The sequence below is a fragment of the Ruegeria sp. AL7 genome, from assembly GCF_056536105.1.
The window spans coordinates 1,478,107-1,592,473 of sequence record NZ_JBQFJF010000001.1 but is presented as its reverse complement, the minus strand read 5'-3'; the positions used below and the strand labels follow the sequence as shown (position 1 = coordinate 1,592,473).

The 114,367-nt window shown below is 58.2% G+C and carries 101 protein-coding genes, 3 tRNA genes, 2 pseudogenes and 1 riboswitch (2 of these 107 running past the window's edge); of the genes and pseudogenes, 43 read left to right on the top strand and 63 right to left on the bottom strand.

Annotation, left to right across the window (positions count from 1 at the left end):
* Both ACR3E2_RS07875 and ACR3E2_RS07870 read left to right on the top strand, forming a co-directional pair.
* Positions 1–352: the 3' portion of a hypothetical protein gene (locus tag ACR3E2_RS07875; protein ID WP_480484486.1), read on the top strand. Its footprint begins 395 nt before the window's first position; the window shows 352 of its 747 coding nt (coding positions 396–747); its start codon lies beyond the left edge, outside the window; its stop codon occupies positions 350–352.
* Positions 349–1,398, top strand: a complete 1,050-nt coding sequence (locus tag ACR3E2_RS07870) for a nuclease (protein ID WP_480484485.1) — start codon at positions 349–351, stop codon at positions 1,396–1,398. Before ACR3E2_RS07875 ends, ACR3E2_RS07870 begins: the two co-directional genes overlap by 4 nt.
* Positions 1,399–1,944: 546 nt before the next feature.
* On the opposite strand, the gene ACR3E2_RS07865 is transcribed toward ACR3E2_RS07870, so the two are convergent.
* Genes ACR3E2_RS07865 through ACR3E2_RS07850 form a run of 4 tightly spaced genes read right to left on the bottom strand, consistent with a single transcriptional unit; the run spans position 1,945 to position 7,551 of the window.
* The gene (locus tag ACR3E2_RS07865; protein WP_480484484.1) at positions 1,945–2,982 is read right to left on the bottom strand and encodes an ACP S-malonyltransferase; all 1,038 of its coding nucleotides are present in this window, start codon (positions 2,980–2,982) and stop codon (positions 1,945–1,947) included.
* The gene (locus tag ACR3E2_RS07860) at positions 2,979–5,168 is read right to left on the bottom strand and encodes a dehydrogenase E1 component subunit alpha/beta (RefSeq protein ID WP_480484483.1); all 2,190 of its coding nucleotides are present in this window, start codon (positions 5,166–5,168) and stop codon (positions 2,979–2,981) included. Before ACR3E2_RS07860 ends, ACR3E2_RS07865 begins: the two co-directional genes overlap by 4 nt.
* An 11-nt stretch (positions 5,169–5,179) precedes the next feature.
* Positions 5,180–6,382, bottom strand: a complete 1,203-nt coding sequence (locus ACR3E2_RS07855) for an acyl-CoA dehydrogenase (RefSeq protein ID WP_209508024.1) — start codon at positions 6,380–6,382, stop codon at positions 5,180–5,182.
* On the bottom strand, positions 6,379–7,551 hold the full coding sequence (locus ACR3E2_RS07850; RefSeq protein ID WP_480484482.1) for a pyridoxal phosphate-dependent aminotransferase: 1,173 nt from the start codon (positions 7,549–7,551) through the stop codon (positions 6,379–6,381). The genes ACR3E2_RS07855 and ACR3E2_RS07850 overlap by 4 nt, the downstream gene beginning before the upstream one ends.
* 101 nt (positions 7,552–7,652) lie before the next feature.
* Here ACR3E2_RS07850 and ACR3E2_RS07845 point away from each other — a divergent pair, with 101 nt between their 5' ends.
* Positions 7,653–8,549, top strand: coding sequence for a LysR substrate-binding domain-containing protein (locus tag ACR3E2_RS07845; RefSeq protein ID WP_480484481.1), 897 nt, complete (start codon positions 7,653–7,655; stop codon positions 8,547–8,549).
* Positions 8,550–8,571: 22 nt separating this feature from the next.
* Here ACR3E2_RS07845 and ACR3E2_RS07840 read toward each other — a convergent pair whose 3' ends face one another.
* Positions 8,572–9,441: a hypothetical protein gene (locus ACR3E2_RS07840; protein ID WP_480484480.1), complete on the bottom strand. Its 870-nt coding sequence runs from the start codon at positions 9,439–9,441 to the stop codon at positions 8,572–8,574.
* Positions 9,442–9,622: 181 nt separating this feature from the next.
* Here ACR3E2_RS07840 and ACR3E2_RS07835 point away from each other — a divergent pair.
* A tRNA-Thr gene (locus tag ACR3E2_RS07835) sits at positions 9,623–9,698 on the top strand.
* Positions 9,699–9,797: 99 nt separating this feature from the next.
* Positions 9,798–9,941: a DUF6538 domain-containing protein gene (locus ACR3E2_RS07830; protein ID WP_480484539.1), complete on the top strand. Its 144-nt coding sequence runs from the start codon at positions 9,798–9,800 to the stop codon at positions 9,939–9,941.
* 523 nt (positions 9,942–10,464) lie between these two features.
* Here ACR3E2_RS07830 and ACR3E2_RS07825 read toward each other — a convergent pair.
* Positions 10,465–11,808: pseudogene (locus tag ACR3E2_RS07825) on the bottom strand (IS3 family transposase).
* A gap of 246 nt (positions 11,809–12,054) precedes the next feature.
* Here ACR3E2_RS07825 and ACR3E2_RS07820 point away from each other — a divergent pair.
* Complete coding sequence (locus tag ACR3E2_RS07820) at positions 12,055–13,947, top strand: DEAD/DEAH box helicase (RefSeq protein ID WP_480484918.1); 1,893 nt, start codon at positions 12,055–12,057, stop codon at positions 13,945–13,947.
* Positions 13,948–14,456: 509 nt separating this feature from the next.
* A tRNA-Leu gene (locus tag ACR3E2_RS07815) sits at positions 14,457–14,542 on the top strand.
* Between the two features lie 106 nt (positions 14,543–14,648).
* Here ACR3E2_RS07815 and ACR3E2_RS07810 read toward each other — a convergent pair.
* Together ACR3E2_RS07810 and ACR3E2_RS07805 are read right to left on the bottom strand one after the other, a co-directional pair.
* Positions 14,649–15,146, bottom strand: a complete 498-nt coding sequence (locus ACR3E2_RS07810; protein ID WP_245220737.1) for a hypothetical protein — start codon at positions 15,144–15,146, stop codon at positions 14,649–14,651.
* A complete protein-coding gene (locus ACR3E2_RS07805; protein ID WP_480484917.1) occupies positions 15,139–15,891 on the bottom strand; it encodes a helix-turn-helix transcriptional regulator in 753 nt (250 codons plus the stop codon). The genes ACR3E2_RS07810 and ACR3E2_RS07805 overlap by 8 nt, the downstream gene beginning before the upstream one ends.
* Positions 15,892–16,497: 606 nt before the next feature.
* Between ACR3E2_RS07805 and ACR3E2_RS07800 the strand changes: the two genes are divergently transcribed.
* The 5 genes from ACR3E2_RS07800 to ACR3E2_RS07780 all read left to right on the top strand — a co-directional run bounded on the left by ACR3E2_RS07800 (position 16,498) and on the right by ACR3E2_RS07780 (position 24,950).
* The gene (locus ACR3E2_RS07800; protein ID WP_480484916.1) at positions 16,498–18,804 is read left to right on the top strand and encodes a hypothetical protein; all 2,307 of its coding nucleotides are present in this window, start codon (positions 16,498–16,500) and stop codon (positions 18,802–18,804) included.
* Between the two features lie 130 nt (positions 18,805–18,934).
* Positions 18,935–20,875 (top strand): type I secretion protein, encoded by a 1,941-nt coding sequence (locus ACR3E2_RS07795; protein ID WP_480484915.1) that lies wholly within the window; start codon positions 18,935–18,937, stop codon positions 20,873–20,875.
* Between the two features lie 39 nt (positions 20,876–20,914).
* The gene (locus ACR3E2_RS07790) at positions 20,915–23,137 is read left to right on the top strand and encodes a type I secretion system permease/ATPase (protein WP_480484914.1); all 2,223 of its coding nucleotides are present in this window, start codon (positions 20,915–20,917) and stop codon (positions 23,135–23,137) included.
* 2 nt (positions 23,138–23,139) lie between these two features.
* Positions 23,140–24,492 (top strand): HlyD family type I secretion periplasmic adaptor subunit, encoded by a 1,353-nt coding sequence (locus ACR3E2_RS07785; protein ID WP_480484913.1) that lies wholly within the window; start codon positions 23,140–23,142, stop codon positions 24,490–24,492.
* A 272-nt stretch (positions 24,493–24,764) separates the two neighbouring features.
* Positions 24,765–24,950, top strand: a complete 186-nt coding sequence (locus ACR3E2_RS07780) for a hypothetical protein (RefSeq protein WP_480484912.1) — start codon at positions 24,765–24,767, stop codon at positions 24,948–24,950.
* Here ACR3E2_RS07780 and ACR3E2_RS07775 read toward each other — a convergent pair whose 3' ends face one another.
* The gene (locus ACR3E2_RS07775; protein WP_480473558.1) at positions 24,951–25,709 is read right to left on the bottom strand and encodes an alpha/beta fold hydrolase; all 759 of its coding nucleotides are present in this window, start codon (positions 25,707–25,709) and stop codon (positions 24,951–24,953) included.
* 91 nt (positions 25,710–25,800) lie between these two features.
* Between ACR3E2_RS07775 and ACR3E2_RS07770 the strand changes: the two genes are divergently transcribed.
* On the top strand, positions 25,801–26,175 hold the full coding sequence (locus ACR3E2_RS07770) for a hypothetical protein (RefSeq protein ID WP_209507997.1): 375 nt from the start codon (positions 25,801–25,803) through the stop codon (positions 26,173–26,175).
* A gap of 115 nt (positions 26,176–26,290) precedes the next feature.
* On the opposite strand, the pseudogene glyA reads toward ACR3E2_RS07770, so the two are convergent.
* Positions 26,291–27,586, bottom strand: a pseudogene (gene glyA, locus ACR3E2_RS07765) (serine hydroxymethyltransferase).
* 123 nt (positions 27,587–27,709) lie between these two features.
* Between glyA and ACR3E2_RS07760 the strand changes: the two are divergent.
* Positions 27,710–28,516, top strand: a complete 807-nt coding sequence (locus ACR3E2_RS07760) for an NAD kinase (protein ID WP_480484271.1) — start codon at positions 27,710–27,712, stop codon at positions 28,514–28,516.
* 250 nt (positions 28,517–28,766) lie between these two features.
* On the opposite strand, the gene ACR3E2_RS07755 is transcribed toward ACR3E2_RS07760, so the two are convergent.
* The 4 genes from ACR3E2_RS07755 to ACR3E2_RS07740 all read right to left on the bottom strand — a co-directional run bounded on the left by ACR3E2_RS07755 (position 28,767) and on the right by ACR3E2_RS07740 (position 35,115).
* Entirely contained in the window at positions 28,767–30,194 is a 1,428-nt protein-coding gene (locus ACR3E2_RS07755) for an amidase family protein (protein ID WP_480484270.1), read from the bottom strand.
* 88 nt (positions 30,195–30,282) lie between these two features.
* A complete protein-coding gene (prpE, locus tag ACR3E2_RS07750) occupies positions 30,283–32,172 on the bottom strand; it encodes a propionate-CoA ligase PrpE (protein ID WP_480484269.1) in 1,890 nt (629 codons plus the stop codon).
* Between the two features lie 231 nt (positions 32,173–32,403).
* Positions 32,404–32,793 (bottom strand): GFA family protein, encoded by a 390-nt coding sequence (locus ACR3E2_RS07745; RefSeq protein ID WP_480484268.1) that lies wholly within the window; start codon positions 32,791–32,793, stop codon positions 32,404–32,406.
* Between the two features lie 48 nt (positions 32,794–32,841).
* Entirely contained in the window at positions 32,842–35,115 is a 2,274-nt protein-coding gene (locus tag ACR3E2_RS07740; protein WP_267365814.1) for an NADP-dependent malic enzyme, read from the bottom strand.
* A 189-nt stretch (positions 35,116–35,304) separates the two neighbouring features.
* Between ACR3E2_RS07740 and ACR3E2_RS07735 the strand changes: the two genes are divergently transcribed.
* The 7 genes from ACR3E2_RS07735 to upp all read left to right on the top strand — a co-directional run bounded on the left by ACR3E2_RS07735 (position 35,305) and on the right by upp (position 41,262).
* A complete protein-coding gene (locus ACR3E2_RS07735; RefSeq protein ID WP_480484267.1) occupies positions 35,305–35,580 on the top strand; it encodes a hypothetical protein in 276 nt (91 codons plus the stop codon).
* Positions 35,543–36,646, top strand: coding sequence for a cupin domain-containing protein (locus ACR3E2_RS07730; RefSeq protein ID WP_480484266.1), 1,104 nt, complete (start codon positions 35,543–35,545; stop codon positions 36,644–36,646). The genes ACR3E2_RS07735 and ACR3E2_RS07730 overlap by 38 nt, the downstream gene beginning before the upstream one ends.
* Positions 36,647–36,737: 91 nt before the next feature.
* On the top strand, positions 36,738–37,130 hold the full coding sequence (locus ACR3E2_RS07725) for a cytidine deaminase (RefSeq protein ID WP_267365809.1): 393 nt from the start codon (positions 36,738–36,740) through the stop codon (positions 37,128–37,130).
* A 4-nt stretch (positions 37,131–37,134) separates the two neighbouring features.
* The gene (locus ACR3E2_RS07720) at positions 37,135–38,442 is read left to right on the top strand and encodes a thymidine phosphorylase (protein WP_480484265.1); all 1,308 of its coding nucleotides are present in this window, start codon (positions 37,135–37,137) and stop codon (positions 38,440–38,442) included.
* Positions 38,439–39,650: a phosphopentomutase gene (locus ACR3E2_RS07715; protein WP_480484264.1), complete on the top strand. Its 1,212-nt coding sequence runs from the start codon at positions 38,439–38,441 to the stop codon at positions 39,648–39,650. Before ACR3E2_RS07720 ends, ACR3E2_RS07715 begins: the two co-directional genes overlap by 4 nt.
* Positions 39,647–40,633 carry an adenosine deaminase gene (locus ACR3E2_RS07710; protein WP_480484263.1) on the top strand — a complete coding sequence of 329 codons (987 nt, stop codon included), beginning with the start codon at positions 39,647–39,649 and terminating at the stop codon, positions 40,631–40,633. Before ACR3E2_RS07715 ends, ACR3E2_RS07710 begins: the two co-directional genes overlap by 4 nt.
* Entirely contained in the window at positions 40,630–41,262 is a 633-nt protein-coding gene (upp, locus tag ACR3E2_RS07705) for a uracil phosphoribosyltransferase (RefSeq protein ID WP_480484262.1), read from the top strand. The genes ACR3E2_RS07710 and upp overlap by 4 nt, the downstream gene beginning before the upstream one ends.
* Before the next feature lie 6 nt (positions 41,263–41,268).
* On the opposite strand, the gene ACR3E2_RS07700 is transcribed toward upp, so the two are convergent.
* Positions 41,269–42,282, bottom strand: a complete 1,014-nt coding sequence (locus ACR3E2_RS07700; protein WP_480484261.1) for a hypothetical protein — start codon at positions 42,280–42,282, stop codon at positions 41,269–41,271.
* 148 nt (positions 42,283–42,430) lie between these two features.
* Between ACR3E2_RS07700 and ACR3E2_RS07695 the strand changes: the two genes are divergently transcribed.
* Both ACR3E2_RS07695 and ACR3E2_RS07690 read left to right on the top strand, forming a co-directional pair.
* Positions 42,431–43,366, top strand: coding sequence for a DMT family transporter (locus ACR3E2_RS07695; protein ID WP_480484260.1), 936 nt, complete (start codon positions 42,431–42,433; stop codon positions 43,364–43,366).
* Positions 43,367–43,634: 268 nt separating this feature from the next.
* On the top strand, positions 43,635–44,408 hold the full coding sequence (locus ACR3E2_RS07690) for a Hint domain-containing protein (protein WP_480484259.1): 774 nt from the start codon (positions 43,635–43,637) through the stop codon (positions 44,406–44,408).
* 56 nt (positions 44,409–44,464) lie between these two features.
* Here ACR3E2_RS07690 and ACR3E2_RS07685 read toward each other — a convergent pair whose 3' ends face one another.
* From ACR3E2_RS07685 to ACR3E2_RS07650, 8 genes are all read right to left on the bottom strand, one after another.
* Positions 44,465–46,666: a 3-hydroxyacyl-CoA dehydrogenase NAD-binding domain-containing protein gene (locus ACR3E2_RS07685; protein ID WP_480484258.1), complete on the bottom strand. Its 2,202-nt coding sequence runs from the start codon at positions 46,664–46,666 to the stop codon at positions 44,465–44,467.
* Positions 46,659–47,147 (bottom strand): cupin domain-containing protein, encoded by a 489-nt coding sequence (locus ACR3E2_RS07680; protein WP_267364657.1) that lies wholly within the window; start codon positions 47,145–47,147, stop codon positions 46,659–46,661. The genes ACR3E2_RS07685 and ACR3E2_RS07680 overlap by 8 nt, the downstream gene beginning before the upstream one ends.
* The gene (locus ACR3E2_RS07675) at positions 47,147–48,358 is read right to left on the bottom strand and encodes an acetyl-CoA C-acetyltransferase (protein ID WP_480484257.1); all 1,212 of its coding nucleotides are present in this window, start codon (positions 48,356–48,358) and stop codon (positions 47,147–47,149) included. The genes ACR3E2_RS07680 and ACR3E2_RS07675 overlap by 1 nt, the downstream gene beginning before the upstream one ends.
* A gap of 11 nt (positions 48,359–48,369) precedes the next feature.
* The gene (locus ACR3E2_RS07670) at positions 48,370–49,008 is read right to left on the bottom strand and encodes a glutathione S-transferase family protein (protein ID WP_480484256.1); all 639 of its coding nucleotides are present in this window, start codon (positions 49,006–49,008) and stop codon (positions 48,370–48,372) included.
* Positions 49,009–49,287: 279 nt separating this feature from the next.
* Positions 49,288–49,500, bottom strand: a complete 213-nt coding sequence (locus ACR3E2_RS07665; protein ID WP_209503252.1) for a hypothetical protein — start codon at positions 49,498–49,500, stop codon at positions 49,288–49,290.
* A 55-nt stretch (positions 49,501–49,555) separates the two neighbouring features.
* On the bottom strand, positions 49,556–51,337 hold the full coding sequence (locus ACR3E2_RS07660) for an acyl-CoA dehydrogenase C-terminal domain-containing protein (RefSeq protein WP_480484255.1): 1,782 nt from the start codon (positions 51,335–51,337) through the stop codon (positions 49,556–49,558).
* Between the two features lie 42 nt (positions 51,338–51,379).
* Positions 51,380–51,781, bottom strand: coding sequence for a MerR family transcriptional regulator (locus ACR3E2_RS07655; RefSeq protein WP_209503256.1), 402 nt, complete (start codon positions 51,779–51,781; stop codon positions 51,380–51,382).
* A gap of 270 nt (positions 51,782–52,051) precedes the next feature.
* Positions 52,052–52,420: a MerR family transcriptional regulator gene (locus ACR3E2_RS07650; protein WP_480473538.1), complete on the bottom strand. Its 369-nt coding sequence runs from the start codon at positions 52,418–52,420 to the stop codon at positions 52,052–52,054.
* Between the two features lie 115 nt (positions 52,421–52,535).
* On the opposite strand from ACR3E2_RS07650, the gene ACR3E2_RS07645 reads away from it, so the two are divergent.
* From ACR3E2_RS07645 to ACR3E2_RS07635, 3 genes are read left to right on the top strand one after another with little or no spacing between them, the layout of a single operon-like run.
* Complete coding sequence (locus ACR3E2_RS07645; protein WP_480473537.1) at positions 52,536–52,955, top strand: PaaI family thioesterase; 420 nt, start codon at positions 52,536–52,538, stop codon at positions 52,953–52,955.
* A gap of 1 nt (position 52,956) precedes the next feature.
* Complete coding sequence (locus ACR3E2_RS07640; RefSeq protein ID WP_480484254.1) at positions 52,957–53,475, top strand: PaaI family thioesterase; 519 nt, start codon at positions 52,957–52,959, stop codon at positions 53,473–53,475.
* A gap of 2 nt (positions 53,476–53,477) precedes the next feature.
* On the top strand, positions 53,478–54,794 hold the full coding sequence (locus tag ACR3E2_RS07635) for an MATE family efflux transporter (protein ID WP_480484253.1): 1,317 nt from the start codon (positions 53,478–53,480) through the stop codon (positions 54,792–54,794).
* On the opposite strand, the gene arsC is transcribed toward ACR3E2_RS07635, so the two are convergent.
* Genes arsC through ACR3E2_RS07615 form a run of 4 tightly spaced genes read right to left on the bottom strand, consistent with a single transcriptional unit; the run spans position 54,791 to position 56,950 of the window.
* Positions 54,791–55,132 (bottom strand): arsenate reductase (glutaredoxin), encoded by a 342-nt coding sequence (gene arsC / locus ACR3E2_RS07630; protein ID WP_480484252.1) that lies wholly within the window; start codon positions 55,130–55,132, stop codon positions 54,791–54,793. The genes ACR3E2_RS07635 and arsC overlap by 4 nt on opposite strands.
* Positions 55,129–56,187: a quinone-dependent dihydroorotate dehydrogenase gene (locus ACR3E2_RS07625; protein WP_480484251.1), complete on the bottom strand. Its 1,059-nt coding sequence runs from the start codon at positions 56,185–56,187 to the stop codon at positions 55,129–55,131. Before ACR3E2_RS07625 ends, arsC begins: the two co-directional genes overlap by 4 nt.
* Positions 56,184–56,615, bottom strand: a complete 432-nt coding sequence (locus ACR3E2_RS07620; RefSeq protein WP_480484250.1) for a DUF1330 domain-containing protein — start codon at positions 56,613–56,615, stop codon at positions 56,184–56,186. Before ACR3E2_RS07620 ends, ACR3E2_RS07625 begins: the two co-directional genes overlap by 4 nt.
* Positions 56,612–56,950 (bottom strand): DUF952 domain-containing protein, encoded by a 339-nt coding sequence (locus ACR3E2_RS07615; RefSeq protein ID WP_480484249.1) that lies wholly within the window; start codon positions 56,948–56,950, stop codon positions 56,612–56,614. The genes ACR3E2_RS07620 and ACR3E2_RS07615 overlap by 4 nt, the downstream gene beginning before the upstream one ends.
* A gap of 107 nt (positions 56,951–57,057) precedes the next feature.
* On the opposite strand from ACR3E2_RS07615, the gene ACR3E2_RS07610 reads away from it, so the two are divergent.
* Positions 57,058–58,635, top strand: coding sequence for a bifunctional metallophosphatase/5'-nucleotidase (locus ACR3E2_RS07610; protein WP_480484248.1), 1,578 nt, complete (start codon positions 57,058–57,060; stop codon positions 58,633–58,635).
* A gap of 63 nt (positions 58,636–58,698) precedes the next feature.
* Here the strand turns inward: ACR3E2_RS07610 and ACR3E2_RS07605 are convergent, their stop codons facing one another.
* The gene (locus ACR3E2_RS07605; protein WP_480484247.1) at positions 58,699–60,351 is read right to left on the bottom strand and encodes a tetratricopeptide repeat-containing sulfotransferase family protein; all 1,653 of its coding nucleotides are present in this window, start codon (positions 60,349–60,351) and stop codon (positions 58,699–58,701) included.
* A 55-nt stretch (positions 60,352–60,406) separates the two neighbouring features.
* Between ACR3E2_RS07605 and ACR3E2_RS07600 the strand changes: the two genes are divergently transcribed.
* Positions 60,407–61,072 (top strand): SOS response-associated peptidase, encoded by a 666-nt coding sequence (locus ACR3E2_RS07600; protein WP_480484246.1) that lies wholly within the window; start codon positions 60,407–60,409, stop codon positions 61,070–61,072.
* Between the two features lie 37 nt (positions 61,073–61,109).
* Positions 61,110–62,162 carry a tRNA 2-selenouridine(34) synthase MnmH gene (mnmH, locus tag ACR3E2_RS07595; RefSeq protein WP_480484245.1) on the top strand — a complete coding sequence of 351 codons (1,053 nt, stop codon included), beginning with the start codon at positions 61,110–61,112 and terminating at the stop codon, positions 62,160–62,162.
* Here mnmH and selD read toward each other — a convergent pair.
* Genes selD through ACR3E2_RS07560 form a run of 7 tightly spaced genes read right to left on the bottom strand, consistent with a single transcriptional unit; the run spans position 62,153 to position 70,245 of the window.
* Positions 62,153–64,312, bottom strand: a complete 2,160-nt coding sequence (selD, locus tag ACR3E2_RS07590; protein WP_480484244.1) for a selenide, water dikinase SelD — start codon at positions 64,310–64,312, stop codon at positions 62,153–62,155. The two genes, mnmH and selD, sit on opposite strands and share 10 nt — an antisense overlap.
* Before the next feature lie 5 nt (positions 64,313–64,317).
* A complete protein-coding gene (locus ACR3E2_RS07585; RefSeq protein ID WP_480473524.1) occupies positions 64,318–64,704 on the bottom strand; it encodes a Na+/H+ antiporter subunit G in 387 nt (128 codons plus the stop codon).
* A 7-nt stretch (positions 64,705–64,711) separates the two neighbouring features.
* Entirely contained in the window at positions 64,712–64,981 is a 270-nt protein-coding gene (locus ACR3E2_RS07580; protein ID WP_209503286.1) for a K+/H+ antiporter subunit F, read from the bottom strand.
* Complete coding sequence (locus ACR3E2_RS07575) at positions 64,978–65,475, bottom strand: Na+/H+ antiporter subunit E (protein ID WP_480473523.1); 498 nt, start codon at positions 65,473–65,475, stop codon at positions 64,978–64,980. Before ACR3E2_RS07575 ends, ACR3E2_RS07580 begins: the two co-directional genes overlap by 4 nt.
* Positions 65,475–67,019, bottom strand: coding sequence for a monovalent cation/H+ antiporter subunit D (locus ACR3E2_RS07570; protein WP_480484243.1), 1,545 nt, complete (start codon positions 67,017–67,019; stop codon positions 65,475–65,477). The genes ACR3E2_RS07575 and ACR3E2_RS07570 overlap by 1 nt, the downstream gene beginning before the upstream one ends.
* Positions 67,016–67,375 carry a Na+/H+ antiporter subunit C gene (locus ACR3E2_RS07565; RefSeq protein WP_209503290.1) on the bottom strand — a complete coding sequence of 120 codons (360 nt, stop codon included), beginning with the start codon at positions 67,373–67,375 and terminating at the stop codon, positions 67,016–67,018. Before ACR3E2_RS07565 ends, ACR3E2_RS07570 begins: the two co-directional genes overlap by 4 nt.
* Entirely contained in the window at positions 67,375–70,245 is a 2,871-nt protein-coding gene (locus ACR3E2_RS07560; protein ID WP_480484242.1) for a monovalent cation/H+ antiporter subunit A, read from the bottom strand. Before ACR3E2_RS07560 ends, ACR3E2_RS07565 begins: the two co-directional genes overlap by 1 nt.
* Before the next feature lie 234 nt (positions 70,246–70,479).
* On the opposite strand from ACR3E2_RS07560, the gene ACR3E2_RS07555 reads away from it, so the two are divergent.
* Positions 70,480–70,941 (top strand): rhodanese-like domain-containing protein, encoded by a 462-nt coding sequence (locus ACR3E2_RS07555; RefSeq protein ID WP_480484277.1) that lies wholly within the window; start codon positions 70,480–70,482, stop codon positions 70,939–70,941.
* Entirely contained in the window at positions 70,938–71,762 is an 825-nt protein-coding gene (locus tag ACR3E2_RS07550) for a CE1 family esterase (protein WP_480484241.1), read from the top strand. Before ACR3E2_RS07555 ends, ACR3E2_RS07550 begins: the two co-directional genes overlap by 4 nt.
* Here the strand turns inward: ACR3E2_RS07550 and mdoH are convergent, their stop codons facing one another.
* The 13 genes from mdoH to cbiE all read right to left on the bottom strand — a co-directional run bounded on the left by mdoH (position 71,763) and on the right by cbiE (position 86,464).
* Complete coding sequence (gene mdoH, locus ACR3E2_RS07545) at positions 71,763–73,634, bottom strand: glucans biosynthesis glucosyltransferase MdoH (protein ID WP_480484276.1); 1,872 nt, start codon at positions 73,632–73,634, stop codon at positions 71,763–71,765.
* Positions 73,631–75,130, bottom strand: coding sequence for an OpgD/OpgG family glucan biosynthesis protein (locus tag ACR3E2_RS07540; protein ID WP_480484240.1), 1,500 nt, complete (start codon positions 75,128–75,130; stop codon positions 73,631–73,633). The genes mdoH and ACR3E2_RS07540 overlap by 4 nt, the downstream gene beginning before the upstream one ends.
* Positions 75,127–76,344, bottom strand: coding sequence for an OpgC family protein (locus tag ACR3E2_RS07535; protein WP_480484239.1), 1,218 nt, complete (start codon positions 76,342–76,344; stop codon positions 75,127–75,129). The genes ACR3E2_RS07540 and ACR3E2_RS07535 overlap by 4 nt, the downstream gene beginning before the upstream one ends.
* 28 nt (positions 76,345–76,372) lie before the next feature.
* On the bottom strand, positions 76,373–77,743 hold the full coding sequence (locus ACR3E2_RS07530) for a tetratricopeptide repeat protein (RefSeq protein ID WP_480484238.1): 1,371 nt from the start codon (positions 77,741–77,743) through the stop codon (positions 76,373–76,375).
* A gap of 179 nt (positions 77,744–77,922) precedes the next feature.
* Positions 77,923–79,107 carry a CaiB/BaiF CoA transferase family protein gene (locus ACR3E2_RS07525; protein ID WP_480484237.1) on the bottom strand — a complete coding sequence of 395 codons (1,185 nt, stop codon included), beginning with the start codon at positions 79,105–79,107 and terminating at the stop codon, positions 77,923–77,925.
* Positions 79,094–80,713, bottom strand: coding sequence for a thiamine pyrophosphate-binding protein (locus tag ACR3E2_RS07520; protein WP_480484236.1), 1,620 nt, complete (start codon positions 80,711–80,713; stop codon positions 79,094–79,096). Before ACR3E2_RS07520 ends, ACR3E2_RS07525 begins: the two co-directional genes overlap by 14 nt.
* Before the next feature lie 79 nt (positions 80,714–80,792).
* The gene (locus ACR3E2_RS07515) at positions 80,793–81,251 is read right to left on the bottom strand and encodes a DUF302 domain-containing protein (protein WP_480484235.1); all 459 of its coding nucleotides are present in this window, start codon (positions 81,249–81,251) and stop codon (positions 80,793–80,795) included.
* Positions 81,252–81,338: 87 nt separating this feature from the next.
* Positions 81,339–82,082 (bottom strand): precorrin-6A synthase (deacetylating), encoded by a 744-nt coding sequence (cobF, locus tag ACR3E2_RS07510; RefSeq protein WP_480484234.1) that lies wholly within the window; start codon positions 82,080–82,082, stop codon positions 81,339–81,341.
* Positions 82,075–82,803 carry a uroporphyrinogen-III C-methyltransferase gene (cobA, locus tag ACR3E2_RS07505; RefSeq protein WP_480484233.1) on the bottom strand — a complete coding sequence of 243 codons (729 nt, stop codon included), beginning with the start codon at positions 82,801–82,803 and terminating at the stop codon, positions 82,075–82,077. The genes cobF and cobA overlap by 8 nt, the downstream gene beginning before the upstream one ends.
* The gene (locus ACR3E2_RS07500) at positions 82,800–84,122 is read right to left on the bottom strand and encodes a cobyrinic acid a,c-diamide synthase CobB (protein ID WP_480484232.1); all 1,323 of its coding nucleotides are present in this window, start codon (positions 84,120–84,122) and stop codon (positions 82,800–82,802) included. Before ACR3E2_RS07500 ends, cobA begins: the two co-directional genes overlap by 4 nt.
* Complete coding sequence (cobM, locus tag ACR3E2_RS07495; RefSeq protein WP_480484231.1) at positions 84,109–84,903, bottom strand: precorrin-4 C(11)-methyltransferase; 795 nt, start codon at positions 84,901–84,903, stop codon at positions 84,109–84,111. The genes ACR3E2_RS07500 and cobM overlap by 14 nt, the downstream gene beginning before the upstream one ends.
* Complete coding sequence (locus ACR3E2_RS07490; RefSeq protein ID WP_480484230.1) at positions 84,900–85,268, bottom strand: cobalamin biosynthesis protein; 369 nt, start codon at positions 85,266–85,268, stop codon at positions 84,900–84,902. The genes cobM and ACR3E2_RS07490 overlap by 4 nt, the downstream gene beginning before the upstream one ends.
* Entirely contained in the window at positions 85,265–86,464 is a 1,200-nt protein-coding gene (gene cbiE, locus ACR3E2_RS07485; RefSeq protein ID WP_480484229.1) for a precorrin-6y C5,15-methyltransferase (decarboxylating) subunit CbiE, read from the bottom strand. Before cbiE ends, ACR3E2_RS07490 begins: the two co-directional genes overlap by 4 nt.
* Here cbiE and ACR3E2_RS07480 point away from each other — a divergent pair.
* Positions 86,463–87,194, top strand: a complete 732-nt coding sequence (locus ACR3E2_RS07480) for a cobalt-precorrin-6A reductase (RefSeq protein WP_480484228.1) — start codon at positions 86,463–86,465, stop codon at positions 87,192–87,194. The two genes, cbiE and ACR3E2_RS07480, sit on opposite strands and share 2 nt — an antisense overlap.
* Here ACR3E2_RS07480 and cobJ read toward each other — a convergent pair.
* The 7 genes from cobJ to ACR3E2_RS07445 are packed head-to-tail and all read right to left on the bottom strand — an operon-like array spanning position 87,185 to position 95,149.
* On the bottom strand, positions 87,185–87,949 hold the full coding sequence (gene cobJ / locus ACR3E2_RS07475) for a precorrin-3B C(17)-methyltransferase (RefSeq protein ID WP_480484227.1): 765 nt from the start codon (positions 87,947–87,949) through the stop codon (positions 87,185–87,187). The genes ACR3E2_RS07480 and cobJ overlap by 10 nt on opposite strands.
* On the bottom strand, positions 87,946–88,674 hold the full coding sequence (locus ACR3E2_RS07470) for a precorrin-2 C(20)-methyltransferase (protein ID WP_480484226.1): 729 nt from the start codon (positions 88,672–88,674) through the stop codon (positions 87,946–87,948). Before ACR3E2_RS07470 ends, cobJ begins: the two co-directional genes overlap by 4 nt.
* On the bottom strand, positions 88,671–89,300 hold the full coding sequence (locus ACR3E2_RS07465) for a precorrin-8X methylmutase (protein WP_480484225.1): 630 nt from the start codon (positions 89,298–89,300) through the stop codon (positions 88,671–88,673). Before ACR3E2_RS07465 ends, ACR3E2_RS07470 begins: the two co-directional genes overlap by 4 nt.
* Positions 89,300–90,421, bottom strand: a complete 1,122-nt coding sequence (locus tag ACR3E2_RS07460; protein ID WP_480484224.1) for a cobalamin biosynthesis protein CobG — start codon at positions 90,419–90,421, stop codon at positions 89,300–89,302. Before ACR3E2_RS07460 ends, ACR3E2_RS07465 begins: the two co-directional genes overlap by 1 nt.
* Positions 90,418–93,711 (bottom strand): cobaltochelatase subunit CobN, encoded by a 3,294-nt coding sequence (cobN, locus tag ACR3E2_RS07455; RefSeq protein ID WP_480484223.1) that lies wholly within the window; start codon positions 93,709–93,711, stop codon positions 90,418–90,420. The genes ACR3E2_RS07460 and cobN overlap by 4 nt, the downstream gene beginning before the upstream one ends.
* 3 nt (positions 93,712–93,714) lie before the next feature.
* Positions 93,715–94,770 (bottom strand): cobalamin biosynthesis protein CobW, encoded by a 1,056-nt coding sequence (cobW, locus tag ACR3E2_RS07450; protein ID WP_480484222.1) that lies wholly within the window; start codon positions 94,768–94,770, stop codon positions 93,715–93,717.
* A gap of 4 nt (positions 94,771–94,774) precedes the next feature.
* Positions 94,775–95,149, bottom strand: a complete 375-nt coding sequence (locus tag ACR3E2_RS07445; RefSeq protein ID WP_480484221.1) for a DUF1636 family protein — start codon at positions 95,147–95,149, stop codon at positions 94,775–94,777.
* A 94-nt stretch (positions 95,150–95,243) separates the two neighbouring features.
* Positions 95,244–95,448: riboswitch (cobalamin riboswitch) on the bottom strand.
* A 102-nt stretch (positions 95,449–95,550) separates the two neighbouring features.
* On the opposite strand from ACR3E2_RS07445, the gene ACR3E2_RS07440 reads away from it, so the two are divergent.
* Positions 95,551–96,546, top strand: a complete 996-nt coding sequence (locus ACR3E2_RS07440; RefSeq protein WP_480484275.1) for an NAD(P)-dependent oxidoreductase — start codon at positions 95,551–95,553, stop codon at positions 96,544–96,546.
* A gap of 178 nt (positions 96,547–96,724) precedes the next feature.
* Here ACR3E2_RS07440 and ACR3E2_RS07435 read toward each other — a convergent pair.
* A tRNA-Cys gene (locus ACR3E2_RS07435) sits at positions 96,725–96,798 on the bottom strand.
* A 224-nt stretch (positions 96,799–97,022) separates the two neighbouring features.
* Here ACR3E2_RS07435 and ACR3E2_RS07430 point away from each other — a divergent pair.
* The 3 genes from ACR3E2_RS07430 (at position 97,023) to ACR3E2_RS07420 (ending at position 100,051) form a co-directional block, all read left to right on the top strand.
* Entirely contained in the window at positions 97,023–97,676 is a 654-nt protein-coding gene (locus ACR3E2_RS07430) for a protein-L-isoaspartate O-methyltransferase family protein (RefSeq protein ID WP_480484220.1), read from the top strand.
* A gap of 94 nt (positions 97,677–97,770) precedes the next feature.
* Positions 97,771–99,189, top strand: coding sequence for a TolC family outer membrane protein (locus ACR3E2_RS07425; RefSeq protein ID WP_209503355.1), 1,419 nt, complete (start codon positions 97,771–97,773; stop codon positions 99,187–99,189).
* A 73-nt stretch (positions 99,190–99,262) separates the two neighbouring features.
* Positions 99,263–100,051 carry a hypothetical protein gene (locus ACR3E2_RS07420; RefSeq protein ID WP_209596939.1) on the top strand — a complete coding sequence of 263 codons (789 nt, stop codon included), beginning with the start codon at positions 99,263–99,265 and terminating at the stop codon, positions 100,049–100,051.
* A 3-nt stretch (positions 100,052–100,054) separates the two neighbouring features.
* Here ACR3E2_RS07420 and ACR3E2_RS07415 read toward each other — a convergent pair whose 3' ends face one another.
* Both ACR3E2_RS07415 and ACR3E2_RS07410 read right to left on the bottom strand, forming a co-directional pair.
* Positions 100,055–101,512, bottom strand: coding sequence for a cobyric acid synthase (locus ACR3E2_RS07415; RefSeq protein WP_480484219.1), 1,458 nt, complete (start codon positions 101,510–101,512; stop codon positions 100,055–100,057).
* Between the two features lie 156 nt (positions 101,513–101,668).
* Positions 101,669–101,989 (bottom strand): DUF6280 family protein, encoded by a 321-nt coding sequence (locus tag ACR3E2_RS07410; protein ID WP_037310273.1) that lies wholly within the window; start codon positions 101,987–101,989, stop codon positions 101,669–101,671.
* A 219-nt stretch (positions 101,990–102,208) separates the two neighbouring features.
* Between ACR3E2_RS07410 and efp the strand changes: the two genes are divergently transcribed.
* Positions 102,209–102,772, top strand: coding sequence for an elongation factor P (gene efp / locus ACR3E2_RS07405; protein WP_209503361.1), 564 nt, complete (start codon positions 102,209–102,211; stop codon positions 102,770–102,772).
* A 53-nt stretch (positions 102,773–102,825) separates the two neighbouring features.
* On the opposite strand, the gene ACR3E2_RS07400 is transcribed toward efp, so the two are convergent.
* Both ACR3E2_RS07400 and ygfZ read right to left on the bottom strand, forming a co-directional pair.
* Positions 102,826–103,767 (bottom strand): ABC transporter transmembrane domain-containing protein, encoded by a 942-nt coding sequence (locus ACR3E2_RS07400; protein ID WP_480484218.1) that lies wholly within the window; start codon positions 103,765–103,767, stop codon positions 102,826–102,828.
* Positions 103,768–103,873: 106 nt separating this feature from the next.
* On the bottom strand, positions 103,874–104,617 hold the full coding sequence (gene ygfZ / locus ACR3E2_RS07395; RefSeq protein ID WP_480484217.1) for a CAF17-like 4Fe-4S cluster assembly/insertion protein YgfZ: 744 nt from the start codon (positions 104,615–104,617) through the stop codon (positions 103,874–103,876).
* 73 nt (positions 104,618–104,690) lie between these two features.
* Here ygfZ and ACR3E2_RS07390 point away from each other — a divergent pair, with 73 nt between their 5' ends.
* Positions 104,691–105,365, top strand: a complete 675-nt coding sequence (locus tag ACR3E2_RS07390; RefSeq protein ID WP_480484216.1) for a TIGR04283 family arsenosugar biosynthesis glycosyltransferase — start codon at positions 104,691–104,693, stop codon at positions 105,363–105,365.
* Between the two features lie 1,007 nt (positions 105,366–106,372).
* The gene (locus tag ACR3E2_RS07385; RefSeq protein WP_480484215.1) at positions 106,373–107,212 is read left to right on the top strand and encodes an EamA family transporter; all 840 of its coding nucleotides are present in this window, start codon (positions 106,373–106,375) and stop codon (positions 107,210–107,212) included.
* A gap of 28 nt (positions 107,213–107,240) precedes the next feature.
* On the opposite strand, the gene ACR3E2_RS07380 is transcribed toward ACR3E2_RS07385, so the two are convergent.
* Complete coding sequence (locus ACR3E2_RS07380) at positions 107,241–108,212, bottom strand: UDP-glucuronic acid decarboxylase family protein (RefSeq protein WP_480484214.1); 972 nt, start codon at positions 108,210–108,212, stop codon at positions 107,241–107,243.
* 338 nt (positions 108,213–108,550) lie between these two features.
* On the opposite strand from ACR3E2_RS07380, the gene ACR3E2_RS07375 reads away from it, so the two are divergent.
* A complete protein-coding gene (locus ACR3E2_RS07375) occupies positions 108,551–109,363 on the top strand; it encodes a DUF3800 domain-containing protein (protein ID WP_480484213.1) in 813 nt (270 codons plus the stop codon).
* A 2-nt stretch (positions 109,364–109,365) separates the two neighbouring features.
* Here ACR3E2_RS07375 and parE read toward each other — a convergent pair whose 3' ends face one another.
* Positions 109,366–111,324, bottom strand: coding sequence for a DNA topoisomerase IV subunit B (gene parE / locus ACR3E2_RS07370; protein ID WP_480484212.1), 1,959 nt, complete (start codon positions 111,322–111,324; stop codon positions 109,366–109,368).
* Positions 111,325–111,476: 152 nt separating this feature from the next.
* Here parE and ACR3E2_RS07365 point away from each other — a divergent pair, with 152 nt between their 5' ends.
* Positions 111,477–112,085, top strand: coding sequence for a carboxymuconolactone decarboxylase family protein (locus ACR3E2_RS07365; RefSeq protein WP_480484211.1), 609 nt, complete (start codon positions 111,477–111,479; stop codon positions 112,083–112,085).
* Between the two features lie 70 nt (positions 112,086–112,155).
* On the opposite strand, the gene ACR3E2_RS07360 is transcribed toward ACR3E2_RS07365, so the two are convergent.
* Positions 112,156–113,034, bottom strand: a complete 879-nt coding sequence (locus ACR3E2_RS07360) for an alpha/beta fold hydrolase (protein ID WP_480484210.1) — start codon at positions 113,032–113,034, stop codon at positions 112,156–112,158.
* A gap of 121 nt (positions 113,035–113,155) precedes the next feature.
* On the opposite strand from ACR3E2_RS07360, the gene ppk2 reads away from it, so the two are divergent.
* Positions 113,156–114,079: a polyphosphate kinase 2 gene (ppk2, locus tag ACR3E2_RS07355; RefSeq protein WP_480484209.1), complete on the top strand. Its 924-nt coding sequence runs from the start codon at positions 113,156–113,158 to the stop codon at positions 114,077–114,079.
* Positions 114,080–114,186: 107 nt separating this feature from the next.
* Positions 114,187–114,367, top strand: partial view of an MATE family efflux transporter gene (locus tag ACR3E2_RS07350; RefSeq protein ID WP_480484274.1) — the 5' portion only. It continues 1,190 nt past the right edge of the window; 181 of the gene's 1,371 nt are visible here — the first part of the coding sequence; its start codon is at positions 114,187–114,189; the stop codon falls past the right edge of the window.

Here is a 114,367-nt window from a genome sequence, read left to right as displayed (position 1 = left end):
CCCAAGCGGTACGGTCTTCTTCAACGATCACGTGGCAATTGACGCCGAGATTGCGGAGATGATGACCGAGGTGCGCAACATCGAAGCGCATATGCAGCCCGTAATACTCGAGCTGTACCGCGCATTTCTTGAAGGCGACAGCTCCGACCCTGACTTGCGGCAGTATCCTGATTATACGGACGAAGTGCGCGTGAACCTCGTCCATGCAAACTACATGTCAGAAGCCGACATTTCGTTCTGCCGGAACTTCGACCTTGCGGAACTGGCAGGAAAGCCGAATTTCTCCGAAATGGAAGCGCTTCATGCGGCACTTGTCGAAACATACCCAGACGAAGAGGACGAAGCCGCATGACATCGCTCTACGCCATATCAGACGGCAAGCTGCGCCCTGCGGTGCGCCGCGCCCTCAGCAATGAAAAGCTGATCGAAGACTGGGTGGAGGCTGACCCGAGCCTCTTGGGTCTCGACGCGATGATCATCGGGCGACAGGTGCCCACCGATCATGGCAAATTCATCGACCTTCTGGCGATGGATGCCACAGGTGGGCTGGTCATCATCGAGTTAAAGAAAGACCGCACCCCGCGTGAGATCGTGGCCCAAGTGCTTGACTATGCGTCATGGGTGCGGACCCTCACCACGCCCGAGGTTTACGAGCGGGCCGAGAAATACCTTGGTGCGCGACTTGTGACAGCCTTCCGAGAGAGGTTCGGTGAGGGCATTCCCGAGCGGCTGAACGCCACGCATTCCATGCTGATCGTCGCCAGCGAGTTGGACGCCGCTTCGCGCAGGATCGTTGAATACCTCTCTGAGGAGCACGGGCTGGCGATCAACACGGCCTTCTTCAATGTGTTCGAGGCCGATGGCCGCGAATGGCTGACAACGGACTTCCTGCTTGATCAGGACGAGGTAGAGGAGCGCTCAGAACGAAAGGTCCGCGCTCCGTGGTCTGGCTACTACTTCGTGAATGCAGGGCTGGGCGAGCATCGCTCGTGGGAAGATATGAAGCGTTATGGCTTCATCTGTGCAGGTGGCGGCGAGTTCTATTCCAAACGCCTGCAACAGCTCAGCGTCGGCGACGAAGTTTTCGTCTATGACAAGGGCAACGGTTATATCGGCTACGGCGTGGTGAACAGCGAGGTGGTGCCAGCCGCCGAGTTCATGACAACGAATGGCCCTCTGTTTGATCAGCCGCTTGCTGAGCCAAGGATGAAGCGGCCCGGAGCTGCTCCGGAAGAAGCTGAGCATGTGGTCGGTATCGAATGGCGCAAGACCGTAGACCCCAGCCACGCCAAACGGTTCAAGGGAGCGTTTGCGAACCAGAACATTGTCTGCAAACTGCGCGATGAAGCGACGGTCGACTTCCTAATTGCCGAGTTCGAAGTCCAGTCGGCAGATTGACAAGGACCAAAAGGAACATTTCAAGAAACACCCAGCTTCGCGCGTGTAATTCGTGTGTAAAATCATTCGGAATGTTCTGGAATTGTCCGGTTCAAATCGGGTAGGCGAACATGACGTTCTCTTATGGAAGAGAATTCAAATCAACGGCTTAGGATCATCTGCGAACGATCAGATCAAAGTGGGCCGAAAATTGAAAATCCTCGTGTCGGTGGTTCGATTCCGCCCCCGGGCACCATTTAAGCCAAAGAAATGAGCGATGGGTATCAAACGCTTCGCGTTCGATGTTTGGGCCTTTGGCTCGTCTGCAAGATGCCTGACCGAAAGAGTCCAGATTTGCGTGAAGGTGCCAAATGACCCATAGCATTGGACAACAGGTTGCCGTCTAAAGCCTAGCACTCTGTCATCTTTTTCCGTTCCGGAATTGTGGAATTGAAAAGCAAGGCGCTTGCTCGGGTGGGCTCTGAACAGACGGCTCGGTGCACCGAGTGGAGCGGAATATCCGCGATCGATCGGTTTGCGTAGGGCGAACTGCCAGGGTGTGCAAGGTCAGGTCACACGTGTGCGTTGATCCTCGATCCCCATTGAGACCAGCGAAGGTTCTTCGCGTTGGCTGGTCTGAAAGCTTGCTTTGTCCTGCATCTTATCCCAATTGCTCAGGATCAGGCACTGCGCGACGGCTCCGCCCAGTGTGGTTCCCGGTCCAGTGACGATGAACATGTCGGGTGCAAACTCTTTCGCGGCTTGTGATACGGCCTTTGTGAAATCATAGGTTTCGGTCACCTGATGACCCAACGTGTAGTCCCAAAGCGCGTCCAGATCACAGGCGCCGGGCCACCAGATCTGACCGCGGCCATCTATCATGGGCAAATTGGGTTGCCGGAACAGATCTTCGGCAAGGCGGTTGCGACCGGCTTCGGCAACTGGGCGTTGCAGGTGCGAATGAAACCCTGCGTGGTTGGCCAGCCGCATCGGAAAGCGTTCCTGCACCACAGGCACCTTGTTTTCAAAGGCGGATAACCCAGCCTCATCCCCGGCCAGAACCAGCATCCCACCCAGATCAATTGACAGGGTGAGGGTCGCGCCGGTGTCGTCAATCTCAGCGACCAGAGCCAGCAGTTCGGCCTTGCGTGCCGGGTTCGGCTGCCAGTCGGCATCCAAGAAGGGGTAGATCAACTGGCCGCCAATCAGGCTCTGCTGCATGAGTGTTCCCATGGTGTTGACCACCTCGAACCCAGCCTCGGCGGTCAAGGCGCCCCCGCAGGCCAGGGCCGAATACCAACCCATCGAGTTTCCGGTCACAGCCACCACGTCGACCTTTTCCGGATCAATGGCACGAAAATCGCCCAGCGTCGCGGAATAGATCAGGGCCGAGGCATTGTCGCCGCGCGTGTGCTTTGCCACGGAATACCGCGTTGCGCCGTCCAGTTCGCTTAGGGTTTCCTGACCCTGCGTGCGGCGCATGTCGTCGAAATGGGCCAGCAGGGCCTTGTCGGTAAAATGGCGGCTCAGAACCCCCAATTCAGGTTTGTTATAGGTGCCGCGCCCCGGACAGATGACAACAGCGGTTTGTTTTGCTGACCTCATTTGCCCGTCTCCATCAGGGATCTTGCTGCGGCCTCGATGCTGTCTTTCGATGGCATAGTTGCGGCATAGGCCGGGCCGGTGGCGATAAAACTGTCTTCGGCCGTAATACGTGCCATCGGCACATCTGTGGTTTCGTGGAAATGGGCCATCAGGGCTTCGGCCACGCCACCGTGATGCCGGGTTTCATCGACGATCAATATCCGCTTGGCGCCGCTTACGGCCCGGGTCAGCGCGTCTTTGGGCAGCGGTGACAACCAGCGCATGTCAATGATCCGGTTTTTTATCCCGTCGGCCTCCAGCGGTTTGCGCGCCTGATGGCTGAGGTAGACGCCATTGCCAAAGGTAACAATCGCCAGATCGTCGCCGTCGCCATCCACGCCGACCTCGCCGAAACCGATCCTTTCGGATGGGTCGGGGTAGGTGTGCATCCAGCCTGCGTCCCCAGCTTCGTGCAAGTCCCGCATCGGGTAGAGCGCGATGGGTTCCAGAAACACGACCAGCCGCTGTTCTTCCCGGGCCAGCCGCACGCATTCACGCAGCATTCGTGCAGCGTCGGCGCCGTTCGATGGGCAGGCCAGGATCAGCCCCGGAATATCGCGCAGAACCGCGACCGAGTTGTCATTGTGGAAATGCCCGCCAAAACCTTTTTGATACCCCAACCCGGCGATGCGCACGACCATCGGGTTGGTGTACTGACCGTTCGAGAAGAAGGGCAGGGTGGCCGCTTCGCCGCGCAACTGGTCTTCGGCGTTATGAAGATAGGCCAGGAACTGGATTTCCGGCATGGGCGTAAACCCGTTCTGAGCCATCCCGATGGCTAGGCCCAGAATCGACTGTTCGTCCAGCAGCGTGTCGATCATCCGGTCAGGGCCGAAACGGGCCTGAAGCTTTTGCGTCACGCCATAGACACCGCCCTTGCGCCCGACATCTTCGCCCATCATCACGATCTCACCGTGTTCAAGCATAAGGTCGCTCAGGGCCCAGTTGATCAGGCGTGACATGATCTGGGGTTCAGCATGTGCTTTGAGGTCGCCGCCGAATACTTCAGCCCGATGTTCAGCTGACGGGCCATTGGTCGGGGCACAGGGGCGTGCGGGCGGGATCAGGCTGGCCATCACGTCACCTGCGGTTTTCAGGCGAGGGCGGGTGATCGCCTTGTCGGCGACGCGGGAGACGCGGTCGCAGGTGTCGGTGTATACCTTCAGGGCGTCATTCGGTTGCATCGCACCGGATTGTTCCAGCAGACGGACGGAGTGCAGCAGGGGGTCGTTCGCCTCTTCGGCTTCGACCTCGGATTTTGGCATATAGGTGGTGGGCATATCTGCCCCGGCGTGGCCATACAGGCGCAACGTGCTGATGTGCAGAAATGCGGGCTTCTTGCGGCTGCGGACATAGGCGGCGGCTTCTTGTGCGACACGGTAGGTTTCGAAAATATCGAGCCCGTCACACGTGAAATACTTCAGTCCCGGTCGATGAGAGAATGTTGCGGCAATCCAGCCTTGTGGTGTCTTGGTCGAAATTCCGATCCCGTTGTCCTCACAGCAGAACAGCAGTGGCAGGGGAACCGACTGGTAAGACGTCCACTGCGCGGTGTTGAACGCGCCTTGCGCTGTGGAATGGTTGGCCGAAGCATCACCAAAGGAACAGTAGACGATGGCGTCGTCCGGCATTTCTGCATGTTCGGGTTTGTGACGGCGGGCTGCTCCGATTGCATAAGCCGCGCCGACAGCTTTGGGCAGGTGGCTGGCAATGGTCGAGGTCTGTGGCGGGATGCAAAGCGCCTTTGACCCCAACACCTTGTGCCGCCCACCGCTGATCGGATCATCAGAGGACGAAGCGAAGGACAACAGTATATCCCATGTCGGGCTCTGCCCCGGCACCTGATCGGACCGGGCGATCTGAAACGCGGCGTCGCGGTAGTGTAGAAAAGCAGGGTCTGTCGGGCGCAGGGCTGCCGCCACGGCGGCCATCCCCTCGTGACCAGAGGAGCCGATGGTATAGAATCCCTGACCCGCTTTCTGCATTGCCCGGCTTTGGCGGTCCAATGCGCGGCTGAGACATTGCGCGCGATATAGCCCGACCGCTTCGGACGCTGTCAGTGGGCCAGACGGCGTCGCGCCAGCGGGGAAATCCCGTGCCGCAACCCGGCGCAGGAAGTTGTCATGCACAATGGTTGCGCGATCCATTTTTGTCGTCCTCAGGCGAAGGCTTGCAGGCCCGTTTGTGCGCGACCCAAGATCAAGGCATGAACATCATGCGTGCCTTCATAGGTGTTCACGGTTTCCAGATTCACCATGTGGCGGATCACGTGGAAATCCTGGCTGATGCCATTGCCGCCGTGCATGTCACGTGCGTGGCGGGCGACCTCAAGTGCCTTGCCGCAATTGTTGCGCTTGATCAGACTGATCATTTCCGGCGCTGCGCGGGCTTCGTCCATCAGACGACCCACGCGCAGAGCGGCCTGAAGGCCCAAGGCGATTTCGGTCTGCATGTTCGCAAGCTTCAGCTGGAACAGCTGCGTTTGCGCCAAAGGGCGACCGAACTGTTTTCGGTCCAGACCGTATTGCCGCGCGGCGTGCCAGCAGGCCTCGGCTGCGCCCATCGATCCCCAGGCGATACCGTATCGTGCGCGGTTCAGGCAACCAAATGGCCCTTTCAGACCTTCGACACCCGGCAACAGAGCATCTTCCCCGACCTCGACATTGTTCATCACGATCTCACCGGTGATCGAGGCGCGCAGCGACAGTTTGCCTTCGATCTTCGGAGCTGAAAGACCGGGTGTGCCTTTTTCAAGAACGAAACCCTTGATCTTGCCGTCATGCGCGTCTGATTTGGCCCAGACAACAAACACGTCAGCAATGGGCGCGTTCGAGATCCACATCTTTGACCCGTTGAGGACATAGCCCCCATCAGTCTTTTTTGCGACGGTTTTCATGCCGCCGGGGTCCGAGCCTGCATCGGGCTCGGTCAGGCCAAAGCAGCCAATAGACTCACCGCTGGCCAGTTTCGGAAGGTATTTCCGGCGCTGTTCATCCGTTCCGTAGGCATAGATCGGATACATGACGAGGCTGGACTGCACCGACATCATCGAGCGGTAACCGCTGTCGACCCGTTCCACTTCGCGTGCGACCAGACCGTAAGTGACATAGCTGGCACCGATGCCGCCGAATTCTTCGGGGATAGTCGTGCCCAGAAGGCCCATTTGACCCATCTCGCGAAAGATTTCGGGGTCTGTTTCTTCATTGGCGAAAGCCTGGGTCACACGGGGCAGCAGTTTGTCCTGCGCGTAGGCGTTGGCCGCATCGCGCACCATGCGTTCGTCTTCGGCCAACTGGTCTTCCAGCAGAAAAGGGTCATCCCAAGTGAAAGGGCCAAGCTGGGGGCGGGATTGTGGTTTCATGAGAGTTTCCTTTCTACAGCGGCTTTGAGACGTGCAAGCCCCGCTGCAATAGTATCTTGGGCATAAGCAAAGCTCAGGCGAAAATGTCCGGGCAACCCGAAGGCGCGACCGGGAACCAGAGCGACACCGGCATCTTCCAACAACCAGGTGCAGAAGTCAGCGTCAGTTTTGAACGGTCCACCCTGATCCTCAAGCAGTCCGGCGCAGGAAGGAAAGGCGTAGAACGCCCCGTCGGGAGCCGCGCAGCGCAACCCCGGAACCGTGTTCAACCCTGCAACCACCAGATCACGGCGTTCGGTAAAAATGACCCGGCGTTCTTCCAACAGGTCCGGGCTGCCGGTCAGCGCCGCAAGCGAGGCCCATTGTGCAATCGAACAGGCGCCCGATGTAACCTGCCCCTGAACGGCCACCATTGCCTTGATCAACTCGACCGGCCCGATCCCCCAGCCGATGCGCCATCCGGTCATGGACCATGCTTTGGCGACACCGTCGACGATCAACAGACGGTCGGCAAGGTCAGGGGCTGCCTCGGCCACTGATGCAAACGGAGTAAAGCTGAGATGGCGATAAATCTCATCCGCAAGAACCCAGACCTGTGGATGACGGGACAGAACAGATGAGAGGGCGGCGATCTCATCCTGCGTGTAGATTGCCCCCGACGGGTTCGACGGCGTGTTGAGCATCAGCCAGCGCGTGCGCGATGTGATTGCGGCCTCTAACTGTTCCGGCAGAAGCTTGAACCCCTGATCCATCGGGCAAGGCAGAATGACGGGCGTTCCACGCGCCATCCGCACTATGTCAGAATAGCTGGTCCAGTAGGGCGCGGGCATGATGACCTCGTCGCCGGGGTTCAGGCTGGCCAGCATCGCATTGGCAATCACCTGCTTGGCACCGGTGGACACAATGACCTGAGCCACTTCGGCTTTGGCCTGCCGGGCAATTTCGGCGCGCAGGTCGGGCACCCCGGCCGTCGGCGGGTATTTCGTCTTGCCGTCCAGCGCTGCCGAGTGGGCAGCTTCGACCACATGGGGCGGGGTGGGCAGGTCAGGCTCACCGGTCGACAGCGCCAGAACATCGCGCCCTTCCGAACGCAAGCGTGCAGCGGCCTCGGAAATCTGCACGATTTCGGACAATTCGATACCGTTTAGTCGGTTTGCGCGATGGAACACTGTTAATCTTCCTCTGAAGGTGACTGAGGTTCTATCTGCAAAGTAACTTGATAAAAATACGCCGTTTTGTATCGTTTCAGTGACTAAAACTCATGAGTGGTATGCCCAGAATCAACTCCCTCCCGTCTTTTGCCCTCATGCGCAGCTTCGAGGCTGCCGCACGCCACGAAAGCTATACTATGGCAGCAGAAGAGCTTGGTGTGACGCAGGGCGCGGTCAGCCGTCAGGTGCGTGAACTTGAGGCTGCGTTGGGGGTGACACTGTTTCGCCGGGTCGGGCGTGCCGTTCGCCTGTCGAAGGCGGGTCGCGCTTTGTTTGAAGAACTTGCAGGCGACCTTCAGCGTCTGAACGGTACGATCAATCGTGCGATCGCGGCCGGTGACGGTGCGTCGTTGCTGACCTTGGCGGTCCTGCCCACCTTTGCTACACGGTGGCTGGTGCCAAGACTGCCGGATTTCAAGCACCTGCATCCGGGGATCGAACTGGATTTGCATTCCTACACAACACCGTTCAGCCTGGAAGAGCGGCGCGTGGACCTTGCCATTCACTTTGGCCACGAAGACTGGCCCGGTGCGCGGCTACGCAAGCTGTTCCCGGAAAAACTTGTCGTGGCAGCCGCGCCCGTGTTGTTGGGCGACCAACGGCCTTTCGAGGAACAGCATGTGTTCGATCTGCCGCTGTTGCATCTGACCTCACGGCCCGGGCTATGGTCCGAGTATCATGCCAGCCTTGGGCTTGACGCCAGAGCGGTTTTTCCAGGGATGCGCTTTGATCAGTTCTCGATGCTGATCGAAGGCGCAGTTGCAGGGCTTGGGGCTGCGATTTTGCCGTCCTACCTGATCGAGGCCGAGTTGGCGTCGGGCGCGCTGGTCCAGACCGGGCAATTGGTGAATGCCTCGGGCAGCGCATATTTCATTGCAACGCCGACCGGGCAGAGGAACGAAGCCGTACAAGCATTTGCGGACTGGATCATCCGGCAAACGAAAAGGCATTTGTAAGGGTGCGGGCGCGACAGAAGGGTTACAGCATCCGGATGCCCTGCATGGTCTGGATGATTGCCAGATCCTGCTCGTAAAGCTCTGTAAATGCGTCAACGATGTCTGCGTTCCAGCCGGGCAGATCAAGTTCTTCTTCGACCTCATCGGGCCGGGCATAGTCCTCCAAAACCCGCGCAAGGTCTTCGCGTTGAGCGTCCTTGTCGAGGCCGACGCCGCCCCGCACGATGTCCAGAACATGCTGTTGACCGGTTTCAGTCAGAAGCGACGACAGCAACGCATATTCATCCACCAGAGGAGCGTCACCGGGCAGGCCCGCCATTGCGCGCGTGATATCCCCCAGAATCAGTGGCAAATGTTCGTTCTTCCACAAAGTGAGCTGCACCTGAGGTGCAAGATCGCGCAGATCTTCGATCATACTCAACCAGCTCAGGCAACTCAGATCGGTGCTGGTCAGAATCTCCTGCCGGTGATCTTCATGGATCGACATAAGGACCTTGGGTATGAAAAAACCGGGGTTCACCAGACCGACAAATATTTCGACCTGAGCATCGTCCAGCAAGGTCTGCACATAGGCTGTCCGCTGCCCGGCAAAAGGGTAAATCTGTCCATGTTGCAGGGCAGAGCGTGTTGGGCCAAAGAACTTGTCGTTCGAGAGGATGACACGATCAACATTTGGATCATCCGGAAGAAGGGCGTGCAGCCCGTCCTGTGTTTCTGCATCAGACAAATCCTGAGCAAGGGCATCAGACAGAACCTTGACAAACTGACGTCCGCCGCGCGGTCCCAAGATCACAGCACGGCAATCCGCCAAGGCCTGCTTGTTTGCCGAGAGCGAGGACAGCACTTGCCCTTCATCGGCGAAAGCGGCCCCGGCATGGATTACTACCTGCATCTTTTGTCCTTTTTCCCTCAGGGGCTGGGTCCATCCCATTCCATGTCTTTGCGTCGCGTGAAAATCTGCAATGAACCAACCGTGCGGTTTCTGCACTTTCTCAGGAAATCGGGCAATCCCCAAGTTTGAGTTAAAAATGAGGGTTGCAGTCCTCTGTCGGACGAAGTAATCGACTGCCAGTGCCCCTATAGCTCAGCTGGTAGAGCAACTGATTTGTAATCAGTAGGTCCGCGGTTCGAGTCCGTGTGGGGGCACCATTAAATCACTGAAATCTCTTAAATATAAGCGTTTTAAAGCGCATTCTCTGGATTCGAAGGTGACACACGAGGCGACGCTATGCCTCTAGCCATCGCTGAATTTGGAGCGGTTATGATCTCAGCAAATTCTTTTCTCAGAAGAAAGAGGGCGGTGTTTACTATTTTCGGAGGCGAGTTCCCGACGATGTTCGTAAGCATTATCCAAACCTCAGTACCTTAAACCACAGTGATGCTTGGGTTTGATATTCGGCCTGTAGACACTTGTTTAGGACGATTGTTATGGGATTAGCGACTGGAAGCTCCTTGAGCAGCTACCAGATTTGAAAGAAGTGCAGGCTGCTGAAATTGGATTGGTATCAAGCATGAGTGATGAGTTTCAAAGAAAAGTCTTCGTGGACTTGGCCATCACTTTTTGGCTTTTGGCTAAGTCGATGTAAAAAGGCTCAACGAAAGTACTAAAGGAACGTCTGCTGCGGACCAGCCTCTGTAGCTCTATGGTTCACAATCGTTTTGCGGTTCGTTTGCTAAGCTAGAGAAGTGTCTCCGGTGCGCAGTGGCGCATTTCTGTTGTTCACGACGTTAGAACAACAGATTGCGGCGACAAACTTATTCACACGTACTTCGAGCAGCTAAAGAGTATATGATGAAAACTCTAAATCTGTCCGGTAGGCGCTGACTTCAGACACCTTAACATGTCCGTCATCGAATGATTTGGAACACGAGCGTTTGATTGGCTTAGGAGGATCAGGCTCGCCGCAGTTTCAATCTACGCCGCGTTCTGATGATGCAGCAAGCGGCGTTTCTGGATTGTCTGGTGTTTGATTTCCTTTCTGCGTCTGAGGATTGTTTCGGCTCGACCGAAATAGACATCGGCGGGTGTCAGATTGCTGATGCTCTCGTGGTATCGGTTGTGGTTGTAGTGATTGATGAAGTCGCCGATGGCCTGTTCGAGCGCTCCGGCAGATAGTAGTTTTCCAGCAGGACACGGTTCTTCATCGTCTGATGCCATCGCTCAATCTTGCCCTGGTCTGCGGATGGTTGGGCGCTCCCGAACATGATCCATACCCTGCTCATCCAGCCATTTCGCCAACTCGCCAGAGATGTAACTGCTGCCGTTGTCGCTGAGCAGCCGGGGCTTGTGGGCAACGGTGACACTGTCACAACCTGATGCAGCCAAAGCGTCTTCCAGCGTTCCTGTGACATCGTCAGCTTTCATCGTGGTGCAAAGGCGCCAAGAGACAACGTAACGGCTGTAATCATCCAGGATCGTAGACAGGTAGAACCAGCCCCAACCGATGACTTTGAGATAGGTGAAGTCGGTCTGCCAAAGCTGGTTCGGCCGCACAGTCTTCTCATGGAATTCATCCGCCGCTTTGATGGTGATGCAGGCTGGGCTAGTGATCAGATCTTGTGCCTTCAGAAGCCTGTAAACACTGGCCTCAGAAACGAAGTAGCGCCTGGTGTCGGTGAACCGCACCGCAAGCTCGCGGGGCGATAACTCGGGTTCTTCCAGAGCCAGTTCCACGATCTGCTTGCGCACCTTGTCGGGGATGCGGTTCCAAACCCTACGGCCGGGAATGGCGATCCTCAAGCCCGGCCTCGCCGAAAGACAGATACCTGTCGTACCAGCGGTAGAAGGTCGTTCTGGGAATGCCGAGCTTTTCCAGTGTGCGTTTGATCGGCAGGTGCGAACCGTCAACCAGCCGGATGATCTCAAGCTTTTCGGATGCGGGATATCTCATTCGTCGTCTCCCCATCCTCGAACATGCTTTTTGAGCAGCCGGTTCTCAAGGGTCAGGTCGGCGACTACCTCTTTCAGCGCCGACGATTCCGCTCTCAAATCCTTCACCTCAGAGCTGGTAGCCTGGCGTGCGGTATCGCCAGCCAACCGCTTCTTACCGGCCTCAAGGAACTCTTTCGACCAGCTGTAATACAGGCTCGTAGCTATTCCTTCACGGCGACACAGCTCCGCTATGCTGTCTTCACCACGAAGCCCATCCAACACAATACGGATCTTCTCCTCTGCCGAATGCTGGCGCCGTGTCTTCCTGCGGATGTCTTTGACAACTCTCTCTGCTGACGCTTTCTGTTTCCCGGATTTCATTCTCATCTCCACTCTCTGATGGTTACGATGAGCCTGAAATCCTCCGCTACGCAATCAACCTAGTCTGTTCCATGGGTGCTGATGGCGGACAACCTTAACATAAGTGTGGACCTGTTCCGTTGGGGAGGCTCATTGGGAGGCGCATTTTCCGATCTATACATCCGGTTCTCCTCGCAGTATGGACTGCGCTTCTACTATGACCCGTGTGTCGGAAGCTCTGAGGGTGACCGTATCACTCCGGAGAGCTGAGCCATGAACCCGACACTCGCAATCGCATTGAAGCGTAAAGGATACGACACGCTGACCCCTGTTCAGGAGGCCGTGTCCGCACCGGATTTGCAGGGACGAGACTTGTTAGTTTCGGCGCAGACCGGATCAGGAAAAACCATCGCGTTCGGCTTGGCCATCGCACCAACAATTTTGAGCGATGCGCAGGTTTTCGATGTGGCAGGCGCGCCTTTGGCGTTGGTTGTTGCGCCGACGCGAGAGTTGGCGCTGCAGGTCAAACGAGAACTGGGGTGGCTCTATGCGGATGCGGGGGCCTTCATTGCCTCATGCGTTGGCGGCATGGATATGCGCGACGAACGCCGGGCGCTGTCCCGAGGGGCACATATTGTGGTCGCGACACCAGGGCGGTTGCGGGATCATATCATGCGCGGCTCGATTAATTTGGCATCCGTACGCGCCGTCGTGTTGGATGAGGCTGACGAAATGCTCGACCTTGGATTCCGTGAAGATCTGGAATTCATCCTCGAACAAACGCAATCAGACCGCCAGACACTATTGTTCTCGGCAACGGTACCGCGCGCCATTGCCACCTTGGCTGCCCGGTACCAAAGGGATGCCGAGCGTGTAAGTACTGTCAGTGAGCGGACGCAACACGCCGATATCGAGTACCGTGCGATGAATGTGGCTCCACGTGACGGTGAAAATGCTATCATTAACGTGCTACGCTACTACGAGGCTCCTAACGCCATCGTTTTCTGCAACACGCGCGCCATGGTCAGCCGTCTGACAGCCCGACTGTCCAACCGCGGGTTTTCGGTTGTAGCTCTTTCCGGAGAACTGACCCAAGGTGAACGGTCAAACGCCTTGCAAGCCATGCGTGACGGACGGGCCCGCGTCTGTGTAGCGACCGATGTCGCGGCGCGCGGAATTGATCTGCCAAATCTGGATCTGGTGATCCATGCGGAACTGCCCAGCAGTCATGAAACGCTTTTGCACCGTTCAGGCCGAACTGGACGTGCAGGGCGCAAAGGTGTCAGCACACTGATCGTTGCACCGGCTTCTTACAAAAAAGCCCAAAGGCTGTTGAAATTCGCTAAACTCACGGCCGATTGGGGTGCGGCGCCCTCCGCTGAAGAGGTCAAAGCGCAAGACCAGCAACGGATGTTCGGATCGGAGGACTGGTGCTCTGAAATAACAAAGACTGAGCGGCAGTCAGTCAACGAACTGGTAGAAAGGTTCTCGCCAGAACAACTCGCTGCGGCATATGTCCGTCAATACAACAGGGCGCATTCCGCTCCGGAAGAACTAAACGACATTCAGGAAGCAGCGCCAAAGCAGAGCGCACCTTTTGGTCCGAGTGTTTGGTTTTCGCTGTCAGAAGGGCGCAACGAAAATGCGTCTCCGCGATATCTACTTCCTATGGTGTGCAAGGCGGGGAACATCACAAAATCCGATGTCGGTGCGATCCGTATCGTTGACGACGAGACCTATATCGAAATTCGCGAAAGCAGCGTCGCCGGTTTTTTGGAGGCGATTGGGCCGGAAATGAAGATCGAGGGTACAAAAGACATTGTGCAGTTGGATTCAGCCCCCGATTTGTCGAACTCAGCAAAGACAAGCTTTAACCGGGCTGCCAAAGGCAAGAAAGGTCTGGAAAAGACTGCACGCAAACCGAGCCGACTTGTCGAGCCGCAGCCTGCGAAAGCGCGGAAAAAGACAGTGTCCAAGCCCCCTGAAAAGGCCAAAGTTGAAGCCAAGCCCAAACGCGATGACGACAACCGCAGTGGTCTGAGTAAAAAACTTGACCGCCGCCCAAAAGGCCCGCCACCGCCAAAGGGTAAGCCCAACAGCAAGAAAAACCGTGCACGCGCTGCGGCAAATAAGGGCGGTAACGCTGTGCCAAGGCGTTCAAAATAAGTCGAAGCGTTTGCACAGGCCCTTTCCGGACATTGGCCATGCCAAAACTCCGCTGGGTTCCGCCCGTTAGACCAGACTTTCGCAGCGCCTGCGAGCCCGGGCGATAGACATAATCATACTCTGCGGACCATACTGCCGCTCCAATCGGCCATGCAAATTGATGGCAGACTCAGTTCGAGTTCTTGATAACCAGAGGATTATAATGTGGTGATGCCGGGAGTTTTTTTCGGCCAGCGCCCTGACGAATTCTTTTTTGGGATAGAACGGAAAACGGTTCGGTGCTGACAGCACCTGCTCTTTGGAGAAGTACCTTCAGTCGATCCAATGCATCGGACCTGTGGATATGTCGGACCGCACCAAAGCCAAGTGAGACAATGGAGGTACCGTTGGGTGCAATTGAGTTTCACCAGCGCTGCCGTCTATTTTTCCCAATCCTGCGGGTCAAAGCACATTGTTATCATCTCGTTGTGCTTGTAAGGACGTTGCACAGTCCGAAAGGGCCGCGCCGTGCGGGCGTGATGGAATGGTAGACATATCAGACTTAAAATCTGAAGGGCGTATGCCCGTGTGGGTTCGAGTCCCACCGCCCGCACCAGGCGCTTTCGAAAGCTGCATTCTGTCGCCCGGTTTGCGCGTCATCGGTATCGCAAATGCAGTGAAACGCAGCCTACGTGGTCATGGCATCATATTCATGACCAGGACTAAACCGGATACCCCAATTCCCGGATCAGCCTCCAGATGTCCTGGTTCGCGGCTGAAAGCTGATTGACGACCGCTTCGATTTCGCGAAGCGCGTCATCATCTACCGTATCCGCGCGACCCAGTTTTATATCGGTCTTGCGGTCAGCAATCCGCATCAGGATCGTTTTCGGGTTTCCGCTCTCCTGATCGAACGAATAGATGCAGTGGTTATACTTGTTTCGGATGCCCGAAAGCTTGCTGAGCCGTTGCGTGCGTTCAAGGATCGGGTCGCGAACCTGCGCGGGCCTTCCCTCCATCTTGGCAAGCCGTTCAACCAGATCAATACGCGCGCGGGTTGTGTTCAGGGTCAGGAAGATAATGACGGCCACGTCTTTCGACGTTCCGGAAAGGCCAGCGATCAGGTGGATCAGCAGGCTTTCGGTGTTGGTCCACATATAGTTCAGCCTGCCAACCAGAAGGATCAGGCGATCGAACCGGGCTTCAAACGTGTCAGTCAAGGGCGGAGTGCTGCGCCTCGTGTGGCGCAACCTCGTAGTAGAAATGCGCGGCAGCGGTGCGGTTGCTGACGCCGATCTTACCAACCACGTTGTGCATATGCAGTTTGACCGTGTGTTCCGTAATTCCCAGCTTGGCCGCGATCAACTTGTTGCTTTTGCCCTGCGAGACAAGTTGCAGGACCTGCTTCTCGCGACGCGTCAGCTTCAGGTACCGCGATCGCTGGTCGACACCATTTGGGACATTTGTCACTGGACGGGCTGGGATGTCCCGCGTGCGCTGGCCAGGAAAGGCGACGCAATCTGCAAGGAAGCTGGGTAGGTACAGTTCTTCATGCATCAGCAGCCTGAGGATGGCGCGCCAGGCATCGGGCGCCACATTCATGGGTAGAAATCCGATTTCGCCGAACTGCGTGCGATCCCAGGATTCAAACATATGCCGGGCCGATTCTTCTTTGCGATAGGCAAAGGCAAGACAGCCGGACCCGGTACTTTTGGTATAGGCCATTGGGCGCGCCAACAGGTCTTCAAGCATCATCTGGTCCACAACAATAATCTTGCTGCAGCCGGGTGTGTGGCCGTTCATCGCTTCGAGAGTTTCGAACCGCCGGGCACGAACCCCGAATTCAGTTTGAACGCTTCTTAGGGTCTGATTGGAGTAGAATAATTCTTTTCCAATAAAGACAACCGAAAAATCTTCTGAATAAAGATCCTGATTGGTAGTTTCTTCTATCAATGACACACTCATCACATTCCCTCGCAAACAGGGTCAACCAAAAATAGCTTTTTTGAATTCTGGCGGTCTAAAATAGTTAACTAATCAAATAGGTAATTAACTTTTATTATACTCGAAAGCATGGTTTTCCACAACCGGGAGGAGTTCTTCCAGAGCCCGTGCCATAGAACTTTCGGTTAGGTTTCCGCTTGGGTTTTTGTGCAACCAGCGGAAACAATTGAATTATTTTGTTGCGATTTTTTGTAGGTGGGTCATGCGGGGCAGGTGAGCGCAAACTCAGGTGTATTCTAAAAGTAAGTAATAAAAACAACGTTGTAACCACCTCAAAACTTTCGACTAGCTAGGCGTGGGCGTGCGTCGCTGCGAACATGGCTGGGCTTCAATTGTCGAAGCGCCTGTCCCTGTCGCGCCGGTCATTGCGTATTTCAGCAGCCTTCATGAACCGCCGCGCTTTCGGCTTAGCCGGGAAAGGAGGTGGCCATTTAGAAACTTCCACAGACCGCTTTCAGCGCGTTCATGCGCTGCGCGGGTATTTTTGTTTCAATCTCGCCTGATGCCGCTTTTTAGATGAATGGCGGTCTGGCGTTCCAGAAATAGGAATTTGTCATGAGACGTAATGTGAATAATACAAACGTAACGACCGTCGACGAAATTAATGTCGAGAACCTGGATGCTCCGGTTAATGTCGAAATCCCGATTGATGAGGCGTTTGTCGAAGCTGATCTGACTGCACAACAGCAACAGCAGGACCAGACTGTAGAAAACTCCAACGATCAGGGTCAGGACCAAAATCAAGGCCAGGATCAGGGTCAGGAACAAGGCCAGGACCAAGGTCAAGATCAGGGCCAGGATCAGGATCAAGGTCAGGATCAGGACCAGACGCTCAATGCCGGAGATAATACCAACGACAATTCGAACAGCAATGCGATCAATATCGACTTTGGTGGCGGAGAGTGGATTCCGCGCGATGACGATCAGGTTGATCTGGACTTCGGAGATAACGCGTCGGTTGGCGACGTAATAACTGCAGGCCGTGATCTGAACTATGATCCTGGCGATGACATGAATGTCGATATCTCAATGGATGGTGCGGGAACCGCGATGGCGGCCGTCAACAGTCAGGTGGCTAGCCTGAGCGATGACGACACGCTGGAATCGGCGTCAGTTTCGAACAATTCCGGTTTCTATCAGAATGGTAGCGCCTATGGCGGTACCGCCAACGCTGAAGAAGGTATCGGCGTCAAGTCCAACGGTGGAGATTCGGGCGACGGTGGTACCAGCTATGGTGGTTCGGCAGACTCGACCACGCTGGGCAGCCATGCGTTTGGTGCCGGTGGCGATACCGGCAGCGCCGACGCGGATTCGAGTGGCGGCGCAGGTGGTGATACCGGTGACGCAAATAACGCCAGCATTGGTGTCGGCCTGTCCGGCGCAGGGGCTGACGGTGACAGCACCGGCGGCGACGGCGGCGACGCTGACAGTTCGTCTTCTGCTGACAACGACGGCAGCACAAGCGTTGACGGTGACGGAACCGGCGGTAACGGCGGAAGCGCAGATTCGTTTGGTCTGGGACTGGGCCTTGGTCTGTCTGGCTCGAATGCCTCGGGTAGCGCCGATGGCGGCGACAGCGATTCCGACTCGAGCGGCACGGGCTTTGGTCTGGCCGGCAATGACGTAGACGCCGAAGGTTCCGACGGTGGTGACGGCAGCGCGTCGACAGACGGTTCGTCGTCGAATTCCAGTGACAGCACAACCGAAGCCAATGATGCGACTGCCGGCAGCAACGCAGCAGAGGGCAGCGCTGACAGTGGTGCGGACAGCTCGGCTGATGGAACTGGCGGACCTGGTACCGGCGGTGAAGGCTCTGGCGGCGAAGGGACCGGTGGTGAAGGATCCGGTGGCGACGGCACAGGCGGTGACGGTACCGGCGGTGACGGCGAAGGCGGATTTGCCGCTATGGTCGAAGCTGCAATCATGGCCCTGCAGGAAGAGCTAGGCATGGTTGATGCCGAAGCGGGCGAAGGCGGTGACGGAACCGGCGGTGACGGAACCGGTGGCGATGGTTCGGGCGGCGATGGCTCTGGTGGCGATGGCTCAGGCGGTGACGGTTCGGGCGGCGATGGTTCCGGTGGAACCGCCGACGCGGATTCGGATGCGCAGGGTGTTGGCGACCAGTCCGCAAGCGGCCCCGACATCAACCAAAGCCCAGGTGACGTGAACGGTGCATCTAGCAATTCGCAGAACACGGATGGCAGCGGTGGTGATGGCGGATCAAATTCGGCCAACGGCACAGCGGACGCAGCAGGTTCTGGTACGTCTGCAGCAGACGGTGACGGCGGAGCAGGCGGCACAACGACGCCCACATCCACGTCTTCGGGCAACGGTGCCGGTTCTGCCGATGCGGCGAATACCGCCGGTGATGGCGGAGCGGCGGATGTATTCGGTGATGCCGATACAAACGGAGCCGCCGACAGCCTGGCTGAAGCAATCGCTGGATACGGTGGTTCGGGCATGTCCGATAACGATGCCACATCGACCGGTTCGGGCGATGCGACCGGTGCGGCCAGCTCGGGTGCCGGTGGTGCCGGTGGCGCGTCCGCCGCAAATGGCGGAGCCAGCGGATACTCGACCGGTACAGCTATGTCCGGTGACACCATGGGTGGAACCATCACGGGCGGCAGCGCGGCTGGTGCCTATTCGGGTGACGGTGGTGCAGGCGGCAACGCTGGCAACTGGGGCTCGAACAACGGTGGCGATGGTATCGTGACCGGCGAGTCCTATGCCTCGGCAGCGGCTGTTGTCGACACCTCGGCCTTTAACCAGTCGATCGTCATGGGCGCCAACGTGCTTGGCAACTCGGTCGACACGACCATGGTCGGTGGTTCGATGACTTCGTCCTACGCAAGCGACGACAACGACGCATAAGTCATAAGGCGGGGCACGCATTATCGGGCCTCGCTATTTTCGAAAATGCCGGGGCCGCGAGCAGTGGCCCCGGCCCAACTGAACCCAAAGCGGAAATTCTGGCCGGTGCGGGTGAAAAAGGATGACCGACATGGCCCTTGACGCAATAACGGAAACGATAGCGCATTTTGTTGGAGCATTTGAACTTACGATCGAACAAGCCCGGCTGCGGGACCAGTATGACGAATTCACCGCCCTGAGGCGAAAAGCCGAAATTGACGGGCTGGACGATCCTGCTGCGATCCACATCAGGGCCGACCTTGATATCCCGGCGGGCGAGTACAAACTCCTCCCATACAATTTTGCCCCACCTCAACCTGACCTGCCGCTACCAGACGCGCCGAAGGGGCCTGTGCATGAATCGGTGATTATCCTTGGTGGAGATGGGCCGGTTTCCGAGCGTTTTGTCCCGGACGACACGATTGGACCGTCATCCGTTCCTACACTTGTCATTCTGCAGCCGGAAAACGTGCCGTTGGGGTCGGCGGTAAGTTACACCACGCAAAAGGTTTTCCTGCGTGACAACGATACGGTGGGCGAGGGTGAATTTCGCGACACGGATGCGCTGATCGCGAAAGGTGAGCAGATGCTGGACATGGCGTTGTCACTTCATGCCGTAGCAAGCCCGTCATTTTCACTCGCGGATTACCAATCAATCGAGATGGTCGAGGCACTGGCCGAACAGATGTTGAACCCGATGAACGGGGATGTGGATGGCGTCACCGTGTATCAGTTCCATGGCGATGATGCCTTGGGTGTGATCGTCAATGGCGAGCACATGGCCGAAGCACCTGAATGGACCGACCTGCTGCCCGCTTTCCATCAGCCGGATGAGGCGACTGGCGATGAAGCGGAAACGCCGTGGCCTGCCGAATGGGATCAGTCCAAGGATCCCGATTTTGACGACGGGCATCTGGTGGTGACCGGCGGCAATCTGGCGATCAATGCAGTGTCTGCGACAATTGGTTGGGTGGATGCTCCGTACATTGTTGTAGGCGGACAGGCCATCAATCTGACGGTCATCAGTCAGGTCGCGCTTGTTTCCGACTGGGACGTGGGTGCCATGAATGCCGGAAGCGGTACCAACCTGGTTCAGTCTTCGGTGATCGAAGTCGAAGGCAAAGAGGCCGTCTGGCTGGACGATGCCGACGGAACAGGCGGCCAGCCCGCATACGTTGTTGTGGACTGGGTTCACGGCGATCTGGTGGTCGCGAATTTCATCAGCCAGAGTATTGATGCCACCGATATCGATCACATTCAGACCGAAATTTCAGCCACATCCACGCTTTACGTGCTGGGCGACAACGAAATGTACAATGTCGCCGATATCGTGCAGTTGGGCAGCTATTACGATCTGATCATGATCGGCGGAAACATGATTTCAGTCGATGTGCTGGTTCAATCCATGGCCCTTATGGATGACGACATCATCAGCGGCGGAGTGCCCGCGTCGGTGATGGACGGTGATGAAAACCTGCTCATGAACGACGCGTCGGTCAAAACGATCGGCAAGGACATTCACCAGGATATGCAACAGAATATGGCGGACGCGCTTGCCATACCGGAAATGGACATGGACGCGTTGGAAGACGCGCTTCTGAATGATCCGATGTTCGCCGGGATGGAGCAGTTGCGCGTCCTTAAGATCGACGGCGATCTTATACAGGTGAACATCGTCAATCAGGCCACGATGATGCTGGATCAGGATGATATTGACCTGTCCGGCCCGAATGCTGCCGGGGCCGATGTAGTCGCGGGCAGCAACGCCATGCTGAACACCGCGCATCTGACCAAGATGGGTGTGGACTCGACGGTCATGGCAGCTGACGGGTCGTATTCCGATCTGCTGCTGCATCAGGCCAGCCTGATCGACATGCCGGACAACGACGAGATTACCGCGATGACCAATGAGGCAATTGCAGCCATCATGGGTGACATGACCGTCGCGCAACCGGATGCGGCCCTGGCACTGAATACCCCAGCTCTTGATGCAACAACACCTGACGACGGCCTGCAAACCATGCTGGCCTGATCCCCCAAGATTTTTACCGAGTGACCAGAAGGTTTCTACATGTCGTTTGTTTTTTCGTCGCGCCGCCACCCTTTATCCAGCCCGCTGGACAGGCAAGGCGGGTTGGGTCTGAAGCGTCAGGATCCCGAACCTGGGACAGATCCTGCAAAACGGGCCACAGGTGCCACCACCCGACTGCATCTGACGCAGGAGTTCCGAGTGCCTGAACCAGATCAAAACCGGCCGGTTGAAAACGATGCGTTGAAACCGGCCAAAGACCAGAAACACTCATGTGAACAACCGCGCGCTGAACCTCCCCATCGGCGTGCGCCGCCGCAGCCCGTGCAAGACAAGGACATTGCGGGCGGTGGTGACGGGGTGGCTGATGCTGACGGCCCGGATCACGCAACCGCGGACGAAACGACAGCGCGCAAGACCCCCTCTGCGCGCACGTCCGGCGCGGATCACATGGGCGCGACGATCGAGGCCAAGGCAAACCAGCCACTGTTGCGGACAAATTCCGGCGGCGGTGACGGGAACGGGCCACCCCAAACCTTTCACAAGCGCACCCCGCCCGAGGATTTCCAGCGCACATTGCGGGATTCGATCCGGGCGATCCGGCGTAACCTGGCATTTGTTCTGGTGCTGACCTGCGCGACCAATATTCTGATCCTGTCGATCCCGATCTACCTGTTTCAGATCAGTGACAGAGTTCTGACCAGCCGGTCCTTGGATACGCTGATCATGTTGACCGCGATCGTCGCCGGGGCTGTGATTTTTCAGTCTGCATTTGATGCGGTGCGGCGGTTTACGCTGATGCGAACCGGTGTCGAGGTTGCCGTTCGTTTAGGTGCACCGGTGCTTAGTGCTGCTGCGCACGCGTCGTTGCACGGAAACGGGCGCGAATATCAGACTCTTGGCGATTTGCAGCAACTGCGCGGTTTTCTAGTTTCGGGCACTTTGATTTCGTTTCTGGACGTGCCATTCGCCCCTCTGTTCATTCTGATGATCTTTCTCGTGCACCCGCAACTGGGCATGATTGTCGTGGTGACGGCGCTGATCCTAATGACGATTGCGCTGATCAACCAGAAAATGACAGCCAAACCCTTTGCCGAGGCGAACAAAGCGCAGTCCATGGCGAACCTGCATCTGGATTCCATGTCGCGCAACAGCCAGATCATCAACGCCTTGGCCATGATCCCCGAGGCGGTGCGGATCTGGGGGCGGGACACGGCCCAATCCCTGACCTGGCAGGTGCGCGCGCAGGACCGTAACGTGATCTTCGCGGCGATCTCGCGCGCTGTTCGTCTGCTGACACAGATTGGCATTTTGGGATGGGGCGCATTTCTGGCACTGCAGGGAGAGATTACCGGCGGCATGGTGATCGCGGCCTCGATCATTGCCGGGCGCGCCTTTGCGCCCATCGAAGGTTCGATTGAAGGGTGGAACAGCTACCTGCTGACGCGCGCGGCCTATGGGCGGATCAAGGCGCTGCTGTCCACCTCGGCCCTGCAACACGAGAAGTTGCGCCTGCCGCGACCTGAAGGGCGGTTGGATGTTGAGCGGTTGCTCTATGTCCCCGGTGGAACCAAACGTGTGGTTCTGAACGGGATTACCTTCTCACTCACCCCCGGTGAAACACTGGCCATTATCGGCAATTCAGGTGCGGGCAAAACCACCTTGGGCAAAACCCTTGTCGGGTCCGTTCTGCCCACGTCGGGAAGTGTGCGGCTGGACCTGATGGATATCCGCAACTGGGACCCGCGCCAGTTTGGCGAAAGCATCGGTTATCTGCCGCAGGATGTGCAGCTGTTCCCCGGAACCATCAAGGACAATATCGGCCGGATGCGTGCCGATGCCACGGACGAACAGATCCATGACGCCGCTGTTCTGGCCGATGTACACAACATGATCGCAACCTTGCCGCAGGGATATGAGACTGTGGTGGCCTCCGATGGATCGCCTTTATCGGGCGGACAGAAACAACGCATTGCGCTGGCGCGGGCGTTTTTTGGGAACCCACGAATGGTTGTGCTGGACGAGCCGAACTCGAACCTTGACGTTGCCGGGGACAAAGCCTTGGCGCGTGCCATTGAACAGGCGCGCGAAAGCAAGATTACCGTGGTCGTCATCACGCAGAAACCGACCCTGCTGAATGTGGTCGACAAGATCATGTTGCTGACCGATGGGCGCGTCGCATTGTTCGGTCAGCGCGAGCAGGTTCTTCAGCAGATCAACGGGCCGCGCAAACGGACCGGAATTGAAGGGCAACAGGGAGGCTGACCATGAATGACCTCGTACCCGTAAGGCACTCTGCCGGTGAACCTGACGTCTGGTATGCGGAAGTTCCGCGCTCGATCAACCGCTTCATTGTCATCGGTATAATCATGCTGGTCGTCTGTTTTGGCGGTTTCGGAGTGTGGTCCTTCAGCGCCCCGCTGGCGGCGGCGGTCATCGCGCAGGGCAGCTTTGTCGCCACCGGACGCAACAAGATTGTCCAGCACCTTGAAGGCGGGATCATCGAAGACATCAAGGTCACCGAAGGGCAATCGGTTCAGGCAGGTCAGGTGCTGATGACGCTGGATCAGACCTCGGCGCAGGCCAATGAGCGCGAGCTGTTCATCCGCAAATTGCGCTTGCAGGCGATGACCGAGCGATTGCTGGCGGAATATGGGGAACGGGATCGTCTGGTCTTTACGCCAGATCTGGTCGAGGCCTCCAAAGACGTGGAAGTCATGGCCATTCTCGACGGTCAAATGCTGAGCTTTGATGTGTCGCGCAAGACCTTGCTGAATGATGTGGCACTTTTGGAACGCAATATGGAGGCTTTGAAGATCCGGGCAAGCGGCTTTGAGGCCCAATTGGACAGCATGGTCACACGTGCCGAGATCTTGCAGGAAGAGTACGAGTCCAAAAACCAGCTTTTCCAGAAAGGGCTGGTTCGAAAGGGCGAATTGAACACGATCCGGCGTGTGCAGGCCGAAGCCGAGGGGCAGCAGGCCCGGTTGCAGGCGGAGGCCGCTGAAATCAATCAGATGCTTCTGAAATACCAGGAACAGATTACGCGCACCCGATCCGCCTATCGCGAGGCTGCACTGGATGAATTGGGCGTGGTCGAGGCCGATCTGGAAAGCGTGCGCGAAAAATCCCGTCAGGCCCGTAATGTCCTGGACCGGGCCGTGGTACGGGCTCCGGTGACCGGGACAGTGGTTCGCCTGCATTATCATACTCCGGGTGGTGTGATCGAAACGGGCGAACCCATTGCCGAAATCCTGCCTGCCGATGCGCCGTTGATTATTGAGGCGCAAATCCCACGCACCGAGATTGATAGTGTGGTAACCGGGCAGACCGCCTCGGTGCGACTGATCGCGCTCAATCAGCGCACAACGCCGGTTTTGTACGGAGAAGTCTTTTATGTCTCTGCCGACGCGCTGCTTGAAGAGGCGGCAGGCGTTCCAAAAGAGGTATATCTGGCGCGTATCTCACTTACCCCAGACGAGCTGCACCGGGTCAGCGGCTTTGTTCCGACCCCCGGCATGCCTGCGGAAATTATGATCCAAACCGAGGAACGAACTTTTGCGGCCTATATCGCCAAACCTGTGTCGGACAGCATGTCGCGCGCGTTTCGCGAGCAATAACCTAGGTGCCTAAGGCCGTTGGTTCATCTACCTCAAGTCGCGTTCTGATCCTTTTGGGAAAAGCGTGAAAGTGAGGGTGTGTACCTTTGACGGCGCAAGACTTGGGATTTCACAAGCTCCACATCCTTGGCGGGTTGGCGGATCGGCTCAACGGTGGTTGCGAAATCACAGGTTCATGAACCGCCAGATTTCCGCATCTGATGCAAATCAATGCAAAACACATTCGAATCGAGACATGTTTGGCCGGAAGTCATCATAAGGAACACCCGACCATGTTTCGCCTTGCCGCCATGCTGTATTCACTGATCGCCACTGCCATTTCAGGTTCTGCCGTAATCGCTGTGCTGTCTGCGGGATTGGTTTCCGTCAGCGCAATTGTCGGCGCAGCAGTTGCCGGGGCGGTGATCGCTGCTCCGGTGTCTTGGATGGTAGCCCGGCGCTTGTACCGGGGCACCTGATCAGGCGTTCAGGAACGTCCGAACCGCTGCTTCGAATTCACGTGGTTTTTCGGCGTGCAGCCAATGCCCGGCTCCGGGTATTTTGGCGAAACGCGCGCCGGAAAACAGCGAGCGGATTTCAGGGCGGTGTTCCGGCAGGACATAATCCGATGCCGCGCCCGACAGGAACAGGGCGGGGCCATTCCATGTGGCGTCCAACTTGGGGAAGCCCATGATCTTTGGCATCTCGGCTGCAAGAACATCCAGATTAAGCAGCCACCGTTTTCCCTTGATATCCAGCGATTGGGTGAAAAAGCTTTGCAACGCTTTCTCAACACCTTGATCGGCCAATTGCATTTCCGCATCCGACCGGCGGGTGATGCGCGAAAAATCAACAGCCCGCATGGCCTCGATGAACCGGATTTGGCTGTGCGCGTATTGAACCGGCGCGATGTCGGCGACCACCAGCTTGTTCACCAACCCATTGTGCCGCAGGGCCAGGGTCATGGCAGCCTTTCCGCCCATGGAATGTCCAAGAACATCCGCCACGCCGCCGATCTGTTCTATGACTTCGGCGATATCCTGTGCCAGATGGGGATAATCATGGCTCGGGTCCCACATGCTGTAAGCATGGTTGCGCATGTCCACCGCCACAACCTGCCGTTCGTCTGAAAGCCTTTTGGCAATGACGCCCCAATTCCGAGCAGATCCGTAAAGGCCGTGTGCTATTACCAGCGGTGGGCGGGCGGTCGGTTCGCCATGTACAATCGTGTTCAGCATAGCTTGCGTGATACAAGCGCCTACAGCGGATCACCAGCCCCATTGTAGGTCTTTGTGGTGCAGGCTAGATTGCGGCGGCAGGAGAGAGCCAATGCCTCAGGACCCAGACATTCAGACCCGGATCGCCGAGACGGTGGCCTTGCTGCGTGCCAAGCTTGGCGTGCGCGACAAGACGCTAGAGGCATCCATTCGCAAGGCAAAACGACGCCTGCCGCGCCGGGTGTACCGGCAGGCCATGGTGCTTGCCCGGTCCGAGGCGATGGCGTCGCACCCGAAGATGCGGTTGATTCTGGATACTCCCAAGCTCGTCAGGGCGTCGGACGTAGTGCAGGATCATCTGGGAAGCATCAATCTTGCGGATCGCAGGTGGGGCTGGTTCCTTGGATTGCTGGGGGGGCTGGCTTTCAATCTGTTGGCTCTGACAGCGCTGTTGCTTGTTTTTCTGTGGTGGCGCGATTTGATTTGACTTTCAGACGGCTGCCAAGCTGACGCGTGGCCAGATCCCCCTCTATCGAAGCGACTGCTCAAACAACAAAAAAAACGGCGCCTCAAGAGCGCCGTTTTCTTTTCTTTTTCAACGTTTACAGGTTCGGGTATATGGGGAAGCGGTTGCAGAGGTCTGCGACCTGGGCGCGGACGCGGGCTTCGACTTCGGCGTTGCCGTCTTCGCCGTTGGCGGCCAGGCCGTCGACCACTTCGATGATCCAGTCGGCGATCTGGCGGAACTCGGCCTCGCCAAAGCCGCGGGTGGTGCCGGCGGGGCTGCCAAGGCGGATGCCCGACGTGATGGTCGGCTTTTCCGGGTCAAACGGCACGCCGTTCTTGTTGCAGGTGATATGCGCCCGGCCCAGGGCCTTTTCGGTGGCGTTGCCCTTGACGCCCTTGGGGCGCAGGTCGACCAGCACCACATGGGTGTCGGTGCCGTGGGTCACGGTGTCGAGCCCGCCCTTGATCAACTGATCGCTGAGCGCCTGCGCATTGGTCACGACCTGCTGGATATAGCTTTTTGAACTCGGGGCGCAGCGCCTCGCCAAAGGCCACGGCCTTGGCCGCGATCACATGCATCAGCGGGCCGCCCTGAATGCCGGGGAAGATCGCCGAATTCACTTTCTTAGCGATATCTTCATCATTGGTCAGGATCATGCCCCCACGTGGGCCGCGCAGGGTCTTGTGTGTGGTGGTGGTCGCCACATGCGCGTAGGGGAACGGGCTGGGATGCTCGCCCGCCGCAACCAGACCGGCGAAATGCGCCATGTCCACGTGCAGATAGGCGCCGACCATGTCGGCGATCTGACGCATGCGGGCAAAATCGATCTGACGCGGGATGGCCGAACCGCCCGCGATGATCAGCTTGGGGTTATGCTCTTTCGCCAGCGCCTCGACCTGATCATAGTCCAGCATGTTGTCCTGCTGGCGCACGCCGTATTGCACGGCGTTGAACCACTTGCCCGACTGGTTGGGCCGCGCGCCGTGGGTCAGGTGGCCACCGGCATCCAGGCTCATGCCCAGAATGGTGTCGCCGGGCTGGATCAGCGCCGGAACACGCCCTGGTTGGCCTGGCTGCCCGAGTTCGGCTGCACATTGGCAAAGCCACAGCCAAACAGCTGCCTGGCGCGGTCGATGGCCAGATTCTCGGCGATATCAACAAACTCGCAGCCTCCGTAATAGCGCCGGCCCGGGTAACCTTCGGCATATTTGTTGGTCATCACCGAACCCTGCGCCTCCATCACGGCGGCAGAGACGATGTTCTCGGACGCAATCAGCTCGATCTCGTCGCGCTGACGACCCAGCTCAGACCGGATCGAGCCAAAAAGCTCAGGGTCGCGGTCCGACAAGGACTGGGTGAAAAATCCGGTGTCACGAAGATTGGCGTTCATTGGCGCTCCACATGGCTGGGTATAAATCTTGCGGATTTCCTATCGGAAACGCCACATTCGCAAAAGGCTTAAAGCGACGATTTGGCCTGCTGCGGCGTCAAGACTGGCCTATTGGGGAAAGGTATGTTTGTTTCGGAACCAAATGTGCAACACCGGAAACCACAAAACATGAAAAAGAGAATCGCCTTTCTCGCCAGTGAGGTCAAAGTGGCGCAAACAGCGCGTGACACCCTGGTGACCAAATATGGTAATGTGGCACCTCGGGACGCAGATGTAGTGGTTGCATTGGGCGGCGACGGCTTCATGTTGCACACTTTGTACAATGTGCAGCATCTCGATACTCCGGTTTACGGGATGAATCGCGGCACGATCGGCTTTCTGATGAATGAGTATCACGAAGACGATCTGATGGCGCGGCTGGAGGATGCCGAGGAAGAGGTTATCAACCCGTTGGCCATGCAAGCGATGGACCAATCTGGAAAACTGCACGAGGCGCTGGCGATCAACGAAGTGTCATTGCTACGCGCCGGTCCTCAGGCAGCAAGGCTCAAGATCAGCGTAGACGGCCGGGTACGCATGGCCGAACTGGTCTGTGACGGGGCGTTGCTTGCCACGCCTGCGGGATCGACCGCCTATAACTATTCCGCGCATGGGCCGATTGTTCCGATTGGTGCTGACGTTCTGGCCCTGACACCCATCGCAGCGTTTCGCCCACGGCGGTGGCGTGGTGCCTTGTTGCCGAAAATGGCGAAAGTCAGGTTCGATGTGGTCGAAGCTGACAAGCGCCCGGTCATCGTGGCCGCCGATTCCGTTTCTTTCCCGGATATCGACTGGGTTGAGATCAGGTCGGAACCAGCCATTGCGCACCGTATCCTTTTCGACCCCGGCCATGGGTTGGAAGAACGTCTAATATCCGAACAATTCACGTAAAATAGGCCATCCCCAAATTTTTCTCACGCCTGTGTGAAGCAGTTCACAGGAATTCCCTTAATGATTGGCTAATGTGAACTTGTCCGGAGAACACGCCAAGGTGGGAGTGAGTGGCCACCTAAACGGTGTTTTCGAATGGTTGCGCAGATTTTGCGCTGGCGAGGGTGGGTGGTGCTACGCTCGTCATCAGAAATCCGGGCTTATTTTAGCAGCTGGACCCCGGGCACAATGACCCGGGGTCTATTTTTTGTTACATGTGATCCCAAAGCGGGAAACACATCTGTCCCACGCGAGCTTCTATCGCGGCGGCGGCATCCACGGCCAAATCCTCGCGCCAGCGCTGTGCCGCGATCTGCACATTGATAGGTTGAGGCCCTTTGGGAAGGTTGGCCAATCGTGACGGAACGCAGGCTGCAGGCAGTCCCAGAAAGTTCATCGCATAGGAATAGACAGCGCATCCCAGAACATCATGCACGCCTTCCGCGCCTTCGGTGTCCCGGTCGGGTTTGAAAAATGGCTGTGGCAGGAAAGGGGACAAGACCAGCGGGTAGTCCTGCATAAACAGGGACCATTCACGGGCATAATAGCTGCGCTTGGCCAGCATCCGGACCAATTCTGTTTCAACGATGGGCGGGAATTCCTGAAAGTAGACGTCAAAGATGTCGCGGATGGTTTTGGAACCAGCGGCTTCAATGTCAGATTTCATCAGGGTCAGCACTTCGCCCATCAAGGTCCGGTACCCGATCCGGCCACATTCAAAGACATCGGGTGGATCGACCTCTTCAACGTCGTACCCTGCATCGACCAGCGCATCGCGCGCAGTGTCGAGGGCTTTTTCGACCTCGGGGTGCAGCGCATAGCCGAAGGTGTTCTTGGTGAATGCCACCTTGATCGGCTGGTCAAAACGCTCACCGCGCCAGGGCATTGGTACGTGGAACGGATCCCGCGCATCGGTGGCGATCAGGCTGGGCATGGACAGGTGTAGATCCGCAGCCGACCGAGTGATCAGGCCCTGAACCGACATTGATTGCGCCAGCAATCCGCGTTCGGCCTTCTGACTTGGGTTCCACGCGGGAACGCGTCCCAACCCCGGTTTCACCGTAACCGCTCCGATGGCGGCTGCCGGAAAGCGCAGGCTGCCGCCAATATCGTTGCCATGGGCCAGCGCACCGACACCTGCCATCACGGCGGCAGCAGCGCCACCGGATGATCCCCCGGGTGAAATGTGCCGTCCCCACGGGTTGAACGTGCGCCCATGCAGGGGGTTGTCGGTGTCGGCCCTGAAGGAAAACTCGGGCGTATTCGTTCGCCCGATCACAATGGCCCCCGCTTTTTGCAAGTTGCTGACCACCGGCGCGTCATCCGGAGCGATTACGTCCTTCAGTGCAATGACACCGTTGGTGGTGGCGTGGCCTTTCTGATCGACATTCACCTTGATTGTTACCGGAACACCATGCAGCGGGCCGGTCGGCTGACCACGCCCCCGTGCAGCATCTAGCGACTGCGCGCGTTCCAGGGCCTCGGTGCGCAAGTCTTCGACGACCGCGTTCAGCGCGGGGTTCACCGCGTCCATGCGATCAATCGAGGCCTGAACCGCCTCGGTCGCGCTCAGATCGCCGCGTCGGGTCAAGGTGGTCAGCTCTGTGGCGCTGAGACGCCAGATATCGGTATGTGTCATGGGCCCTCACTGTCTTACAGCGACAGTAGGGGCCCAGATTCAGGTTGCAAGGGCGGACATGACATGGGCGGCCTGTGCCACCCGATGGTTACTTGGCGTAACCAATTGTCTGCAACGCTTCTTTGATCTCATCAAGGATGGCAGGATCATCAATTGTTGCAGGCATTTTGTAGTCCTGACCGTCTGCAATCGACACCATCGTACCACGCAGGATCTTACCGGAACGGGTCTTGGGTAACCTGTCGACGACAACAGCCAGTTTGAAGGCGGCCACCGGCCCGATTTTCTCCCGAACCATTTTGACGACTTCCTGAACCACATCGCCATGATCCCGTGTGGCACCAGCATTCAGGCACAGGAAGCCGACCGGCATCTGCCCCTTCAGCTGGTCCGAAACTCCGATCACCGCGCATTCAGCCACATCGGGGTGGGCAGCCAGCACTTCTTCCATCCCGCCCGTCGACAAGCGATGGCCGGCAACGTTGATGACGTCATCGGTGCGCGCCATGATGTAGAGGTACCCGTCTTCGTCAATCATCCCGGCATCGCCGGTTTCGTAATATCCGGGGAAGTGTTCAAGATAAGATTTCTTGAATCGTGCTTCGGCATTCCACAGTGTTGGCAAGGTGCCTGGGGGCAGGGGCAGTTTGACCGCGATGGCACCCAGTTCACCGGCTTTCATCGGGTGACCGCCTTCATCCAGAATTTGCACGTCATATCCCGGCATCGGTTTTGCGGGCGAGCCCAGCTTGACCGGAAGCTCTTCGATACCCAGCGGGTTTCCGGCTATGGCCCAGCCGGTTTCGGTTTGCCACCAATGGTCGATCACCGGAACCTTCAGCGCGTTTTGTGCCCAGATAATTGTGTCAGGGTCGGCGCGTTCGCCTGCCAGATAGAGGGCCTGTAGATGAGACAGATCGTATTTGCCGATCAATTCGCCTTTGGGGTCTTCTCGTTTGACGGCGCGGATGGCCGTAGGTGCGGTGAAGAAGCTTTTGACCTTATGTTCCGAGATCACGCGCCAGAAGGTGCCAGCATCCGGGGTGCCGACTGGCTTGCCCTCGAACACAATTGTGGTGTTTCCGTGGATCAGGGGTGCGTAGCAGATATAGGAGTGTCCCACGACCCAGCCCACATCGGAGGCTGCCCAGAACACGTCGCCTGGATCGACGTTATAGACATTCTTCATCGTCCAGTTCAGTGCCACAAGGTGTCCGGCAGTGGGGCGCACGACCCCTTTGGGTGCACCCGTAGTGCCAGAGGTGTACAGGATATAAGCCGGGTCATTGCCATCGATCGGTACGCATTCAGCCGGTTCGACACCGTATTGGAAGCCATGCCAGTTGAAGTCGCGCCCTTCGATCAACTGGGCGACCTCTTGTTCCCGCTGGAAGATCACACAAAAATCAGGTTTGTGGTTGGCCAGTTCGATCGCACCGTCAAGCAGGGGCTTATAGTGAACCACGCGACCGGGTTCCATCCCACAGGACGCGGCGATGATTGCTTTGGGTTTGGCGTCGTCGATGCGCACGGCCAGTTCGTTGCTGGCAAACCCGCCGAACACGACCGAATGCACGGCGCCGAGGCGGGCACAGGCCAGCATCGCCTCAAGCGCTTCGGGGATCATCGGCATGTAGATAATGACACGGTCGCCTTTCTCGACACCCTTTGCGCGCAGCGCGCCGGCCAGAGTGGCCACGCGGTTGCGAAGCTCGACATAGGATATCTCGCGCTTGGTGTGGGTGATGGGACTGTCATAGATGATGGCGGTTTGTTCACCGCGCCCGTTTTCCACATGACGGTCTACGGCATTCCAACAGGTATTGACCCGCGCGTCGCTGAACCATTCGTACAAGGGCGCATTGTCGTCGAACAGTGCTTTGCTGGGGGCCTTGACCCAATCGATCCCTTTTGCAGCGTTCATCCAGAACGCTTCGGGGTCGGTTTTCCAGCTGTCATAAACGTCCTGATACGCCATCTTGTCCTCCTCACAACGGCTTGGACATTGTGTTAGGTCGCAGAAAACAACCGGGCAAGCGCGACGCATGACGACGCGTCAGTTTATCGCAAAAAATTTGCAGATCGGCAAAAAACGACTTGCAAATTTTTGCAAAATTACAGTTGAAGCACAGTTTTTGTCGCAGCAATAGAAAGTTTTGCAAAATTGCAAACTATTGCGTGCAAATATTGTGCCGTTCCGAGAATCAGCTCAACCAGCCGTTTTGGCGTAACGTGGCAGCTTGTCCTGAAGGTTCAGCCAGGGCAGGTGGTCGGCGTGGAACACGTGAAACTGTGGCGGCAGGGTCTCCGGGTTGTCCAGCGTTGCGGTGTAAAGATGAATGTTCACCGTATCGCGCGCTGTGCGATAGGCCATCTGGGTTCCGCAGTTGCCGCAAAACAGACGTTCAACCCCTTCCGATGAGCGATAGATCTTTGGTGCCTGACCCAACCATCTGACCGCCTCATGCGGCAGCCCGAAAAAAGCCGTGACCGGCGCGGCGCAGTTTCGCCTGCAATCTGAACAGTGGCAATAACAGCTCCACGCGGCTTGGGCATCGCTTTCCCAATGCACGGCGTTGCAGTGGCAATGTCCTTTCATGCGCTTCCCCCCCCCTGTTGGCAGGGGCGCCAGCAAGGCTGCCCCCGGTTAACCGTAATGCGCCACGGGTGTTCCTGCAATCGCCGCCATGTTCAGCAGACCGCGCGCGGTGATGGATGGAGTAACAATATGGGCCTTGTTGCCCATGCCCATCAGGATCGGGCCAACTTCAATCCCGTCCGCCTTCATCTTCAGAATATTGCGTACACCACTGGCAGCATCTGCGTGGGCGAATATCAGAACGTTGGCCGCCCCCTCTAGTCGCGACGCTGGGAAGATACGCGCCCGCAGGTCTGCATCCAAAGCCGCATCCAGATTCATTTCGCCTTCGTAGACAAAATCGCGCGGCTGCCGATCAAGGATTTCAAGCGCCGCCCGCAGCCGTTTGCCTGATCCTTCAGCCTGATTGCCGAATTGCGACTGCGAACAGAAGGCAATTTTGGGTTCGATCCCGAACCGGCGAACATGTCGCGCGGCGCCAATGGTGGTTTCGGCCAGTTCTTCCGGCGATGGCAATTGCCGTACATGCGTATCGGCAATGAACAGGGGGCCATCTTCCAGGATCATCAGGGACAACGCACCATGCGGGCGCAGTTTGCTGTCGTCCAACACCTGTTCGACATAGTTCAGGTGCCAGCGGAATTCACCAAATGTGCCGCAGATCATGCTGTCCGCTTCGCCACGATGCACCATGATCGCACCAATGGCCGTTGTGTTGGTGCGCATGATCGCCTTGGCCAGATCCGGCGTCACACCGCGGCGCTGCATGATCTGGTGGTAGGAAGTCCAGTAATCGTAATAGCGCGGGTCGTTCTCCGGGTTAACGATCTGACAGTCCTTGCCCGGACGAATGGTCAGCCCCAGCTTTTCACATCTGGTTTCAATCACATCGGGTCGCCCAATCAGAATTGGCGTTTCCGTCGTCTCTTCGAGAATGGCCTGCGCAGCCCTCAAAACCCTTTCATCTTCACCCTCGGCAAAAACGATGCGACGGGATGCGACGGCCGCGGCCTCGAACACAGGACGCATCAGAAGGGCTGATTTGAAGACCGACTGGTTGAGCTTTTCCTTATAGGCTTCAAGGTCCTCGATAGGGCGTTTTGCAACACCGCTTTCCATGGCGGCCTTGGCAACCGCCGATGACACCACGCCCACAAGACGTGGGTCAAATGGTTTTGGGATCAGGTACTCCGGGCCAAAGGTCAGTTGTTCGCCCTTATAGGCAGCCGCCGCCTCGGCACTTGTGGTTGCACGCGCCATTTCAGCAATACCATCCACGCAGGCAATCTGCATCGCGTCGTTGATCTCGGTCGCGCCGACATCCAAAGCACCCCGGAAGATAAACGGAAAGCACAGCACGTTATTGACTTGATTGGGAAAATCGCTGCGCCCCGTGGCGATGATTGCGTCTGGTGCTACTGCGCGCGCGTCCTCTGGCAGAATTTCCGGCGTCGGGTTGGCCAGGGCGAAGATGATCGGGCGGCTGGCCATTTTCCGGACCATATCAGGCTTTAGAACATTTGGGCCGCTGAGACCCAGAAACAGGTCGGCCCCACCAATCACATCGTCCAGCGTCCGCAAATCCGACTTCTGCTCGAACTGTGACTTGTGCGGGTTCATGTCCTCGGCCCGTCCTTCGTAGACAAGCCCGTGAATGTCGCACAGCCATATGTTTTCTCGCTTCACACCCAGCTTGACCAGCATGGTCAGGCACGCGATCCCGGCTGCCCCGCCGCCGGTCGACACGACTTTGATGTCCTCAAATGACTTTCCGGCCACATGCAGCGCATTCTTGGCCGCAGCACCGACCACAATGGCGGTTCCATGCTGGTCGTCATGGAAAACCGGGATGTTCATACGCTCCCGGCAGAGCTTTTCGACGATAAAGCAATCGGGGGCCTTGATGTCTTCAAGGTTAATGGCGCCAAATGTTGGTTCAAGGGCACAGACGATATCCGCAAGCTTTTCGGGATCGGGCTGATCGACCTCGATATCAAAACAGTCAATACCTGCGAATTTCTTGAAAAGGACGGCCTTGCCTTCCATAACCGGCTTCGAAGCGAGTGCTCCGATATTCCCCAGGCCAAGCACCGCGGTGCCGTTTGAAACCACGGCGACAAGATTGCCGCGCGCCGTGTAACGTTCCGCATTGGCTGCATCGGCCTTGATTTCAAGGCTGGCCTCGGCCACGCCGGGCGAATAGGCGCGGGCCAGATCGCGCCCGTTGGCCATCGGTTTGGTAGCCTTGATCTCAAGCTTTCCGGGTTTGGGAAATTCATGATATTCGAGCGCAGCTTGTCGCAGGCTGGGGGTGTCAGACATCGGCGATTCAGCTCCCATTGAGAATTTGATTTAGCCTTAAACTATTTTTTTGGACTTGGCTACGCTACGTAACTCTGCCGTGATGTCGCAACCGTGAATTCGGATTGATATTGTCTGAGTTCATTTTCGCCTTTTCACATTGTGACGACCAAGATCACTCTGGCAAGGCCGTTGTGACATTCAGAACTGATGACCCGGCTGGTAACGAACGAGGGATCATTAGGTTGGATGTTGGTTGCAGCGGTGTTGGGCGGTTGTCGTCACCCAGATTTGGTCGAGTTCATCACGCTGAACGGCGGAGTTTTACCTGTGATTATTGAAATGCGCTTCTTCGTTATGGAAGAAATGCCGGAGATGTTCTTTTCGGTTGGCATTTTGACCTCTGTTCTGATCGGATGGCCAAAGTTGCAATTCGAAGAGAATACTGATGACCAAGACATCCGATCTGGCGAAAACGCACGCTGAAATTCGCCTGCCCACACAGGAAATTCGCGACGACATCCCTTTTTACACAAAAAAACTGGGGATGAAGATGGACATGATTTATCCCGCTGACGATCCGCGCGTCGCGGTGTTTTCGGGGCATGGCGTGCGGTTGCGCATTGAAAAAGACGCACCGGAAAGCCCAGGAACATTGCGTATCCTGACGGATAATCCGTCAGATTTCGCCGGTGGTGAACGCGTTCTTGTAGCCCCGAATGGCACCCGAATCGAAGTTGAAGAACGAAATCCGCCACTGGTGATGCCAGAGACCGTGCATTCCTTTGTCGTGCGCAGGCTCAAGGATCAGGCCCCCTGGATCATCGGTCGGGCCGGGATGCACTATCGCGATCTGGTGCCGGATCGGTTGGGTGGGTCGATTATTGCCAGCCATATCCGCATTCCCGATGGTGGGCCGGTTCCGGATATGGTGCATTTTCACAAGGTCGGGTTTCAGCTGATCTTTTGCATCCATGGCTGGGTGGATGTGGTCTATGAGGATCAGGGCGAGAAAATGCGTCTGACAGCGGGGGACTGCTTTATTCAACCTCCGGAAATCCGGCACCGCGTTCTTGAAGCTTCTGATAATGTTCAGGTCATTGAGATCGGAGTGCCGGCTGAGCATGTCACAGAGATCGACCATGACATGACACTTCCCACTCCGCACATCCGCCCGGACCGCGAATGGCAGGGGCAACGCTTTGTCTATAATCAGGCCAAGGGTGCCGAGTGGATGCCCTTCCGCCTGCCGGGGTACATCTGCCGCGACACCACGATTGCCGAGAACACCAAGGGTGTCGCTGGGGTGCAGGTTGTGCGCAAAGGGTCGGGTGATCCGGAATGGGCCAGCCATGACACCGACATTCACTTTACCTTTGTGATGGACGGCGAGGTCACCCTGGAAGGCGAGGGGCGCGATCCCTACCGGCTGGAGCAAGGGGATGCTTTTGTCATCCCACCTGGGATGCGCACACGGTTGTCCGAGCCAACAGACAATATCGAATTGTTGGAAGTCACCTTACCCGGTACCTTCAACACAACGCTGGGTTAAGCGAAAAACATGGGTCAGGGGCTTCAAATTCCCCGCCTTAATACGTTAGCGTGCAAATTTCTGACCAGATGATCAAAAATGAGGATTCGCCATGTCGCTGAAAGACGCTGCCTTGTCTGTCCGGGAAAACGCCTACGCGCCATATTCGAACTTCAAAGTTGGCGCAGCGCTTCGGTCTTCTTCGGGTCATGTCTTTTCCGGGTGCAACGTCGAGAATGTGGCATATCCCGAGGGGACCTGCGCGGAAGCAGGTGCAATTGCCGCAATGGTGGCCGCGGGCGAGCAGGAACTGACCGAGGTCTACGTGGTTGCCTCCAGCCCTCAGCCTGTGCCGCCTTGCGGTGGATGCCGTCAGAAGCTGGCCGAGTTTGGCAAGCGCGATGTAAAGGTTACTCTGGCAACCGTCGATGGTGCGGAGTTTGAGACAACCATCGGAGATTTGCTGCCGGGTGCGTTCGACGCGTCGCACATGGAGGATGTCTGAACGCATGGACGCCCGTTCAATCATAGCCAAACTGCGCAGGCACGAAGTCCCAGGCCGCGACGAGCTTATCTGGTTCGCGCAAGGGTTGGCAGACGGCAGCGTCAGCGATGCGCAGGCCGGGGCGTTTGCCATGGCCGTCTGTATGGGCGGGCTGGGTCCTCAGGGGCGTGCGGACTTGACGATTGCGATGCGCGATAGCGGCGATGTTCTCGGTTGGGATGTGGACGGGCCGGTGATCGACAAGCACTCGACCGGTGGGGTCGGGGACTGCGTCAGCCTTGTGCTGGCTCCGGCGCTGGCGGAATGTGGTGCTTATGTGCCGATGATCTCGGGTCGGGGTTTGGGGCACACGGGTGGAACATTGGACAAGCTCGAGGCGATTCCGGGTGTCAGCACTCAGATCAGTCAGGACCGACTTGCGCAGATATTGCGCGAAACGGGTGCGGCTATCGTCGGCGCGACGGGCCAGATTGCACCGGCGGACAAGCGGCTTTATGCAGTTCGGGACGTGACGGCGACGGTCGAAAGTCTGGATCTGATCACAGCGTCGATCCTGTCCAAAAAGCTGGCGGCCAGCCCGGATGCGTTGGTTCTTGACGTCAAGGTTGGCAGCGGTGCCTTTATGAAAACAATTGAGGATGCCCGCAAGCTGGCCACAGCATTGACCGAGACTGCGAACGCGGCTGGGTGCCGGACTTCGGCGGTGATCACGGACATGAACCAGCCTTTGGCCCCGGCGCTGGGCAATGCACTGGAGGTCGCGGAAGTGATGAAGGTTCTGACCGGTCCTGGCGCTTCGCCACTGGTGGACATTTCTGCCGAGTTGGGCGGCGTCCTGCTGGCCGATGCAGGCATGTGCATCTCGGTCGAGGAGGGGCGTGAGCAGATCGCCAAGATCATCCGTGACGGTCGCGCCGCCGAACGGTTTGGCCGCATGATGGCAGCGGTTGGTGGTCCTGTGAAATTCGTCGATACCTGGACCCGTTTCCTGCCTGAGGCGAGCGTTATTCAGGAGGTTCCTGCCCCCGAAGACGGTTACGTCTCCGCCATCGACGGAGAGGCGCTGGGCCTTGCCGTGGTCGCGCTGGGTGGCGGCCGCCAGGTCGAAAGTGATGAGATCGATCCGGCAGTAGGAATATCCAACATCCTCAGGCTGGGGGATCGTGTGTCAAAAGGTTCACCCATTGCCGTGGTCCACGCTGCACGGGAAGGCGCTGCACGGCGGGCAGCGGAAACTGTGCTGAGTGCGATGACAATCAGCGATACAGTTCCAAAGCTGCCCGATCTGATCCACGAAAGGATCAGCGTATGAGCCGAGCGTTTCTTGTCGTCATGGATTCCGTCGGAATAGGCGGGGCACCTGATGCAGACCGGTTTTTCAACGGTGATGTTCCGGATGCCGGGGCAAACACGCTGGCCCATATCGCCCAAGCCTGCGCGGAAGGCCGCGCAGTAGATGGGCGCACCGGCCCGTTGCACCTGCCCAACCTGGACGCGCTGGGTTTGGGCGCGGCTGTGCGGCTGGCGTCTGGAGACGCCACTCCGGGCCTCGATGCCGAACCTGCTGGACTATGGGGTTGCGCGCGTGAGCATTCGCCGGGTAAGGACACGCCCTCAGGCCACTGGGAACTGGCGGGCCTGCCGGTGCCTTGGGATTGGCATTACTTTCCAAACACGGTTCCGGCTTTTCCAGCGGAACTGAGCCGCGCGGCAGCCGAAGCTGCCGGGACCGAAGGTATTCTTGGTGACTGCCACGCGTCGGGGACAGCGATCATAGCCGAACTGGGTGCCGAACATATGCGCACCGGTTGGCCGATCTGCTACACATCCGCTGACAGTGTGTTTCAGATCGCGGCCCATGAGGAAAGCTTTGGGCTTGAGCGGTTGTTGGACATGTGCCGCGCGCTTGCTCCGCGCTTGCACAAGATGAAATTGGGGCGTGTCATCGCGCGCCCCTTTGTCGGAACGCCTGAGACGGGGTTCGAACGGACGACCAATCGCAAGGATTTCGCCATTCTGCCCCCGGCACCGGTGCTGACCAACTGGGTGCAGGATGCAGGGCGACGGGTTCATGCAGTGGGCAAGATCGGCGACATCTTCTCGATGCAGGGGATCGACACGCTGCGCAAAGGGTCGGATGCCCAGCTGATGCAGCACCTGTCTGATCTTATAGACGAGGCGGAAGAGGGCAGTCTGACCTTCGCCAACTTTGTCGAATTTGACAGCCTTTATGGGCATCGCCGCGACATCAGCGGCTATGCCCGAGCGTTGGAATGGTTTGACCGCGAGATCGGGGGTATCCTGAAGAAACTTCGACCAGGCGATCTGTTGCTGTTAACAGCTGATCATGGCAATGACCCAAGCTGGACCGGAACAGATCACACCCGTGAACAGGTTCCGGTTCTGATTGCGGGGCAGGGTACCGGACAAATCGGGCAAGTAGATTTTACCGATATTGCGGCCAGCATTGCCCACCATCTGAACATTCCGGCGCAAGGGCCGGGAAGGAACTTTTTATGAGCGTTGCAGACCTGCCCAAAATTGAACTGCATCTTCACCACGAAGGCGCGGCACCTCCGGCCTTCATCCGCCAGCTTGCCCACGAAAAACGCGTTGACCTGAGCGGTATCTTCAAGGCAGACGGATCTTATGATTTTCGTGATTTCGCGCATTTCCTGAGCGTGTACGAAGCCGCTTGCGAAGTTCTGAAAACGCCCGAAGACTTCCGGCGGCTGACATTGGCCATTCTTGAGGAAAGCGCTGAAAATGGCGTGGTTTATTCCGAGACCTTCCTCAGCCCTGATTTTTGCGGCGGTGGCGACCTGCATGCGTGGCGGGATTATCTGAATGCCATTCAGGATGCGGCAGACGAAGCCGAGCGTAAATTCGATATCACCTTGCGCGGTGTCGTTACCTGTGTCCGCCATTTTGGCCCCGAACAAGCCAGGCGGAGTGCCCATTGTGCGGCCGAGACCGCCGGAAACTGGATCACCGGTTTTGGCATGGGCGGCAACGAATCCATTGGCACGCAGGGTGACTTCAAATGGTCTTTCGAATGTGCCCGCGAAGCCGGGCTGCGCCTGACCACGCATGCGGGTGAGTTTGGCGGTCCTGACAGTGTGCGCGACGCTGTGCGCGATCTGGGGGTTGAGCGTATCGGGCACGGCGTCCGCGCCATCGAAGACCTTGAACTTGTTCGTGAACTGGTTGACCGGGATGTCACGCTTGAGGTGTGTCCGGGTTCGAATGTGGTTCTGGGTCTTTTCCCAGATTTTGCCGCCCACCCCATCGCGAAACTGCGCGATGCGGGCGTAAAGGTTACGATTTCCACCGACGATCCTCCGTTTTTTCACACGACCATGCGGCGGGAATATGAGATGTTGAACGCGGCGTTCGGCTGGGAGGCCGGGGATTTTGCGGCATTGAATGAGACGGCCCTGAACGCGGCCTTCTGTGATGATGACACCCGCGCGCGGGTCAAGAAAAGATTGGAGAACACATGAGCGAACACCTGACCGTCGTCGATCACCCGCTGGTGCAACACAAGCTGACGCTCATGCGGGACAAGGGCACCTCGACCGCCGGGTTCCGGCAGTTGCTGCGCGAGATCACATTGCTTCTGGCCTACGAGGTCACGCGCGACATTCCCCTGACCACGCGCAATATCGAAACGCCGATGGAAGAAATGGACGCCCCCATACTGGCAGGTAAGAAAATGGCGCTGGTGTCAATCCTGCGCGCCGGAAACGGGATGTTGGATGGGGTGCTGGAACTTGTGCCTTCAGCACGCGTCGGTTTTGTGGGCCTATATCGCGACGAAGAAACGCTGAAACCCGTACAGTATTATTTCAAGGCCCCCGAAAGCCTGAAGGACCGTTTGGTCATTGCGGTGGATCCGATGCTGGCGACTGGTAACAGCTCGGCCGCGGCCATTGACCTGCTGAAACAGGCCGGGGCGACGGATATTCGCTTTCTGTGCCTGTTGGCGGCACCCGAAGGTGTCGCGCGGATGAAAGAAGCACACCCTGACGTGCGTATCGTCACGGCAGCGCTGGACCGCGAGTTGAACTCGAAAGGCTACATCATGCCCGGTCTGGGGGATGCCGGTGACCGGATGTTCGGAACCAAGTGATCCGGTTTATTCGCCGCAAATATTCTGTAGCCGTACCCAGTCGCGGTCCGGCAGCACCTGTTCCAGCGCCCTTCCCGCCATTGGATCCGCTTCGATCAGGCCAAGAACCGTTTCGCCGGTCACATCACGGGCATAGGCGTAGGGGGTTGAGGGAAGCGCGCTTTGCGAGAACATCGCCAGCACGTCATCGTCAGAAATGGCCGGACGGGGCTGTGACAGGACCTGCTCGGTATATGTGTCGATAATCTCGGGCGTCAGTCCGCCGGTTGTCAGCAGCCTAAAGGCTGAGGTCGCGCCGGTTCTGTCCAGCAGGTCATCAAGCGGATCCTTTTGCGCGGCCCGCGCCCGTTCTGCAATCACATAACCCGCTGCAACGGCAGGATCTTCGTAATCCTCGACCAAAGCACGGCTGAGCAGGACAGTGCCGCCAGGCAAGCTGAGGCTGTCTTGAACGCCTGCTGGCAGAATGATGATCTGCCGTACGCCAGTGCGCCGGGCCAGCTGTTCCAATGAATCCCGAGCATCCCGCGACGTACAGGCCCGGCCCGAGACGCGCTCGATCCGATGCAGGATCATATCGCCGATCTCTTGCCGCTTGACCTGGGGCACGACCGAGACAACATGGTTTTGCAGCGCACCGGGCAGCCAGAACAGCAACAGGGCCAGCACAGCGGCCACGACGCCTCCGACACTCAGCCAGCGCAAACGCCCCGGGTGGGGGCGGGACCGATCAATAGCGCGCTGCAATCGGTCGATCGCTTCAAGCATCGTGGTTTCGGATTCGGCCAGCTCAAGCGTTTCATCCGGATCACCGTCCGGGTTGAATATGGCCGGAAAGGAACCAGGGTTCTGGCGTTCAAGTGCTGCCAGCGACCAGTGGGTCAGCGCCCTGTCATTGAAATCGGAAATGGTCAGGGTGGCTTCACCGATAGACACCACAACCTCGCGCCGCTGTTCATCGGGCGAAGGGCGCCACAGACCGGTGGCTTCGATCCGCTGGTACTGTTTCAGGGCCGTCATCTGGGTGGGTCTGCTCGAGTTTGTTTTGCTGCAGCTTAGCATGGTGAAATCGCAGGGCGCAAACCTGTTGCGCAGTCATTGCGAATTGTGCTGGATACCCGAAAGGATCGAGACTGTCGGTCCACGATCACAATCAGGACACGACTTCATGCAGGCGCATTCCTCATCTTCTGCTGTGCTGGCTTCGGCCCTGATGGTCAGTGCGATGGCAATTGTCGGCGTTATCGACAATGTTGTGATCCTATTGGCCGAAACCGTCGGGCTGTGGCAGTTTCATATGACCCGTGCGCTTTTGATGCTGCCGCTGATCGTCGGCCTGTCGTTTCTGGGGCTGGGTAGGCTGCGGCCTGTGCGATGGGGACCTGTCATTTTGCGCAGCGCCCTGATCACCACAGCAATGTTCTTTTATTTTGCATCCCTTGCCATGATGCCAATTGCGCAGGCGCTGGCAGGGTTGTTCACATCACCGATTTTTGTGCTGTTAATCTCCTCTCTGGTGCTCAGACAATCGATAGGGCCGTGGCGCATACTGGCCGTGCTGATTGGATTTACCGGCATCCTTCTGGTGTTGCAGCCAAACCCCAGCGATTTCGACCTGCGTACGTTGGTGCCTGTGGCGGCGGGGTTTTTCTATGCCTTCAGTTCGATCCTAACGCGTACGCATTGTTCGCGGGAAAGCACTGTGGCCATGCTGGCTGTCATGGTCATAACAATGGGTCTGGCCGGGGCGTTGGGGGTCACGTTCCTGACAATCTCGCCGGTTGTTACGGCAGACGGTGCCGAGGGGTTTGTTACGCGTGGGTGGGTCTGGGATATGGGACCTGCCATACCGTGGTTGGTTACTCAGGCTGTCGGTTCAACAATCGCGGTTTTCATGCTGATCAAGGCATATCAAGTGGGTGAGCCGTCTTATGTGGCGGTGTTCGAGTATTCTGTCATGATCTTCGGCCCGCTCTTCGCATTTGTGGCCTTTGGGCAAACCATTGGCGCCTTTCAGATTTCGGGCATCCTTATGATTGCGGCAGCGGGTCTGTTGCTGGGGTGGCGCGCCAGCCGATCCTCTGAACAGCAAAAAGTCGCCTGACGCTATTGGGTCGTATGCACGCCTAAGCCACACCGTTTCGTTACTTCCGTATCCGGTGAAACGCCGTGGATTCGGTGGATCGACAAAAGGCATTCGTTTCAGAAATGGCAAAAATGTCGGATGAGAGTCCTGGAGTGTCCACGAAAACCATCGGCAATTACGCGGAATTGGTCAAAATTGGGCGCAAATATGTCTGAAATGTGACGGGCTGGATTTTTGGTGTTAGCTCATTGGCATAAATGTTTTGTGCCAAAAGGGGGTAAGGCACGTGTCCGAAGTAACAAGTATTTCTGTTTATCTGGATCAGCTGCCAGAAGTTGATCGAACCAACAAAAAACAGGCGGTAAATGCGCGCCGTGGCGGGTTTTTGCACGGCACCAAGATTGCCACGACAGCCGGGTGGAAGCCGGTCGAACGGATCACGGTAGGTGATTTGGTTCGAACCCTCGATCACGGGTTCAAAGAGGTGCGGCGCATCTCGATAAGCGTTGTCGTCATTCCGGCCGATGAACGCCGGGTCGAATTCCTGCCGGTCCTCGTGCCTGCCCGCGCCGTATATAACGGGCGACCTGTCTGGTTGATGCCCGAACAGGGCATGGCGCTGAACCTGTCCCGGATCAATGTCACGGCCGATGCGCCTTCGGTGGTGCCCGCGCGTTTGCTGAACGGTGCCGGTCGCCTGACGTCACAGGCACCGGGGTCGTCTTTTGAAGTGTTTTCCCTGTTTTTTGATGATGATCAGGTGATCTTTGTCGAAGGCGGATTGCAGGCTTATTGCGCGTCCGGTCGCTTCAATATGCGCGGCGCAACGACAGGAACACGGTATGAAGTCGCGACCGAAGAGGTCGCCTCCGACCTGATCCATACACTTATAAGCAGGGGTGATATGTCGGCCCTTGCCAACCCATTGGGTGCGCTGCCTGCACCCATTCCCCAGGAACCGATATTTCCGATCCGCCCGCCATTTGGGGTCAGGCGACCGGGTCGACCGGGACGCCCAAGCGCGCCGGTTCTGTTCCTGCGGCCCGAATGGCAGATCTAACCAAACACTGACAAGAACGATGCGGGCGCATGGTGACATGCGCCCGCATCATTGGATTAAGCGGCCTTTGCTTCGGGGTTGAAGCGACCGTAGAAGCTCTGACCTTTTTCTGCCATCTCGCGCAGCAGTGGCGGGCAGGCAAAGCGTTCACCGTATGTCTCGGCCAATTGATCACAACGCTCGGCCGCATAGGGTGTGCCGATGATGTCCAGCCAGCTGAACGGACCACCCGACCACGGGGCAAAGCCCCAGCCCAGAATTGCACCGACATCGCCCTCGCGGATGTCTTCCAGAACACCCTCTTCCAGTGCGCGGACGGCTTCCAGAACCTGAGCAAACATCAGACGTTCCTGCACTTCGATCAGGTCAGGCTGGTCATCGGCAAGCGGATACTTCTCTTGCAGGCCCTTCCAGTATTCGACGCGCTTGCCCTTCTCGTCATAGTCGAAGAATCCGGCATTTGCCTTGCGACCCAGACGGCCCTGTTCCTCCATCCAGAAGATCAGATCGTCCGAGGGGCTTTCCGGATAGGCATCGCCCATCGCCGCCTTTGTCGCGCGGGCGATCTTGGCACCCAGATCAATCGAGGTTTCGTCGGTCAGCTGGATCGGGCCGACCGGGAAACCCAATTGCCGCGCGGCGTTGTCGATCAAAATGGGGCTGACGCCTTCAGTGACCATGCGCGCACCTTCGTTAATGTATGGAATGATGCAGCGGTTTGCGTAGAAGAAACGCGCATCGTTGACCACGATCGGGGTCTTGCGGATCTGACGCACATAGTCCAGCGCCTTGGCCACTGCACGATCCCCGGTTTCCTTGCCCTTGATGATCTCGACCAGGAACATCTTTTCGACCGGTGAGAAGAAGTGAATGCCGATGAATTGGTCAGCCCGTACCGAGGCTTTGGCCAGATCGCTGATCGGCAAGGTTGAGGTATTCGACGCAAAGATACAGTCTTCGGGGATGATCGCCTCGACCTTCTTGGTCATCTCAGCCTTGACGCCCATGTCTTCAAAGACCGCTTCGATGATCAGGTCACACCCTTTCAGGTTGTCCAGATCCGGCGTCGCGGTGATGCGACCCAGCATGGCCTCTTTTTTCTCAGCCGTGACCTTGCCGCGCTTCATGCCTTTGTCCAGATAGGTCTCGGTATAGGCTTTGCCTTTGTCGGCAGCCTCCTGGTCGCGGTCGATCAGAACCACTTCCATACCGGCCTGCGCCGATACCAGAGCGATACCAGCCCCCATCATGCCCGCGCCCAGAACGCCGATCTTCTTGACTGACTGGTCCGGGACACCAGCGGGGCGCACGGCTCCTTTTTCCAGTGCTTCCTTGTTCAGGAACAGCGACCGGATCATCGCACCTGACGAAGGGTTCATCAGCACGGACGTGAACCAGCGCGCTTCGATTTTCAGCGCGGTGTCGAAATCCACCAGAGCGCCTTCGTAAACCGCGCTCAGCAGAGCCTTGGCTGCCGGGAAAGCCCCTTGGGTCTTGCCGTTGACCATCGCCGAGGCACCGACGAAGTTCATGAAGCCCGCCGGGTGGTAGGGCGCGCCGCCGGGCATCTTGTAGCCCTTGGCATCCCAAGGCTTGACGAGATCGCCTTCCTTGGCGTTCAGCACCCAATCTTTCGCGGCTGTAACCGGGTCAGCGGCAATCTCGTCGATGTAGCCCGCGCCTTTCGCCTTCTTGACGTCCAGCATCTTGCCTTCGAGCAGCAGGGGTGCGGCGGCAATCGCGCCCACCTTGCGGACCATCCGGGTGGTGCCACCCGCGCCGGGAAAGATGCCGACCATGATCTCTGGCAGGCCGTATTTGGCCTTGGGGTTTTCGGCGGCAAAGATGCGATGCGTGGACAGCGGCAGTTCCATCCCGATACCCGCAGCGGTGCCGGGCAGGGCGGTGGCAATCGGCTTGCCGCCTTTCTTTGTCTTGGGATCCATGCCCGCCAGCTCGATCTTACGGAGCAGCGCATGCATCTGCATCGTACCTTCGAACAGGCCCTTGGCGGGATCGTCACCGGCCTGTTCTTTCATCACGGCCAGCAGGTTCAGGTCCATGCCGCCAGCAAAGGACCCCTCCTTGCCGCTGGTGATGACGATGCCTTTAACCTCGTCATCGGCCAGCGCCTGATCGATGCAATCGCTCAATTCTGCCAGCCCGTCAAAGGACATCACGTTCATGGTCTTCCCGGGCACGTCCCAGGTGATCGTGGCGACGCCGTCTGCGTCTTTGCTCAGAGTGAAATCAGTCATTGTCATCTCCAATCTGGTCAGCCGTCAGCGGGCTGCCATCCTTGCGGGTGAAGGAGAATCCGTTCTCATCAACCTTCACCATCATGTCCATGTCGCTGTAATAGCCGGTCTCGGTCGGGGTCCGTGTGCCCACCACCAGAAAGGTCATGGGCGCATCGGTGTTGTTCACAAGGTGATGGCCGTTGGCCTCACCTGCGGGCCAGGCGGCGCAATCGCCGGGCTGCATCTCGTGCTCGCCATCATCATCGACCAGCGTGCACGAGCCGCTGAGGATGATGGCAAACTCGTCCTGCTTCATGTGGTAATGGCGCAGCGATGACAGGCCCTGCGGATCCAGCCGCACGATGTTGACCCCGTATTGGGTCAGCCCGCCCGCATCGCCCACGCGCTGCGCAAAGCGACCTGTGGTCGCTTCGGCCAGCTTGCCGGGATAGGCCGAGCCGCCCTGAAACGGGATCTGAGAAAGATCCAGCTTAGGCATCAGACACGCTCGATAATGGTTGCCGCACCCATGCCGGATGCAATGCAAAGCGTGGCCAGACCGGTTTCCTTGTCCTGACGCTCAAGTTCATCCAGCAGCGTGCCGATAATCATTGCACCCGTGGCACCCAGCGGGTGACCCATCGCGATCGAGCCACCGTTGACGTTGACCAGTGCGGGATCGACATCAAATGCCTGCTGGAACCGCAGCACGACCGAGGCGAAAGCTTCGTTCACTTCAAACAAGTCCAGATCGCTGATCTTCATGCCATTGTCGGCCAAAATCTTCTCGGTCACCGGAACCGGGCCAGTCAGCATGATGGTCGGATCAGTGCCAATCTTGGCGGTTGCTTTGATGCGGGCACGCGGCTTGAGGCCGTATTTCTCGCCAAATTCCTTGTTGCCGATCAGAACAGCAGCGGCTCCGTCCACGATGCCCGAGCTGTTGCCGGCGTGGTGGATGTGGTTCACGCGCTCAAGATGGGGGTATTTCAGCATCGCAACCTTGTCGAAGCCAGGCATCTGTTCGCCCATCATAGCGAATGACGGGTTCAAAGCGCCGAGGCTTTGCATATCGGTGCCCGGACGCATGTATTCATCGCGGTCCAGAATGGTCAGACCGTTTTGATCCTTGACGGTGATCACGGATTTTTCAAACCGGTTGTCGGCCCATGCTGCCGCCGCACGTCTTTGCGATTCAACCGCCAGCGCATCCGCGTCATCACGGGTAAAGCCATACTCGGTCGCGATGATGTCGGCCGAGATGCCCTGAGGCACGAAATAGGTCTCCATCGCCAGCGAGGGGTCAACAGCGATTGCTGCACCGTCGCTGCCCATGGCCACGCGCCCCATCATCTCGACACCGCCTGCAATATAGGCATCGCCCGCGCCGCCTTTCACCTGGTTTGCGGCCAGGTTCACGGCTTCCATGCCCGAGGCGCAGAAACGGTTGATCGCCAAGCCCGGGATCGACTGGTCGAGGTCGGATGCCAGAACGGCCGAGCGCGCCAGACAGCCGCCTTGCTCCATCACTTGCGTGACGTTTCCCCAGATCACGTCTTCGACGGCGTGACCTTCCAGGTTGTTGCGCTCTTTCACCGCGTTCAGGGTCAGGGCGGACAGGCGCACCGAGGTTACCTCGTGCAGGCTGCCATCCTTGCGGCCCTTGCCGCGCGGCGTGCGCAGGGCGTCATAGATATAGGCTTCGGTCATGGGTTTTCTCCTCAAGCTCGATCCGACGGGTTGCCGGGCATCAGGTCATAGGGGTGCTTCCAACCGGGCTGTTCGGACAAGCGGGTCAGCCAGGCGTCGATATGGGGCCAGTCGGCACGGTCAAAACCGAATGGTTCAGGGTAATACAGATAGCCGCAGCAGCTAAGGTCGGCGTTGGTCACACCATCACCAACGATCCAGTCGCGGCCGTCCAGGTGGTTGTTCAGGATCTCATAAGCTGCCTTCAAACGCCCTTTATTGAATGCAATGACATCAGGGTTGCGGTGCTGCTCGGGTAGGAAATTGATCAGGAACCGCGTCAAACCTGCCATTGAGCTGAGTTTGTGATTGTCCCACAAAACCCAACGCAGAATATCGTAGTCTTCTTCCCGGTCCTTGCCACCGAACTTGCCGGATTTCTCCGTGACATAGGCCTGAATCGCACCGGATTGGCTGGTGTGAAAATCTCCATCGACCAGAACTGGTGCTTCACCCAACTCGTTTACGTCAGCACGATATTCCGGCGTGCGGGTTACACCTTTGAAGAAATCGACAAAGACCGGTTCCCACTCCAAACCGGACATTTCCAGAGCCAAAGCAGCCTTGTAGCTGTTTCCACTTTCTCCGAAGCAATGAAGTTTGATGGTCATGTGCTCGCCCCTCCCAAGGCGCATGTGGCTAGGCCGGATTTGAGTATTTTTGAAAAGATGAAGGGCAGTAGGTAACGTTTCATCAACCATCTTCGTATTCAGTGGTCGTGCGGTACAGGCTGGAGAGCCGATGACCGCAAAAGGTGAAGTCGTTCCTGTCCTGATGGCGAGTGTGCCCGGTGGCAGGGACGCATCGCCGCTTCATCTTTTCACAAATACTCCCGCCGGAGGCGTCCGGCATTCAAATTAAAGTCGCCGTTGAGTTTTCTCCGCAGCAGTTCACCTCTTCCGTGCCTCAAGTTCGGAATTGAAGATGCGCAGGCGGTGGGTCAGGTTCTCCTCATCAATCACGCTGTTGAAATTCTCGAACAAGAAAGACAGCGCCTCACCTTCGTCCAGACCGGCATCACGCGCGAACGCCTTGAGTTTGCGATACCCATCTTCAGTCATCGCAACCGGAAAGCGGCGGGTCAGGCGAAAACGTTTTGGCATTTGGTCTCCTCCGGTAAGCTGGGTCCGGGCGGTGTTGCCCGGACCCAGACTGAGATCAGAAGTTCGCCGCGTCCAGTGCCATTACCGTGTCCGCGCCGGTCTGGATTCGCGCCAGATGCATCGCTGTCGCGGGCAGGCGGCGGGCCATGTAGAAACGGCCGGTGGCAATCTTGGTCTCGTAGAATTCTTTGTCCGAGGCTCCACCATCCAGCGCTTCCTGAGCCGCTTTCGCCATTTGCGCCCACATCAGGCCCAGGCAAACATGGCCGAACATGTGCATAAAGTCATAGGAACCGGACAATGCGTTATTCGGGTTCTTCATGCCTTCCTGCATGAAATACATGCCAGCGGCCTGAAGATCCTTGGATGCGGCTTTCAGCGGTTCGATGAACGCCTTGTCGTATGCTTCGTTCTGGCCCGCGTTTTCCTTGCAGAAGGTTTTGACCATCTCGAAGAACGCCATGACGTGCTTGCCGCCATCCTGCGCCAGCTTGCGACCCACAAGATCAAGCGCCTGAACGCCATTTGCACCTTCGTAGATCATCGCGATGCGGGCGTCGCGGGTATATTGCGACATGCCCCATTCTTCGATGTAGCCATGGCCACCATAGACCTGCTGCGCCTGAACGGTCATGTCGTAGCCTTCGTCGGTCAGGAAGCCTTTGATGACCGGGGTCAGCAGCGAGATCAGCCCGTCCGCATCCTTGTCTCCCGCGCGGTGCGCCTTGTCGATCATGGTCGCGCCCCAAAGGATGAACGCGCGCGCGCCTTCGGTAAAGCTTTTCTGATCCATCAGGTTGCGACGGATATCAGGATGCACGATCAGAGGATCGGCCGGACCATCCGGGTTCTTGACACCGGTCACATCGCGACCCTGCAAACGGTCCTTGGCGTATTCCAGAGCATTCTGATAGGCCGCTTCGGCTTGCGACAGGCCCTGCATGCCCACCCCCAGACGCGCTTCGTTCATCATGGTGAACATGGCGCGCATGCCCTTGTGCTCTTCGCCCAGCAGCCAGCCAGTGGCTTCGTCATAGTTCATGACGCAGGTCGAGTTGCCGTGGATGCCCATTTTCTCTTCGATCTTGCCGACCGATACGCCGTTGCGCTCGCCCAGGCTGCCGTCTTCGTTCACAATGAACTTGGGCACAATGAACAGCGACACGCCTTTGATGCCCTCGGGGCCGCCTGGGATCTTGGCCAGCACCAGGTGGACGATGTTGTTTGCCATGTCGTGGTCGCCAGCCGAGATAAAGATCTTCTGGCCGGAGATCTTGTAGCTGCCGTCACCCTGCGGTTCTGCCTTGGTGCGCATCAGGCCCAGATCGGTGCCACAATGTGGTTCGGTCAGGTTCATGGTGCCGGTCCATTCACAGCTGACCATGTTGGGCAGGTATTTGTTCTTCTGCTCGTCTGTCCCGTGCGCCAGAATGGCCGAGGCTGCGCCATGGGTCAGGCCCTGATACATGGTGAAAGCCTGGTTGGAGCCCGAGAACATCTCACCCACGGCTGTGCCGATCACGTAAGGCATGTTCTGGCCACCATACTCTTCCGGCATGTCGAGGCCAGTCCAGCCACCTTCCTTCATCTGCTCGAAGGCGTCTTTGAACCCGGTAGGGGTGTACACAATGCCGTTTTCCAACCGGCACCCTTCGGTGTCACCAACAACGTTCAAAGGATGCAGGACGTTGGTGGCAACCTTGCCTGCTTCTTCCAGAACTGCGCCGGTGAATTCGGGCTCCAGTTCGTCATAGCCGGGGATGTCCGACTGCGAGACTTTCAGAACATCGTGCAGAATGAACTGCATGTCTTTGGTTGGCGCGTTGTAAACGGGCATGTGAAGCTCCCTTAATTCATATGTCCGGAAGGCAGGGCGAGGTTACTCGGCCGCCTTCTTTTCCTGTTTCATCGAGGCGATGACTTTCTCGCCCCAGCGCAACTGCTCTTTCAGATCGTCGATGGCCTGCGTCAGCTCTTCGCGGCGCGATTCCATGTCAGCCAGACGCTCGCACGCGATTTCATATGTGCGATTCATCTGGGTGACCTGTTGATCGCCCACATGGTAGAGATCCAGCAGCTGTCGAATTTCCTCGAGGCTGAACCCGAATCTTTTGCCGCGCAGGATCAGCTTCAGCCGCGCCCGGTCACGTTTGGTGAACAGACGTTTTTGGCCTTCGCGGATCGGGAACAGTAGTTCCTTTGCCTCATAGAACCGCAAGGTGCGTGGTGTGACATCATAGGTCTCGCACATCTCGCGAATGGTCATCACATCTTCGGTCATTCGTCATACTCTCGTCACTGGCGTCATGAGACATGAATTGCGCAGTTGGTGGGCGCTTTACAACATGTGAGTGACGTTTACGTAATCCAGACGCTGCGTCACTTTTAAGTTGACGTAACATCCGTGCACGTAAGCAGCTTCCGGCGTAATTTTGTTACCGTTACGTCAACTAATTTCCGGCATGAATAAACGGGTGCCTTGAAGGGGATGCGCACCGGTTTTGACAGGTTCTGCCACCTGCAATGCTTAGTTATGAAATATCGGAAAAGGTTATTCCAGCGACTTGGCCGTTTGGTTGCGCAGGCTTTTGAGTTCGTCCATTGCCTCATCCAGCTGCTGGCGCTGCTGCTGAAGCTCACTCATCTGGCGGTCCGCCATTTCGACAAAGGTGGCCATCTGGGCCTCGTTTCCCTGATCTTCATAGATCAGTAGCCATTGGCGAATCTCTTCTAGAGGAAAACCAAACTTTCGGCCGCGCATGATCAGTTTCATCCGCGCGCATTCCCGGGCCCCATAAAAGCGCGAACGCCCTTCGCGGTCCGGTTGCAAAAGCTCGATATATTCGTAGTAGCGCAAGGTGCGCGGTGTCACGTCAAACTCGGCGCACATTTCTTTGAATGACAAACGGTTGTTGGACATTCCCGGTCTCCTCGTCAGCAACCTAGGCGGTCCCGATCCCAAGCGCAACAGGCAGGCTTGCTCTTTACCGGAACACCGGCTCATAAAGGCGGTGCAGAGAACAGGACGCATACCCATGGTCGATAAGACAGTTTTAGCCCGCCAGTTTATCGAGGCGATCCCCCATGCGCGGGCATTGAACCTTACGCTCACGCAGATCGGCGAAGGTGAGGCTGAGATAACCTTGCCCTACAACGAAGACCTGATCGGGGATCCGCGCACAGGGGTGATACATGGGGGGGCGATATCCACGATTCTGGACACCTGTTGTGGTGCTGCGGTGATGAGCCACCCATCGGCCCCCGGAGGAACCGCAACAATCGATCTGCGGATAGACTATATGCGCGCGGCGACGCCAGGTCAGACGATTACTGCGCACGCCGTCTGTCACCATATCACGCGAAACGTTGCCTTCGTGCGGGCCACCGCAATGGACAACGACACGGACCTGCCGGTGGCGACTGCCTCGGGCTCTTTTACGGTTGAAGGGAAGTAATATGCCAAGACCTCGTCCCGAGCCGATGCAGGTGGTCAAGCAGCGCCGCGATGCAGCCCTGCGTGCGCTTGTCGACGGCGTACCGTATATACGTTTTCTGAACATCAGTTTTGACAGGCGCGGGGATGAACTGACCGGCGTTTTAAATTTCGATGACAAGCTGATCGGCAATCCGTTTCTGCCTGCAATTCATGGCGGCGTGACGGCTGCCTTTTTGGAAGTGACAGCCGTTATCACGCTGAGCTGGGAACACATATTCCCAAGTATAGAAAACGGTGAGATCGATGCAGATGCCATCGTGTCAGACGAAAGCATCCGGTTTCCGAAGACGATCGACTTTACCGTCGACTATCTGCGTTCCGGCTTGCCGCGAGACGCCTATGCGCGGGCGTTTATCAGCCGGTCCGGGCGGCGTTACGCCTCGGTACGGGTTGAAGCCTGGCAGGACAATCATGCGAAACTGTTTGCGCAGGCCTCCGGGCATTTCCTGATGCCGCAACCGCCTCGGGGCAAGAGCTGACCATGCAGGACGCCTCGGCGCCCATCACGCATCGACGGGTACTGAAGATCGCTGTGCCGATTGTCCTGTCGAACGCCACCGTTCCGATTCTGGGGGCAGTTGATACCGGCGTTGTCGGCCAGTTGGGGCAGGCTGCGCCTATTGGTGCGGTCGGGATCGGTGCAGTGATCCTGTCAACGATCTACTGGATCTTCGGTTTCTTGCGGATGGGAACCACCGGGATGGCGGCGCAGGCACGCGGGGCAGGCGACGCTGTTGAAACCCGGGCATTGCTGATGCGCGGCCTGATGCTTGGCGGCGCGGCTGGGCTGTTCTTTATCCTTACACAAGTGGCCGTGTTCGCGGGTGCGTTCGCTTTATCTCCGGCGAGCCCCGAGGTCGAAACGCTCGCCCGCGCCTATCTTGAGATTCGAATTTGGGGGGCGCCAGCAACTATCGCGCTTTATGCGGTTACCGGATGGTTGATTGCGGTTGAACGCACGCGTGGGGTTTTTGTTCTTCAGGTCTGGATGAACGGATTGAACATCGTTCTGGACCTGTGGTTTGTGCTTGGTCTTGGCTGGGGTGTCGAAGGGGTTGCCATAGCCACTTTGATCGCGGAATGGACAGGTCTGGCGCTGGGCCTTTGGCTGTGTCGGGATGGGTTCGAAGACGGAATCTGGCGTGACTGGGCCCGCATATTTGACGCTGCCCGACTGCGCCGGATGTTGCAGGTCAACGGCGATATCATGATCCGGTCGGTTTTGCTGACCGGATCCTTCACGACCTTTCTTTTCGTCGGTTCGGATCTGGGTGATGTCAATCTGGCGGCCAATCAGGTCTTGCTTCAGTTTCTTGAAATCACGGCTTTCGCGCTGGACGGGTTCGCCTTTTCCGCCGAGGCGCTGGTCGGAAGCGCGGTGGGTGCCAGAGACAGGTATCAGGTGCGCCGCGCGTCTGTCATGACCTCGCAATGGGGTGTCGGGGGCGCCCTGTTACTGGGTGCGGTTTTCTTTGTCGCCGGACCGGCGTTGATCGACCTCATGTCGACCTCACCGCAGGTGCGCGAGGCCGGGCGCGAGTTTCTTGTCTGGGCCGCGTTGGCACCCGTTATCGGTGTGGCAAGCTGGATGTTTGACGGAATCTACATAGGCGCCACCTGGACCCGGGCAATGCGCAGCGCGATGTTCCAATCGGTTGTGATCTATCTGGTTGCGCTGTTTATTCTGGTGCCGAGTTTCGGAAATCACGGCCTGTGGGCCGCGTTGATGGTGCTTAATATCGCGCGCGGCGTGACTTTAGGATGGCGCTATCCCAAGCTCGAGGCGCAGGTGGCCTAGAGCAGCGCAAGAAGGTTTTCCGGTGGACGCCCGATGGCGGCTTTATCCCCCGCAATGGCAAGCGGACGTTCAATCAGGATCGGGTTTTCAGCCATGGCCCGGATCAGGGCGTCGTCTGGCGAGGTCTTTGTCAGCCCCAGTTCCTTGAACCGGGATTCTCCGGTGCGCATCATCTCGACGGGCGAAAGCCCCAAGGCGGATTGTGCCGCTCGCAGCTCATCAATTGATGGTGCATCCTCAAGATATTTGCGCACCGTGACCCGTGCACCATTTTCTTCCAGCAATGCAAGACCGGCGCGGGATTTTGAACAGCGCGGGTTGTGCCAATATTCGATCATAGCCAGTCCTCTCGTTTGCTGCCGACGGCCTGAGCCACATTGTCAAAGCCGTCGCAGGCCAGCAGTTCATCCAGCCCGTTCGCAATGTCAGCCGCCAGAGAAATGCCGCCATACACCATCGCCGTATAGAACTGCACAGCAGATGCCCCGGCGCAGATCTTGGCATAGGCCTGTTCCGCATTGCTGATGCCACCGACGCCGATCAGGGGAATGTCACCCCCGGTCAACTGGCTGAGCCGCGCCAGAACACGTGTTGATTTCTCGAACAGCGGTGCGCCGGACAGTCCGCCGGTTTCACCTTTGTGCGAACTGCGCAACCCGTCACGCGACAGGGTGGTGTTGGTGGCGATCACGGCATCCACACGGGTCTCGCGCGCAACATCAGCAATGTCCTGCAACTCGGCATCGGTCAGGTCCGGCGCGATTTTCAGGAAGATGGGCAGCGGGCGAGGCAGCGCATCACGGGTTTCAATCACACCGTTCAAAAGCGCGCTTAGCGCCGCCTTGCCCTGCAAATCCCGCAGCTTTTCCGTATTTGGGGATGACACGTTGACCGTGGCAAAATCCAAATGCGCGGCACAATGCGCCAGCACCTTTACGAAATCACCCGCGCGATCCTCGCTGTCCTTGTTGGCGCCCAGATTCAGGCCGATCACCGCATTTTGGGGGCGATCAGCAAGCCGTTTTGCCATCACCTCCATGCCTTCGTTGTTAAAGCCAAAACGGTTGATCGCCGCCTTGTCCTCGGTCAGGCGAAACAGGCGTGGTTTGGGGTTTCCCGGTTGCGGGCGCGGTGTGACGGCCCCGACTTCGATGAAACCGAACCCTGCGCGCGACAGCGGCGTCAGAACTTCTCCGTTCTTGTCGAAGCCCGCGGCCAATCCTACCGGATTCGGCAGGTCCAACCCGGCAAGGCTTGTTTTCAGGCGCGGCGTTGCCACCGGCCCCGGCGCAGGCGCAAGCCCCGCCTTCAAAGCCCTGATCGACATCCCGTGGGCGGTTTCGGGATCCATGCAGTGCAGGGCTGCAAGCCCGAATTTCTCGGTCAGTTTCATCCGAACGCTTTCCCGCTTTTGCTTGATCCGCACCGGATCAGGCGCGAGGTCTCTACCGCAGCCTGCCGATGGACCACCGCCGCCCGGTAGGCCGGATCAGTCACCATTTCAAGAAACGCATATGCAGTCGGATAGCGCGCGATAAAGACGGCATCCCATACCTCATCAGCCGGTCCGATCAGTGTCGTTTCAAAGACACCCCGCCATAGGATGCTTGCCCCGATACGGCCAATGATTGGGGCGGTTTCAATCCCGTATTTCTGATAGGCCTGCGCCCCGGTCAGCCCTGCGCCCGCCAATTCATGTGATTTGGGATACTGCGCCTCGGCGCGGAACTTCACCAGATTGAGCATCTCGATCGGCTGGTCGCGGTCCAGGGCCTTGAATGCCTCGAACTGGGCGCGATCCGGATCGACATAAGATATCATACCATGTCCCCGGGAAACTGATGTGCCGTACCGACAAAAGGCAGGGGTCGCGCCCAGACAACGTCGCTTAACCTGATCTGACGATACAGATGTGGAAACAGGGCGTCTCCTCGCGACACTTCCCATTTCAGGTCATCGCCCATGGCGTCGGCATCACAGGCCAACAGCGTAAGCCCTTCAACGCCCGCAAAATGCTTGGCAGCGGTTTCAGCAGCTTGTTCAGAGGTAGAAAAGTGAACAAACCCGTCTGACACGTCAATGGGTGCTCCGTCTGTGGCGCCCAGACTTTGCAGTTCAGCCCATTCGACGGCTCGGAAAATCTTGTAGATCAGCATGATGACCTGATGCCCCGCACGGCGCTTGGAATCAAGCTGGATTTCTCCTTTGACTCTCGGTCGACATAAGCGCACGATCCCCGGCAATAATAACAGGGAGTTCCAAGATGTTGACCCGATTTTTAACTTCGGTCGCGGTGGTGGGCCTGACGGCGGGTGCCGCAGCTGCCGATTACAAGCTGACAATTCTGCACACCAACGATTTCCATTCGCGCTTTGAGCCGATCAACAAATACGACAGCGGTTGCGGTGAGGAAGACAATGCAGAAGGCAAATGCTTTGGCGGATCGGCGCGCCTTGTAACGGCAGTTGCCGACGCGCGCGCACGGGCAGAAAATTCGATTCTGGTGGATGGGGGTGACCAGTTCCAGGGGTCCCTTTTCTATACCTATTACAAGGGCAAGGTCGCAGCCGAGTTCATGAACAAGCTGGGCTATAATGCCATGACCGTCGGCAACCACGAGTTTGATGACGGCCCCGAAGTGTTGCGGGGGTTCATCGACTCGGTCGACTTCCCGGTCCTGATGTCCAACGCCGATATTCACGACGAAGAGCTTTTGACCGACAGGATCAAGAAATCGACCGTTATCGAAGTAGGCGGCGAGAAGATCGGCTTGATCGGCCTGACCCCAATCGACACGGATGAGCTTGCCTCGCCCGGCCCCAATGTCACGTTCTCGGACCCGGTACCAGCTGTGCAGGCCGAAGTCGATAAACTGACAGGTGAGGGTGTCAACAAGATCATCGTTCTCAGCCATTCCGGCTATGGCGTCGATCAGCGTGTCGCGCAAGAGACGACTGGTGTTGACGTGATCGTCGGCGGGCATTCGAACACGTATCTTTCGAATGTGTCGGATAAGGCGGCAGGTCCGTACCCAACAGTGGTAAACGGCGTACAGATCGTTCAGGCCTATGCTTATGGCAAGTTTCTGGGCGAATTGAACGTCACTTTCGATGACGATGGCAAAGTGATCGAGGCAGCTGGCGAGCCTTTGATTATGGACAACGCAGTGACCGAAGATCAGGCCGCGCTGGACAGGATCGCGGAACTGGCGGTGCCTTTGGATGAAATCCGCAACAAGGTTGTTGCAAGCGCTGCAGAAGCCATTGAAGGGGATCGTTCAATTTGCCGCGTGCAGGAATGCCAGATGGGTAACCTGGTTGCGGATGCGATGCTGGCGCGTGTGGCGGATCAGGGCGTTCAGATTGCCATTGCTAACTCGGGTGGGTTGCGGGCTTCTATCGATCCCGGTGATGTTACCATGGGCGAGGTTCTGACGGTGTTGCCTTTCCAGAATACACTGTCGACCTTTGAAATCAGCGGACAGGGTGTCATTGACGCACTCGAAAATGGCGTAAGTCAGGTGGAAGAAGTGAAAGGCCGATTCCCGCAGGTCGCCGGTCTTAGCTTTACCTGGGACCCAAGCGTGGCACCGAACGAGGGGCGCGTCAGCGAGGTGATGATTGCCGAGGGTGACGGTTTTATTCCGATCGACCCGAACAAGACCTACCTGGTCGTCACCAACAACTACGTCCGCAACGGTGGTGACGGGTACAAGATGTTCGAAGGCGATGACAAGAACGCCTATGACTTCGGCCCGGACCTTGCGGATGTCACCGCGGAATACCTGGCGGAAAATGCGCCCTATCAGCCCTATGTAGACGGGCGTATCAAACAGAAGTAACTTGGTTTACGACAAAGACAAAAGCCGCATCCCTGTGATGCGGCTTTTTTGTTTGGGAACGGATCAGCTGAAATCATATTCCGGCCAGAGTTTCGGATCGAACCCGTCCAGCATCGGTTTGATGTGCTCAGCAACCCCGCGCCAACCGCCAATAGACTTGGTCGAGATCTTGTTGCGCACCTGATCGATGCTTGCCGTACGTACCTGTTTGGTGTTTTTCTCGGGGTGCATCATCGTTTCGGTCCACTCCAAATCGCAGAACGCAGCGACCTGCTGGCTGTAGGTTTTCGGGTCGGCCACCAGTTCTTCGTAAGGTACCGTCAGAATACGATTCCCGAACACGGCATCCCAATGCGCCATATAACGACGATACATATTTGCCGAATGGGCGATGGCCTGCATATTCGAGGCATAGCGCATTCCGCCCGCAGGAAAACATCTGATCCATTTGGACAATCCAACATCACGCGGATCGCGCAGCATGTTGATAATCTTTGCCTTTGGGAAGGCAGACAGCAGGAATCCAATACGTTGATAATTGTGCGGCATCTTATCGACAAAGGCGACAGAGTCGCCCGGAATGGGCGGCATCAATTCGAGGAATTCCCGCGCGAGCTCGGACGCTTTGGCAGCGTCATACTTCTGGCCTTTTTTCTCATACTCACGCGACAGATCGGCCCCCAAAGTCAGTTCGCCGCAACCGGAAATTCCGGGGGCTGAACTCAGCATCATTTCCATCAATGTCGTGCCAGAGCGGGGTTGACCCAGTACAAAGATCGGTGCTGGCCCCTCGGCAAAGCCGGACTCTGGTGCATCGGAATCGACAGGGAACAAGCTGGTGATCCGGAACAGTTTTTCCTCTTCATCCGCCGGGACATAGGGGTTGCCTTGGTGCTGAATTTCATTGGCCCGCGCATAATGCGGCATGGCGGTATTCAACCCGTCTAACTTTGAAATCAAATGCGCCTTGGCGAACTGGAGTTCCAGCTTATCATCTCCCTTTTCGGAGATGGCTTTATTAACGGCTTCCAGCAGCTCCGGAGCTTCTTCTGTGGTTGCAATTGCCGATAATTGCAGCAAAGCCGACATATGCTCGGGTTCGTTTTGAAGAACGCGCCTCAGTATTGCTTTGGACTCGTTCTTTTCACCCGTTTGGTGAAGGTTTACAGACTTAATAAGGGCAATCTTTGTGTTCTCGGGGTCCAACTCGTAGGCGCGGGCGACATCCCGCGAGTTTTCATCGTCAAAGCCGATATTGGCGTAAGCTCTGGCACGTTTTGCAAGAAGGTCCACATTGTCTGGATCGCTCTCCAGCTTCTTGCTCGCATGTTCGATCATCATGCGCCAATTGGTGCCTTTGAGGTGAATTTCATCCAGCACGCGGTTCAATTCCTGGTTGTTGGGGAATTGCTCCAGCTTTTGTTCGGTATAGTCCAGGGCTTTGGGAATTTGCCCGGTCTGCATCAATGCATTCGCCAGGTTTTCGACAAACTGCAGGTCGTCCGGTTTCATCCGCGAGGCTTCAACAAAATGCGGAATTGATTTCTTGTATTGCTTCATCTCGGTCAAAACAAAGCCGGCGATGGCATGATAATCCGAGTCTTTTGGGAATTTCTTGACACCCAGCTGGGCCTTTTTCAAAGCTTGCGGCAGCTTGCCTGCTTCCAGAAGCGCCAGTGCTTTGCTCTTGAGGGATTGCGTTGTCTGGTATTCCATGTGACCCCGTGAGATCCTGTGCCTGTATCAAGAATGTATCGGTGGTTCATTACCCATGTGCGGACGGTTTGCAATAACTCTTCCCAACGACGCAATGGCGCAGCTGTTTTCAGCGCGCCCGGCAAATGCGCTACCTGTGGTGCCGAATTTCAATGTTTGTCCGACAAATCAGGTACATGTCGTGCGTAGCGGCGAAACAGGCCGCCATCTGGATGCGCTGCGCTGGGGATTTCTGCCACATTGGTACAAGACCGAAACGGCTGGGCCGTTGCTGATCAACGCCCGGGCCGAGACCCTGGCGGACAAGCCCGCCTTTCGCGATGCCTGCCGGACGCGCCGCTGCCTGATCATAGCGACTGGGTTCTATGAATGGACAAAAACGGAACAGGGAACGCGCCTGCCTTGGTATATCCACCGTCAGGACAAAGCTCCCATTGCCTTTGCCGGGGTCTGGCAGGATTGGGGCCCTGAAAGCGAACGGCAGGGCACCTGTGCTATCGTGACGACGGCTGCCAACAAATGGCTTGAGGTCATTCATCAGCGAATGCCCTTGATCGTAGAACCCAATGACTGGCCATTGTGGTTGGGTGAAGCCGGAAAAGGGGCCGCGCGGCTGATGCAGCCGGGGAACGAGGATGTGTTGACCTTCCACCGGGTCGGGCCTGCGGTGAACTCGAACCGGGCCAGCGGGCCAGAGCTGATCGAACCTTGTGACGCGTGACCTTTTCATCGGAAACGCAGCAAGCTAGACCTTCGGCATGGCTCTGAAATTCCCTGACCTGACCCAACTTTACGCGCACGGCTATGATACCGTGATCGACGTTCGCAGCCCTGCCGAGTTTGCCGAAGATCATCTGCCAGGTGCAATAAACCTGCCTGTGCTGAACAACGAGGAACGCGCCCGGGTCGGAACCATTTATGTACAGGACAGCCCCTTTCTGGCGCGCAAGCTGGGTGCTGCTATGGTATTCCGCAATGCAGCCAATCACATCGAACACCACCTCAGCCATCATGACGGAGCGTGGCGCCCCTTGGTCTATTGCTGGCGCGGTGGACAGCGTTCCGGATCATTCACATGGATGTTGCAGCAAATTGGCTGGCGCGCCGAAGTGGTTGACGGCGGCTATCGTACCTACCGTCGATTGGTGAACGCTTATTTGTACGATGATCCTTTGCCACATCGGCTGATCGCGCTGGATGGCTACACGGGCACCGCAAAGACCGATCTTTTGGCTCTGTTGCACGCACGAGGCGTACAGGTTCTGGACCTTGAAGCGCTGGCCAACCATCGCGGGTCTTTGCTGGGCGAAAGGCCTGGGGGGCAGCCCAGTCAGAAGGGGTTTGAATCTGCCCTGTCTGCTGCGCTGTGTTCAATGGATCCGGCGCGTCCAGTCGTGGTCGAAGCGGAATCATCCAAAATTGGCAGCTTGATCCTGCCGCCCAGCCTTTGGAACGCGTTGTGCAAGGCTCCGCGTGTGAACATTACGGCTTCAATTGAAGCCCGTTCTGCCTATCTGGTTCGGGCTTATGACGACATTCTGTCTGACAGTGACCGATTGCGGGACCGGTTGTCACCGCTGCGGTTCCATCGCGGGCATGAGGTCGTTGACGGATGGCTGCGATTGATTGATGCGGGTCAAAAACAGGCGCTGACACGGGCCTTGATGGAACAGCATTATGATCCCGCATACACCAAATCCCGGCAATCCCGCCCGGTGCAGGTATTGGCCAGTTTTGATGTGGAAACTTTGGACAACACGGGGCTGAGCAACGCGGCCGCGCAAATTGAAAGCCTTCTGGATCAGCTTTGAAGGCGCAAACCCGGTGTGTCGGTCAGCTGGCCAATGATCATTGCCGTATATCCCGCGTCCAGAAGATCTTGCAGAAGGGTTTCGGCGTCCTTCGCATTCACTGCGGCCAGCAAACCCCCGGCTGTTTGCGGGTCAAAAAGCAGCGCCGCCTTGCCCCCGGACGGAAGATCGGGCGCAATCGCGTTGTTGTCGGCAAAAATCGTTGACCGGACCCCCTGATCCGTCAGCGCAAGCGCGCCGTCCATCACCTTTACCGCGTCCAGTTCAAGCGTAGCGCCGCAATGCGATGCGTCGCAGATGCCTTGCAGATGCCCGGCCAGACCAAACCCGGTCACGTCGGTCATCGCATGGGCGTTGGCCAAAATGCGGGCTGCATCGCCCTGGGGCTGTGTCATATGTTTGTAGGCTGCCGCGACCCAGGCCCCTTCGGCAAGACCGGCCATTTCCGCTGCCATCAGAACTCCGCTTCCCAAGGGTTTGGTCAGGATCAGGCGATCTCCCGGCTGACCACCCGCCAATGTAATCGGGGTAGCCTCACACAGGCCAGTCAGCGTGAAACCGACAGTCATCTCATCGCCCATTGAGCTGTGCCCGCCCACGATTTCCGCGCCCGCAGCCCGCATGACGTCACTCGCGACCGACATGATTTCGGACATTGTGCGGCTTTGCAGGGCGGCAGACATGCGCGGCAGGATGATTGTTGCCGTGGCCGCCTGAGGTGCGGCCCCCATGGCCCAGATATCCCCCAGAGCGTGAACGGCAGCGATCCGCGTCATAAGTGCGGGATCGTTGGTGAAAGCCCGCAGGTGGTCGGACGTCATGACTTGCTGCGCCCCGCCTGTTTGCAAAAGCGCGGCATCGTCGCCGGGTAGGGCGGTGATGTCGGTACGAGTAAGGGCGGGGAGGGATTTCAGGGCGAGTTGCAATGCGTCGCGCCCGACCTTTGCTCCACATCCGCCGCACATGGGCTTTTCACCCAAAACCTCATCAAGCCCGGCTGCCCGGTCGCGTGGCAGGGCGGGCGGTGTCATTTGCGGCAGGTCGCGAAACTTGTTCATAAAGGTCTGGTCGATATGGTTCTTCCATGTCCACATCAACGGGCCGCTGAACGATGTTCCCAAACGCTCGGCCAGTGCTGACTTGCCACCCAGTGAGATCAGTTTGAGATAATCTTTTTGCGGTGTGTATTTTCGCATCTGTCCCGCGCCGAGCGCTGCGCGAAGATTATCGTACAAAACCGGCGCTTCGCGCACCGCATAGACACCGGCCTTCGGTCTGGGGTTGTCCGTAAGATGGGCGCAATCCCCGGCGGCAAACACAGCCGGATCACTGGATTGCAGGTAGCCGTTCACTCGGATGTGTCCGTCCTGAAGGTCAAGCCCTGTGTTTGCGATCCAGTCATAGGCGCGGGCTCCGGCGGCACCGGTCACGAAACCAGCCGGAATTGTGCGCCCGTCCTGTAGTTCCACGTGATCCTGCCCGATCCGGGTGATCACCGCGTTTTCAATCACCTCCACACCAAGGTCATGCATTGCAATCCGGATTGTTGCCGCCGCCTTGGGTTTGGTTGCAGTCAGGGCCGAGGCCCTATCGATCAGGGTAATCTGTGCCGCCCGCCCCCTGGCCTTCAACGCATGTGCCATCGCCATGACCAGTTCGACGCCCGCGACGCCGCCACCGATCACAGCGACCGAGGCCGGGCCTTGACCCTTTAGATACTCGGCCCATTTCGCAGCAAAAGGTCCCAGCGGCTTGGCTGGCACTGCATGTTCCGCAAAGCCTGGCAAGGCGGGCATGTCCGACGTGATCCCTACATTGACCGAAGCCACGTCGAAGCCTACCGGAGGATGCCCGAGGACATGCACTTCGTGTGTTTCGGTATCGATGCCATTGACCGTGCCCAAGATCACCCGCGCACCTGCGAAACGGGCCAGTCTGACAAGATCGATATCCAGCTCCCACCGGTCGTAATGTCCGGCGACATATCCGGGCAACATCCCGGAATAGGGAGCGGTGGGGCCGGGGTTGATCACGGTTACCCGCGCGCCGGGCAAAGGGCTCATTCCCCATTTGCGCAGCAGCAGAGCATGGGTGTGGCCGCCGCCAATTAAAACCAGATCACGGGTCAGGGGCAGCGGAGATGTGTGCATTTGTGTTAATTCGCGCTGTGGTCCGGAACATCCTCGACCTGCTCGACCGCGTGGGTGGCCCAGAGCTCATCCTCGCCAGCATCGGGCAGGTCGCTGGGCAGTTCATGACGGTGAATGTGCCATTTTGCAATGAACAGGGCCGTGATCGGAGCCGTCAGGAATAGAAACAGCGTGATCAGAAGCTCGTGTAGCGACAGTTTGCCTTCCAGCAGAACGGAATGGGTGATCGAAGCCAGCAACACCCCGCCCACGCCCAAAGTTGTCGCTTTGGTCGGCGCGTGAAGGCGCGACATAGGGTCATTCAACTTGATCATGCCGAAGGACCCGACAAACCCGAAGATACCCGAGACTATCAGGAAAACGGCGATCAGCAGCTCTGCAAGGAATGTCATATCGCCCTCATTCGATGATGTTGCCGCGCAGCATGAAGCGTGCATAAGCCACGGTTGAGACGAAGCCCAGCATCGCGATGATCATCGCCGCTTCGAAGAAAATCTCGGTCCCTTTCGACAGGCCATAAAGGATCATCAGGGCAATCGTATTGATGACCATCGTATCCAGAGCCAGAACCCGGGTCCCAACGCCGTCCGCGGTAATTATCCGCCACAGACACATCATGATCGCCGCGCCGAAACAGGCAAATGCAAAGTAGATTGCGTATTCGATCATTCGAAAATCTCCTTCAGGCGACGTTCATAGCGTTGCTTGATTTCGTCGCGCACCTGATCCGGGTTCGGCGCGTCCAGGCAATGAACCAGCAGATTGTGCCCCTGTGCCGACAGGTCGCAACTGACGGTGCCGGGCGTCATCGTGATGGTTCCGGCCAGCACGGTTATGGCCTCGGGTGTCCGAAGCTCCAGCGGAATGCTAACCCAGTTGGGCCGCCGGTCTTCATTGCGTTTGAAGAGGACGATCCGGGCCACCGTCATATTTGCAACGACAATATCCCACAGCACCACGATCATGTATTCGGCGACCATGGGCCAGTTGCGCAGCTTGGGCCTGTCGGGCCAGTAAGGTTGTGTGACGAAGGGAATGATGATTCCAAGGATCAGGCCAAAGACCAGAGAATTCAGTGACGGGCTGTTGGCCAGCAGAATCCAGACGATCGTCAACAAAATGGTCAGGTGCGGGTGCGGAAAAATCCGGTGTAGCAGTTTCATCACTCGGCCCATCCCAATACGGCAGAGATGTAGTTTTCAGGCATAAACAGCTGCCCTGCGGTTTGGCTTGTATATTCCAGCGCAGGACCCGCGAACAATGTCAGCAGGATCAGGCCGGCTACGGCGCCAAACACGGCAGTAAAGGCCAGACCGGGTTGCGGTTCAGGTGCGACCGGTGCAGGGGCAGCTTCATTTTCCGCTGGCTCAGCTATCGGAACAGCCTGAGTGTCGTAACTTTTCCAGAAAATCAAAGTTCCGGCTCGGGCCAACCCGATTATTGTGACGAACGAGCTGATCAGAATCACGGCCCAGACCAACGTGGCATCCGAAGCATCGCGCGAGGCGTCCAGCACAAGCAGCTTGCCAATAAAGCCGGACAAGGGCGGCATCCCCGCCATCGCAATCGCCCCCACGAAGAACAGCGCGGACACCAGCCCGCTTTGCGGCATGGGTGGCGTTGGTGCGATGGCCCCGCCGCGCCGCGCCATCACCAGATCGGCAACCAGGAATAGCAGGGCTGTCGCCAGTGTCGAATGGAACACATAGTACAGTGCCGCGGCTGTTGCATCAGGCGTGAATTGCGAGATTGCGATCAACAGGGTGCCCATGGATGCAATCGCGCAGAACGCCACCATGCGGGCGATGTGTTTTGACCCCAGAATGCCGATAGCCCCGACAGCCAAAGTGACAAGTGCAGCAGGTTGCAACCACGCACCCACCAGTCCCTGTGTTGCGGCGACATCGGGGCCAAAGGCCAGTGTGAACATCCGCAGAATCGAATAAGCCCCGACCTTGGTCATGATTGCAAACAGGGCCGCGACGGGCATTGGCGCATTGGCGTAGCTGGCAGGTAGCCAGAAATGCAGGGGCAGAACGGCGGCCTTGATGCAAAAGACCAGCAGCAAAAGAACCGCGCCAACCCGCAGCAATGCCGTATCCTCGGCCGGGATTTCTGCTACCCGTAAGGCGATATCTGCCATGTTCAGTGTCCCAGTCACGCCATAGATCGTGCCCAAAGCAAACAGGAACAAAGTCGATCCCAACAGGTTGTAAGCGACATATTGCACACCCGCCTTCAACCGCACCGCACCGCCACCATGGGTCATCAGGCCATAAGAGGCGATCAGCAGAACTTCGAAAAACACGAAAAGGTTAAAGGCATCTCCGGTCAGGAAAGCGCCGCAGACACCCATAAGCTGAAAATGGAACAGGGCGTGGAAATGCTTGCCCCGGTTGTCCCAGCCTGTTGCAATGGCGTAAAGCACAATCGGCAGGGCAAGCAGAGCTGTCAGCAAAACCATCATGGCTGACATTCGATCCAGCACCATGACAATGCCAAACGGGGCAGGCCAGTTGCCAAGCTCGTATACCTGAATATCTCCGCCCGAGGCCTGTGCCGTGATCGTCAAGGCGATACCCAACAGGGCTACAACACCGGCAACCGAAAAGATGCGCTGCAAATCCAGATGGTATCGCAGGACCATGATGTTAAACGGAGCCAGGATCGCGGGCAGGACGATCGGCGCAACGATCCAGTGGTTCATGCGTCTTCTCCTGCTGCATCTACGCTGTCCTGCGCTGTCATGTCGATATGGTCATCCTTGGAGGACAGGTACGCGCTGAGCGAGATCATCACGATCACCGCGGTCATCCCAAAGGAAATCACAATTGCGGTCAGCACCAGCGCCTGTGGCAGAGGATCGGTATAAGCGACGTCCTTGTATTTGTTCAGAACCGGGGGGGCGTTCAGCGCAAGGCGCCCGGTCGCGAACAGGAACACGTTGACCGCGTAAGTAATCAGCGACAGGCCCAGAATAACAGGGAACGTCCGGCGGCGCAGGATCAGGAATATTCCGGCAGCGGTCAAGATACCGACGGCAGAGGCTACGAGCGCTTCCATCAGGCCTGCTCCTTCTCTTGTTCTTGTTCCGGTGGAGAGTCCCGCAGGGGATTGATATCCATCGGGAATTCCTGTGCCATTCCGGGCTGCCACGCAAAGCGGGACAGGCTGTCGAGTGCCAGCATGACCGCACCCAGAACCGCAAGGAACACGCCCGTGTCAAACAGCATGGCGGTGGCCCATTCGAATTCCTCAAGCGGGGGCCAGTGGAGATAGCCAAAATCACTGGTCAGGAAGGGGCGTTCATTGAACCAGGCCCCCAGCCCCGTGGCAGCGGCGATCAGCACGCCCCAGCCAATGGTGCCGTGGTAATAAAACCGCTGCCGCTCAATCGCCCAAGTATAGCCGCTGGCCATGTATTGCATCAGATAGGCGATGGCGACGATCAGCCCAGCGATAAATCCGCCGCCGGGCTGGTTGTGCCCACGGAAGAAAATATAGGCTCCGACCATCAGCGCAATCGGCATCATCACGCGGGTCGCCACAACCATCATCAGCGGGTGTGAATCACCGGACTGGGGCCAGTGCGGTTTGCGATTCAGCAGGTAACTGCGGACATTGGTGCTTAGCACGGATTCCGTCAGCGCAAAGATAATCAGCGCGGCAATGCCCAGCACGATGATCTCTCCAAACGTATCAAAACCCCGGAAGTCGACCAGGATCACGTTGACCACATTGGTGCCGCCACCGCCCTTATAGGAATTGGCCAGATGGAAATCTGAAATCGTTGGAAATGCAAAATCGCGCATCATCATCGCGTAGACCAGCGCGCCGGTGCCAAGACCTGCAACGACGGAAATCGCGGCATCCCGCCATCGTCGCGCTGCGCTGCTGTCCCATGGCGTCTCGGTCGGCAGGAAGTTCAGTGACAGCAGCAACAAGATCATCGTTACCACCTCGACTGAGATTTGCGTCAGGGCAAGGTCAGGAGCGGAAAGATAGTTGAACGCGATGGAAACGATCAGGCCCACGACGCCGATCAACACCAGCGACAACAGGCGGTTCCGGTGGAACCACATGATACCAAGCGTTGCGCCCACCAGACAAATCCAGCCGATGATCGGAATGATCTGCGCTGGCAGCGGAACGCGGGTTTCTACGCCGATGGTTCCTGTCGAATAGGCGTAATAACCAAGGCCCACGGTGAAAGCGACGAAGATGATCGCATAGCGGCTGAGAACACCGTTATGCATCTCGTCGGTGATCCAGCGGCTTAACCTGGTCAGCGCGTCGATGATAGCCTCAAAGATTACCTTGGCCTCGGGCCGGGGCAGGGCATTCCAGACCTGCTCGCCGCGTTTGTGCAGCGCCAGCAGGAAAAGGCCGCCCAATGTCGCAACAACCGACATGTAAAGTGCAGGCGTGAAGCCATGCCACAGTTTGAGCGAGTAATACGGCAGCTTCTCGCCGCCTATCACCGCGCTGGAAACCACGGCGATCAGGGGGCCAACGATCGCGGCGGAATTCAGACCGATCAGGACGACCAGTACAACCAGCAGTGCGGGCGCCAGCCACAGCCCGACAGGCGGGTCATGCGGATGGCTGGGATAGTCTTCTCGCTTGGGTCCAAGGAAAACATGGCTGACGAAGCGGAAAGAATAAGCGGCCGAGAACAGCGCTGCCAAAAGTGCCAGCCCCGGAACCAGATAATGTGAATGCAACCAAGTGGTGTGAACGGTCTCTTCCAGCATCATCTCTTTCGACAAAAAGCCGTTCAGCGGCGGCAGACCCGCCATGGACAGGGCCGCGATGGTGCCGATTGTGAAGGTGATCGGCATCAGGTGACGCAGACCCCCCAGCCGTTTCAGGTTCCGCGTGCCGGTTTCGTGATCCACGATCCCGGCGGTCATGAACAGGGCAGCCTTGAAGGTCGCATGGTTGATTATGTGGAAAATGGCGGCCACGGCGGCAATTTTAGTGCCAAAGCCCAATAGCATGGTGATCAGGCCCAGATGGGATACAGTCGAAAAGGCCAGCAACGCCTTTAGATCATCCTTGAACAGCGCGATGACCGCACCCAGCAGCATGGTGATCAGACCAGTCGTGGCCACGATGTAGAACCACGCATCTGTTCCTGCCAGAACAGGCCACATCCGCGCCATCAGGAACAGACCGGCTTTCACCATGGTGGCCGAGTGCAGATAGGCAGACACCGGCGTCGGCGCGGCCATTGCGTGGGGCAGCCAGAAGTGAAACGGGAACTGTGCCGACTTGGTGAAGGCGCCCAGCAGGATCAGGATCAACGCTGGCAGGTAGTAGGGGGACGCCTGGATCAGCTCCTTGTTCTGCAAAATGACACTCAGGTCATAGGATCCAACGATATTGCCGAGGATCAGCATCCCGGCGATCATCGCCAACCCGCCCGAGCCGGTGACGGCCAAAGCCATGCGCGCGCCCTGACGGCCATCGGGCAGGTGTTTCCAATAGCCGATCAGCAGGAATGAGCTGAGCGATGTAAGTTCCCAGAAAACAATCAAAAGTAGGATATTGTCGGACAGGACAATACCAACCATCGCCCCCTGAAACAGCAGCAGATAGGTATAGAACTGCCCCATCGGGTCTTCGCGCGACAGGTAGAACCGTGCGTAGAGGATGATGAGCAATCCAATGCCAAGGATCAGCAAGGCGAAAAGAAATCCCAGCCCGTCCAGCATGAAATTCGCGTTCAGGCCCAACCTCGGTATCCAGTCAAACCGGGCAGTCACGACGTCTCCGCGCATGACTGAAGGGATGTGGATCAGCAGCCCCATCAGGGCCAGAAATGTGGTCAACCCGGCTGCGGATGCGGCGGCATTTCGGCCCGCGCGGATCAGCAGTGCGGGAAATACAGCACCAAGGAAGGGAAGGGCCGCAATAAGGAATAGGGACAAGTGCGATACTCCGGTCTGGGCGGTCAGGGTGAGGTCAATTTTGTAAGGATATTTTGCCGACTGTCCAGAGATGGCAACTTTTTTGCCGGGCTCCCACGGATCACCAAGGCATTGGCGGCGCTGCGCATTAATGACGCGATCTTGATCTGCGAGCTGTGTTTCACCGCGCAACTTGCTGTCTGGTTGTGCTAGAACCAGCATCAGTGAACAGGAGGCTGAGGCGTGGCCGAAAAAATGAACCGATCCCGACGGTGGCTATTGATTGGTGGCGGTGCCGCGATTGCTGCCGGGTTTGCGATCAGGCAATACAGACTGATCCCTGAAGATCACAGCGGTAGCCGGATCAGTGTGACCGACGCCCATGAGCAGGCCGCGGACGGGCGCGTTCTGCTGGTTGATATCCGCACACCGCGCGAGTGGCGTGCCTCGGGAATAGGCGAGGGCGCGGTACCGCTGGACATGCGCCGCGAGGATTTCGTCGACGTTCTGACACAAATGACAGGCGGTGATCAGGCTGCGCCCGTGGCGCTGATCTGCGCCCGAGGGGTGCGGTCCGCGCGCCTCAGCAATCGTTTGATTGAAGCCGGATTCACAAATATCATCGACGTACCCGAGGGAATGTTGGGCTCGGCGGCCGGGCCAGGATGGGTAAGGGCCGGTTTGCCGGTTCGCAGATTCATTGAGGATGCGGGATGATCAGGGAAATCAGTCTTGCAGCAATCTTTGCCTTTGTCGCGCAGACGGTCCAGGCGGGCTGCGCCGATCGACAGAGCGTTTGCGAGACGCCGATGGGCGCGTATCACATCGAATTGCCCGACACAGAAAATCCGCCATTGGTGGTGTTCCTGCACGGGTATGGCGGCAGTGGTTCAGGCACGATGCGAAATCGCGGGATGGTCGAACCTCTGCTGGCGCGGGGTTATGCTGTCTTGGCCCCGGAAGGCTTGGAGAGGCCCGACCGTGGTGGCACAAAAAGCTGGAATTTCTATCCCGGTTTTGGCGAACGGGATGAAACCGCCTTTCTGTCTGAAGTGGTTCAGGACGCGGAAAACCGCTTTGGTATCGACACCGACCGGGTTATGCTGGGTGGGTTTTCTGCTGGTGGTTTTATGGTCAACTATCTGGCCTGCAAGGCACCCGAGACATTTTCGGCATATGTTCCGGTGTCCGGAGGATTCTGGCGGCCGCACCCAGAAACCTGCAAGGGTCCGATTCGGATGTTGCATACCCATGGCTGGACCGACAACGTGGTTCCGCTTGAGGGGCGCTTGCTGGGCGGTGGCCGGTTTCAGCAGGGCGATATCTATGCCGGGTTCGAAATCTGGCGCGAGGCAAATGGCTGCGTCGATCACAAACCGGCCGGCTTTAGCACAACGGGGAATTTCATGCGCCGCCGCTGGACCACCTGTGCCAAAGGCAGCGCGCTGGAGTTTGCCTTGTTCCCGGGCGGTCATACAGTTCCAGCCGGTTGGGCTGATATGGTCGTGGATTGGTACGAAGGGCTTCCCGGCAGCTGATCACTCTGCCGGGGTCATCTTGATCTTGCCTTCAACCAATTGCTTCAGCTCGGCCCGGTAACGCCGGGCCGACCGGGTGATGGCAGGTTCGCGGAAATCCTCGCGCATTCCGACCATCCGGCGTGCGGCACCGGCCGAAACACCGCTGAGTGCCGATAGCGGAATGGCAAGGGCGAGACTGATGGCAATCGGAGCCAGCCAGATCGAGACCAGCCCGGACAGGATACCAACACTCAAGGCTATGCCACTGACGGTTTCCAATGCGTGACACAGGATCAGCGTGCGCAATCCGTAACTGCCACCGTCGCGTGCTTGCGGCGACCAGCCCCGCTGAATGCCAAGCGCTGTCCGGAAAACGGCGATCATCTGTTGCACCATCAGGATCGGTGCATACAGGATCGACAGAATGACCTCGGCCAGAAACGAGGTCAGGAACTTGAGGCCGCCTCCGAATTCGGAGTAGCGCACACCGCTTAGCGGCAAAGCCAGAACTCCCAGCACCTTGGGTGCCAGCAGCATTGCATACATCACAAGAATGATCAGAACGTGCCGGGTTTCCGACATTTCCGGCCATTGCGGGAACAGCGGATTATCGGGGCTGAAGTAATGCAGGACAGAGGCGTCTTTGCCCTGACCAATCAGTGCCCACATCAACAGCAGCGCAAACCACAACGGTGACATCAGGTATCCTACGGCACCGTGGAACATATGAAAACGCGAGACGGCCCGGAATCCAGTCGAGCCCAGCAGTTTCAGGTGTTGCAGGTTGCCCTGGCACCAACGCCGATCCCGCATCGCATGATCGATCAGTGTGGGGGGCGTTTCCTCGTAAGATCCCCGAATGCGCGGCAGGAACCGCACCGCCCATCCGGCACGGCGCAGCAATCCAGCCTCGACGAAATCGTGGCTCATGATCAGCTTGTCCTGACCGTTGAACGCACGCAGCTTGGGCAGTCCGGCACTGGTGGCGAAAGCCTTGGTGCGGATTATGGCGTTGTGGCCCCAATAATTGCCCTCTTGTCCGCACCAGCGCGCCAACCCTTCGGCAAAGGCGATGCCATAGACCCCATTGGCGAATTGTTGCATACGGGCAAAAACCGATTGCGCGCCGATCAGTTGCGGATAGCTCTGGATCAGCCCGGCACCGGGATCACGCGCCAGCGCATCGGTCAGCCGATGTATGGCGCGACCGGTCATAAGGCTGTCCGCATCCAGAACCAGCATCGCGTCCCAGTCTGCGCCCCAGCGACTGACCCAGTCGGCGATGTTACCCACCTTGCGGTCGGTGTTCTGCTCGCGGCGGCGGTAATACAACTCCAGCCCCGGGGCGAGCGTGGTGCGCAGGGCTTCGACGCTGGCTTGTTCCTGTGCCGCGATTTCAGGGTCGCGTGTGTCGGACAGGATGAACATGGCATAGTGATGCTGCCCACCGCGTGCCTGCAAATCTTCAAGCATGGTGCGGGCGTTGCCCAGCACGTTCCATGGCACTTCGTTGTATACCGGTGTCAAAAGGGCAACGCGCAGGGGCTGTGCTGTGCGTTTGCGCTGCGGACGATCCTGTCTCGACAGCGAAACCATACCCAGCAGAACGGTGCAGACCGTGAACGAAATCCAGAAGAAGTTGAACGAGATAAGCGCCAACAGGATGCCCTCGATCAGATTGATCCCCTGGGCGCTGAACCAGTCGCTCATGATCCAAAGCAGGCCCAATGTCGCTACCATCGCCGGTGAAAACGCAAGCGCGCGCCAAAATCCAGTCGCGCCCGTGTCTGTGCCCGACGGGGCATCAGCATCGTGGAACCCAACGCTGAAATTCTGCGTGGGCATCGCCAGAGGTGCCTCGGGCGGCATGATATGCAGACCGCGGTTCATATGGTCCATCGGTAAAGCCACACCTCAGAGGCAGGCTGTTTGTCTTTCAGCAGTTGCGCGCGCAACTCGACATGATCGCGCCCATCTGGCTGGAATGAAAACGCAAGACGCAACCCACCCGTATCCGGGTTGCGTTGCAGAACACCGTCCGAGGTTACAGCATGAGGGGAATCCACGAAGACACTGATCGCCTCGATATCATCGAACAAATCGCTGCCTTCGAAATCGATGACGGCCAAACGCCCCTCACCGAAGGTGTTTTCGCCCATGGCGGTGTTGGTCACCCGTGGCATCGGAGTGCGCTGAGGCTCCTCACCCCAGATCAGACGATAGGACAGGTCAACCCGACTGCCTGCCGCATAGGGCTCTGCCGGACGCCAATAGGCGACGATGTTGTCATAGATTTCCTGATCGGCCGGTATCTCGACCAGTGTAACGGTGCCTTTGCCCCAGTCATCCCGAGGCTCGACCCACAGGCCCGGGCGCTTGTGATAATTCGCCTCAAGGTCGGCATAGTCCGAAAACTCGCGCTTGCGCTGCATCAGCCCGAAGCCGCGCGGGTTCTCGTCAACGAAAGACGATATTTGCAGGCGGGCCGGGTTTGCCAGCGGACGCCACAACACCTCGCCCGCGCCATTGCGGATCAACAGCCCGTCGCTGTCATGGACGGCCGGACGGAAATCGTCGAACCGGCTGTGGTTGGTCTGGTCGAACAGAAACATCGAGGTGCCCGGCGCGATACCTACATGAGGTAGGTCTTCGCGGGGAAACAGCGTGGCCTTGACGTCGATAATGCAATCCGCCCCCGCCGTGACATTGAAGCGATAGGCCCCAGTCACGCTGGGACTGTCCATCAGCGCATGTACGACCATATTCCGTTGGCCGGGCTTGGGGCGCTCCAGCCAGAAACGGATGAACTCAGGAAATTCCTCGCCATCCGGGTCGCCTGTTTTCAGGGCGAGACCGCGTGCCGACAGACCGTAGACCTCGTCCAGACCAATAGCGCGGAAATAGCTGGCACCCTGCCAGACGCAGAACTCATCCGTCTTGCCGGGTCGGTGCATCTCGGTCCGCAGCCGCAGGCCTGAAAAGCCCAGAGTCTCGTCGATGGGCAATTGCGGCACATCTTCGGATTTGTCGAACATCCCCAGATCGAAATCGACTGGTGTTGTCATGCCATTTTCGACCGTTTCCACCTTGACGGTCCGGGGGAAATACAGGCCCGGTGTGAAGAAATCGACGTTGAATGGCGTTTCGGTTTCGTACCACAACGCCCGGTCCAGTCGAAAACGGATCGAGCGATATTGTTCGTAAGTCAGATCCTGCCATTCTTGTGGAACCATTTCGCGTTCCGCATAGGGGCGGCTGGCCAGTTCGCGGGCCAGTTCGATCACGTGGTCGCGGTCAAAGGGGACTGCGCCCCCGGTCGCATAGGCCGATGGGGCAAAGGCCAAGGCAGTCGTCGAGACTAGGAATGCGCGACGGGTGAAATTCATCTCTTCAATTTCCAGGGTTGAGACTTGAACCAAGCTGCCAGATAGGCCACGCCGATGATCATGGCAAAACCAATTATGTTGGCGACAAAGACGGTGGCAACATCCCGCCCAGCTTGATCGAGGGCAACGCCGATAAGTCGTGCTGCTGCCATGGAAAATACAAACACCGCAAGGGATTGCTGACCGACTTTGGTGATGACCGTCAGCAGGAATTGCCAGACGCGCGCACCCATGCTGTGGCCCGTCGCAATCAGGCGGTGACCATGTTCGCCAGCCGCGACCCAGCCCAGATAGGCCAGTGACAGAAAATGGACATATCGCAGCGCGCCAAACTCGGTCTTGTCGCGCAATTCGTCGGTCAGTGGCCAGATCTTTCGGATCGCAGCGCCCAACTCAGGCGCAGCGCTGTTAACCCAGAGGAAGACCTTCCAAGACCCAAACGGAGCTGACAGGATCAGGAACAAGGCAGCCGCCCAGACCAGAGATTTCGATACTGGTGGAGCGGGAATCCATCCGCGCATCAAGGCAAATCCGGTGAAGAACAGCAATTGCCAGCCAAACGGGTTGAAAAACCATTGCCGATCCGACCACGGCTCGGCCGGAAGGGCCAGCGCGCCGGTCTGAGTGATGCACCAGATGGTCACAGATGCAGCCGCCATCAGCCAGAAACTGACACGGTACAGCGCGATGTAGAGCGGCATCAGCGCCAGTACCACCAGATACATCGGAAGGATGTCAAAGTAGTTCGGTACATAAGTCAGGGTAAAGATCCCCACCATCTGCGGGGCGGGATCATTGAAGAAATGCTGAAGGTTCAGGGACGAGACATAGGTTTTCCCGAACGCGCCGGTTAGGTCCAGCGCTGCCATTGTCATGGCGACAAAGAAGAACAGGGCAATATGGGCCCAATAAACCTGCCAGATGCGATAGGCCACTCGGGCCGTGCCCATCCACCAGCCCTTGTACAGGAACGCCCCGCCAAAGGCGATGGCCGAGGCCATGCCCGAACAGAACACGAAAATCTCGGTTGCGTCCGAATACCCAAAGCGCGCCGGGATCCAATTCGCCCAAGGATCATTGGGAATGTGGGCGATCAGGATGATGAACATCGCGATGCCGCGATAGAAATCCAGTCGCGGGTCACGCGTGCGGGCGGGGGCCGCAGCCGGGGCTGCGACGGGTGCAAAATCAGCAGCGGGCGATATGGTCGCCATACGGTCTCTGTCCTTCTTGGTCGTCTTGTTATTCGGCGGGGACGCTTTGCATGTCTCCGCCGTCGCGTGCCGCATCAATCAGGGCGCGGCGCGCGATGGCATAATTGTCTTCACCCCCGGCGCGCTTGGCGCGACGGTCATCCAGAATGCGTTCAACCGCATCAAGACGACCGGCCCGAAGCCCGGAATCGATGGTAATGCGTTCAAATACATCACGTTGCGCGTGACTGCCACCAGCCAGTTGCATTGAACCGCGCGCTGCCAACAGGTGATCAAATGCCGTGCCATAATGGCCGTCACCAAAGGCTTCAAGGCCCATGGCGGCCGCGACACCGGGATCAGCCATACGGCGGGTGGTGTCGTCATTGGCACGCGCTGCATCCTTGCTCATGCGGTTCAGCATTTTGGCTGTGGCGTCGACGCGATTGTCGCCTGTCAGTGCCAAAAGGTAATGCAGATCGGCGAAGATCAGGCAGCCGTCTTCGGTGCGCGCGGCACTCAGGTCAGCCAGTTCTTCCCAGCGATTTCCAACATTTACGCCTTCTAATTCAAGCCGCATCAGCAGCGAAGTGCCGTTCGAGATGTCGCGGTAATCGTCGGTTTTGTCCTTGCGGACGTGGTTGTCATACAGGTCCATCACCTGATCGACCTGACCCAGATCCAGATGCATCAGGGCCTTGTGCCACCAGACGTGATAGCGGAAGTTGTTGCAATGGGCCCAGGCAGCCTCGCGCCCGGCCAGCCAGTCAAGGCCCAACTGCGCGTTGCCGGTCATTTCATGGACATGGGCCACCGCGTGCAGACCCCAGGCATCGTCGGACACCATCCAAAGCGCCTGACGTCCCGCGATTTCGGCCTTTTCATAGGCTCCGGTTTCTTCCAGCGCGAAGGAATGGCAGCCCAGCAGATAGCCCCGACCGGGGTGATCGGGTTCGTAAGCAGGCATCACCCGTTCGATCGAGCGGCGCATTCCATTCGGATCCCCCAGAACGAAACGGGTCGCATGGCTGAGTTTCATCGCCAACGTATCCTGCGGATGGTCGCGCAGGACCGCTTCGAACTTTTGCACCGCCTGTGTCAGTTGGCCCGCCAGATACAGCCCCAATGCATCGACAAACAGCCGCTCGCGCGTCGAGACGGGCTGCCGTTTCATCGCAGCATTGGCTGCTGCCAAAGCCTCGACCGCAACCGCCATCATCTCTCGTCGACCGAGAAGGGCCATGAACAGGCCTTTAACGGCATGGCCCAAAGCAAAATCGGGCTCAAGCTCCAACACTTTGCCCAGATGTTGGGGCGTAACCGCGGCATGTGCCATGAACCCAAGCAGAACACCATTCCAGGCTTCGACAGCTTCCGGCTGCGCCAAGGTGTTCATCTGTCCAAAAACGTCTTGTTTCATACTTGGGTCCAATCTGATTGCGGTATTTGACACTGTTTGATGTAACAGAGTGTGCGAGAGCGGCGTATCAGTATCGACCCCGCTCTCGAATTGGTGAAATGTCGTGTGTGAAAAAGTCGAAAAAATCCGCCGATTCAAAGGCATGTTTCAGCAACTTGCCGCCTAGTTGTGCAAGTGTTTCAATCGTCGAACGGGTTTTCAGCGTTTAATACCCAGTCAGTGTCCGCCCCGCAGGTGGGTGGCGCGCTGCGATATGTTACAGGCGTACGTGACAGGTTCAGGGGATTCCCGATCAGGTTCACCACACCGGGCTGGGCCTGCATCGAAATCTGCATTTTTCGTGCTGCCACCTGTTCCGTATCAAAAACCTGATCCAGCGTCTGTACCGGACCTACGGGCACTTTCACGTCTTCAAGGCCGGAAATCACGGATCGCGTATCCAGACCTTGAACAGCGGGCCGAAGAATGGCGTTCAGCGCATCACGGTGTTCCAGTCGCGCCGGGTTGGTCGCGAATCTGGGGTCGTCGGCAAGTTCAGGTTGTCCCAGGAAACCGCAGAGCTTTCTGAACTGGCCATCATTTCCAACCGCCAGAATGACATGCCCATCGGATGTCTCGTAAACGTCATAAGGCACGATGTTGGGATGCCCGTTTCCACGGCGTTGCGGAACGTCGCCTGAAGTCAGGTAATTGACGCCCTCGTTGATCAGCCATGCGATCTGAGAATCAACAAGTGCCAGATCGACCTGCTGGCCTTCACCGGTCAGGTCGCGGTGGCGCAGCGCGGCCAAAATGCCAACGCTTGCATACATTCCGCACATCACATCAGCGATGCCGACCCCCACTTTCATCGGCGCGCCTTCCGGGTCGCCGGTCAGGGACATGATCCCACCATAACCTTGCGCCATCAGGTCATAGCCGGGTTTGCTGGCGTTCGGCCCTGTTTGGCCGTAACCCGAAATCGAGCAGTAAACGAGGCTGGGGAATTCCTGCGACAGGGCGGCATAGTCCAGCCCGTATTTCGCCAGACCGCCGGGTTTGAAATTCTCGATCAGAATATCCGCGTGTGAGGCCAGCCGTCGGATTTCCGCCTGACCTTTCTCAGTCGCGATATCCAGCGCCACGGATTTCTTGTTTCGGTTCGCTGACATGAAATAGGCGCTCAGGTCCGAGCGGTTGCCGTCGGCATCGGTGACATAGGGCGGACCCCATTGCCGTGTGTCGTCGCCCCCGGTGGCAGGGTTTTCGATCTTGATGACGCTTGCGCCCAGATCACCCAGCAACTGCGTGCAGGTCGGCCCGGCCAGAATACGGCTGAGGTCCAGAACCTTGACGCCCTTCAGCGGGCCCTCAGATGCGGCCATCGTATCCTCCACGGTCGATTTCAGCGGCGATGACGGTAAATGTCTCGGCCTTTACAGCAGCTTCAAGTGCTGCACGCAACTCTGCCCGGTTGCGGACAGTGTGGCCGTTCCCACCAAATGCACGGCCCATGGCCGCGAAGTCATGGTGACCGAAATCCACGCCATTCTTGCCCATTTGCCGCTGCCGCTGTTTCAACTCGATAAGGGCAAGGCTGGCATCAACGAAGACAAGAAAGATCGGATTGCCGCCCATTTCAGCCGCCGTCGACAATTCCCCGGCGACCATCAGAAACCCGGCATCACCCGAAAAGCTGATCACCGGGCGGTCAGGCTCGGCCAGTTTCAGACCAATGGCCATTGGGACAGCACAGCCCATGGTGCAGAGCGCCGAGGATTGGATCAGCCCACGTTCCTCGCTGCAGTCCCACATCTGGCTCAGCAGAATGCGATGCGCGCCGCTGTCGGCGGTTGCCAGCGTTTCGGGGCGCAGGGTAGCGCGCGTTTCGGCGATGACCGCTGCGGGCCCCCAGTCCTCATCAGTGGGAAAGGCCTGTGCCAGAGCAGATTTGACCTGCGCGGGCTCACCACCCGGCCACGTTGCGCGGGCAGGGTTTCCCTTGGCGATGGCCTCCAGCGTCTCGCCCGTGTCGGCCACCAGATTAAGACCCGCCTGATGCATGTAGTGGTCATTGATCACCGCGGATATATCGATGACGCGCTTTTCTTCGGGGTCCCAGATTTCGCGCCAGCCGGGGCGCATTTCGATCGGGTCATACCCCAGACACAGCACCAGATCGGCGTGTTCGACCAATGGGACAAGGTGCTTGTCTGCCAATGGCGACAGGCCAGCGCCGCCCAGACACAAAGGGTGATCTTCGGGAACAACACCCTTGGCCTTGTAGGTGGTCACAAATGGAATTCCGAAATGTTCCAAAAACGCCTGCACCACACTGCGCGAGTCGTCATAGAGGACATCGAGACCGATAATGGCGATGGGGCGCTCGGCCTCAGCCACCCAGCGCCGGGCTTTTTCAAGGCATTCACCATTGGGACTGACAGGCGCGACCTTGGCCAGACGGCGGCGTTTCACACCAGTCACTGGCGTATCGGCGACCGAGATCGGAACATCGATATGGACCGGGCCCGGTCGCGGCTGTGTGGCCAGTGACACCGCCTTGTCTGCGATGATATCCGCGCCCTTGGCCGTCAGTGTGAACGTGCCCTTGGTGATGGAACGGTAAACCTGGCTGTGATCCATGACCTGATGAGTATAGGTCAGCGCCTCGTCCGCATCGACGCAACCGGTCAGAACGATCATCGGAACACGGTCCTGCAACGCATTGGCCACCACATTGATGCCGTTCATCGCGCCCGGACCCAAAGTGGCGACCAGAATCGCAGGCGCGCCGTCGCGGTGATGCACGGCCTCGGCCATGAATCCGGCCGAGTTTTCATGTTTTGTCAGATGAAAGGTGATGCCCGCCTTTTCAAGCGCATCCACCAGTGTCAGGACCTCACCCCCCGGCATTCCAAAGGCGTGGCGGCACCCCGCTTCGTACAGGCGTTGGGCCAGAAGATCGGCGGCGCGCGGCGTGGGGTCCTGCATCAGTCATGCTCCGAGATAACCGTTTCGAAGCAGATTGCGGAGGACGCCACCAGACGCAAGGCGGATCACGTCAGTGTGACTATTTGACTGCGTCTTCAGCGACGGATTGAAAGGTTTTATCCAGTTCCGCGGCAATGTCCTGTAAGGCTTGCCCGCCTTCCGCCATGTAAGGGTCAAACACGAAACTGGGGGTCTTGTAAGACAGGGTTGCGGTTCCGTCCTCGTTCTCGGTGACATAGAAACGGATCGGTGCTTCGATCATCGCATTGGTAGAGGTTTCCAGCACCCTTACGGCGTAATCGTTGTTGAACGCGCCAATCACCAGATTGCCCGGAATGGTGATCCCGCGCGCCGCAGCTGCCTTGGTGGGTCCAGCCTGCGTCACCACTATCAATCCGTTGTCCTTGATCGCAACCTTGGTTGCATCGACCAGTTCCGAGTAGGTCTTGTCCGCAGGAAACACAGCCCATCCGGCCGGAACGTCCTGCGCCCAAACGGGTAAAGCGATCAGGCAAAGCAAGGGAATGAGGGCTTTCATTGTCACGTCTCCTGTATTGAGGTGCACCCTGTGTGCCAGACCTGACCGACCCGCGACATCACAAACCCGTGTTCATGTGCCCGTGCGTTACTTCCGCCGCATCTTCAACAGGTAGATATCCATGATCCAGCCATGTTCGGCGCGGGCTTTCGCCCGGGTCTCAAGGATATTCTGCGCAACCTCATCCAGCGGGCCACTGATCAGAACCTCTTCTTTCATACCCACATAGGCGCCCCACCAGATGTCATAATCTGCCAAATCAAGGGTTTGGAACGAGCATTCGCCGTCCAGCATCACAGCGACGTTCGAGGCCGCATCAGGCCAGCCTTCATCCCGGATACGACGACCGGTTGTGACAACGTAGGGCGCGCCCAGATCATTGATCGGGATCGCATGGGCGGCGGTCAGCGCCTGCAAGGCGGTGATGCCGGGGATAACCTTGGTATTGGGTTGCGGGTTCAACCGGGCAGCGATGCGCAGTGAGCTGTCATAGAGGGACGGATCCCCCCAAATCAGCAGCGCGACATGCTGCGCCTCTGGATGCGCGGCAATGGCCGCTTGCCAGCGCAGGGCGATGGTGTCGTGCCATTCATCGACACCGCGCAGGTAGCCATCGTCGGCCTGGCGCTGGGGAATATCGAAATAGGCAATCTGCGGCGGCGTTTCGGCGACACGCTCGATGATCGCTTCACGCAGCCCGGCCAGATCAGCCTTGTTTTCCCCCTTGCGTGGAATCAGGATCAAATCCGCCGCCCGGATCGCCTGCGCGCCCTGAAACGTTACATGATCCGGATTGCCGGTACCGATACCGATCAAGCTCAGATCAATCATCGTCGAACTCCGCCAGCGGACCATAAAGGATCAGCGCCGGTGCTTTGCCAATCTCGGTTCTCAGCTGCTCTGCCAGCGCGCCAATCGTGGCGCGTTGCAGCTTTTGGTCGGGGGTCGAGACGGATTCGGCCATAAGCGCCGGAGTATCCAACGGCAATCCTTGCGTGTGCAGGGCTTCGACCAGCAGGGGAAAGGTGCGCTTGCCCATGAAAACGACGGTCGTGGCCTGTGGATCGGCCAGCGCCTTGAGGTTCAGGTCGTCGGGCAACTCACCACTGACGTCATGGCCGGTCACGAACTGGACCCGCCGGGCCGTGAGCCTGCGCGTCAATGGAATGCCTGCGGCCGCTGCCGCTGCCACTGCTGAGGGGACGCCGGGAATAATCTCATAGGCGATTCCGGCTGTGCGCAGGGCGACAAGCTCTTCCTCAAGCCGTCCGAACATACCGCCGTCGCCTGATTTCAGGCGCACCACATGCTGACCGGACTGCGCGTAATCCACCAACAACCGGCTGACATGGTCCTGCTTGGGGGACGGACGACCGGCCCGCTTTCCGACGCCAACCAGATCCGCATCGTCGCGCGCATGGCTCAGGATCGGGCCGCTGCTGAGATCGTCGAACAGGATCGCATCGGCCTTTTGCATCCGGTCCACCGCCTTGAGTGTCAGCAGTTCCGGATCACCGGGGCCAGAGCCGATGAAAGAAACAAAGCCGCTCATGCCGACGCCTCCGCAATCAGGTGAAAGAACGTGCCAGTGACATTGCCACGCAGTGATCCGGTTTGCGGACCTTCTTCCCCTTCGGCGTCAAACACGCGTGCCAATGGGGCGTCCGGTTGATCCACGATCGAGGAATAGTGGAACTCGTGCCCGCGCAAGGCTGCGCCTTTGGCAAAGCCGGGCATGGGGGCCAACAACTCGGCTTTTCTGTAGCCAAGATTGAACTTGCGCTTCTGGTAGGATGTGACGAGCCCCAGCAAGCCGGCCATTTCATGTTGCACGCCGTCCTTGTCGATCAGCGCCTGACCAAGTGCCATGTAGCCGCCGCATTCTCCGTGCACCGGCTTTGTTTCCGCATGTTTTCGCAAACCACTCAGGAAGGTGGTGGCCGCTGCCAATGTTCCGGCGTGCAATTCGGGGTACCCGCCGGGCAGCCAGACCAGATCGGCATCCGCCGCCGGAGGTTCGTTCGCCAAGGGGGAAAAAGGCAAGATCTCGGCACCCGCATCGTGCCACCCCTGCAAAAGGTGGGGGTAGGTAAAGGAAAAGGCGGCATCGCGGGCCAGCGCGATCCGCTGGGCGGGGGGGCGCGGCAGCGCGGCTGACGATGGCCCGCCGGGGCCTGAGGAAGCCGCCCGCTTGATTGCGTCAAGGTCCACATGTTCTCGCAAGAACGCGGCATAACCTACAATGGCGCTTTCCAGATCGGGATGTTCGACCGCCTGAATAAGTCCCAGATGCCGCTCGGGCAGGGTCAAATCACCACGCCGGGGCAGGACGCCCAGAACAGGCAGGCCCGCGCGCTCCATCCCCAGACGGGTCAGGCGTTCATGGCGGGGGCTGGCGCATCGGTTCAGGATCACTCCGGCAAAGGGCAGGTCAGGATTGTACATCCTGAACCCCAGCGCCGTTGCCGCCGCTGATTGTGCCTGCCCGCCCACATCCAACACAAGCACAACGGGCCAGCCCATGCGCAGGGCGGTCTCGGCGCTTGAACCGTGTCCAACTTCGCCGGGCTTTGCGACACCGTCGAACAAACCCATCGAGCCCTCGGCCACCACAATGTCAGCGCCTTCAGCCTGAGCGGAAATAGCGCTGAACAGGGGATCCGTCATTGCCCAGCTGTCCAGATTGAACGAAGCCCGCCCGGCAGCCGCCCGGTGAAAGGCGGGATCGATATAATCCGGCCCGCTTTTAAAGGGTTGCACGGTCAGGCCATCTTCGGCCAGCGCGCGCAAAAGGCCCAGCATGACCGTCGTCTTGCCGGTACCCGAAGATGGTGCTGAAATCAGAATACCCGGAGGGTTAGTCATCACCATGGCTCCAGCTTGACCAAGGGCTGTCGGCACTTTGCGGGCGATAGCGGCGGTCGTAATCTCTGGAATAAAGACAGCTTTCGTCAAATCCCTCACCGGCCAGCGCGGGGCCGACCATGATCAAAGCGGTGCGCGAGATGCTTTCGTCCAGCGACCCTTTCAGGGTTTCCAGCGTTGCGCGGATGATCTTTTCATCCGGCCAGCTTGCGCGATACACAACGGCCACCGGACAATCGGCGCCATAAGCCGGGATCAGGTCTGCGATAACCTTGTCCAGATTGCCGATTGACAGATGAATAGCCAAAGTCGCGCCGGTACGGGCAAAATTCACCAGCGTTTCACCTTCGGGCATGGATGACGCGCGCCCCGGCGTCCGGGTCAGAACCACCGATTGCGCCAGTCCCGGCAGGGTCAGTTCGGCGCCCAGGGCCGCTGCGGCGGCGGCAAAGGATGGTACGCCAGGGGTCACACTGACCGGAATGCCCATTTCTTTAAGGCGGCGGATCTGTTCGCCCATCGCCGACCAGACTGACAAATCGCCCGAATGCAGCCGCGCCACATCCTGACCCGCTTTATGCGCGACTTCGATCTCGGCCATGATCTGGTCCAGATCCATGGGCGCAGTGTTGATGATTTTTGCGTCTTTGGGGCAGTGGCTCAGAATTTCCTCGGGCACCAGTGATCCGGCATATAGGCACACAGGGCACGAGGCGATGATGTCGCGCCCGCGCAATGTCAACAGGTCTGCAGCGCCCGGTCCGGCGCCGATGAAATGAACGGTCATGTTTGTCCTCCGATGGCGATGGCGCAGGTGGCCAGCCGGTCGTCCGAAATGTGTCTGGGTGAAAGCAGCCGCGCGCCGGACCCGGCGGCGGCAAGGGCCGATGCTTCGGCAACGCTGCCGGTGCCATAAGTGGCGCGGCTGCGGTTAGAGCATGTCAGGGTGCGTTGTCCGGCCAAATCGGCAGCCGCCACGAAATGCAGCGGAAGAGCAAGGCTTTCCGCAAAGGCCACCAGCGCAGAGTGGCCGCTTTTGTCGGCAACCGTCGCCAGAGCTTGGACATCATGGCTGGCCGCTGCCGCGTCATAGGCGGCGCGCAAACTGTCTGTCGTCGCGTCTGATGAAAAGCCCAAACCTGCCACGATCATAGCGTCACGCTCCACTGTACGACTGGATAGGCAGCCTTCCAGCCGCGCCGCGGTCCGAGCGGTGCAGAATGTGCCAGTTCGATCCGCAAAAGGTCTCCGCCCAGGTCTTCGTGCCATCGCGCCAACAGGGCTTCGCTTTCCAGCGTTACCGCATTGGCGACCAACCGGGTGCCAGCGGGCAAGGCATCGCGAAGCCACGCCAGCAGGCTAGTGCTGAGCCCACCGCCGATGAAAACCACGTCCGGCAGGGGCAATCCGGCCAGCGCTTCGGGTGCGGTACCGTGGACAACTTGTAACCGATCCTGCCCCAGCGCGTCGGCATTGCGACGAATGCGTTCGGCCCTGTCGGCACGGGGTTCGATACTGGTGGCGGTCATGGTCGGGTCGCACATCAGCCATTCGATGCTGATCGAGCCGGTGCCACCGCCAATGTCCCACAGATGCTCACCTCTCTGTGGCGCCAATGCGGACAGGGTCAGCGCCCGGATCGGGCGTTTGGTGATCTGGCCGTCGGTTTCAAAAAGATCATCTGGCCTGCCCGAGGCCTTGGACAGTCCCCGCCCAGTGCCGGTCACTTCCAACCCGACGCAGACGGGATGATCGAAGGTTCCCAGCAAAGCTTCGGTCAGGCTCACTGTCTGGACGCTTTCACGCGGGCCGCCGAGGGCCTGCATCACATGCAACGCGCTGTCGGCAAATCCGGTTTCGCTAAGATATGTCGCCAGTTCAGCAACTGCCTTGCCGTCACGCAATAGCACAATGGCATGAAGTCCCGGGGCCAGATGCGGCCGCAATCGGGTCAAAGGCGCAGCGTGCAGGCCAAAGGTCAGCGTGCTTTCCAAAGGCCAGCCCAGCCGCGCGGCGGCCAGCGAAAATGTAGACTGGCCGGGCAGGGCGGTCCACTCTTTGGCATCAAAGTTACGCGCGATGACGGACCCCGCGCCAAACCAGAACGGATCACCTGACGCCAGAACCACCGTCTGCCGTCCGCGCAGGCCTTTCAGGATCGGCAATCCGTCCGAGAACGGCACCGGCCATTCGACCCGCTCAGCCTCGTTTTCCGGCAGCAGCGACAGGTGACGAGGCGGCCCCATGATCACTTCGGCCCGGTCCAGCACTTGACGGCTTGCAGGCGACAGGCCATCAAGCCCATCTTCGCCCAATCCCAAAACGGTCAGCCACGGAGATTCAGACATGCCCAACCTCCTGATTCTTGGCGGCACGACCGAGGCCAACGCTCTGGCCAAAGCTGTTGCGGAACAGGGGATTGCGGCTGTGTATTCTTATGCGGGACGGGTGGAAACCCCGCGTCCGCAGCCGTTGCCGGTGCGAGTTGGCGGGTTTGGCGGCCCGGAAGGTCTGGCCCACTACATCCGTGAAAACGCGATCACCCATGTCGTGGATGCGACCCATCCATTTGCGGCGCAGATGAGCCGGAACGCGATTGAGGCATGTCACACAACTCAGGTTCCACTGGCCGCCTTGACCCGCGCGGCGTGGAAGCTGCAACCCGGCGATGTCTGGCACCGCGTGCCCGATATCACTGCCGCCGTCGATGCGCTTGCAGGTGATCCGCAGCGTGTGTTCCTGGCTGTCGGGCGTATGCATCTTGAAGACTTTGCAGCCCAGCCCCAGCATCACTACCTGCTGCGTCTGGTGGACGAGCCTGACAGCGTGCCTTTTCCTTTGGCGCAGGTTGTCGTGGCCCGGGGTCCTTTTGCAGAAGCCGATGACTGCGCATTGATGCAGCAACACAGGACGCAACTTGTAGTGTCCAAGAACGCGGGCGGCTTGGGCGCGCGCGCCAAGCTGGACGCAGCGCGGGCGCTGGGCCTGCCAGTGCTTATGATCGAGCGCCCTGTTCTGCCAAAGCGGACCGAGCTTTCGACTGTCGCACAGGTGCTGGACTGGGTGTCTCATCCCTGATCCTCGACCGGGGTGAAGCGTGGCGTATAGACGATCGGCGTGCCTTTGCGTTCGATGACCCGGGTGCGCGACGAACCGACAATAACCACGGTTTGCATATCCGCCATCTCGGGCGTGGCCTCGGCCAGAGTAGAAACCCGGATCACCTCATCCGCTCGTGACACGGCGCGCGCAAACAGGATCACCCGCTCGGGCTCGCATTCTTCGCGTAGGATTTCCAGTGTCTTTACAAAGCCTTCCGGGCGAGACTTCGAGCGGGGATTATAGAAGGCCATCGAAAAATCGGCTTGCGCAGCCAAGCGCAAGCGTTTTTCGATCAGCGTCCAAGGCTTTAGGTTGTCGCTAAGGTTGATGGCGCAGAAATCATGCCCCATCGGAGCGCCCGCGCGGGCAGATGCGGCCAGCATCGCGGTGATCCCCGGCAGCACATCTATCTGAATGTCACGCCATTCTGTTGGGCCATTCTCCAACGCTTCGAACACAGCGGCAGCCATTGCAAACACACCGGGATCGCCCGAGGACACAACAACCACCCGCCTGCCTTCGACGGCCATTTGCAGCGCGTGTTGCGAGCGGTCGATTTCAACCCGGTTATCACTGGCGTGCAGGGTCAGGCCGGGTCGGTCGGCCACGCGGGCTACATAAGGGATGTAGCCCACCACATCGGTGGCGTCGGCCAAAGCCGCTGTAACCTCGGGGGTGACCAGCGCCTCGTCCCCCGGACCAAGGCCTGCGATCTTGACCCATCCGCTCATGGTCGGCGCCCCTGACCATGAACAACGATGATCGAGAAATACGGGGTAATCTTCTCGCAGGCCTCAGACAATTTTGTCACCGTCTGATTCGGCATTTGCGCGTATTCGACAATCCATGCGCGGTCATACAGACCAGAGGTTTTCAGCGCGCGTTTCACCTTGTCGATGTTCCGCCCGATTTTCATCACGACCAAAGCATCTGTCTGCGCCATGCGTTCAGCCAGAACTTTCTCGGGCAGGGTGCCGACCAGCACGGTCAGCACATCATCGCCCCATGTGATCGGATCGCCCGTGGCCGTCCACGCACCGGACATGCCGGTGATGGCTGGCACAACCTCGACCGGAGCTTCGTCACGCAACCGATTGTAAAGATGCATGAACGAGCCGTAGAAAAACGGATCGCCCTCACACAGGACCACCACATCCTCGCCCTGTTCCGACAGCGTCTTAAGGTGCGCTGTGCACTCTTCATAGAATGCGGCCAGCAACTCGTTATAACGCGGATCGGTGACCGGGATCTCGGTGGTCACAGGGTATTCCATCGGGAATTCAATCGCGCCTTCGGGGATCATCCCGTTGACGATTTTGCGGGCCTGACCGCTGCGACCCGGTTTGCGAAAGAATGCCACATGCTTGGCGTTGCGCAGCAGGCGATCAGCCCGGACGCTCATCAGATCCGGATCGCCGGGGCCAAGGCCCACACCGTATATGGTGCCCATCTTCATTCTGCCCGGCTTGCAATGGCGTTGATGGCCGCCACGGTGATGGCGCTGCCGCCCAGACGACCTTTGACAATGCAGGACGGCACCGGTTGCGCCTGCCATAGCGCATCTTTGGATTCCATCGCTCCGACAAATCCGACCGGGCAGCCGATGATCGCAGCAGGGCGCGGGCAATCCGGGTCTTCCAGCATGTTCAGCAAGTGAAACAGCGCGGTGGGCGCGTTTCCAATGGCGACCAGAGCACCTTCCAGATGCGGACGCCAGAATTCCAGCGCAGCGGCAGAACGGGTGTTGCTCATCTTGGTGGCCAGAGGGCGCACGCGTTCGTCATGGAGGGTGCAGATCACCTGGTTGTCGGCAGGCAGACGGAAGCGGGTCACACCTTCGCTGACCATGCGCGCGTCACACAGGATCGCCGCGCCGTTTTCCAGCGCCGTGCGTGCGGCCTGCACAAATCCGGGTGAGAAATGTACAAACTCCTCCAGCCCGACCATGCCGGCGGCGTGGATCATCCGAACGGCGACCTGCTCTTCATCGGTATCAAAGCGGGCCAGATCAGCCTCGGACCGGATGGTGGCAAAGCTTTCCTTGTAGATCGCCGCGCCATCAGTTTCGTATGTATAGGGCATCAGGTGAAGTCCATAGTCATGAGTGTTTCCGGGTCGAGCCCGCGTTGGCTGGGCTCATCCCCCGCGCGGCCCTGTTTGACAAGATCAAATCGCCCGTTGTTGCCGACCACTGTGATCTCGGCCGGGCCCATATGGGCGCACCCCTTGGCGCAGCCCGAGACATGCAGACGACCGTGAATGCGTCGAGCCAATGCACGGGCGATGTCGCGGGTTTCCACCTGCGCTTGCGGGCAGAACGGCGCGCCGGGGCAGGCGTCGGTTGTCATCATCGGATCGGCTCCGTCCATGACGAAATCCGGGGAGGGTATCGCCGCCCCGCCTTCCAGCAGGATCAGCCGCCACGGTGTGACACGCAAGGCAGAAGCGCCGCTGGCTTCGATCAGTTCACAAAGCTTGTGCGCAGGCAGCGAGCCGAAAGCCGCGCCGTAGAGAGCACCCAGTTCACAGGGGCCGGGTTGCAGTTTTTCACCGAAAGGACCGGGGGCAAATCCCTGCCATTCCTGTGGCAACGCGTGGGTGACCCGCGCCATGCGACGTGTCTCGGCCGTGTAAGTCTCAGAAAACCACAGGGCCAATGCGATCACGTTGTCAATGGCGTTATCCTCGGTCACAGACCGCCCGGTTTTGCAGCCGTCGGCGCGCAGGATCGGACCGCCGGCACCCAGCTCCAGACGAATATCTGCAGAATCCGAGGCCAACAGGCGCTTCGGGCCTGTATCTATGGCAAAACCAAACTTAGCGGGCAGAGCAGGCAATTCGGCCAGTCGATCAATCAACTCCTGTGTCAGCCGCGCGGTCAAATCGCCCGCCTGATAGAGCGGTGTAACCAGAATATTGCGGCGTACTTCGATGCCGGGTTCCGCATCAAGCAAGTTCAGCGCTGCAAGTTCCACAAGCAACGGCTGGTGGTCGCGCTCATCCACGCCGCGCAGTTGCAGGTTGGCACGATTGGTCAGGTCGATGGTGCCATTGCCGAACCGTTCAGCCAGTTCGCACAAACCAATAGCCTGCCTGGCGTTCAGTCGCGCCAGACGCGGACGGACCCGCACGACCAGCCCGTCGCCTGACATCATCGGACGATGCGCGCCGGGACACCAGCCTTGAACGATAGGTGCACTCATCCCAAACCCTCCAAATCGGCCCGGATCGAATTCCGGCGTGTGTTCCAAAGCCCCGCTTCCAGCAATGCACGGAACCTGTCTTGCATGGCCTGATGGGCCTTCGGGTTGACCTCTTGCAGAAAGGCATCAACGGCCTCATTGCCCAATGTGGCTTCGTGGTAGAGATCAAACAGATGCGGAGCGACGGTTCCGGACAGATGCGCAAAAGAGGCCATGTGATCCAGCGTCGCAGCAATCTCGGCGGCGCCGCGAAAACCATGGCGCTGCATCCCCGCAATCCAGCCGGGGTTGGCAGCGCGGGCATGAACGACGCGGCTGATTTCTTCCGGCAGAGTCCGGGCGCGCGGATTATCTGGGTTGGTGTTGTCCAGATGGTAAAGCTGAGCGGTGCCCCCAGCGACCTTTTTGGCGGCGGCAAAACCGGCTTCATGCGTGGCATAGTCGTTGGCCAGCAGCAGGTCAGTTTCCGTCAGATCCTGGAGGTGAACAAAACTGTCGGCATTGGCGACACGATCCGTGATTCCCGCTTTGTCCTGCGCGATGTGTTCACCTTCCAGCGCGTACGAACTGGCCTCAAGCCATGCCTCCCCGGCTTGGGCGCGCGCCTCGTCCGTATAGGTCTCGGACAGATGGGTCATGTTCAGGCCGTAACTGCCGGGTGCCGGGCCAAACACCCGCGTAGCCGGGGCGTGACCGGCATAGGGGTTCCAGTCGGTCGCTTCATCACGCTCTGACAAAGCCCGAACCGCCTGACCATAAAGGGCTGACAATGTGGGGAACACATCGCGAAACAAGCCCGAAACCCGCAGGGTGACGTCCAGACGCGGGCGGCTCAGGTCGGTGATGGGTAAAACTTCGATACCCGAAACCCGCTCGGATCCCTTGTCCCAAACCGGCTTTACACCCAGCAGGTGCAGGGCCATGGCGAATTCTTCGCCCGCAGTGCGCATGGTGGCCGATCCCCACAGATCGACAATCAGCCCTTTCGGGTAATCACCTTCCTCCTGCAAGTGCCGCCGTACCAGTTCCTCGGCCAGTTTCACGCCTTGCGTGTAAGCTGCGCGGGTGGGCACAGATCGCGGATCGGTGGTGTAAAGGTTTCGCCCGGTCGGCAGCACGTCAAAGCGGCCCCGATAGGGCGAGCCGGACGGGCCAGCCTCGATCCGCTTGCCAGCCAACGCATTGATCAGTGCCTTGCGTTCGGCATGGGCGGATGGGGCTGGGTCGAAACTGCCGATCACATCCGGAACACGCCCATAGACGTGCAGCCCGTCGCCAAACTGGCTTTCTTTGATATCGCAGACAAAGCGGTCGATGCGCGTGATTGCTTCCGCGGTGCTGGTGGCCTGGTTCAGGCCCAGATCGTGCTCCAGCCCAATGGCTTGCGCCTCATCCCGGATATCTTCCTGCAACCGGTCACGGCGTCTGGGGTCAAGGCCGTCCGCGTTTGAGAACTCGTCCAGCAGGGCTTCCAGTCGCACCATCCGGTCAGGCGTTCCGCTTTCTTTCATGGGGGGCGGGATGTGGCCCAGGGTCACCGCGCCGATCCGGCGCTTGGCCTGCGCGGCCTCACCTGGGTCGTTGACGATGAACGGGTAGATCACCGGCAGGTCACGGATCAGCGCCTCGGGCCAGCAGTCTGCTGATAGGGCGACCGATTTGCCGGGCAGCCATTCCAGTGTGCCATGCGCACCGATATGGATCAGCGCGTCCGCGCCAAGACCTTTGCGCAGCCACAAATAGAAGGCGACATAGCTATGGCGCGGGGTACGCGAAAGGTCGTGATAGTCGTCATCACGCAGTTCGGGTGTTCCGCGCTCTGGTTGCAGTGCGACCAGCGCCTTGCCGCGTCGCAAAGCCGTGAAGTGAAACGCACCCTGAGTGAAAGTTGGGTCTTGCTCAGGATTGCCCCATACGGTGTGCAGATCGGTGCGCAGGGTTTGGGGCAATTCAGCGAGTGCGCTCAGATAATCCTCAAGCGGCCACGATATCCGGGCGTCCAAGAGTGCGTCGGCAACCGGATCGCCAGCCGCGATGTCGTAGCCTTCACCGCAAAGATCAGACAGCATCGCCTCAGCCGAGGCCAGCGCGTCGAGACCAACCGCATGGGCCATTTGCCAGTCTTTGCCGGGATATGTGGACAGTACCAACGCGGGGATCTGGTCTGCCTTGGGTTTGTCATTCAGGGCAAGCCAGCCCGATACCCGATCGATGATCGCCTCGATCCGGTCCGACTCGGCCCGATGCGCAAAACGCGAGTATTCCAAATGCGGATCGCGCTTGCCCGGTTCTTTGAAAGAGACAACGCCTGCCGATATTCGCCCGTCCACTTCGGGCAATACCACATGCATGGCGAGGTCGGCGGGTGACAGGCCGCGTTCGGCCTCCGCCCAGGCCTTGCGTCGCGAGGTGGCGAGAGCGACCTGAAACACCGGCACATCCGCTGCGTCCAGAGGCGACGTGCCGGACGCGCCCTTGCCCGAGAATGAAGTGGCGTTGATGATCGCCGACGGTCGCAAGGCGACGACCTGTTCCCTGAGCCAGTCGGCAGCGGCTGGGGTCTTGAGCGACGGGGCAAACAGACCCACCGCCTGAAGCCCGCGGGCGCGCAGGCTGCGGATCAGGGCCGCGACCGGGGCGGTGTCTGCGGATGTCAGATACGCGCGATAAAAGGTGACAAGGATGCGTTTCGTATCGCTCTGGAATGCGGAACCCACCGGGACGACACCCTGATCTGGACACCACGCACCGCATTCGGGCAGGGTTTTCGCGCCCATCACTGGCCCGGCATAAAGCCCTGCTGCCAAGGCCATCTGGGCCAATGCGGCCTGCGCGGCGACTTCGCCGCCGGTGTCACACAGATGTGCCAGCCGCCTCAGGGTCGAGAGGGGCAGGGTCGAATACTCATCCAACCGAGTGTCTTCACGCCCATCCGCCGGTAAAACGGCTAACGCGATGCCTTTGGCTTGCGCCAGTGCCAGAACCTGTTGCAGCCCGTAAGACCAATAGGGCACGCCACCTATCAGACGGATCAGGATGCCCTTTGCGCCCTCAAGTGTCTGTTCGACATAGGTATCGACGGACAGAGGGTGCTTCAGCGCCGCAAGATTGGCCAGCCGCATCGTGGGCATCCGCCCCTCAGGCCCGCCGCCGCGATGCCAGCCCGCCGCGAAAGCGCCCAGGTCACTGTCGGAAAAGGACAGCACAACCAGATCACCCGGGCTTTGGCCCAGATCGGTTGGGGTCTCGGTTTCCTCGAGCCCGTGGCTTTCGCGAAAGACGACGTGCATGACTTACTCGGCAACCTCGGTCACACCCACGAGGATATCACGGATTTCGGCTTCTTTGATGTCGTCATGCTCGGCAATGACGACCAGGCGCGAGCGGCGCTCTTCACCGGGCTCCCACGGGCGGTCGTATTGGTGACGAACTCGCGCGCCGACAGCCTGAACCAGCAGGCGCATCGGTTTGCCAGCGACGGCGGCATAGCCTTTGACGCGCAGGATATTCAGCTCAGTCGCAAGACGTTCGATTCTGGCTACCAGTTCCGCAGGGTCGGTCTGTTCCGGCAACTCGACGATGATGCTCTCGAAATCGTCATGCTCATGATCGTGATGGCCATCGTGATGTGACGGGCGCGCGTCCATGTCATCTTCGACGGCAGCCTCAAGGCCAAGCACGACACGTACGTCGACGACACCCTCGGCGACCTCGACAACGGGAAGCGGCCGCGGTGCCTCGGCGGCGATGATCTGTTTGGCTTTCGCGACACCTTCGGGACCTGCTAGATCGGGCTTGGTCAGCAGGATGATATCCGCGCACGAGATTTGATCTTCGAACACCTCGGACAAGGGTGTTTCGTGATCGATCGAGTCATCAGCCAGCCGTTGGGCATCCACCGCTTCAACGTTCGGAGCAAAGCGACCGGCGGCCACAGCCTCGGCATCGGCCAGCGCAATCACGCCATCAACGGTGATTTTCGAACGGATATCAGGCCAATCAAATGCTTTCAGCAGCGGTTTGGGTAGTGCAAGGCCGGATGTTTCGATCAGGATGTGATCCGGGCGCGGTTCCAGCGCCATCAGCGCCTCGATGGTCGGGATGAAGTCATCGGCCACGGTGCAGCAAATGCAGCCGTTTGCCAGTTCCATGATGTTTTCCGCAGGGCAATCCGGTATCGCGCAGGATTTCAGAATGTCGCCATCAACACCCACATCGCCAAACTCGTTAACAACAATCGCAAGACGCTTTCCCTGCGGGTTCTGCATCAGATGGCGCACCAGCGTGGTTTTGCCCGAGCCCAGAAAGCCGGTGATCACGGTGACGGGAAGTTTTTCTAGGTTCGACATGATCTCAGCCTCCAATCGGGGGAATGCGCGAGGCGCAGTTTTTGCGGAAATGTTCAGGACGGTCGCGCCACTTCACCAGACCATCGTCTGTGGCCAGATACTTGGTCACACCATCGATGATGACATCGACGTGATCGACTTCGTTCAGGTTCTCGTAAACAAAGGTCCAGCGATCCGGCCCGCCCCGAAGAACGATGGAACAGCCCTGATCGCAGTTCGAAAGGCATTCGACAGGTTTCAGAATGATGCCATCTGGCAGGGCAGCCTGTTCCAAGGCCTTGTGCAACAATGTGCCGGGACGCTCAGCATCATCCTCGAAGGGCAGACCCCGGCGGCAAGTCGTGCAGACCAGTAATTCTACCGGTGCGGTCTCGGTCATGTCTCTCATCCCCCCAAATCCTCTTCGCGGGGGACGGGGTTTCATGCGGGCACCACGTCTGCACATGGACCCGACACCGGAACACCCCGCCCGGTTTCAACTTCGGGTGTTGGCAGGTCTCCCGGCTTGCGGATGCCAGAGCGGTTGCTCTGTCGGATGTCCCGCCTTCCCGGCACAGGCCAGTGGCATTGGGCATCCTCTCCGGTCACGGTCGCGGGGGCGGCTGCGTTTGGCGGATGAACCGTTGACGCATTCCCTTTTCATCGGCTGTTGCCGACACCAACGTCCGGGACATGCGGCACCGCCGACCCGCTTGTCAAGCGGTTCGCGCGCAACAAATAAGCCAAGGTGAAAAAAGCGACCTGTAGGCGTCGTTCGGCGGCATGAAGTGCGTGTTCGGTATGTGGTCGCATGACGGGAAAACGACGAACTTGGAGATGCGTCATATGAAAGTGGGATTTATCGGTCTGGGTAACGTTGGCGGCAAGCTTTCGGGATCCCTTTTGCGCAATGGCATTGACCTGACTGTGCATGACCTGAACGCAGATCTGGTGGCCGAATTTGTCGCCAAAGGCGCAAAGGCGGCAGAAGGGCCCGCCCAGCTGATGCGCGATTGCGATGCGGTGATCACCTGTCTGCCGTCTCCGGCAGCATCGGACGCAGTCATGAAGGAGATGTTGCCCGAAGTGGGCCCCGGCAAGATCTGGATGGAGATGTCGACCACAGACGAAGCCGAAGTCAAACGCCTCGGTGCCGAAGTCATTTCACGCGGCGGTGCAGCTGTGGATTGCCCGGTTTCTGGCGGGTGCCACCGTGCCGCGACGGGCAATATCTCGATCTTTGCGGGCTGTGACCGGGAAACGTTTGAACGAATTCTGCCGTTCCTGACGACAATGGGCCGCCGGGTTTTGCACACCGGCGAGCTGGGCTCGGCCTCGGTGCTGAAAGTGATGACCAACTATCTTGCCACTGCCAACCTGATTACCTGCGCCGAAGCACTGGTTACAGCAAAGGCTGCGGGGATGGATCTGAACACGACCTATGAGGCGATCAAAATCTCGTCCGGCACATCCTTCGTGCACGAAACCGAAAGTCAGGTCATCCTGAACGGGTCGCGCGATATTTCCTTCACCATGGATCTGGTGAAGAAGGATATCGGTTTGTTTCAGGAGGTCGCCGACCGCGCCGGGGTGCCGCTGGAAATAAACCCGGTGATGATCAACATCTTTAACGATGGTATCGCACGATATGGCGAACGCGAGCTTTCACCAAATATTATCAAACGGCTGGAAGAGGCAACCGGCCTGGATATCACCGCCCCGGGCTTTCCAGCCGAAATGACGGATGATGAACCGGAAGAGCCGGGATACGAGGTTGTGCCACAAGGGCGCGCCTGAGGGTAGGGCAAACACCAGACTACATCGCGCCCCGTGAACGAGCAGGGGTAGGCAGGTGTTCCGAAAAAACACGCCATATCTGGCCCGCAGTTCGACAGAATCGCGGGCCATGAACGTCTGAAAATACCAAGCGTCACACGCGCATACTGCGGGGCCAAGTCAGCGATTTGGATGTAGTTGGAGGCGAGTACCGGAATCGAACCGGTGTACACGGATTTGCAATCCGCTGCGTCACCACTCCGCCAACTCGCCTTTTCAAGTAAAATCAAATACTTGCTGTGGTGTGACTGGGTTTTTAACAGCTTTCCTCTGGGGCGTCCAGTGGATTGCGCGCGAAATTGCCGGCAAGATCGAAATTTGCCGAAGTCCACGCCCAAGGAGTTGATCAAGATTCAGGTTGCGGCAACAGGGGCGTTGCTGGAAGGTTCAGGATATGGCACAAGCCGGACATCTTTGGGAATGAGACGAGATATCCAATGACTGACTTCGCAGCCCGGCGCCGCACAATGGTTGATACACAGATCCGCCCCTCTGACGTCACCAAGTTCCCGATCATTGAGGCGATGCTGAGTGTTCCGCGGGAAAGCTTCGTGCCCGATTCTCAACGCGAGGCGGCCTATGTGGACGGCCTGATTGATCTGGGGGACGGGCGCAGCATGTTGGAGCCGCGGACCCTGGCTAAAATGCTGGACGCGCTGAACATATCCAAGGATGAGATGGTCCTCGATATCGCTCCGGCAATGGGGTATTCCACGGCTGTCACCGCGCGGATGGCTGAGTTGGTTGTGGGTGTTGAATGCGACGAAACCCTTGCAGCCGAGGCGCAAAACCTCTTGGCCGAAGCTGACGTGCACAACGCCATCATCCACGTTGGCGCGCTGGAACAGGGTGTGGCGGAACACGGCCCCTATGATGCGATCATGGTGCAGGGCGGTGTCGAGCAGGTGCCCGATGCCCTGTTGGATCAGCTCAAGGACCACGGTCGGATCGTGTGTCTGTTTGTCAAGGGCAACCTGGGTACCGTGCGGATCGGTCGAAAAACCGGTGGTCGCGTCAGTTGGCGTGATGTGTTCAATGCCAATGCGCCGGTTCTGGAAGGTTTTTCGGCAGAGTGTGCATTTTCGCTATAGTCCGCCGATAGATTTTTCTATCGCCTTGATTAGTTGAAAAGAAGGCCGCAAACTGCCTGTAGGGCAGTGTAATTTCGTTTGAGAGGATTTTGGTATGCGTGGTTCGGCGACAGGTAAGCTGGTCAGGGCGTTTGCTGTGACCGCAGGACTTGCCATGAGCGTGATGCCAGGGCGTGCAGCGTGGGCAGACAACATAACGGATGCGTTCATCGGTGCGTATAACACCAGTGGTTTGCTTGAGCAGAACCGGGCGTTGCTGCGCGCGGCGGATGAAGATGTGGCCATTGCGCTTTCTGCGTTGCGGCCAATCATCAACTGGACCGTGCAGGTCAGCCAGGATTACACCCGTTCGCGGGTCAATAACGTCGTGACGACAAACGAGCCGTCGCGGTTCTTTTCGGGCCTGACGCTGAGCCAGCTTTTATATGATGGCGGCGCGTCGGTGCTGGGCAAGCAGTCGGCGCAGGAAACGGTACTATCGACCCGGCAAACCCTGATCGATATCGAACAACAGGTTCTTATCCGCGCAGCAAATGCCTATCTGGGCGTCCTGTTGCAGGAAGAGACCGTGGCGATCCGCCAGAACAACGTGGATGTGTCAGCAGAGGAACTTAGGGCGTCGAATGACCGCTTCGAAGTGGGCGAAGTAACCCGGACGGATGTCGCATTGTCCGAAGCACAGCTGGCAAGCTCTCAGGCGGATCTGGCAGTGGCACGCGGTGAATTGAGCATTGCGCAAGCCGAATACGTGAATGCAGTCGGAAAGGCACCGGGGCGAACGGCTGGTCAGCCGAGCCTGCCCAATCTGCCGCGTTCCGAAGCAGAAGCTGTGAATCTGGCGCAACGCAACCACCCGGCCATTCTATCGGCTCAGCATCAGGTCAGGGCGTTTGATCTGGTCGTGCAGCAACAGCGGGCAAACCTTGGGCCGAATGTCAGCCTGAATGCCGATGCTGGCGTGTCCGAGCGCTATGACAACAATGACTATGTGAACGACGCGACCGTGTCGCTGAACTTCACACAACCTATCTACGCGGGTGGCCGGTTGGCGGCAAATGTCCGCCGCGCAATGGCCAGCCGGGATGCCTCGCGTGCGAATCTGCTGAACGTTCAAAAGAACATCACGCAGGGTGTTACCGACCGGTATGCGGCGTTTCAGGCGGCCAGCGCCAGTCTGAGGGCGTCAACCGAGCGCGTTAACGCCTCGCAGGTGGCGTTTGATGGCATCCGGGAAGAGGCAACTCTGGGCGCGCGAACAACTCTGGATGTATTGAATGCACAACAGGATTTGCTGGATGCACAGCTGGCAGAAGTCGCTTCGCGCACCGAACGGTCGCGGGCTGCCTATCAGTTGTTGCAGGCGCAGGGCCTTCTGACAGCCGAGCGTCTTGGGCTGGCGGTGCAAATCTATGATCCGACTTTGTATTACAATCTGGTCAAGAATGCGCCGGCACAGGTCAGTAAGCAAAGCAAGGATCTGGATCGCGTTCTCAAAGCATTGCGCCGGGACTGATCGCCAATACTATCTGTTGTGAGGCGCGGATTGTTTGGCTACACTCGATCCAAGGATAGAGCGGTAGAGAACAATGTCTGATAATGTCGTGAAAGCAGGGATCGAAGACGTTCTGTCTTCGGTCAAACGTCTGGTCAGTGAAGACAGTCGTGATAAAACCGTCTCGGATCAAACGACTAAAGCACGAAAGCCGGGGCGGCTGGTGCTTACTGATGCTTTGCGGATCAGCACACCAGATCAATTGGGGGTGATTCCCGCTAAAGCTGTGTCGGAACCCGAAGTTTCAGATGCCGCCAAGCCCATGTTGTTGCGCACCTGTGACATCGTTCAGACGGGTCAACCTGCGAACGCTGACCAGGACAAGCCAGAAACAGCCGAGACGAAACACGCCCCGTCGGATGATGCAACAAACAGCCTGAGTGCAAAGATCGAAGCGCTGGAAGCGGCAATTGCGCAAACAGAAGATCAGTGGGAACCGGACGGTGACAGCCAGGATGCGTATTCGGGCACACCGTCACACGCGCTGCCATGGGATGTCGAAGAAGAATTTGCCGCTGCGATGTCGATTGATGCTGCCGGTGGTGACGAACCAGAGGCGGTTCAGCAGGCCGAAGACGCATCTTGTCAGGCGGAATTCATCCGGTCGTCTCAGGCTGTTGTGTCTGATGCTGATGCCGAAGAACCTGGTTCCGACGAAAATGTCAGGACGATCGACATGGATGAAGACGCTCTGCGCACCCTGATCGCAGAGGTTGTCCGCGCCGAGCTGCAAGGAACGATGGGTGAGCGGATTACACGAAATGTGCGCAAGATGGTCAGGCGAGAGATCGCCCGCGCTCTTGCGGCTCAGGATCTGGAGTAACTCTCAGCCACGGTGCGGGGGCTGCGCGAGGCTGAGCAGCAGGTCAAGGTCCATGTGGCGCTCCAGATGATCGGCCAGATCGTCCAGCGCTTGCTCGACGCCGTCCTCATAGGACAGGTCCGAGGTCACGCCTATCGTTGACAAATACCGCGCCCGGAATGCGTCGGACGAAAAGATACCGTGCAGATAACTTCCCTTGATCCGCCCGTTTGCGCTGGCCGCGCCTTCAGGGCGGCCTTCGACCTCAAGCCATGCATTGGTGCAATCCGGCCCGTCTGTATGGCCCATGTGGATTTCGTATCCGGTGACTGGCTCTCGGTCCGGCAACGCATGGGCCGTACGCAGGACAACTTGCTTTTGTCCTCCCATGACTGTGTCCACATCCAGCAACCCCAACCCGTCGACCTTACCCGGTCGACCGTCTACGCCATCGGGGTCGGAAATGGTCTTGCCCAGCATCTGAAAGCCACCGCAAAGACCCAGCACATGCCCGCCGCGCCGGACATGACCAAACAGGTCGATGTCCCAGCCTTGTGCACGGAAATAGGCCAGATCTCCGATGGTTGACTTGCTGCCCGGTAGCAAAACCAGATCGGCATCGCCCGGCAAAGGGTGTCCGGCCGGAATGATCTCGACGCTCACTCCGGGTTCGGCAGACAAGGGATCAAGGTCGTCGAAATTCGCCATCCGTTCAAGTTGTGGCACAACAACCTTGCATGTGCCGCCTGTGTGAGAACGGATGTCCATCATATCTTCGGCCGGAAGCTTCCAGGCGTCTTGAAACCATGGCACAACCCCCAGACAGGGCCATCCCGTTCGAGAGGCGATATCATCGCGCCCTTCGTCAAAAAGGGATACATCCCCCTTGAACCGATTGACGGCAAAGCCCTGAATTCGAGCAAGATCGCCGTCATCCAGAACCGCCTGAGTGCCAACAATTTGTGCAATCACACCGCCGCGGTGAATGTCGCCGACAAGTATCACCGGAATATTCGCAGCGCAGGCAAAACCCATATTGGCGATGTCACCCTTGCGCAGGTTTGTTTCGGCCGGGCTGCCCGCCCCTTCGATCAGAACCAGATCCGCGTCGCTGCACAATCGGTCAAAGCTTTCCAATGCGGCGCTTAGCAGTCTGGATTTATCCTTGCGGTAATCACCGGCTTTCATGGTGCCCGCGCGCTGCCCCTGAACAATGATCTGCGCGCCGGTATCTGTTTCGGGTTTCAGCAATACAGGGTTCATATCGGTATGTGTCGCCCGCCTTGCCGCCCGTGCCTGAAGGGCCTGCGCGCGACCGATTTCCCCACCGTTTTCCGTAACAGCAGCATTGTTCGACATGTTCTGCGGCTTGAAGGGCGCAACCCGAAGACCTCGCCGTGTGAAAGCTCGCGCAAGCCCTGCCACCAGAACGGATTTTCCGACATTGCTGCCGGTACCTTGAATCATGATGGCGCGAACCATGGATTGTCTCCTACCTGTCAAGGCGCAGATGACCTGATTTGGGCGGGCAGGGGAAGCCCCGAACTCACCCTGACGCCCGGGATAGTGGTGGGATACGCATAGAAAAACGCGCTCTGATGGCAGAGCGCGTTTTTTCTGAGTTGAAACAGCCTTGGATCAGGCAGCTTCAGCCTGCTGAGCGGCATTGCGACGCTCGCTTTCTTCACGCGACAGCGCGACCGAGGTCCGCACGCCACGGCCAACGAACTCCATCAGTCCGCTGACAACCCGCTCGTTCGGGTCGATTCCCGCGCAAGACAGCACTTCGCGTCCATCGCGCGAGCGCGCCCAACGGGCGATTTGTTCCGGGCCATTGCCATACTTCTTGTCATCGGCAATGGCGTCATCGAGTGCGGCCAACACAACGGCCGCGAAAAGTTTGCGAGCACGATTGCCTTGTTCGTTGTTAAAGGCAGTGCCGTCAACGAAATCTCTCATCTCGTCTTCCTTGTTTTTCTTGCTCTTGCAATTTTCGGCGTGACGGTCCTTATGACCGATAAAGTGCGATTCGGATACAGCTAATATGCATAGTTGCGTTGCGTCACTTGCATATCTCGCTGCACGTGCAGCACTAGGTTTGGTTGTCTTGTCAGGTATGTTCCCGCCAGATATAGGAGGCGCAACTGACGCATCAACCGTTTGTGAAGGAATTATGTAATGCCCAAGATAAATGGGAACGAAATTCGCCCCGGCAATGTGCTTGAGCATAACGACGGCCTTTGGGCCGCGGTCAAGGTTGACCATGTGAAGCCCGGAAAAGGCGGCGCTTTCGCGCAGGTCGAGCTGCGCAACCTGCGCAATGGTTCGAAACTGAACGAACGGTTCCGCTCGGCTGACAAGGTTGAGCGTGTGCGCCTTGAACAGAAGGATCAGCAGTTCTTGTATGAAACCGATGGCATGCTGGTCTTCATGGATGCCGAAACATACGAACAGATTGAATTGCCAGCGGATTTGCTGGGCGAGCGTCGTCCGTTCCTTCAGGATGGCATGACGATTGTTGTCGAATTCTACGAAAGTGAAGCGCTGAACGCGACGCTGCCGCAGAAAGTGACCTGCAAGATTGTCGAAACTGAGCCGGTCGTAAAAGGTCAGACCGCCGCGAACTCGTTCAAGCCTGCAATTCTGGACAATGGCGTGAAAGTCATGGTGCCGCCGTTCATCGGTCAGGATGAAATGATCATCGTGAACACCGAAACGATGGAATACTCCGAACGCGCGTGACGTTTCGTCGCTTTTAGTGTCAGACCGCGCAAGCAGCCGCTGCGCGGTCTTTTTTATGCACTGTTGCGGTACCGGTAATGCGCGGGGTCCGGGCCGAATAGTTCTAGCATCAGCTCGTATTTGATGCGGTTGGCACTGACTTGTCTGTAAAAGGCGATCAGGAACGCGGTCGGGCCCTGTATCCGGCCAAGCCCGCTGGTCGCGGCCACCACCGTGCCGACGTCGGTCTTACCTTGCAGCACCAGATAACCGCCCAACATCAGAATACCCACGGTTCCGGCGCCGTTGATTACGCTCAGGAGAAACTTGGCCGAAAGCTTCCAAAGAAACATGCGCCGCCTTGTGTCATAGATGTCGTCGAACAGGGCATTGATATCCCGCTCGACGGCATCGATATCCTCGGTGGTCAGCCTATCAGTGGCGCTGCGCAAAAGGCGGACGCGTTCGGCGACAAACGTGTTCACTTTGCGTTGCGACACCAGAACGATAATGATCTGCGGCACAATCATGGAAAACGCGATAAGGCCAAGGCCTGGCTGCGTTGAGGATATGTACCCGATCACGCTGACCAGCGTTCCAACCTGAACCACCGGGTCCGAGAACGCGCCCCCTGCGAACTTGCCCAGCTCCTCAGCCTCGGCTGAGATGGCGGTCGTCATGGTACCTTTGCGCAGATTTTCACCCGTTTCCTTCAGGTCGGTAGCACGCCACAGCAAGCGTTGCCGGATCAGCCGGATCATGTCTTCGCCCAATGTACCCGCGCGAAAACCCAGAACCCATTTCAGGGCGAGGCTTAGCAGGATGACAATCATCATGCCGATGCCCAGCAGAACCAGCTTTTCGACATGAAGATCGTTGGACGTAAGGTGGTTGACAATATCGCGTTGAAATTCAAGCGGAACCGCGGCAAGCGCAGCAATGGCAATGGATAACAGAATGAGGACAATCTGCCGTCCGGCGCTGGCGCGCCAAATCGCGGAGTAAAGCTGAAACATGCGGGTATCCGTGTTGCCCCTGTGCCGACACATTGGCAGGGCTGGGTAACGGGTTCAAACTTTACGAGATAAACGGCGGATAAGGCCGTGCCGATTTGGCAACAAGTTACGCTTGATCCGTCAAGCGAACCACGACGTCTCCGGCCATCATGTCTGCATTCGCACGGTCAAAGCGCAGATACGCGATTCCTTGGCCGCCTGATTGCGTGAACAGGGTGCCGACGGGTTTGCCGTTTGCGGTAATCTCAGTCCCCGCCGGAACCGATCCTTCGACAAAGACCCGCCGCAAGCCTTTGCGCAACTCGGTCTTGTGTTTCATGCGCGCAGTCACTTCCTGACCGACATAGCAACCCTTTTTGAAATCCACACCATTCAGCGCCTCGAACCCGGATTCGAGGATATAGCTGTCTGGCGTAAGTTCGACCCCAGCCTCGGGGATGCAGTGTCGAACGCGCAGCGCGTCCCAGTCGGTTCCGTCATCGCCATCTGGGGCTGTCGAATAGTCACGCCAACCCATATCCGCGTGACGGGGGTCGGGCAGGGCGGTGTCCGGTGCTGGACCTGTGCCGCGCTGCAGATGCAGATCCGTGCCTTCGATCACCACATCCGCACGGAGTTTGTACATGTTCAGGCGCTTGATCAGGTCATCTGCAAGTGGCTCGGCCACGTCCAGCAGCACCCCAACGTCATCGCGTTTCAGAAAGAAATCTGCCAGATACTTGCCCTGTGGTGTAAGCAGTGCGGCATAGACCAACCCATTGCCCAATCCCTGAACGTCATTGGTTACAAGATCCTGCAAAAAGTTTTCGGTGTCCGAGCCAGTCAGGCGCAGGATGCGGCGGGTGGGCATGGCTTGGTCCTCGTCATTGCCTTTGGCCTCGTGATATAGGAAGTCTCGCAGCCAAGACCAGAGGTTATCGGACGTGCCCGCACCCGTCACTGTAGTGATTCCAACCTTGAATGCCGCCGATTCCTTGCCTGCGTGCCTTGAAGCCCTGATGGAAGGGGTGCATTCCGGGCTGATCCGGGACCTGATCGTCAGCGATGCAGGCTCAACAGACCAGACGTTGAGAATAGCAGAAGATGTTGGCGCGCATGTCATTAGAGGTGAGCCATCGCGCGGCGGTCAATTGCGCCGGGGGTGCGCGCATGCTGATGGAGACTGGCTTCTGATCCTTCATGCAGATACCGTGTTGCAAGAGGGATGGGCCAAGAGCGTAAGCGCCCATCTGCCATCCAACGCACCAGCGGCGTTTCGGTTGGCTTTTCGCGCGCGTGGGCTTGCGCCAGCCTGGGTGGCCGGATGGGCCAATTTGCGCAGCAGGCTGTTCGGTTTACCGTACGGAGATCAGGGGTTGCTGGTTCAGCGTAATGTCTATCTGGCGGCTGGCGGGTATCCGGACCAACCCTTGATGGAAGATGTGGCGCTGGTGCGCGTATTGCCACGGATCGCAATACTCGAGTCGCGCGCCTTTACGAGCGCGGAGCGCTACGAACAGGCAGGTTGGTTTCGGCGGGGCACGCGGAACTTGTGGACACTTCTGCGCTATTTTCTGGGAGTTGATCCACAGGTGTTGGCGCGGGGCTATCGGCGTTGAGCTTCGTACGTAACTCGACCAAAGATTTTCCCAATCGAAATGGGGCCGCAAAGCTAACAAGACAAAGCGCCACGATTTGCAGCACCAGAATATGGGCGTTGGCCTGCAGGTATTCCCATTCGTTTTTCAACTTGCCGACCTGCTCGATCAGGTCGTCATAGCTTTGTGCCAGGATCTGATAATCTCCGGCAATCGCGGGTACCTTACGGCGCATGTTGTCGATGGCCACCTGAGTTTTGTCGTCCAGAGACGTGAAAACGAGGAACTGGTCGATATCGAAAGCATCAGCTTTTGCCGTCATATCCCGCAGCTCGTCCATTTCATCTTTGCCCTGACTTCCGAACAGGAAGTGCAGGCCCTGCAGGGGGGCCACTTCGTTGGTTACGGCGATGAACAGGGGCAATTCCGAGTTGCTGGCAGTTGATGCCGACAGGAATTCAACCTTGTCGCAAAGCACTGCCGTATCAGGATCGTAAGCAGGGTCGCAGAAACGCAGACGAAACCGTGCGGCATCCCGGTCGAATGCCAATGTTGCGGCGTAGGCCACATCAATCTGGCGATCCAGTCGCGAACTGTCCGACGTGTAAAGCCCCGCCAGAACAGCCACCAATGCGCCGATGCCACCCAGCACGACCCAGACCAGATCGGCCAGTTTCCACGCCCGGTGCCCCGCTGGCTTGCGGAACAAAAAGGCGGTGCCGATCGATCCTGACAGAAAAAACAGGATTAGCAGGGGCAATTGGTTGTCTGTCACAAAACTCATGTGCCCGATCTTAGAACGTGATGCGCGTCCTGCAACCGGGATCACGTGCTGTTGTAACTTCTTACCGGGCACAAGGGTGCGGGACGAGACCGGAAACGGCTTGCGGACACGTCCCCAACAGTGGCGGTAATTTGACCACTGGAATCCGGCTTGACAAAAATCCCGGTTTTGGCAGACACCACGCCCAAGTGAAATGGGGCCAATGACCCTTTTTACGCACGAATTCTGCGGGAAAGGTTCGGGTATGACCCTGTTCGTCATTCTGATTATTCTGTCGGCGGCGCTGCTGCATGCCGTATGGAATGCCATCGTGAAAACGGCAGCGGACCGCACCACCATGCTGGGTCTGGTCGCGTTGGGTCAGGTCTTGCCGGCGGCGGTTATGGTGATGGTCCTGCCGTTGCCGAACACGCAGAGCTTTGTCTATATCCTGCTCTCGACCATCGTGCATTTCGGCTATTATTACATGCTGGGCAAGGCCTACCAGCATGGCGATCTGAGTGTGGTTTACCCCATAGCACGCGGGATTGTTCCGGCACTGGTCTCGCTTTGGGCGATGGCGCTGGTGGGCGAAGTTCTGCCCTGGCAGGCCTGGGGTGGGATCGCCTTGATCGCAGTTGGCATTCAGCTGAGCAGCTGGGCGGCGCTGCGTTCGGGCGTCGGGCGCAGCGCGCTGGGATTTGCGCTGGGAACCGGGTTCTGCATTTCGATCTATTCGGTGGTTGACGGGATTGGGGTGCGGCTGTCAGGCAATACGCTCAGCTATTGGGCGTGGGGGGCCTTTCTGCACCTGTTCATTGCAGGGTTTATCGGGGTCAGGAAACGCACCACCCTCAAAGACCTGCCAGTCAGAATATGGATGACGGGCCTTTTGGGTGGGCTGGTTTCGATGACAGCGTATGGTCTGGTGCTTTACGCCAAGAACTTTGCGCCGCTTGGGGCGGTTTCGGCCCTGCGGGAAACCTCGGTCATCTTTGCGGCGCTGATCGGGTTCATTTTCCTGAAAGAAGGCAACTGGATGCGACGCCTGGGCGCCGCGGTCCTCATGGCGATTGGCGTCGCGCTGATCGGCACGGCGGTCTGATCCGGTCCCCGAGCCATGGCAAGACGCGTTATCCGGCTGCGCCTTCTGACTGAAGCGTCCGGAAATACCGGATCGTTGCGTCCAACCCTTCCTTCAGCTGTACTGTGGGTTCCCAGTTCAGCAGGGTCCGCGCCAGCGTGATATCGGGCTGACGTTGTTTCGGATCGTCCTCGGGCAACTCTTTGAAACTGATAGGGGTTTCCGCGCCAACAAGCGCCTGCACCTCGCTGGCCAGCTCGTTCATCGAGAATTCGTTGGGATTGCCCAGATTGACCGGGCCGGTGACCTCCTTGTCGGTGTCCATCAGGCGGACGAACCCTTCGATCAGATCATCCACGTAGCAGAATGACCGGGTCTGCGTGCCGTCGCCAAAGATCGTGATCGGCTCACCCGTCAGGGCCTGCATGATGAAATTCGACACAACGCGCCCGTCGGCGGGGTGCATTCGGGGCCCGTAAGTGTTGAAGATGCGGGCGACCTTGATCTCAAGCCCCATCTGACGGTGATAGTCGAAGAATAACGTCTCGGCACACCGCTTGCCCTCGTCATAACAGGACCGCGGCCCAACCGGATTGACGTTGCCCCAATAGTCTTCGGTCTGCGGATGGATCGTCGGGTCACCGTAGACCTCAGACGTCGAAGCCTGAAAGATCTTGCATTTCAGGCGTTTCGCCAGACCCAGCATGTTGATCGCGCCATGCACGCTGGTCTTGGTCGTCTGCACCGGGTCGTGTTGATAATGCACGGGTGAGGCGGGACAGGCGAGGTTATAGATCTCGTCCACTTCCACAAACAGCGGGAAGGTCACATCGTGGCGCATGAACTCGAACCGCGGGTTGCTGTGCAGATGGTCGATATTGCGCTTGGTGCCGGTGAACAGGTTGTCGACGCACAAAACCTCATGCCCCTGATCCAGAAGCCGGTCGCACAGATGCGAGCCCAGAAACCCGGCCCCACCGGTTACGAGAACACGTTTTCGACTGTCATAAAGGCGGGCCATTGCAAATCCTTAATCGTTAAATCCAAGCCAGCTTGTCACAGGGAAGCCGAGTCTTGGTTTGATTAGTAAACCGAAGGGATTTGAATTGCAGTAGATTTTGGTTTTTTGAGGGCGCGTGTGGTGTTGGGGTGTCTTCAGTCTACACAGTGCTCGCAAGCAGGGATGATCCATAAGCCTGACCGGTTTACACTGGAGGACGGGTTCCTCGCTAATGCATTCACAACACTTTTGTTTGCTCAATAAAGTTGTACAGTCAAGCCATGGAACTTAGGCGCGCGACGATTCTCTAAACACTTTTTTGCCTCCTACGAGGCGCTACAATTTCGCTGAATACTTCCATGACTTGTACAATCTACATCGACGAGAGTGGTGATACTGGGTTTTCCAAAATCCGGTCCGAAACCATTTCAGGCTCTTCACCTTATTTTTGTATGGGCGCAGTAGTAATGCGTCGCGCTTCGCAAATCGAAGCACGAAATCTGCTGGATGAGTTGCAGCACGCGTTCCGAAAAAAGAAACGTTGGAAGCACGCTACAGACCTGAACCACCAGCAAAAAGTTCACTTTGCTCGGCGATTGGCCGAAATGCGCCTGCGATTCTACGGCTTGATTTCAAACAAACACACCCTTGAGGACTACGCAGAGGAAATCGATTGGGAACCCGACAAGTTTTACAATAAGTGTATAAAATACTTGCTTGAAATGGTCGGGCGCGATTTAGCGAATTTCCCAACCGATTATCATGAGCCCCGAATTGTCGTTGAATCAAGAAACCATGATTATGATGCACTTCGTCGATACTTAAGCAAAGTAAAAAGCAACCCGATCTATTCGCAGTCTAAACAATTGGTGACAATTAATCCGTTTGGATTAATTGAACAATCCAAGGACGAGGAAGACTTGCTCAGAGTAGCTGATTTCGTGGCGCACAGCATCTATAGCTGCGTCAACAAAACGCCAGACAATTATTGGACGCCTGAAACCCGCTACTGGGAAGAGCTGTCAGGCCGATTTGCCACAGATCACAGAGGTCAAATTGTTGGAGCCGGTCTGAAGTGCATTCACTCGCTTCGACAGGTTGAGTTGGACAAAGAAGTGGAGGAAGTCATTGCGTCAGCGCGGGGCTTACCAACCGCCAAGAAAGCTAGTTAGATTCAAACATCCAACTCCTCCACAAACCGCGCGTTCTCCTGAATGTACTGGAACCGCAGTTCGGGCTTCTTGCCCATCAGACGCTCGACAAGGTCACCGGTTTCGCCGGGTTCGTCCTCGTCAATGGTGACCCGGATCAATTTCCGGGATTTGGGGTCCATCGTGGTCTCTTTCAGGTCCTTGGCGTCCATCTCGCCCAGACCCTTAAAGCGGGACACGTCGATCTTACCCTTGCCGCCCAGACCTTTTTTCAGCCATTCGTCGCGCTCGGCCTCGTCCAGACAATAGACGCGTTTGGCGCCCTGAGTCAGGCGGTACAAAGGCGGGCAGGCCAGGTACAGGTGACCCGCGTCAATCATCGGGCGCATCTGGGTAAAGAAGAACGTCATCAGCAAGGACGCGATATGCGCCCCGTCCACATCCGCGTCGGTCATGATGATGACCTTGTCATAGCGTAGGTCGTCAACGTTGAACTTGGTGCCAAGCCCGACACCCAGCGCTTGGGTCAGGTCGTTGATCTCGGCATTGGTGCCCAGCTTGGAACTGGCCGCACCCAGCACGTTCAGGATCTTGCCGCGCAAGGGCAGCAGGGCCTGCGTTTTGCGGTCGCGACCCATCTTGGCCGAGCCACCCGCAGAATCGCCTTCGACGATGAATAATTCGGTGCCGTCGCGTGTTGAACTGGAACAGTCCACCAGCTTGCCGGGAAGACGAAGTTTCTTAGTGGCGGACTTGCGTTGTGTTTCCTTCTCGGCCCGACGGCGCAGACGTTCTTCGGCCCTCAGGATAAGGAAGTCGAGGATCGCGCCGGCGGATTTCGTATCAGCCGCCAGCCAGTTGTCGAAATGGTCGCGGACCGCGTTTTCGACCAGCCGCTGCGCCTCGACCGTGGCCAGACGGTCCTTGGTCTGGCCCACGAATTCCGGCTCGCGGATAAAGCACGACACCAGCGCGCATCCACCTGTCAGCAGGTCGTCGCGGGTGATCTGCGCGGCTTTCTTATTGTTGATCAACTCGCCATAGGCCTTGATCCCCTTGAGGATCGCAGCCCAGAAACCGGCCACATGGGTGCCGCCTTCGGGGGTGGGAACGGTGTTACAATAGGATTGGATGAACCCGTCACGCGACGGTGTCCAGTTGATCGCCCATTCGACCTTGCCGGGGGTGCCGAATTTCTCGTTGAAATCGACGGTGCCCGCAAAGGGTTGCTCGGCATAGGTAGACGAGCCGTTCATCGTCTCTTTCAGGTAATCCGACAGGCCGCCGGGAAAGTGGAACGAGGCCTCAAGCGGGGTCTCGCCGTCATCGATGGCGGTTTTCCAGCGGATTTCGACGCCCGAGAACAGATAGGCCTTGGAGCGGATGGATTTGAACAGCCGCGCGGGCTTGAACTTGTGATGGCCAAAGATGTCCGGGTCGGCGTGGAAGGTCACCGTTGTGCCGCGCCGGTTCGGGGCCGCGCCAACCTTTTCGACCGGGCCAAGCGGGATGCCGCGCGAGAAACGTTGTTCAAATAGCTGCTTGTCCCGCGCCACCTGCACGACCATCGAATCAGACAGCGCGTTCACCACCGACGCACCAACCCCGTGCAAGCCACCCGAGGTCTGGTAGGCCTTGCCCGAGAACTTGCCGCCCGCGTGCAGGGTACACAGGATCACCTCCAACGCGGATTTGCCCGGAAATTTTGGATGCGGGTCGATCGGGATACCGCGCCCGTTGTCACGGACGGTCAGGGCGTAGTCGGAATGCAGCTCGACCTCGATCCGGTTGGCAAAGCCTGCCACCGCCTCGTCCATCGAGTTGTCGAGGATCTCGGCCAACATATGGTGCAGCGCACGCTCATCCGTGCCGCCAATATACATGCCGGGGCGTTTGCGAACCGGTTCCAGCCCTTCGAGCACCTCGATCGAGGAGGCGTCATAGGTAGAAGTGGCGCTGGGCGTCAACAGATCTTCGGGCATGGGTGCTGCTCTTGTTTTTGGGTTTCCGCCATTATGGCAGGTGATGTGGTCCGGGGGAAGGGGGACGCGAGGTGTTGTGGATTTTCTGTCAAGCCGCTTGCAATCCGTGCAGATAACCAGTCCTTTGATCCCGGTAAAGCGGAGGTGAATAAATGAGCTGGATCAGAACCGTTCCGTTCGAAGACGCGACTGGAAAGTTGAAGAAACTCTACGAACGCGTGACCGGGCCGAACAATAACGTAGACAACATCATGATGGCACACAGCCTTCGCCCGCATTCGATGGAAGGCCATATGGCCATGTACAAGGCAGTGCTGCATCATTCGGGCAACAAGATACCGAAATGGTTTCTGGAAGTGCTGGGGGTTTGGGTCAGCTCACTGAACCGGTGCGGGTATTGCGTCGAGCATCACTTTGCAGGTCTTCAGCGCTTGCTGGGTGATACGGTGCGTGGCAACGCGATCAGGGCAGCGATTGAGGCGCGCGATCCCTCGGCTGCACCGCTGGATGCGGCGCAAATGGCTGCGATGGATTATGCTCGCAAGCTGACCGAAGCGCCGGGCGATCTGGTCGAGGCGGACGTCGCTGCCCTGCGCGACGCGGGGTGGGATGATGGCGAAATCCTCGAGATCAATCAGGTCTGCTCCTATTTTTCATATGCAAACCGGACGGTTCTGGGGCTTGGGTGCTCAACCGATGGTGATGAGTTGGGGTTGTCGCCGAACAACTCTGACAACCCTGACGACTGGGGGCACCGGTAAGGTGCTAAAGATGTCGTCGGCGCTGCGACAAAGGCTGCCTGGCTTGCCGTTGCGCGCGGGCGCGGCCTGATTACGTCAGGCCAGTCCATTCCAGAATGGCCTGCGCCACGGCCCGCGGGTTTTGATGATGCAACCAATGATCGGTCCCAGGGATCGTGACACGGGTGAGGTGGGTGGCAAACGCCTCCAGCCCCTCAGTGGCTTCTGGTAAAAGGGCTTTGTCATCCGGCCCCCAAATCAACAAGTGCGGACACCTGACATGCAACCGGTCGAGCGGCAGGTCAGGCAGGTCTGTCGCGGGGACACCGGGTTTGGCGACAACCAACGGAGAGGCTCTGTACCAGTTCAGCATCGCCTGCAGCCGACCGGGTCGGGCCCATTCAGTGCGGTAGTCGGCCATGCGAGCTTCGGTCAACCAGTCCAGCCCCATACCATGGCGAAAGAACTGTTCCAGCATCGCAAAGTTGTTTTCGGACAGTTTTTGTGCGGCATCGGGTGCTCGCAGCAGATTGATATATTGCGAGGCTGTGGATTGTGCGCCACCTGAGGCCATGGCGCGTTGAAACGGCACCGGATGTACGCCGTTTGCAATGATTAACCGATCAACGAGTTCCGGGCGGAACATGGCAACGCCATAAGCCACCGATGCGCCCCAGTCGTGACCCAGCAGCGCAACTGGCGCGCCGCAGGTTTCAATCAGTGCGGCCATGTCTGTGACCAGTTGCGACAGGGTATAGTTCTGCACCCCTTCGGGACACCAGCTTTGGCCATAACCGCGCTGGTCCGGAGCAATACAATAAAAGCGTTCTGCCAGATGAGGCGCAAGATCGGCCCAGGCACCGCTGTATTCGGGGAAACCATGCAGCATCAATAATGGTGGCGCGGCTTTGTCGCCCCATGTCCTGACGTGGAAAGAATGGCCGTTCAGCTTGAAAAAAGACGTCTGCATTGGAACAAGGGATCCGCGCTGGAAATCATGGGTTTTTGAGGCATCTATTTGACACCAATCAAAGCGCATTTCCGAGCTTTCTGCTAGCCACCCTTCAGGACAGTAGAAAAGGACAGGATGTATGGACGCCATTGCCACGACCAACGCAGAACCCACCCAGATCAAGACCACGCTCACCAAAGACACCGACCCTTCAGCGCCCAGCCCCGAGAAAATCCGGCAGGCGTTTGAAAGTGGGAAATACCCCTATGGCCGCAAAATGGCCCGGTCGGTGTATGAGACGCAAAAAGCCAATCTGCAGGCCGAGCTTTTGAAGGTTCAGCTGTGGGCGCAGGAAACGGGGCAGCGGTTTGTCTTGTTGTTCGAAGGGCGCGATGCCGCCGGCAAAGGGGGTACGATCAAGCGGTTCATGGAGCACCTGAACCCGCGTCAGGCCCGTGTCGTTGCATTGAACAAACCCACCTGGGAAGAGAAAGGCCAGTGGTACTACCAGCGCTACATTCAAGAGATGCCGACCGTGGGCGAGATGGTGTTCTATGACCGGTCCTGGTACAACCGCGCGGGTGTGGAGCGGGTCATGGGGTTCTGCACGCCCAACGAATATCTTGAGTTCATGCGGCAAACGCCCGAGTTGGAACGGATGTTGGTGCGCTCGGGCATTCAGCTATACAAATACTGGTTCTCGGTTACACAGCAAGAGCAGCAACGCCGTTTCAAAAGCCGTGAAACCGACCCCTTGAAGCAATGGAAACTGTCGCCCATCGACAAGGCGAGCCTCAGCAAGTGGGATGATTATACCGAGGCGAAAGAAGCCATGTTCTTTTACACGGATACGGCTGACGCACCCTGGACGATTATCAAGTCAAATGACAAGAAACGCGCACGCCTGAACTGCATGCGTCACTTCCTGTCCTCGCTGGATTACCCTGGCAAGGATCACGATATCGTGTGCGAGCCTGATCCGCTGATCGTAGGGCAGGCGCATCACGTTATTCACCGGTCCGAGCATATTCTGGGCACCGCGTTGCATCCCGACGCCCGCTGAGCATCAAAATGCCCGGCCACAGGGAAAGGTCGGGCACCAAAGTCTCAATCTGAAATATTGCAGATCCGCTCTTGTCCCGCGCCAAAGCCGCGCATATGGCTGGAGCGATGACAAAGGTGATGACATACCCGGCCCATTTTCGGGCAATTGCCGTTCTCGGCCTGCCACTGGTTGGCGGTCATCTGGCGCAATACGCAATCGGCTTGACCGACACCATCATGCTGGGTTGGTACGGGGTCGAGGCGTTGGCGGCCGTTACCTTGGCCAACAGTTATTATTTCGTGTTGT

Bases quoted from the DNA above. Each gene is read 5' to 3' on its own strand.
- ACR3E2_RS07620 (WP_480484250.1), bottom strand. From the start codon at position 56,615: ATGATATCTTATGTCGATCCGGATCGCGCCCAGTTCGAGGCATTCAAG.
- ACR3E2_RS07610 (WP_480484248.1), top strand. From the start codon at position 57,058: ATGTTGACCCGATTTTTAACTTCGGTCGCGGTGGTGGGCCTGACGGCG.
- mdoH (WP_480484276.1), bottom strand. From the start codon at position 73,634: ATGAACCGCGGTCTGCATATCATGCCGCCCGAGGCACCTCTGGCGATG.
- ACR3E2_RS07650 (WP_480473538.1), bottom strand. From the start codon at position 52,420: ATGTCCAACAACCGTTTGTCATTCAAAGAAATGTGCGCCGAGTTTGAC.
- ACR3E2_RS07645 (WP_480473537.1), top strand. From the start codon at position 52,536: ATGGTCGATAAGACAGTTTTAGCCCGCCAGTTTATCGAGGCGATCCCC.
- ACR3E2_RS07680 (WP_267364657.1), bottom strand. From the start codon at position 47,147: ATGCCTAAGCTGGATCTTTCTCAGATCCCGTTTCAGGGCGGCTCGGCC.
- cobA (WP_480484233.1), bottom strand. From the start codon at position 82,803: ATGAGCGGCTTTGTTTCTTTCATCGGCTCTGGCCCCGGTGATCCGGAA.
- ACR3E2_RS07600 (WP_480484246.1), top strand. From the start codon at position 60,407: ATGTGCGGACGGTTTGCAATAACTCTTCCCAACGACGCAATGGCGCAG.
- ACR3E2_RS07700 (WP_480484261.1), bottom strand. From the start codon at position 42,282: ATGACGGCCCTGAAACAGTACCAGCGGATCGAAGCCACCGGTCTGTGG.
- ACR3E2_RS07565 (WP_209503290.1), bottom strand. From the start codon at position 67,375: ATGGAAGCGCTCGTAGCCTCTGCCGTCGGTATCTTGACCGCTGCCGGA.
- ACR3E2_RS07665 (WP_209503252.1), bottom strand. From the start codon at position 49,500: ATGCCAAAACGTTTTCGCCTGACCCGCCGCTTTCCGGTTGCGATGACT.
- ACR3E2_RS07555 (WP_480484277.1), top strand. From the start codon at position 70,480: ATGAACCGATCCCGACGGTGGCTATTGATTGGTGGCGGTGCCGCGATT.
- ACR3E2_RS07360 (WP_480484210.1), bottom strand. From the start codon at position 113,034: ATGCAGACGTCTTTTTTCAAGCTGAACGGCCATTCTTTCCACGTCAGG.
- ACR3E2_RS07795 (WP_480484915.1), top strand. From the start codon at position 18,935: ATGGCCCTTGACGCAATAACGGAAACGATAGCGCATTTTGTTGGAGCA.
- ACR3E2_RS07660 (WP_480484255.1), bottom strand. From the start codon at position 51,337: ATGCCCGTTTACAACGCGCCAACCAAAGACATGCAGTTCATTCTGCAC.
- ACR3E2_RS07445 (WP_480484221.1), bottom strand. From the start codon at position 95,149: ATGACCGAGACCGCACCGGTAGAATTACTGGTCTGCACGACTTGCCGC.
- ACR3E2_RS07410 (WP_037310273.1), bottom strand. From the start codon at position 101,989: ATGAGAGATTTCGTTGACGGCACTGCCTTTAACAACGAACAAGGCAAT.
- cobN (WP_480484223.1), bottom strand. From the start codon at position 93,711: ATGCACGTCGTCTTTCGCGAAAGCCACGGGCTCGAGGAAACCGAGACC.
- ACR3E2_RS07585 (WP_480473524.1), bottom strand. From the start codon at position 64,704: ATGACATTCCTTGCAGAGCTGCTGATCGCCGTTTTCCTGATAGTCTCG.
- ACR3E2_RS07385 (WP_480484215.1), top strand. From the start codon at position 106,373: ATGACCCTGTTCGTCATTCTGATTATTCTGTCGGCGGCGCTGCTGCAT.
- ACR3E2_RS07490 (WP_480484230.1), bottom strand. From the start codon at position 85,268: ATGATCGTGGCAGGTTTGGGCTTTTCATCAGACGCGACGACAGACAGT.
- mnmH (WP_480484245.1), top strand. From the start codon at position 61,110: ATGGCTCTGAAATTCCCTGACCTGACCCAACTTTACGCGCACGGCTAT.
- parE (WP_480484212.1), bottom strand. From the start codon at position 111,324: ATGCCCGAAGATCTGTTGACGCCCAGCGCCACTTCTACCTATGACGCC.
- ACR3E2_RS07845 (WP_480484481.1), top strand. From the start codon at position 7,653: ATGCCCAGAATCAACTCCCTCCCGTCTTTTGCCCTCATGCGCAGCTTC.
- ACR3E2_RS07540 (WP_480484240.1), bottom strand. From the start codon at position 75,130: ATGAATTTCACCCGTCGCGCATTCCTAGTCTCGACGACTGCCTTGGCC.
- ACR3E2_RS07415 (WP_480484219.1), bottom strand. From the start codon at position 101,512: ATGGTTCGCGCCATCATGATTCAAGGTACCGGCAGCAATGTCGGAAAA.
- ACR3E2_RS07655 (WP_209503256.1), bottom strand. From the start codon at position 51,781: ATGACCGAAGATGTGATGACCATTCGCGAGATGTGCGAGACCTATGAT.
- ACR3E2_RS07710 (WP_480484263.1), top strand. From the start codon at position 39,647: ATGAGCGTTGCAGACCTGCCCAAAATTGAACTGCATCTTCACCACGAA.
- ACR3E2_RS07870 (WP_480484485.1), top strand. From the start codon at position 349: ATGACATCGCTCTACGCCATATCAGACGGCAAGCTGCGCCCTGCGGTG.
- ACR3E2_RS07685 (WP_480484258.1), bottom strand. From the start codon at position 46,666: ATGACTGATTTCACTCTGAGCAAAGACGCAGACGGCGTCGCCACGATC.
- ACR3E2_RS07615 (WP_480484249.1), bottom strand. From the start codon at position 56,950: ATGCTGATCTACAAGATTTTCCGAGCCGTCGAATGGGCTGAACTGCAA.
- ACR3E2_RS07365 (WP_480484211.1), top strand. From the start codon at position 111,477: ATGAGCTGGATCAGAACCGTTCCGTTCGAAGACGCGACTGGAAAGTTG.
- ACR3E2_RS07735 (WP_480484267.1), top strand. From the start codon at position 35,305: ATGACCCGGCTGGTAACGAACGAGGGATCATTAGGTTGGATGTTGGTT.
- ACR3E2_RS07625 (WP_480484251.1), bottom strand. From the start codon at position 56,187: ATGAAACTGACCGAGAAATTCGGGCTTGCAGCCCTGCACTGCATGGAT.
- ACR3E2_RS07380 (WP_480484214.1), bottom strand. From the start codon at position 108,212: ATGGCCCGCCTTTATGACAGTCGAAAACGTGTTCTCGTAACCGGTGGG.
- ACR3E2_RS07770 (WP_209507997.1), top strand. From the start codon at position 25,801: ATGCCTCAGGACCCAGACATTCAGACCCGGATCGCCGAGACGGTGGCC.
- ACR3E2_RS07695 (WP_480484260.1), top strand. From the start codon at position 42,431: ATGCAGGCGCATTCCTCATCTTCTGCTGTGCTGGCTTCGGCCCTGATG.
- ACR3E2_RS07550 (WP_480484241.1), top strand. From the start codon at position 70,938: ATGATCAGGGAAATCAGTCTTGCAGCAATCTTTGCCTTTGTCGCGCAG.
- ACR3E2_RS07740 (WP_267365814.1), bottom strand. From the start codon at position 35,115: ATGTCTGACACCCCCAGCCTGCGACAAGCTGCGCTCGAATATCATGAA.
- ACR3E2_RS07535 (WP_480484239.1), bottom strand. From the start codon at position 76,344: ATGGCGACCATATCGCCCGCTGCTGATTTTGCACCCGTCGCAGCCCCG.
- cobF (WP_480484234.1), bottom strand. From the start codon at position 82,082: ATGATTGATCTGAGCTTGATCGGTATCGGTACCGGCAATCCGGATCAT.
- cbiE (WP_480484229.1), bottom strand. From the start codon at position 86,464: ATGTCTGAATCTCCGTGGCTGACCGTTTTGGGATTGGGCGAAGATGGG.
- ACR3E2_RS07780 (WP_480484912.1), top strand. From the start codon at position 24,765: ATGTTTCGCCTTGCCGCCATGCTGTATTCACTGATCGCCACTGCCATT.
- ACR3E2_RS07520 (WP_480484236.1), bottom strand. From the start codon at position 80,713: ATGCAGGACCCCACGCCGCGCGCCGCCGATCTTCTGGCCCAACGCCTG.
- ACR3E2_RS07420 (WP_209596939.1), top strand. From the start codon at position 99,263: ATGTCTGATAATGTCGTGAAAGCAGGGATCGAAGACGTTCTGTCTTCG.
- arsC (WP_480484252.1), bottom strand. From the start codon at position 55,132: ATGATCGAATATTGGCACAACCCGCGCTGTTCAAAATCCCGCGCCGGT.
- ACR3E2_RS07460 (WP_480484224.1), bottom strand. From the start codon at position 90,421: ATGAGTGCACCTATCGTTCAAGGCTGGTGTCCCGGCGCGCATCGTCCG.
- selD (WP_480484244.1), bottom strand. From the start codon at position 64,312: ATGCACACATCTCCGCTGCCCCTGACCCGTGATCTGGTTTTAATTGGC.
- upp (WP_480484262.1), top strand. From the start codon at position 40,630: ATGAGCGAACACCTGACCGTCGTCGATCACCCGCTGGTGCAACACAAG.
- ACR3E2_RS07480 (WP_480484228.1), top strand. From the start codon at position 86,463: ATGCCCAACCTCCTGATTCTTGGCGGCACGACCGAGGCCAACGCTCTG.
- ACR3E2_RS07675 (WP_480484257.1), bottom strand. From the start codon at position 48,358: ATGACCGAAGCCTATATCTATGACGCCCTGCGCACGCCGCGCGGCAAG.
- ACR3E2_RS07855 (WP_209508024.1), bottom strand. From the start codon at position 6,382: ATGAAACCACAATCCCGCCCCCAGCTTGGCCCTTTCACTTGGGATGAC.
- ACR3E2_RS07840 (WP_480484480.1), bottom strand. From the start codon at position 9,441: ATGCAGGTAGTAATCCATGCCGGGGCCGCTTTCGCCGATGAAGGGCAA.
- ACR3E2_RS07635 (WP_480484253.1), top strand. From the start codon at position 53,478: ATGCAGGACGCCTCGGCGCCCATCACGCATCGACGGGTACTGAAGATC.
- ACR3E2_RS07670 (WP_480484256.1), bottom strand. From the start codon at position 49,008: ATGACCATCAAACTTCATTGCTTCGGAGAAAGTGGAAACAGCTACAAG.
- ppk2 (WP_480484209.1), top strand. From the start codon at position 113,156: ATGGACGCCATTGCCACGACCAACGCAGAACCCACCCAGATCAAGACC.
- ACR3E2_RS07525 (WP_480484237.1), bottom strand. From the start codon at position 79,107: ATGGCCGCATCTGAGGGCCCGCTGAAGGGCGTCAAGGTTCTGGACCTC.
- prpE (WP_480484269.1), bottom strand. From the start codon at position 32,172: ATGGCGTATCAGGACGTTTATGACAGCTGGAAAACCGACCCCGAAGCG.
- ACR3E2_RS07400 (WP_480484218.1), bottom strand. From the start codon at position 103,767: ATGTTTCAGCTTTACTCCGCGATTTGGCGCGCCAGCGCCGGACGGCAG.
- ACR3E2_RS07745 (WP_480484268.1), bottom strand. From the start codon at position 32,793: ATGAAAGGACATTGCCACTGCAACGCCGTGCATTGGGAAAGCGATGCC.
- ACR3E2_RS07465 (WP_480484225.1), bottom strand. From the start codon at position 89,300: ATGCCCTATACATACGAAACTGATGGCGCGGCGATCTACAAGGAAAGC.
- ACR3E2_RS07725 (WP_267365809.1), top strand. From the start codon at position 36,738: ATGTCGCTGAAAGACGCTGCCTTGTCTGTCCGGGAAAACGCCTACGCG.
- ACR3E2_RS07865 (WP_480484484.1), bottom strand. From the start codon at position 2,982: ATGAGGTCAGCAAAACAAACCGCTGTTGTCATCTGTCCGGGGCGCGGC.
- ACR3E2_RS07530 (WP_480484238.1), bottom strand. From the start codon at position 77,743: ATGAAACAAGACGTTTTTGGACAGATGAACACCTTGGCGCAGCCGGAA.
- ACR3E2_RS07790 (WP_480484914.1), top strand. From the start codon at position 20,915: ATGTCGTTTGTTTTTTCGTCGCGCCGCCACCCTTTATCCAGCCCGCTG.
- ACR3E2_RS07375 (WP_480484213.1), top strand. From the start codon at position 108,551: ATGACTTGTACAATCTACATCGACGAGAGTGGTGATACTGGGTTTTCC.
- cobW (WP_480484222.1), bottom strand. From the start codon at position 94,770: ATGTCGAACCTAGAAAAACTTCCCGTCACCGTGATCACCGGCTTTCTG.
- ACR3E2_RS07760 (WP_480484271.1), top strand. From the start codon at position 27,710: ATGTTTGTTTCGGAACCAAATGTGCAACACCGGAAACCACAAAACATG.
- ygfZ (WP_480484217.1), bottom strand. From the start codon at position 104,617: ATGCCCACCCGCCGCATCCTGCGCCTGACTGGCTCGGACACCGAAAAC.
- efp (WP_209503361.1), top strand. From the start codon at position 102,209: ATGCCCAAGATAAATGGGAACGAAATTCGCCCCGGCAATGTGCTTGAG.
- ACR3E2_RS07570 (WP_480484243.1), bottom strand. From the start codon at position 67,019: ATGAACCACTGGATCGTTGCGCCGATCGTCCTGCCCGCGATCCTGGCT.
- cobM (WP_480484231.1), bottom strand. From the start codon at position 84,903: ATGACCGTTCATTTCATCGGCGCCGGACCGGGCGCTGCAGACCTGTTG.
- ACR3E2_RS07860 (WP_480484483.1), bottom strand. From the start codon at position 5,168: ATGGATCGCGCAACCATTGTGCATGACAACTTCCTGCGCCGGGTTGCG.
- ACR3E2_RS07440 (WP_480484275.1), top strand. From the start codon at position 95,551: ATGTGGTCGCATGACGGGAAAACGACGAACTTGGAGATGCGTCATATG.
- ACR3E2_RS07515 (WP_480484235.1), bottom strand. From the start codon at position 81,251: ATGAAAGCCCTCATTCCCTTGCTTTGCCTGATCGCTTTACCCGTTTGG.
- ACR3E2_RS07640 (WP_480484254.1), top strand. From the start codon at position 52,957: ATGCCAAGACCTCGTCCCGAGCCGATGCAGGTGGTCAAGCAGCGCCGC.
- ACR3E2_RS07575 (WP_480473523.1), bottom strand. From the start codon at position 65,475: ATGAAACTGCTACACCGGATTTTTCCGCACCCGCACCTGACCATTTTG.
- ACR3E2_RS07755 (WP_480484270.1), bottom strand. From the start codon at position 30,194: ATGACACATACCGATATCTGGCGTCTCAGCGCCACAGAGCTGACCACC.
- ACR3E2_RS07500 (WP_480484232.1), bottom strand. From the start codon at position 84,122: ATGGTGATGACTAACCCTCCGGGTATTCTGATTTCAGCACCATCTTCG.
- ACR3E2_RS07605 (WP_480484247.1), bottom strand. From the start codon at position 60,351: ATGGAATACCAGACAACGCAATCCCTCAAGAGCAAAGCACTGGCGCTT.
- ACR3E2_RS07820 (WP_480484918.1), top strand. From the start codon at position 12,055: ATGAACCCGACACTCGCAATCGCATTGAAGCGTAAAGGATACGACACG.
- ACR3E2_RS07425 (WP_209503355.1), top strand. From the start codon at position 97,771: ATGCGTGGTTCGGCGACAGGTAAGCTGGTCAGGGCGTTTGCTGTGACC.
- ACR3E2_RS07720 (WP_480484265.1), top strand. From the start codon at position 37,135: ATGGACGCCCGTTCAATCATAGCCAAACTGCGCAGGCACGAAGTCCCA.
- ACR3E2_RS07715 (WP_480484264.1), top strand. From the start codon at position 38,439: ATGAGCCGAGCGTTTCTTGTCGTCATGGATTCCGTCGGAATAGGCGGG.
- ACR3E2_RS07580 (WP_209503286.1), bottom strand. From the start codon at position 64,981: ATGATCGAATACGCAATCTACTTTGCATTTGCCTGTTTCGGCGCGGCG.
- ACR3E2_RS07805 (WP_480484917.1), bottom strand. From the start codon at position 15,891: ATGAGTGTGTCATTGATAGAAGAAACTACCAATCAGGATCTTTATTCA.
- ACR3E2_RS07430 (WP_480484220.1), top strand. From the start codon at position 97,023: ATGACTGACTTCGCAGCCCGGCGCCGCACAATGGTTGATACACAGATC.
- ACR3E2_RS07775 (WP_480473558.1), bottom strand. From the start codon at position 25,709: ATGCTGAACACGATTGTACATGGCGAACCGACCGCCCGCCCACCGCTG.
- ACR3E2_RS07730 (WP_480484266.1), top strand. From the start codon at position 35,543: ATGACCAAGACATCCGATCTGGCGAAAACGCACGCTGAAATTCGCCTG.
- ACR3E2_RS07470 (WP_480484226.1), bottom strand. From the start codon at position 88,674: ATGAAGATGGGCACCATATACGGTGTGGGCCTTGGCCCCGGCGATCCG.
- ACR3E2_RS07785 (WP_480484913.1), top strand. From the start codon at position 23,140: ATGAATGACCTCGTACCCGTAAGGCACTCTGCCGGTGAACCTGACGTC.
- cobJ (WP_480484227.1), bottom strand. From the start codon at position 87,949: ATGAGCGGATGGGTCAAGATCGCAGGCCTTGGTCCGGGGGACGAGGCG.